Here is a 115,343-nt window from a genome sequence, read left to right as displayed (position 1 = left end):
ATCGTTCCTACCTAATTGATCATATATCCGACTTCGGGCAGCATTTTTATGTATGCGGACCAACTGAGTTCGTAAAAAGCATTACCAAAGACTTAATGGAGCTAGGTGCAAGTATTGATATTATTGTAATTGAAATGTAATGCACTCAAAGCACAGCAAGATATTCTCTACCAAGTAACACTAATTTTTTGTCCAAAAAAATATTTCGCGGAATTCCCATCTTAAAGTCAATTCAGAAAAAGTTGCATTGCCTTTTAAATTATAAGACTATCCACAACTAATTCCAAACAAAATTTTTGGCCACAGATTTAAAGGATTTCCACAGATTAGCGAAAAGTGAATTAGACTTATAAATCTGTGGCCTAAAGAAAAAAAAATCCGCAAAGCGGACAGTCCTATTAAATTATTATTTCTGATAAAAATAAAACCTCCAGAATCTGAATTTATTTTTTCATAAAATTCAAAAAAAATCGATGACTGAACCTAAAAATCCGACAACGGTCAAAAATTCCAATCAAATCATAATTGATTGTTTAACACATAGTTAATTTCAAAAAAACATCGTATTTTGTACCTGCAAAAACATTATTTGATTAAATTTACTAGAATAAGATACATCAAAAAGAGAAATCCTACTACTCTTTCATCTTAGCTCTAAAACCGGCTTTTAATACAAAAGTACGCTTGGACAACTTGTTTTTAATTTTTTAAAAACTAAAAAAAAGCCTGTCACAAAAATTTTTCTATTGTCTTATTTAGCCAAAATAATGGTTTACTATTATTTAATATCATCTGAATGGAAAAGTATAAATACATCTTGTTTTTCAACGAAATCAGCATTACCGCCATTGATAAAGTGGGCGGTAAAAATGCGTCTTTGGGTGAAATGTACAATCAACTCAATCCAAAAGGGATCAATATTCCTAACGGATTTGCTTTGACTGCTAAAGCCTATCGCCTATTTCGTAAACAAAATAAGTTAGAAAAACCGCTCAATGATTTACTATTTATATTAGATACAAAAGAATATTCAAATCTTTCGCCAATTGGTGAGAAAGCAAGAGCTCTTATTTTATCGGCACCCATTCCCAGCGAAATATACGATGAAATCCATAGGGCTTATCAATCACTAAGTAAACAATCCGGAATGAATAATCTTGGTGTTGCAGTGCGCAGTAGCGCTACTTCAGAAGATTTACCATCAGCGAGTTTCGCAGGACAAATGCAATCGTTCCTGAATATTAGCGGTGACAATCAAGTCATGGATGCGATACATCGTTGCTTTGCATCGCTGTTTACAGACCGGGCAATAAAATACCGCCATGATATGGGGTTTGCAAATTTGGATATTGCCATTTCTGTAGGAGTACAACAAATGGTGCGAAGTGACAAAGCGGCTTCTGGTGTGGCCTTTACCATCGATCCGGACACGGGATTTCAGAATGCAATTATAATAAACAGTATTTGGGGGCTTGGTGAAAATATTGTTCAGGGAACTGTTACTCCTGACGAATGGATGGTCTTTAAACCTATTTTAGAAAAGGCAAATTTGAATCCCATCATAAAAAGACACTGTGGAAGAAAAGAATTCACGATGATTTATGCCGAAAAATCAAATACTGAATCAGCAGAAAATACAATTATCAATACAGAAACCTCGTTGGAAAAGCAAAACCAATTTTCATTAACCGATAAAGAAGTAATTCAGCTAGGGCAATGGTGCTACCAAATAGAAAAACACTATGATAAAGCAATGGATATCGAATGGGCAAAAGACGCTTTGAATAACCAACTTTATATCGTTCAGGCACGTCCGGAAACTGTTCATGCTAAGGAGAATAAACAGGTAAGAGAAGTTTACCAACTCAAAGAAAAGGGTACGCTGTTGACCAAAGGAATTGCCCTTGGTGACAAAATTGCGACAGGCAAAGCCCGAATCCTGACTAATACCAACGAGGGGGATCAGTTACTTGATGGTGAAATTTTAGTGACTGACTTTACCAATCCGGATTGGGATCCAATAATGAAAAAAGCTTCGGCCATAATTACCAACAAAGGCGGACGTACCAGTCATGCGGCAATAGTAGCCCGCGAACTGGGAACTGTTGCTGTTTTGGGATCCGGAAATGCAACTTCAGTGATAAAAAATGGTCAGCAAATAACCGTGTCTTGTGCAGAAGGAAAGGAAGGAAACGTGTACGATGGCGAATTAAAATGGGAAATAAAAGAACATGATTTCAGCCTGTTAGCAGTACCTGTTACGAACCCAATGCTGATTCTTGCCGACCCCGAACGGGCTTTTGAATTAAGTTATTATCCCACTAACGGTATTGGATTAATGCGTGTCGAATTTGCTATTTCTAATACCATAAAAATTCATCCCTTGGCACTTTGTGAACCTGAAAAAATAAGTGACGCATCCGTTCAGTCAGAAATAGCAGCATTAACGAAAGACTATGACGATGGTAAAAATTATTTTGTTGATAAACTCGCCGAAGCCGTTTCTATTGTCGCAGCGGCTTTTTATCCTAAGGAGGTCATTGTGCGGATGAGCGATTTTAAAAGCAATGAATATGCGAATCTAATAGGCGGAAAATACTTTGAACCAGTTGAGGAAAACCCCATGATTGGCTTTCGGGGTGCATCCCGATATTACAGCGATTTTTATCGAAAAGGTTTTGCCCTAGAATGTGAAGCAATGAAAAAAGTGCGGAATGAAATGGGACTTGATAATGTGAAATTGATGATTCCTTTTTGCAGAACCATTGAAGAAGGCAAAAAAGTATTAGACGAAATGAAAGCAAATGGTTTAGTTCAAGGAGAAAACGGATTAGAAGTATATGTAATGATTGAAATTCCAAGTAATGTGATATTAGCAAATGAATTCGCAAAACTATTTGATGGATTTTCAATTGGTTCTAATGACCTGACTCAACTTACGCTGGGACTCGACCGTGATTCCTCGTTGGTAAGTTATTTATTTAGCGAACAAAACCCAGCGGTCAAACATTTGATCTCAGAAACGATCCGCGCTGCCAAGAGAAACAAAATTGAAGTGGGATTGTGCGGTCAAGCTCCAAGTGACATTCCTGAATTTGCTCAATTTTTAGTAGAAAAAGGCATCAATAGTATATCCTTCACTCCTGATGCTTTGATAAGTGGCATAGAAAATATTTTGAAAGCGGAATCCAAACACGAAGAAAAACGCAACGAAATGCTAAACACATTAAGTCATGGAAACAATTTTTAAAGATAAAGTGGCGCTGGTTACGGGAGGTGCATCCGGGATTGGGAGAGCCACTGCACTTGCTTTCGCAAAAAAAGGGGCCAAAGTAGCGGTTGTGGACTGGAAAGAAAACGATGAAATAGTAGACCTCATCAAAGAATTGGGAAGTGAGGCAATTTTTATCAAATGCGATGTTTCAAAAGCGGAGGAAGTAAAAGCAATGGTTGCCGAAGCTATTGCGGCTTTTGGTAGATTGGACTATGCTTTCAATAATGCAGGAATCGAAGGAACCCAAGCCAATACATTAGAGTGCACAGAACAAAACTGGGACAAAACCATAGGTGTCAATCTAAAAGGAATTTGGCTTTGCATGAAACATGAAATTCCAGAACTACTGAAACAAGGAAAAGGAGCAATAGTAAACTGTGCTTCTGTAGCCGGGCTAATTGGTTTTGCAGGTTTACCGGCTTATGTGGCATCAAAGCATGGGGTCGTTGGGTTAACAAAAACCACCGCTTTAGAATACGCCAAACTTGGAATCCGCGTTAATGCGGTTTGTCCCGGTGTTATACAAACCCCAATGATTGATCGACTTACCGGAAAAACAAAAGAAGCTATAGAGCAATTTACAGGTTTAGAACCCATGGGACGTTTTGGCCTTCCGGAAGAAATAGCCAATGCAGTGGTATGGATGTGCTCTGACGAAGCCTCTTTCGTGACCGGTCATGCCATGACGGTTGATGGCGGATTTGTAGCTCAATAATTTTTATCTGTTTGAATTTTCATTAAAACTATCGCATCATGCATACTTACGAAGTAAATCTAAAATGGACAGGCAAAACAAAAGGAATTTTAAGTTCCACTATTTTGCCAAAGGAAATTGAAATGGTGACACCTCCAGAATATTCGAATGGAACGGAAGGTATGTGGACACCTGAGCACTTATTAATTGCAAAAATAAATAGCTGTCTAATGAGTACTTTTTTGACCATTGCCGAAAATTCTAATCTTGAATTTATAAGTTATGAAAGCAAATCGATATGCACTGTTGAAATTATTAGAGGAAAATACTTTATAATTGAAATTGTATTAAAACCAAAAGTAGTCATCCCCTATTCTCAAAAACCGGAAAGAGTCAAACAGATTCTGGAAATGAGTAAAAATGTGTGTTTGATCTCGAATGCCATTAAAACTCCAATACGACTTGATCCTGAAATTATAGTCTCCGAAATTCAACTGAGTTTTTGAGTTAAATTTAGGAAGAGTCGATTTTGCTGAAGCAAGAATATTAAAACCTATGAAACTGTTGAAAGCCTCTGTTTATAGTGGGAAGAAGAGCTAACGCAAATGACAATAATAAAACACCTATTGGTTTAACCTTCAAAATAAAGAATTATGGAAAATATCGTATTATGTCAAAGTTGCGGATTGCCGCTTGCAAATGAAGAAGTAAAAGGAAAAGAGAAAAACGGCTTGAAGAATGATTTGTATTGTAAATATTGTTACGATGATGGTACGTTCACAAAACCAAACATGACTTTAGAAGACATGAAAGATATCGTATCTACACAAATGAAGAAATTAAAGCTTCCGATATATACTATTCAGAAAGCCATAACTATTTTACCATCATTAAGTCGCTGGAAAAACAAATAGAACTTTGACAATCCTGAAAAAGTTGTAGTGCAGTCAACTAAATTTTTGAACCCGAAAAACGATGCAATGAAAACATTAATTTACAGTATATCTGGTTTTGATAAGCCATTTATTGAAAAAGCGTTGCATGGTAAACTAGATTTGGCTTATACCGAACTAACGCTAAATGAAAGTACGGTAAAAATGGCAAAAGGATTTGATGCCATTTCAATTTTCACTTCAGATGATGCATCAGCATCAGTACTGGAAAAATTACATGCTTTAGACGTAAAATATATTGCTTTGCGCTCCAAAAGTTCTGATTATATTGACATGCACAAAGCGCATGCCTTGGGAATTAAGGTTGCCAATGTCCCATATATACCTTCTGCAATTGCTGTTGCCGAACATGCCACAGCCCTATTATTGGCTTTGAACAGAAAACTGATATTAGGTCAAAAAATGATGCAGCTGGGTGATTATAGACTGGATCATTTAGTCGGTTTTAATTTGCATGGAAAAACAATAGGCATAATTGGTACCGGAAAAACGGGAAGTGCATTCGCAAAAATTATGCATGGTTTTGGCTGTAAAATTTTAGCTTTTGATCCAATAAAAGATGAGGAATTGAAACTTGAAACTAATATTTTCTACACTACATTTAATGATTTGTGTGCAAATTCAGATGTCATATCCATACATTGTTCACTAAACAGTAAAACAAATAACCTCTTTAACAAAACTACTTTTGCAATGATGCGCAAAGAAGTTATTTTGATTAATACCGCTAATGGCAGTATCGTAAATACCGCTGATTTACTAAAAGCTTTAAATAACGGAATTATTGCTGCGGCCGGTTTAGATGTGTATGAGCATGAAAAAGAAATATTTTTCAAAGATCATACCGGCACTCCCATAAATGATGAGTTGTTCCTAAAGCTCAATTCAAATCCAAACGTTTTAATCACAGGACATCAATCCTACTTGACTGCGGAAGTACTGCATGGCATTGCAAGCACAACAATCGCAAACTTAAATGAATGGGCCTACAATAGCGTTTGCAAAAATGAAATCAGATAAAAAAAATCCTATATTTTTTCGCTTTTCTCTATTAAATCTATGAATAATATCCTGTTTAATTTATATTTAAAAGTTGTTTTTTTTTCGTAACTTAGTATGTTATTTACTGATAATCAACACTATAAACTAAAAAATTAACTGTTGAAAAATAATTATACTCTCCTTGTTCAAATGTATTACAGAACAATTTCATAAAAAAAAAAAAAAAATGAAAGGATCATTAAAACTCGGAAAAATAGCGGGCATAGGATTGTATCTTCACTGGACATTCTCTCTGCTTATTCTATTCATTGTTTTTGTAAACTATAAAAATGGTCAAAATCCAACACAAATTCTATGGTCCGTTCTTTTTATTTTAAGTGTATTTGTTACTGTTTTTTTGCACGAATTAGGACATGCTTTAGCCGCTAAAAAATATAATATAGTTACAAAAGACATCACACTGCTTCCTATTGGCGGGTTAGCCAGGCTCGATAGAATTCCTGAAAAACCAGTCGAAGAATTAGTGGTTGCATTTGCAGGTCCACTTGTAAATATAACTTTGGCGTTCATCACCGGATTTTTTATTACCATCCCAAATGATTCAAATCAATTAATGACAGAACTATCAAAAGGGGTAAATGCAGATAATTTTTTTCTCAATTTCTTTATCGTCAATTTTTGGTTGGCACTTTTTAATTTGATACCGGCTTTCCCTATGGATGGAGGAAGAGTTTTACGTGCATTGCTGTCCTTCAAACTACAAAGAAATGTTGCTACCAAAATCGCTGCTCGAATAGGCCAATTCATAGCGGTTGGTTTTATTCTTCTAGGTTTTTTATACAATCCCTTTTTAGTGTTCATTGGGATTTTTGTCGTTATAGGAGCCCAAGTCGAGTCTGATTCTATAGAGTCAAAACACGTATTGACAGGCTATAAAGTTAGAGATGTCTTGATGCGCCAATATCCTGAAATTGACGCTCATGAAAAACTAAAAACAGCTATTGATTTGTTACTTGACAGTCAAAACAAGAATTTTTTAGTAACCGATAATACAATTCCCGTAGGTACACTAAACCGGGATCAAATTATTATGGCATTAGCTAAAAAAGGAGAAAATGAAACAATCGCTAATATAATGGACCCGAATTTGATTTTTCTTGATGCTGATTCGGCATTAGAAAATGTCTTTGAAGACATGTACAAAAACAAAGAAACCCTAATGCTCATCATGGAAAACAACAAACTCATAGGGACGTTGGACACAGAGAATATTTTAGAATTTATTTTGATAAAAGAAGTACATTTGAAAAAAGACCATGCCGCATAATAAAAATTCCAATGTTGTATCTGAAAACATTGCTCTTGTACGCAGCGGTGAAGATTATTTTTCCCGTTTGGAAAGTATTATCTACAATTCAGAATATGAAATCCATATCCAAGTTTATCTTTTTGAAAATGATGCAACAGGAAACAGGATAATAAATGCACTAAAAGAAGCCGCTTCCCGTCAAGTTAAAATATATCTTATATTAGATGGATTGGGTTCCTTATCGTTTCCTTCAAAAATTAGAAATGATTTGGAACAAAGCGGCATTAACGTTCGTTTTTTTGCCCCATTATTTTCCGCTTATACCTTTTATCTGGGTCGTAGATTACATCAAAAAATAGTAGTTGCAGATTCTAAGGTCGCTCTGATAGGTGGAATTAATATTGCTGATAAATATCATGGAACCCCAACCGAAGCGCCTTGGCTAGATTATGCAGTTCAATTAAACGGAGAAATTGCAAAACCCATCCAGGAACTGTGTAAAGCAATTTTTCTCAAAAAGAGACGGCTGTACAGTCAAAAAATAAAATCTGTTTTTCATCTTCAGGAAGACATCTTAGTTCGTATTCTTCAAAATGACTGGTTAAAAAGAAAAAACGAAATCAGTAATGCTTACATAAAATCAATTGGCAATGCCAAAGAAGAAATAACAATAATGGGAAGTTATTTTCTTCCTGGTAGAAGAATAACTCAAGCCTTGAAAAAAGCAGCCAAGAACAAGGTTAGAATTAGATTAATTCTATCCGGAATATCAGATCTTCCCATGACAAGAAGAGCAACTTGCTATCTTTATTCCAAACTTCTTAGTTACGATATAGAATTGTACGAGTGGAATAGTTCAATATTGCACGGAAAAACGGCTGTCATAGATAGTTATTGGACAACAATTGGATCCTTTAACTTAAATAATCTAAGCTCCTATGGCAGCATCGAAACGAACGTCGAAATAAATTCGCCCATATTTGCTCAAATGTATCAGGAGGACCTCAACCAAATAATAGCTCAATGTCAAAAAATAACTCCTCAAACACTTTCAATCAAGAATACAACATTCGCAAAATTCACCAATTGGATTTCCTATTATAGTACCCGATTTATAGAAATAATTGTCACTTTTACTCCATACAGAAGATTCTATAATTGACGCCAGTAAACAATAGCATAAAAAATTCATTTTTTAATGCAAAAGTGAAAAATTACGTTAAAATTTATGATTATTAATACTGTTAATAAATTATTATTTTGTAACTTTAAGAGTACAATTAAAACCTGTAAAATATTAATAACAAGATAATTAAAAAATTTAAAAATCTAAATCAGACATTCAATAAATGGAGCCTCCTAAAATAAAAAACAAGAAAAAAGAGGAATGGATTCGAAAGGATTTCGAGCATAAAATCCCGAAAATGGACAAAAGAATATTATTTGTTCCGCTTCAAAAGGAGTTGTTCTTTTAATCGAATTCTCAAAGAACTCACATAGCCTTGGCTAGTGACGGAACCGTGAGTCACTGTTCTGTATTTGAACGCTTTTTCAAGCACTAGGTTTAAAAGATCCTCCGCAGAGCTCCGAACTTTTAAACCGGTATTCTTAATTGGGGTTAGGGACAAAATAGTCCCTACTCCATTAACGATTTGTAATTATGGATTTTACACATTACAAAGAAGCCTTTATCCAGGAAGCCTCTAAAAATAGCTTCTCAGAACATAATATTGAGAGATGTTTAGAATATGCCGCAGTATTGTTTTCAAATAATGTCCCTGTAATTTACAACACTTCCCATCTATCTGCACTTGTAGGCTACAAAAAAGAATATCTCAAAAAAGCATCCCTTTACCCCAAATATTTTTATCGCGATTTTGAAATCACAAAAAAGAACGGGTCAAAAAGAGCCATTTCCGAACCGCTTCCCAGCTTGAAAGAAATACAAATCTGGGTGCTAAAAAATATACTTTACAAAATACCCATAAGCCCTTTTGCTAAAGCGTATAAACCTAATTCAGGTCTTATCGAAAACTTAAAATTTCATAAAAAGCAACCCAAAGTATTTACTTTGGATTTGGAAAATTTTTTCCCCTCTATTTCGATTAAATCAATTGAAAAAGTGTTTCTTACCGCAGGCTATTCACGAATGGTATCAAAACTGCTTTCTAAATTATGTACGCGTGATGGAACCTTACCACAAGGAGCGCCAACCAGCCCGTATTTATCAAATCTTATTTTTAAAGATGCCGATGCTGTCATTTCCAGTTATTGCATAGAAAGAAAAATAAGATACACTCGCTATGCTGATGATTTGAGCTTCTCCGGTGATTTTGACGAAAAAGAACTGTTGTCAAAAATCACCTCAATAGTTGAAAACTTAAATCTTCATCTCAATACTGCTAAAACAAAACTCATGACGCCCAATATGAGACAAACCGTAACTGGCATTGTAGTAAATGACAAACCGCAGGTCGCATTTCATAAACGAAATGAATTGAGGCAAGACATGCATTATATCAAAAAATTTGGTATAGATGAACATCGTGAATACAAGGAGATTAACCATAGTAATTATCTCGAACATCTGTTAGGAAAAGTAAATTTTGTACTGCAAATAAACGCGAAAGATTTAGAATTTATAGGCTATAAAGCAGTATTGATTGCTCTAAAAAAGAAACAGCAGAAAACACAAATGATCCAACCACTGCTCATGTAACGAGAAGTACTGCCAGTGTGAAACATTGACATCATAAATAGCTCCGTTTTTGCTTCCGTCTGGACACAAGTTTAAAATAGGAAGCAGATAGCACTGATTAAGCAGATTTACAGTGATTTTTAAGTTGATATTAAAAAGTTAAACACAAATTTCACGAATTTACACGAATTAATTTTTGCAAATTCGTGAAATTCGTGTTTAAGATCCTACCCAATTTTTGTGCCCGAATGATAGCTTTTGGGTATTTTTCTAATTTATATAGACGGAATCTGTTTGACTAAAAACTGAAATTAATGAAAGATAAACTGATACTTATTAAAATCGTACACACTATGATTTGGCTATTTTTCAATTTAGTGATTTTCTATATGCTATATGCCGTAATAGCTGATAAACTCGATAAATGGCTTTGGATAGGATACGGATTAATAATTATGGAAGGGATTATCTTAGTAGCATTTAAATTCTTTTGCCCCCTGACTATTTTGGCTCGTAAATATTCCAATTCTACAAAAGACAATTTTGATATTTACCTTCCCAATTGGTTAGCTAAGTATACTAAATTAATCTATTCCGGAATTGTGGCTATTATCCTTTTGATAACAATTTATCGACTTCTGGACTAAGGAAAATTATTGAAATCTATAAGAAACCTAAGCTCCATTTTTTTATTACATAACTATCTGAAATAAAATACTTTAATTTAATTTAAGCATTAAATAATTGATTAAATTTGATAGACGAATATCTAAAAATTACAATCATTTACACCATTTATTTTGTTGAATACAAAATTTCTAAAACCTTTATCGAAAAATTAAAAAAAGCAGTCCATGAAAAAGATTACATTCATTATTGCAACATTATTTTCTGCTACTTTGCTACTGGCACAAACCACATGGAAATCAGACCCGATGCATTCAAAGCTACAATTTAGCACCGTGCATCATGGCATTTCTGATATTGCCGGATTATTCAAAATATTTGAAATAACTACTACAGCCAAAAAAGATGATTTCAGCGATGCGTCCTTTGAACTTTCAACAGAAGTGGCCTCCATCAATACCGAAGTGGAGATGCGGGATAATCATTTACAGAGTGCTGAATTCTTTGATGTGGAAAAATATCCTAAAATGACTTTTAAAAGTACATCTATAAAAAAAATCGGAAAAGAAAAAGGCAAATACAAACTAACGGGGAATCTCACGCTACACGGAATAACAAAACCTGCAACCATCAATATGTGGTATAGAGGAACTATAACAAATCCGCAATCTAAAGCAATTATCGCCGGATTTCAGTTTAGTGGAATTATAAAACGTTCCGATTTTAACATTGGTTCAAAATTTCCTCCCCCAATGATTAGTGATGAAGTAAAAATTAAGGCAGACAGTGAATTTATAAAACAATAAATTTCTTCTAAGGGGAATTTAAAAATCTTTTCATTATGGGTTAAAACAGAAGTAGAAAGAACAAATTTATTCTCTTAAATTGCCATAAAAAAGCTTTATAATTCACTAAAATTCAAAAAATTAATACCTACTTTAACTATAAAAAAAGTGTTCAAAATTGACAATTCAAATAGACTGATAGCAGGATATTATATTTTACTTCCGAGCGCCGAAAAGATTCATATAACAGCAATTATAAAAATCAAAGGACATGGACAACATGAAAAAAATACTAATAGCAGTTGACAATGACCCCACTTCAGAAAAAATTGCTTTAAATGGGTTTCAACTTGCTAGTCAACTAAATGCCGAGATTGCATTACTAAGCGTCGTTGACCTAACAATGCTCATAACAGAAGGTGCCGTCACTCCAAAGGAATTTGCCGATATCACCATAAACGACTATAAAAAAAATCAGCAAATGCTTATTGATACCGTATTTAAGGATTATAAAGTTTGCACTTTTGTAGAAGAAGGGATACCGCATGAAGTAATTTTGAAGGTAGCCCAAGAATGGGATGCAAACATTATTGTTTTGGGCACGCATGGCAGGACCGGAATTTCGCATTTGATTATGGGTAGTGTAGCTGAAAAAATTGTCCGACATTCGGAAATACCCGTATTCATAATTCCTAGTAAGTCATGATAGAAAAACTACTTCCTAATAGAAACTATGCGGAAGAAACAATCCGCAGATCAATAGTCAAAACGGTTAATTACATAGTGGTTATTTGATTTAGGACTTTATTTTTATTTAAGTATTCACCGGACAAATAAAGATTTCAGTTGGTTTTATGATTGTAAGCAATAGCTAAAAAACACTTGCTTATTTTTTTCACGACAAAATTTGGGACGAAATAAAATGGAAAAAAACAAACCTAAAAGATTCAGATCAATAAAATCTCATAATTGCAATAATGCTAATTATTAAACTAATCTACGATGGCATTTATAGACTATTACAAAATCCTTGAAGTGGATAAAAAAGCAACGGAAGCCGAAATAAAAAAGGCGTACCGTAAAATGGCCAGAAAATACCATCCCGACTTAAACCCAAATGACAAGGAAGCCGAAAGAAAATTCAAGGAAATCAATGAAGCCAATGAGGTACTGAGCCATGTTGAAAATCGCAAAAAGTATGATGAATACGGCGAAAACTGGCAACACGCTGAACAATATGATAAAGCAAAACAGCAAGGGCAGTATTCGCGAGGCGGACAACAAGCAGGTTATGAAGGTGGCGGATTTTCAGGATTTGGCGGGGGTGGCGATTATTCAGATTTTTTTGAATCAATGTTTGGTGGTCGTCAATCAGGGAGACAAGGAGGACGAAGTGCCCAGTTTAAAGGACAGGATTTTAATGCTGAATTGCACCTTGATTTAAAAGATGTGTATACAACCCATAAGCGAACGTTAACCATCAATGGCAAAAACATCCGAATAACTATTCCTGCCGGAGTAGAGAATGGTCAGCAGATAAAAATTAGTGGTATGGGCGGTGAAGGTGCTGGTGGCGGACCAAAAGGAGATTTATACATCACTTTCACCGTAGAGAACCACACCAATTTTAAGCTAGACAAACACAATTTATACTCCACAGTGCCTCTTGATTTATATACCGCTATATTAGGTGGTGATGTGACTGCAGACACTTTTGACGGAAAAGCAAAACTTACAGTAAAACCCGGAACTCAAAACGGTACAACAGTAAAACTAAAAGGAAAAGGATTTCCGGTATATAAAAAAGAAGGAGAATTTGGAGATTTATATATTACCTATCAAATTCAAATACCTATCAATCTTTCTGAAAAAGAAAAAGAATTATTTATGGAACTTGCTAAGTTAAGAACGTCATGAACATAGAAAAACTCATCCCCTTGTCCTCGTTATACAACCATTATAATGTAGAAATGTCATTCATTTTTAATTTAAATGAAATTGGATTAATCGAGATTCTTACGATCAATGAAACAAAATATATAAAACCTGACGCAATTTATGAAATCGAAAAAATGATCCGCATGCATCAGGATCTAGCTGTTAATATAGAAGGAATTGATGTGGTATTTAATCTATTGCAAAAAATAGATAACTTACAAAACGAGTTGATTTCTGTCAAAAACAGATTGCGGTTGTATGAAAGTTGAGATTGATATATTAAAAAAAAATTGATGGCCCGTAAAAAGTAAAAAACTAAGTTATGAACTGGCATTTACTCCCTCTTTCAGAAATAGCGAGCTTATTAAACACAACCCCATTAGGTCTTGATCAAACAACTGCTTCACATCTTTTGACCAAACATGGGAAAAATCAAATTGAAGACTCGAAAAAGAAAACTATTTTACAGATGATTCTTTCTCAATTGTCTGATTTTATGATTCTGATTCTGATCACGGCAGCAATCATTTCGGGAATAATAGGTGATATAACGGATACGGTTATTATTCTCGCTATCGTAGTAATCAACGCTTTTGTAGGATTAATTCAGGAATACCGTGCAGAAAAAGCAATGGAAGCCTTAAAAAATATGGCCGCTAACCATGCGCTGATTTTACGTGAAGGAAAGAAGTTTAATATTCCTGCTTCTGATCTAGTGACTGGAGATGTCGTTATTCTAGAAGCCGGAAATATCATTCCTGCTGATGTCCGTTTTTTTGAAACGCACCAAATAAAAGCGGATGAATCAGCACTTACAGGGGAATCTAATAACGTGGAAAAAATCTCAGAAGAACTTTCAAGAGGGGACTATCAACTTGGCGACCGCAGCAATATGGGCTATAAAGGTACGTCTATAACTAGCGGAAGAGGACTTGCTTATGTGGTTGCAACGGGAATGAAAACTGAACTGGGGAAAATTGCAAAAATGCTTCAAACGGATGAAATCACTACCCCCTTACAAAAAAGATTAGGTGCTTTTGGCAAACGATTATCATTAGGTATTCTGATAATTTGCACCATAATTTTCTTTATTGGATGGTTGCGGGGAGAATCTGTGATGACCATGTTGATTACTTCTATTTCGCTTGCTGTTGCAGCAATTCCAGAAGCTTTACCAGCATTAGTAACCATTGCATTGGCTTTCGGTGCCAAGAAATTAGCCAAAAATAATGCACTTATACGCAAATTGCCAGCTGTGGAAACACTGGGTTCCGTAACCTACATCTGTTCTGATAAAACAGGAACGCTTACGCTAAATAAGATGACCGTACAAGAAATTTTTGAAACAGTAGATACTGAAATCAATTCCCTTTTTTTGGAAAATAATCCGTTGCTGCATGCAATAGCCTTAAATAATGATGTTTCAGAGGGGCAAAATGGTAAATGGATTGGAGATTCAACTGAAGTAGCCTTAGTTCAATATGCTTTTGAAAAAAACTCAAATCGAGCCGATCTAGAATCAAAATTTCCCCGAATTGCAGAACTACCTTTTGACTCCAAAAGAAAATGTATGACCACAATACATCAAACCCAAAATAGTGATGCTGAAATCCTAGTGATTACAAAAGGAGCCGTTGATGTGTTGTTTGATAAACTGAGTGCCAATCAAAAATCACATATTGCCGAATTTGAGCACAAAGTCAACGAAATGGCAGAGAAAGGCTATCGAGTGTTGGGATATGCCATAAAAACGATTCCTTTTTTGCCTGAAAATTTAGATGCTGACGCAATTGAAATGGATCTTACCCTTATTGGTTTTGCCGGGATGATTGACCCTCCGCGTGAAGAAGCCAGGCAGGCTGTCACTGAATGCAAAGAAGCAGGTATTATTCCCGTGATGATTACAGGCGATCATAAGCTCACTGCCAAAGCCATTGCAGAAAAACTTGGGATTATTTCTACTGACGAAGATCTTGTAATGACAGGTTCAGAACTTTCCCGATTAACACAGATTGAGTTTATAAATACCGTCGAAAAAGTAAAAGTATATGCCCGAGTAAATCCGGAACAGAAATTAAGGATTATTAATGCCTTGCAATCCAAAAAACATTTTGTAGCCATGACAGGTGATGGTGTGAATGATGCGCCTGCACTTAAAAATGCCGATATAGGTATTGCGATGGGAATCAACGGCACAGAAGTTTCCAAAGAAGCCTCACACATGATTTTGCTTGACGATAATTTTGCCACCATAGTAGTTGCGGTCAAACACGGCAGAAAAATATTTGATAACATCCTAAAATTCATAAAGTATATTATGACTGGAAATTCTGGCGAAATATGGGCAATATTTTTAGCCCCATTTTTCGCATTGCCCATTCCGTTGTTAGCCATACATATTCTTTGGATTAATTTAGTTACCGATGGTTTACCCGGATTAGCACTAGCTTCAGAACCATCCGAATCAAACATTATGAAACGACCACCCAGAAATCCGCAAGAAAATATTTTTTCAAATGGTATGGCGGTACATATTTTGTGGGTGGGATTTTTAATGGGAGTTGTCACCATTGCTATGCAAGCCTATGCAATACACGTTGCGAACTCACACTGGCAAACGATGGCTTTTACGGTACTTTGTCTCAGTCAGCTGGGTCACGTAATGGTCATTCGTTCCCAGCAATCCATTTTTAAGATTGGATTATTCACTAATAAACCCATGCTCAGTTCTTTATTAATTACTGTTGCATTACAGTTTATGATTATTTATACCCCTTTCTTTAATAAAATTTTTAAAACACAACCGCTAACTATATATGAGTTGCTATTAACCTTAGCCGTTTCAAGTATTGTATTTTGGGCCTGTGAAATGGAGAAATGGATAAAAAACAGGAATAAACAAACAACAATCGTCATTTAATTATTTATTCCATTTCAGCAAAAAAAAGCTATTGATGGATAATGTTTGCCCAAAGAATATTTTCCCCTCACGACAATGAACCATTGAAGTGAAATTTCTCTTATTGAAAAATAAAAAGAACCGTTCTATAAGTATCTCTTTTTTTCTAAAAGGCTTTTTTTTTGACAAAACCATCAAAAAAACAGATTAACAACATTCAAAAGCTCTGATATTCAGACAAATAATCGTATATTTGAGTAGCCATTTTCTATTAAAAATTAATTCATAGAGTAATGAATAGTATTTTTAAAATAATAGAATTATTCAAAAATTTTCTACTTGAAATAGGTGAACTCTCCTATTTTGCCGGTCGTTTTTTCAAGGAAGCATTTAAGCCTCCTTCAGAATTCAAAGAATTTCTTCGTCAATGTTTTAATATGGGAAATCGTTCCTTACTTCTTGTAGCTGTAACTGGATTTATCATAGGTTTAGTTTTTACCTTACAATCGCGGCCTACGCTTCAAGAATTTGGTGCTGTTTCTTGGATGCCCTCTATGGTGAGTATTTCGATTATTAGAGAAATTGGACCAATCATAACTGCTTTGATTTGTGCTGGCAGAATTGGTTCAGGAATTGGTGCCGAATTAGGTTCCATGAGAGTAACAGAACAGATTGATGCGATGGAAGTTTCGGGAACAAATCCCTTTAAATATTTAGTGGTCACCCGTATTTTGGCTACTACTTTTATGCTTCCAGTATTAGTTTTTTTTGGAGATGCTATCGCGATTTTTGGCTCCTACTTAGTAGAGAACATAAAAGGAAATGTCTCTTTTTTATTATATTTCAATCAGGTATTTAATGCTCTGGAATTTGGTGATCTAATACCCTCAACAATTAAAACCTTCTTTTTTGGCTTTGCCATAGGGTTAGTCGGCTGTTTTAAAGGGTACTATTGCAAAAAAGGAACGGCAGGTGTAGGTTTAGCTGCAAATTCAGCGGTGGTGTTCACTTCAATGCTTCTCTTTATTATTGATTTTATCGCAGTTTTTGTTACTGATATTTTTTATGATTTATAGATTAATATGGATACAACAGTTCCAAATTTAAAACCTATTATAGAAATCAAAGATCTGATGAAGAGCTATGGTGAAAATCACGTATTAAATGGTTTCAACATGGTCTTGTATGAAGGTGAAAACTTGGTTATCATGGGGAAATCCGGCTCTGGAAAATCCGTAATGATAAAATGTCTCATCGGATTGGAAGAACATGACAGAGGTTCTATTCAAGTAATGGGAAAGGATATCAGTGAGCTCGACCGGGAAGAATTAGACGAACTTCGAACAGAAGTTGGATTTCTTTTTCAGGGAAGTGCGCTCTATGATTCTATGACGGTTAGAGAAAATCTAGAATTTCCGTTGCGGCGTCATACCAAAAAATTTGGAGTGATCAAAGACACGACACCATTGGTGATGGAAGCCCTAGAAAGTGTAGGTTTAGCAAATACAATAAATTTAATGCCGGAAGAACTTTCGGGAGGAATGAAACGCAGAATTGCTTTGGCAAGAACACTAATCCTTCGACCCAAAATAATTCTTTATGATGAACCTACGACTGGATTAGATCCTATTACCGCAAAAGAAATACTGATGCTAATGAAATCCATTCAGGAAAAATACAATACATCATCAATCATAATTACTCATGATGTTGACTGTGCGAGAGTAATTTCAAATAGAATGATATTATTGGTAGAAGGCAAGAATTATATCGAAGGAACTTTTGAAGAACTATCCATCTCAACTGATCCTAAAGTACAAGCATTTTTTAAATAAGTATAGAAATGAAACAAACAGCATCACAAAAAATACGTCTTGGAATCTTTGTAATTATTGGGTTACTAATTTTTATTGTAGCCGTCTATTTTATTGGTGACAAGCAAAAAATGTTTGGAAAAACAAACCATTTAAAAGCTGTCTTCAATAACGTAAATGGTTTACAAATAGGCAATAACGTGCGGTATTCAGGAGTGAATTCAGGAACGGTGCGAGGAATCAATATGATCAATGATTCTGTTATAGAAGTAGATATGATCATTGACAAAACCCTTTTTAGTCATATAAAAAAAGATGCAGTTGCCATCATAGGCTCTGATGGTTTGGTGGGAAGTATGATCATCAATATTATACCCGGCAAAGGAATATCGCTTCCGGTTGAGCCCGGAGACGAAATAAAATCCCTAAATCGCGTTCGTACAGATGAAATGCTAAATACTCTTGGAATAACGAATAAAAATGCCGCGCATCTTACGGCTGATTTACTAGAAATTACGTCACAAATAAACGAGGGAAAAGGAACAATTGGCCTATTGATTAGAGACTCTACTTTAGCAAAGGATTTAAAGGAAACCATGCACTATTTAAAAATAACAGGAAAATTAACTACCGAGTCTGTAAAAAAATTGAATAATCTTATTGGCTCATTAGATAATAAAAATAATGTGATTGGTGTAATGAAAGACACTGCTGTGGCCAATAATATCAAAACAATCGTGCGCAATTTGGATAAATCCAGTACTGAAATAAATAAAGTAGTAAGCAATCTCAACGCAACAGTCATAAATGTTAAAGAAGGAAAAGGTGCCCTAAATTACTTGTCAAACGATCCGAAATTAGTTTTGAAAATAGATTCCACCATGACAAATATTAAAGAAGCCAGCTTCCGTTTAAATGAAAATATGGAAGCATTGAAACATAATTTTTTATTCCGGAGTTATTTTAAAAAACAGGAAAAAGCAAAATTGAAAGAGCAAAAAAAGTAAATTAGTCAAAGAAAAAATCGCATTATAACCATAGATTTACAAAAAAATCAAGACTAGATTTGAAAAAAAAATGACTTTCAATACGTTTATTATATGCTTTTCAATGCCTCAATTAGCAAATCAATATCCTTTTTTGTATTGTAGTGACTAAATGAAATACGTAAACTAGGCTTTTTCAAATCTTCGTTTGAAAGCATTTCGGCTAATACATGAGATGGTTTTATAGTACCAGACTGGCAGGCACTTCCTCGAGAAACCGCAATCCCTTTCATATCCAAATGAAACAAAATCATAGCCGTTTTATCTTCTGAAAAAGGCAATAGAACGTTCAAAATATTGTAAAACCCATCGGCAGTTCCGTTTATCACAAATGCTGGAAATTCAATTTCAAGTTGACTAATCAAATAGCTTTTTAATTCGGAGATATAAGTTCTATCTGTTTTTAAATTGGTATAGGAAAGTTCCAACGCTTTTGCCATACCGGCAATTTGATGTAATGCTTCAGTCCCGGCCCTTAATCCTTTTTCTTGTTCACCTCCAAAAAACAAAGGTTGTAAACCGGAGTTCTTGCGAACAAAAGCAAATCCAACACCTTTAGGCCCGTGAAATTTATGCGCACTAGCGACGATGAAATCAACAGGAATAGCTTGTAAATCTATTTCTGTTTTTCCTATAGACTGTACTGTATCGGAATGGAATAATGCATTGTGCTGCTTGCAAATGCGTACTACTCTTTCTAAATCCAAGATGTTTCCCGTTTCGTTGTTGACATGCATCAAACTAACCAATGTTTTTGTTTCCTGAGAAAGCAGCTCCACTAGATCCGTAATATCAACTTCACCATTTGGCTTAACAGCAACATAATCGACTTGAATATCATATTCATTTTGTAAAGCCAACAGCGTATACAAAACGGCATGATGCTCTATCTTACTGGTTATGATACGCTTTACTTTTAAATCTTTGACAGCCGAACGAAGAATCCAATTATTGGCTTCAGTTCCGCAGGATGTGAAAATAATTTCCTGTGCTGTACTATTCAATTGCTTTGCGATTGATTTTCTGGAAAGTTCTAAAATGTTTTTGGCATTTCTGCCAAAACTATGCGTTGATGATGGATTTCCGAAATCTTCAGCCATTACTTTGGTCATTTCCTGAATAACTTCAGGACGAATGGCAGTAGTAGAGGCACTATCGAGATATACTTTTTTCATTATTTGAAAATTATAAAATTATTTTAAACTTTCCAGTTTGGTTGCAACTACTTTCAATTTCTTGGCAAATAGAAGCTTTTCATTAAACACCACGATAGAAACCAAAATTAGGAAATAAGAAAACAGTTGGAGGGTAGTCACTTGCTCCTTGTAATAAAAAATAGCGATTAAAAAGCCAATTATTGGATTTATATAAATCATTATACCCACCGCCGAAGAATTAATTCCCTTAAGTGCATACAAGTTTAAAAATAAAGGAATAATTGTAAAACAAACCACAATTACTGACAAACAACCGTAGAATAAAGTTTCTGTAGGCAACGTTCCGCTATAAGTTGGATAAAAAGGGATCAAAATCAGGGCTGTAAAGACCAACTGAATCGTTAATACCAGAAATTTATCCATTTCACTATTTTTTCGCTGACTAATAATATATAAAGCGTAAGTCGCTGCTGTGATAAGGCTATAAAAGATATCTTCAAAATGATTCAATGATAATAAAACACAACCAAAAATACTTAGCAGCACAGCAAACCATTGCCATTTACTCAATTTTTCTTTCAATATAAAAAAAGCCAATATCGTAGTTAAAATGGGACATATCAAATAAGCTAACGACGCTGCTTTTACACTTATATGATTCATTACATATATAAAAACAAACCAATTAGAAGACAAAAATACACCACCTCCAAGCGTCAATAGAACAACGCTTCGTTTTTGTTTCGGAGTCATGCTTTTGAACTGATTCCAATCTTTTTTCAGCACTTTCTTTCTAAAACAAAGATTAATCAAAAGCATCGTGGTTACACTAAAAAAAACGCGGTAAAATAATATGTCCAAAGATGGGTAATTATGCAACGGTTTTAAAGCTAAACTAAAAAATCCCCAGATAAAAAAGGCAGAAAAAGCAGCTAAATAGTATTTATTAAGTCTCATATAAGCTATAAATTGCGACAAAGATACTGATTTGTTTTCGCTTTAAATTAACGTAATCTATCCATTTCAACTAAGCTCAAAACTTCATTTCACTCTATTTAAAAGCCCAATATGTTGTTAAATTCCATGTTTTTGAATAGGAATGTAATTGGAACAAATTAAAAATTCTATTTTTGTTTCAAATATTATAAAAATGAAAAGAGTTGTAAGCCTGTTGTTTGTTGCCTTGTTCCTGAATAGCTGTGATGACGGTAATTTAGTACAAGAAGATATTAGTTTTGAAGCTGTTGCCACACAAAGTTGCACTACCAATAATATCATTTACAAACTGAAAGATAAAGAATCATTAATTCTCGAAATACCTAAAAGTTCTTTTACAAATGAACCAAGTTTGATTGGCGCACCAACAATCATTAATATAAACAGCGCTAACAGATTAGTTTACCGTTTTTATAACGGAACCATCTCTACGGCAAATATTTGTGAAACTATACCTCCGGTAACTCCCACTGTAACAGATCAATGGACTGCTACCGCCGGTAAAATACAAATATTCACCACTGCTGTAAAAACCACAAGCACTACTGATAACAGCACGAGAATTACCGGTTACAATCACAATATCGTTTTCAAGAATGTCACATTTGCTAAAAATAGCGGAACTCAGGTTTATGAAACATTCCCTTTTGGGGATTACGTCACCTCAGCAAACGCATTACCTTTTGGATTTGACCAAACAGTAGAAAAATGCAGTTCATCTAACCAGATTTACAATTATAATAGTAGTGAAGCCCTTACTTTGGACATAGATCCTACACTTATTGCAAGAGCAGCAACGCCATTAAATACGCCAAGAACCGGACTTATTGGTGATTCTAACAACAAGCTTACTTACCGATTATTCTCCGGCTTACTTACTGGAAGCTATTTTTGTAACACAACCGTTCCTTCTACTCCTGTCATAAGTGAAGAATGGATTGCTGCATCGGGAGTTTCGAATATAAGCGGAATTGTCGAAGTAACTACCACTGCATTTGGCACTGGATTTAAACATACCATAGTGCTTAAAAATGTTACCATGAAGAAAGGAAGCAATGATTTTAAACTGGGGGACAGTTACATTTATGGTGATCTTTATACCACTAATTAACCCCAAATATTAGGCAAAATAAAACGCTAGTAAAGCCTATTTTAAGCATAAAAAAACGTCAGTTAAAGAGTCCATTTTCATTCGAAAATTTCTCTGACTGACGTTTTTTTTATTGCCAAAAAGAATCTAAAACAATATTATTTGGTGCTTTGTTTGATAAAAACTTCTGTTGCACCTTGTCCGTATTTTTGATAATTCCCTTCCTGAAAAGCGATACTGTCATAACGGCCTAATAAGAAATCAAGCTCCGCTTTTAAGATTCCTTCGCCAACACCATGGATAAAAACAATCTTCGGAATGCGATTTCGAATAGCAAATTCTATGTGTCGTTTTGCTGTTTCAGTTTGCAAAGTAAGAATATCATAATTAGACATTCCGCGTTTATTAGGGACCAATTTTTCGATGTGCAAATCAAACTCAGGGGCTGAAATTTCGTGTTTGTCTTTGCGTTCTTTGACAAAACTGCGTGGTTTTGGTATCTCTTTTTCCTTTGCAATCTCATCTACATTGATTCTTCTAATAGAATCCATTAAGTTACTGGAAGAGTTTACCTTAATCAACTCGTTGACAAAAAATGTCATCACGAATCCATCCTCTGTTTCTATCGAAACTTCCTTTTCTTTGACTGAAAGCACCACTCCGTTTATAGCCTCGTCAAGCACTGAAACCTTATCGCCTTTGTTAAACATTTTCGTCTTCTTTATCTTGATTTTTACTAGGTATCTTGGCACTCAAATGCATCATTCCCATCATAAAAACTACGATTGCAACTACCATTACATACACATTTTTCTGGGCAGTCACCTGCTCGTACAAAGCAATAATTATGGCCACAACCATTATTGGAATTATAAATTTTTTCATCTCTTTATCTATCAGATTCCAAAAGTACTAAATTTAAAATTGCATCAATTTATTATCTCATTCGTTTCTTATTTTTTTGTAAAATTGCAAAAACAAAATAATTGGATTTAGAAAAATACATGATTCCTTGCTTCAGTAAAACACTCTTTGGTGTGGAGTGTTTGGGATGCGGATTTCAGAGAGGATTAGTGTTACTTTTGAGAGGCAATTTCGCAGCTGCTTTTCAAATGTATCCAGCTATTTATACTACCCTATTATTTTTAGGAATTGTAGGTTTGCACTTTGTAGACAAACAAAGAAACTACAAAAATTTAATCATTGGAATGGCGATTATTAATGGCCTTTTTATGATTGCTGGTTACCTTTATAAACACTATTGAGTGACAACTTTATTCTTGCTTTTTCAAAACTTTCCACAAGTAAATCAAAATAAATTTACTCGCATTTATTTCCCTAAAAACAATTTTTAAATTAAAATAATTTAAAAGCTTTGAAAGCCATAAAAAATCTTATTTTTGAAGAAAGGAACCCCTTAGATTAATTGTAATACATAATTATTTTTTTTCCTAAATTAAAAACACGATATATTTTAGCATCTATGAAGAAAAAGAATCTGAAAAAAATATCGATAGAAAAAATAGTGTTTTTTACCATTCTAGCTTTGGGAATATTTTATCTGTATTTTACCTATGTCAGATTTAGCGAGGATCGAACTAAAAGAGTATTACAAATTGCAAAATCTATTGAAGTAACACTGCCTAAAGAATATTTAAAAAAGCTGGAAATAAAACCCAACGACATTAGTAAACCGGAATATCAGATTTTAAAAAACAATTTAAAAGAAGTCATCCGAGTCAATCCAGAAGCCAGATTTGCTTATTTGTTAACTCAAAAAAACGAAAAAGTATACTTCATTGTTGATTCGGAACCAGAAAGCTCTAAAGATTACTCGCCACCCGGTCAAGAGTACACAGAAGCTGATATAACTACGCATCAATCTTTCAAGAACGAAAAAGAGATTATTACAGAACCTTCTACTGACAGATGGGGAACCTGGGTAAGCGCATATATCCCTATAAAAGACAACATTACAGGCAAAACTATTGCTGTTTACGGAATGGATTTTGACGCAAAGTCATGGAATCGTACTTTACTATTCAACCTGATTGAATCCATTGTATTAATTACATTGTTTCTATTAACTGCATTATTTCTTTTTAAAATAATAGAAAAGAATAAAATACTGAATTACGATATAATCAACCGACGAACAGAAGAAGAAAAATTACGCAATGCCCTACTCATTTTAAAGAAAAAAAATGAGGAATTAGATCAATTTGCTTATGTTATTTCACACGACCTAAAAGCTCCATTAAGGGCAATCTACAGCCTTTCAGAATGGATTCAGGAAGATTTAGTTGGTGCGACGGATGACGTTCACAAAAATTTTAAATTACTGCAAGGAAGAATCGTGCGGCTGGAGAATTTAATTAATGGTGTCCTGGAATATTCCCGCATTGAAAACTCAAAAAAAGCCAGCGAAGCTTTAGATTTGAAGAAAATGCTGATAAAAATTGTCGAAACTACCGTTCCTTCTGAAGGATTTGAAGTTTATATTGCCGATGATTTCCCTGTTATTATTGCCGAAAAAAAAATTAATATTCAAGATTTTCAGTAACCTCATTACAAATGCGGTAAATCACAACGACAAAGCTATAGGGAAAATTGAATGCACTTATGCATCTTTACCTGATTTCCATCAATTTACCATAAAAGACAATGGACCAGGAATTGCTGAAGGTTATCACACAAAAGTGTTTGGGATATTTCAAACGATTTTAGCTCGTGATGTGCAGGAAAACACTGGTATTGGTTTATCAATCGTTAAAAAAATAATCGAAGGAAAATCAGGTAAAATTCACATTGAATCTGAAGAAAACAATGGAGCAAGTTTTATTTTTACATTACCCAAAAACACATAAGTAACCGTATAAAAAAATCTTATTTACTTATTCGAGTCAAAATATCATTCATCATTTCGATTTGAACTTTTTGAATTTCTATTAACTCTTCCTGTTGGTGCATAATCAAATGATCCAACTTTTCATGAAGCATTCTGATTTCGAGTTCTGATTTCAGATTAATCATATAGTCTTTTTTCGCCCTTTCTCTGTCTTTCTCTTCCTGACGATTTTGACTCATCATAATCACCGGAGCCTGAAGAGCTGCTAGACAGGATAAAATCAAATTCAACAAAATAAACGGATAAGGATCGAATCCTTTATTCATTAGAATATAAATATTGGCCAAAATCCACAAAACAATAAATACTCCAAAAAGAATTATAAATTTCCAGCTTCCGCCAAAAGCCGCAACTTTATCTGCTATTACTTGACCAAAAGTACGAATACCAATCTCCTCTTCCACTGTACTTACCAGAGATTTATCTTCCTCTAAAGAACCAATAACCTTAGCTTCCAGATTAGAAAGCTCCCCTATTTCAACCAGTAAGTAATTTGAAATGTACTTTTCCCGATACAGGTTTAACTCACCTATAGAAAGAAATTCATCACTGCTAAAATCAGGATAATCTTTTTGGATTAAGGCTAATATGGGATTCCTGATTGTTTTTCCGGAAACTTTATCCGCGACAGGGAATTCCTTTTTTGAGATATCGCTTATGAAAGTAGTATTCGTATCCATGCAAATTATTTTTCTTGCTAATTTACATATTAAAACCTTTTATTTTTCATTAAACAAAAATTCAAATCAACTCTTAAATTTAAAAATCGGCTAGAATTTCATTTCCTTGTATTTATGCCATATCTTCAAAATTTCTTTATCCATTTTTTGCTTTTTTTTCTAAAAAACGACTTACTTTTACGGTTTTCATCTAACAATTCAATTCTATAATCATGACAAAAGATCTGATTATCAAAAATATTAGTGCTTTAAAAAATGGTTTTACCATTAATTATAGCATCAAAACAAAAACAGAGGCTTTTACTGAGCTTTTATTTTTCACTTTATTCGACACCAATGCCCCACTAAATAAAAGCATTGAGGAACTTGAAAAGCAATTTAAAGAAATATCAGCCATCGCTTGCAAAAAACCGGATGCCCAATGCGATTCTATGTGGGATAAATTTTTTGAATCCTTGCCTTTAGTTCTTGAAAAACTGAATCAAGATGCCAATTATTTTTTAGAAAATGACCCTGCTTCAAACAGTATTGAAGAAGTGTATCTGACCTACCCTGGCTTTTATGCCATTGCAATCTACAGACTGAGTCATGAATTGTATCTCTTAGATCTTTTATTATTTTCAAGACTGATGAGTGAATACGCCCATCGAATCACCGGAACCGATATTCATGCTGGTGCAACTATTGCGTCACCCATTTTTATTGATCATGCCACCGGAATAGTAATTGGAGAAACCACCGTCATCGAAAAAAACGTGAAAATTTATCAAGGTGTAACTTTGGGTGCCTTAAGTGTAAGCAAAGACATGAAAAACACTAAAAGACATCCTACCGTGGAAAAAAATGTTTGCATTTATGCCAATGCAACTATTTTGGGAGGAGAAACGGTGATTGGTAAAAACAGTATAATCGGTGGAAATGCATGGGTGACAAAATCAATTCCTGCAAAATCAATCGTTATGAACACGACCACCACTGAAGTAAAAATAAAAGAGATAAAATAATATGAAACCAAGAAAATTATTAGACCTCATTGGTAATACCCCTTTAGTGGAAACGGTCAATTTGGTACAAAATAAGAATGTAAAACTTTTATTGAAGCTAGAGGGAAATAATCCCGGTGGAAGCGTAAAGGATAGGGCTGCCTATAATATGATTAAATCCGCACTGGATAGAGGAGATATCAAAAAAGGAGACAAACTCATCGAAGCTACCAGCGGAAATACAGGAATTGCTTTGGCAATGATAGCGCAATTATTCAATATAGAAATCGAGTTAGTACTTCCCGATGACTCAACTAAGGAACGCACACAAACCATGCGCGCTTACGGCGCGACTGTGATACAAACTCCTGCAAGTACAGGAATCATAGGTTCTCGAGATTATGCAGACAAAAAAGTGGCTGAAGGTGGTTATATCATGCTCAATCAATTTGCAAATGACGACAACTGGAAAGCACATTATAAAACCACAGGGCCAGAAATATGGAATGATACCGAGGGAACGGTAACACATTTTGTTTCTGCAATGGGAACAACTGGAACTATAATTGGGACTTCTACCTATTTGAAAGAGAAGAACCCAGCTATCCAAATAATAGGTGCACAACCAAGTGACGGCTCCCAAATTCCTGGAATCAGGAAATGGCCTCAAGAATACTTGCCAAAAATTTTTGATGCTTCCAAAGTAGATTCTATTATTGAGGTTTCAGAACAAGAAGCTCGTGACATGACCAAACGTTTGGCGCTCGAAGAAGGCGTTTTTGCAGGAATGAGCAGCGGTGGATCTGTAGCTACGGCGGTAAAAATTGCCAATACGTTAGAATCGGGAGTGATTGTTGCCATTATCTGTGACCGTGGCGATCGTTACTTGTCTTCGGATTTATTTGACTAATCCAATCATTTATATAAAATAGAAAAGGCTCGGTTTGTGTAAAACCGAGCCTTTTTTATATCAATCTTTATTTTTATACTAGAGTCGCAGTACTAGAAATAGCAGCGTTCAATACTTTAGAAACGGGACAGTTTTTCTCTGCTTTTGAAACTTCTTGTTGAAAAGCATCGTCAGAAATCCCTTTTACCTTTGCATTAACTGTTAAATGAGAACTTACAATCGTACCATCTACTAAATCAATATCACATTTGGTTTCGATACTTTCAATTTCAAAACCGGCTTCAGTAATATAAGCCGAAAGCTGCATCGTAAAACAGCCTGAGTGCGCCGCTGCTATTAACTCTTCAGGATTTGTTCCTACTCCTTCTTCAAATCGGGATTTGAATGAATATTGGGTATTTTCTAAGGTTTTACTTTGTGTCGATAATTTCCCGGCTCCCTCTTTTAGTGAACCATTCCAAACTGCGGTTGCATTTCTTTTCATAATTCTATTTTTTAATTTACTCAAATTTAGTTCATTTGTCAAAAAACACTTTCAGAAACTGGTTTTTTTAACGAAATTTTAAAAAATGTTTAAAATCATTAGATCAAGAACAGCGACATGGAGTTATGCTTAGGTTTCCAAATGCGAATTTGTTACGTTTGTTAGACCTAACGCATATTAATTTATAACTATGAAAACTAGGTACAAATGAGAAAAACAAAATTAATTTACTGTTTACTAGTATTATCAATCTTTATGGGAGGAAATGTAAAGGCTCAAGACTGGCCCAATTTAAATCGTTACCAAAATGAAAACATTGTTTTAAAACCTGCAGAAGTGGGACAAAAAAGGATTGTTTTTATGGGGGATTCCATAACCGAATTTTGGAGTACCGTTGATCCGGAATATTTCTCCGGCAAACCTTATGTTAATCGGGGGATAAGCGGACAAACTACGCCACAAATGCTACTGCGCTTTAGAGCCGATGTCATCGCCTTAAAACCCACCGCTGTTGTAATTCTTGCAGGAATCAATGATATTGCAGGAAACACAGGTCCTACGACCATTGAAATGATTCGGGATAATATTTTCTCTATGATTGAATTGGCGAAAGCAAACCACATCAAAGTAATTCTGTGTTCCGTTTTGCCGGCTTACGACTTTCCTTGGAAACCCAACCAAGAACCGATTGCTAAAATCAAAACATTGAACGAAATCCTGAAGAATTACGCTCTTGCAAATGACATTGTGTATGTCGATTATTATTCTGAAATGGTTGATAAAAATCAGGGTTTAAAAACTGATTATTCGAATGATGGTGTGCATCCCAATAAAACAGGTTATCAAGTAATGGCTCCACTAGCCGATAAAGCAATTACTTTGGCTTTGCAGGTCAAATAATTCAAAAAAACAATACTCACTTTAATCCTACAAATAATTCAATATTTATTTTTAAAATTTATTTTATTTATTAAGAAATTTACTAAGTTTGCGCCACCAAAATTAACCTTACAAAATAAATTACTTATGCGAATTTTAAAAATTATCTTTTTATCATCTTGCGCCTTACTGCTAAACAGTTGTGCATCTGGTTACAAATCCATTGATCCAAAAAACATTAACTACGTTTCAAAAAATGCAACGAATGATGTTTCTTTAGAATATAAATATGATTTATTAGATAATAAATACGCCAAAAAAGAAAAGAGTAAAACGGTAAAACTGATTGCCATTAAAGTTACCAATAACAGCGACAGAGATCTGGTTTTTGGCACAGACATTTCGCTTAGTTATGAAAATGACGCCACTCTGTATTTAATGGAAAAAGAAACGATTTACAAAACTTTAAAACAGAGTCCTGCCTCTTATTTATGGTTTTTACTTTTATCACCTATACAGATTTATAAAACTGAGACTAATTCCTATAATAATCCTGGAACGACTAGTTCTTTTCCTGTAGGTTTAATTCTTGGACCTGGAATTGCAGGTGGGAATATGATTGTTGCTAGTTCCGCTAACAAAAAATTCAATGCTGATTTGAATGATTACAATATCAATGGAAAAACAATTAAAAAAGGAGAAACTGTTTATGGTTTAGTTGGAATAAACTCTAATAACTTTGATGCTATAAAAATTAAAGTACAAACACCTTTAGCATTTTTAAAATAATATTGTTATTTCCCAAAACTCATACAAAAGCCCAAATCAATAGATTTGGGCTTTTGTGCTTCTAGGTAATAGAAGCTCTACCAATCATGATTACTGCTAAAAAACCAGTCTTTCTTCTAATTTTGCGCATAATTGATTATGTTTGTTAAAATCATATCTTACAATTAAAAAACAATACAAACTACAAGAATCGCACTGATTTCAATCCATACTCACAAACAATAACAACTAAAAATATTCCTTTTTTGGACTATCTTTTTTAATACAAAATTAATTACCACCAATGTTTAATAAATCGAATTTTAAAGAATGGTTTGACCGATACAAATATGCCGAATTAGCAGCCACAAGTTCGGCTTTGTTAAGTTCCCAATTCAGCAGAATTCTTAGCGGTTTGACTACGGCTTATTTGATTACGTTTGCAGAATATTTGGCATTTTACGGAATCATAATTGCGAAGTCTTATAAAAAGATGGCCAAAAAGAATCAAGAGCTAGGGCAAAAAACCACTTTAAGGGAAACCCTTTTATTGGTAAAGAATTTGTTATTGGAATTTGGCTATCCTGCCATTTTGGATTTCTTTTTCATTCGCCCGTTTTGTATGTATTGGATGCCAATACTAACCGAAAATTATTTTCTTGGAATTATTCTTGGGAAAATCACTGCCGATATATGTTTCTATCTGCCTACGATAATTAACTATGAATTGATCAAAAAAAAAGACAATCCAGTTTGATAATTGTTACTCTGGCGAATCCAATATTTTTAATCATTTAAATGAAAAAAGAGTATAAATTGACTTTTATAAGATCAATTTACACTCTTTTTTATAGTTCGTTATTTATTAAACCGAATACCAGTTATAATTACTTTTTACCTCTTAAAAGAGCTACTATTATTATGATAAATACTGCACCACCTACTACTAAAATCCATGGTTGCGCATACCAGTCATTTTCTCCTTTATTCACATTCAAATTTACATCCACTGTTTTATCTTGTGCCCATATAATACTTTGAGAAAATAAAAGTGCGATTAATAATAAAGACTTTTTAAAAGTTACGCTGATGTTGGATAATTGTTTCATGTTGAATCGATTTTAGATTAATTATATTTTTTAGTTTTGATATTACAAATATATTGACACTAAGTTAATGAAATATTACTAAATTAAACAAAAACATTACATAATTCACATAATTCAACCTTTAAGCCTACGAATAACACTAAAGACAAAAATGATTATAGTTAAAATAATCAAATTCTCATCACCAATCCCGCCCCCGATTACTTCACTTAACTTTATTTTTCAGATGTGTTCAGTGAACTTCGTTTATAGCAAAAAAACCGCAGCACCGAAAGCTTTGGAACTCTCGCCGGTAAAGAGCGACTGAAGGAAGCTCCTTTACGGGCTTAGTGTTCCAGCTTACGGAATTGCGGGTTTGCAGCGGAAAGCGGGAATGGGCCCAAATAAAAAAATGGAAAATTTGAAAATATTTCACAATTTGAATTTATAAAACCATTCAAACGCTTATTTTTGCGCTATGGCTAAGAAAAATACAGACAAAGTTGTCTTTCATCAAATAAAAGTCCTTGATGCTGGTGCAAAAGGCGTTTCGGTAGCAAAGGCTCCGGATGGTAAAGTTGTTTTTATCCCGAATGTCGTTCCCGGTGATGTGGTTGATGTGCAGACTTTCAAGAAGCGCAAGGCGTATTACGAGGGGAAAGCAATTCATTTTCACGAATATTCTGAGCATCGTTTAGAACCTATTTGCGAGCATTTTGGTGTTTGTGGAGGTTGTAAATGGCAGAATATGAAATACAGCCAACAGTTGTATTATAAGCAAAATGAGGTGAAAAACCATTTGCAACGCATAGGAAAAATTGAGCTTCCTGAATTTGAACCGATTTTAGGTTCGGAAAAACAGTTTTTTTACAGAAACAAAATGGAATTTTCCTTTTCGAACAGCCGTTGGTTGACCGAAAAAGAAATTGACAGCACCGAAGATTTAGGAAACAGAAACGCACTTGGTTTTCACATTCCGAAAATGTGGGATAAAATTCTGGACATCAATAAATGTCATTTGCAGGAAGATCCCTCGAATGCGATTAGAAACGAAGTTCGCGCTTTTGCTAACGAGCACGGTTTGACTTTCTTTAATCCAAGAGCGCACGAAGGTTTGCTTAGAACTTTGATGTTGCGTACGGCTTCAACTGGTGAAATAATGGTTTTGATTCAGTTTTTTGAAAACGACAAAGCCAACAGAGAATTGCTTTTGGATCATATTTACGAAAAATTCCCTCAGATTACTTCGCTGCAATACGTTATCAATAATAAAGCGAACGATACTTTATACGATACCGATATTAAATTATACAAAGGAAGAGATTACATCCTGGAAGAAATGGAAGGCTTGAAATTCAGCATTAATGCGAAATCTTTTTACCAAACCAATTCTGATCAAGCGTACGAATTATATAAAATAACGAGAGATTTTGCTGGTCTTACCGGAAATGAAGTTGTTTATGATTTGTATACCGGAACAGGAACAATTGCTCAGTTTGTCTCTAAAAATGCCAAAAAAGTGATTGGTGTTGAAAGCGTTCCTGAAGCGATTAAAGATGCTAAATTGAATGCGGAACGCAATGAAATCACCAATTGTGAATTCTTTGTAGGAGATATGAAAGTCGTTTTTAACGATAGTTTCATCGCACAACACGGGCATCCAGATGTAATTATTACGGATCCACCAAGAGACGGAATGCATAAAGACGTAATTGAACAAATTATGAAAATCGCTCCTGAAAAAGTGGTGTATGTAAGTTGTAACTCGGCCACACAAGCTAGAGATTTAGCTTTAATGGATGAGAAATACAAAGTAACTCGCGTACGTCCTGTGGATATGTTCCCGCAAACGCATCACGTGGAAAATGTTGTACTTTTGGAAAGAAGATAATTGATTTGTGATTGATTAACGATTTATGATTGCAGATTTTAATAAAAATGCAATCATAAATCTTCATTAAAAAATATGAGAAAAATATATTTATTGGTATTGGCTCTAGCGTTATTTTTCTCCAGTTGTGAGAAAGATGATATTTGCGATGCAAATACGGCCACAACGCCAAGGCTGGTCATTCAGTTTTATGATTTTGCCAATCCTTCTGTTTTAAAAAATGTAACTAATCTTAAGGTCGTTGGCGCTGGAATGACAGATGGAATTATTTTTAATCCAACTGCAGCCGATGAATCAAAATACCTGGCCAATGGAAGTAAAATTTCGATTCCGTTAAAAACAAACGATGTTACCACGAGTTATACCTTTACCTTGAATTCGGGAAATTCGAATCCGGCATTAGTCAATGTCGACGACATAAAGTTTGATTACACCAAAAATGATATTTTTGTATCGAGAGCTTGCGGTTTTAAGACGATTTTCACCTTAAACCCAACAAATCCTTATACACATACAATTGCCGCCGATAAATGGATAAAATATATCTCGGTTGAAAAAAGTAATATAGAAAACGAAAATGAAACACACATTAAAATATTTTTTTAGTTTTTGCCTCGTTTTGTCCATTTCTTTGGCAAAAGCACAAGAAACGAGCCCAAAAGGCGAATTGACGAATCAACCAACACCAAAAACAGATGGTGTAATTCCTGAAAATACTGAACCTTTCAAGAAAGTTGATTTAATAGCAAAAAAGAAAGATTCTATTGCTCCTACTCCTGTCAAAACGGACCGTTATGGGGTGCGCGTGGGTGTTGATTTATATAAATTGACAAGGGCGTTATATGACAAGGATTATAAAGGAGTTGAATTTGTAGCGGATTATCGATTGACAAAAAAATACTTTTTGGCTGCCGAACTCGGAAATGAAAATAAAACTACCGATGATACCAGATTGAATTCAACTACAAAGGGGTCTTATCTAAAAGCGGGTTTTGATTACAATGCCTATCAAAACTGGCTGAATATGGAAAATATAATTTCCGTAGGTCTGCGCTATGGTTTTAGCACTTTTAGCCAACAATTGAATTCCTATAAAATTTACAATGCCAATCCTTATTTTGGAGAAGTGCCATCAATTCCTTCCGGACAAAAATTCAACGGATTAACAGCCAGTTGGATTGAAGTGGTAGCGGGAGTAAAAGCAAAGGTTTTTGACAATGTGTTTGTAGGCTTTAGTGTTCAATTGAAACGCTTGGTCAGTAATAAACAACCTGATAATTTCGAAAATTTATACATTCCCGGATTCAACAGAACCTACAATGGCGATTTTGGCGTTGGATTCAATTATACGGTTACGTATTTTGTTCCTATTTACAAGAAGAAGATTACTCCTAAAAAAGTAGAGAAAAAAAAGTAGAAAATGTGTCAATTAGAAAATGAGATAATTAAAATCATTTTCTAATTGACACATTTTTTAATTTTCTAATTAATCTCCTTAATTCCTTTTATAAAAATCCATTTCATAAATAATTTTTCTCCATCTTTGGTTTTTACGGCCTGGAATTTTGGAGCCAAAATTGTTCCAATTACAAAAGCGGTAAATGGAATCCAAAAACCGGTTAACATTGTATATCGATCCACTAAATATCTAAAGGATATAAAAAATATTGCAAAAGAACCCAATTGATATAAAAAGGCACGTACTTGTAATTTAGTCATTTTGATATTTTGATGTTTAAAGTTTAAAAAAGTTTAAAGTTGCAGCCATTTGATTACTACAAACTGCTATCTGAAATCTGATCACCACTTTCTGTATCTGTCACCTGAAATTTCGTTCTCTTACTTCCCTCGTACATCTCGTATTTCACTAATCTCGCTTCTAAACTCGCGTTAAAAAGTTTGATTTTTCTCGAAGGTTTTAATCCAACGTATTTCAGTGCTTCCAGATTTGCTGTGATAAACCAAGCAGTTGTACCAGGATAATTTTTCTTTAAAGTATCTCCAATGCTTTTATAGAATTCTTCCATATGGATATCCAAACGCTCATCATAAGGCGGATTGAAAACCATATGCAACTTGCCTTGCGATGTTTTTTCGGTATCAAAAAAGTTCTTTTCCTCGATAGTGATATACTCATCAAGATTAGCATTTTTGATATTGTCTTTGGCTTTTTGAACCGCACTTGGCGCTTTATCATAGCCTTTTATAGTGTAATGAAACTCTCTTACTCGTTTCAACAAACTATCCGAAATGCTATCAAATAAATCATTGTCCCAGTCGTTCCATTTTTCGAAAGCAAATTCTTTACGGTTAATGTTTGCTGGAATATTACACGCAATCATAGCTGCTTCAGCCAGAAAAGTTCCAGAACCACACATTGAATCCAAGAAATCGCCTTGACCATCCCAACCCGAAAGCAACAAGATTCCTGCCGCCAAAACTTCGTTTATAGGAGCAATATTCGTAGCCGTTCTATAACCACGTTGATGTAAAGAGTTTCCAGAAGTATCCAATGCAACTGAAACCTGGTCTTTGTCAATATGGATATTAATTCTCAAATCAGGAAAAACTTTATCAATACTGGGACGTTGCCCGGTTCTTTCTCTAAATTGATCAACAATCGCATCTTTACACTTTTGAGAAACAAATTCCGAGTGATTAAAATATTCCGAATGTACCGTAGCGTCAATCACAAAAGTCTGATTGGCATTAAGCAATTTAGACCAATTCACTCCCGAAATGCCTTTGTATAAAGCCTGTTCGTTATTAGCTTTGAAAAAATAAATAGGTTTTAAGATTTTCAAAGCCGTACGCAAAGATAAATTCGCTTTGTACATAAACCCCTTATCCCCTTTAAAACTTACCATTCTCACACCTTGTTCAACGTTTTGCGCGCCCAACATCTGCAATTCTTTCGCTAATATTTCTTCAAAACCAAAAAAGGTTTTGGCAACCATTTTAAAATTATTTTCCATTGTAAAATCAAGTATTCGTTGCAAAAATACACTAAATTTGCCTGAATCGAATTAATTGAAAAAGAATAAATGTCTGCAGCACAAAATCCACCAACTGAAAATCAATTGAAATCATCTGAAAACTGGTACACGTCTTGGTTTGACACTCCGTATTATCACATTCTTTATAAAGAAAGAAATTATAGAGAAGCGCAGGTTTTTATGGATAATATTACACATTACCTTAATCTTCCCGAAAACGCAAAAGTGCTGGATTTAGCTTGTGGCAAAGGACGCCATTCCATTTATTTAAACCAATTGGGATTTGACGTTCTGGGTGCTGATTTATCTGAAAACAGTATTGCTGAAGCTTCTAAAAATACCAATGAAACCTTACATTTCAAAGTTCACGATATGCGTGAACCATTTGAAGAAAAATACGATGCCATTTTCAATTTGTTTACCAGTTTCGGCTATTTCGAGAATGACGAAGACAATTTAACCACTTTAAAAGCCATCAAAGAAAGCCTTTCGGAATATGGATTTGCCGTGATTGACTTTATGAATGTCGCTCATGTGCTCGAAACCTTAGTTCCTGAAGAAACAAAAACAGTTGATGAAATTGAATTTCACATCAAGCGCTATCTAAAAGACGGCCATATTTATAAAGAAATTGACTTTGAAGACAAAGGACAAAAATTTCATTTTACTGAAAAAGTAAAAGCCTTGACACTTCAAGATTTTGAACAATTAATGGAAGAAGCCGGAATTTACCTGTTGGATATTTTTGGAGATTACAAATTAAAGAAATTCCACAAAACGGACAGTGAGCGATTAATCATGATTTTTAAATAATGAATTATCTTTTACCATTACTTTCAGTACTCATAGGGTACGGTATCGCTTTGGTTTTGAAACCGAACAACAAAACCAATCTGAAATTATTATTGGCATTTAGCGGTTCGTTTTTGCTTTCATTGACGGTGATGCACTTATTACCGGAAGTGTATGAAAGTAAAAATGGCAATATCGGGCTTTTTATTATGTTGGGAATTTTATTCCAAATCATATTAGAATTCTTTTCAAAAGGTGCAGAACATGGGCATGTTCACGGACATCCACACATGAACCACATTCCTTGGCTTTTGTTTATTAGCCTTTGCATTCATGCCTTTTTAGAAGGATTTCCTGTAAGCCGTCATAATGATTTAGCGTTAGGAATTGCCATTCATCATTTACCAATTGCTATTATTCTGACGACATTTTTCATTAATGCAAATCTGAACAATAAGGCAATTTTCATCTTCATGATCACCTTTGCAATTATGACACCGCTAGGAACCTTTTTATCGGGCTCTTTACCGGTTTTAAATGAATATTATGACGAAATAACGGCTGTCGTAATTGGAATATTATTCCATATTTCATCTACCATCATTTTCGAAAGCAGCGAAGGACATAAATTCAACATTGCCAAAGTTTCTATGATTGTGATAGGAATTGCGTTGGCATATTTTATATAATTAAATAATTTGGGCGTGACCGCAAGGGTCGGGCTATTCGCTGCAATCTTTTTTATTCCGCTGTCGCTGCATAAAAAAGGATTTCCACTTCTATCCCTCACGCAAAAAAAACAATAATATGGAATTCACAAGAACCACCGAACAATCCTCAAAATACGAACATTTAGAAAAAATGTCGGTTCAGGAATTACTTTCTAATATCAATCAGGAAGATAAAACCGTCCCACTTGCGGTAGAAAAAGCGTTACCACAAATAGAAAATTTAGTCACTGAAATAGTTTCGAAAATGAAATTAGGCGGCCGATTATTCTACATTGGCGCTGGAACTTCAGGACGTATTGGAATCCTTGATGCTTCGGAATGTCCGCCAACATTTGGCGTTCCATTCGATTTAGTAATCGGGATTATTGCCGGTGGCGACACCGCAATTCGCAAAGCCGTAGAAAATGCCGAAGATAACCCTACTCAAGCCTGGATTGATTTGAAAGCTTTTGATGTAAATGAAAATGATGTCGTGATAGGAATTGCTGCTTCGGGAACAACACCTTATGTTATTGGAGGATTGCAAGCTTGTAACGAAAATAATATTACCACAGGAAGTCTTTCTTGCAATGCAGGAAGTCCGCTTTCGCTAACCGCAAAATTTCCAATCGAAGTAATTGTAGGACCTGAATTTGTAACGGGAAGTTCACGAATGAAAGCCGGAACAGTACAAAAACTGGTACTAAATATGATTTCAACGGCGACTATGATTCAACTTGGGAAAGTGAAAGGAAATAAAATGGTAGATATGCAATTGAGTAATAGCAAACTGGTCGATCGCGGTGTGAAAATGATTATGGGAGAAATTCCTGTTTCCTACGAAAAAGCTTCCGAATTATTAAAAAAACACGGAAGCGTTAGAAAAGCAGTTGATAATTTCATTGGTCAGTAAACCACTTCTATTTAATTTTACAAAAAACCTTAACATTAAACAATTATATGAAATCAAAAATCCTGCTCCTTGCTTTTTTACTGTTCTCTGCAGTATCATTTTCTCAACAACTTACTTTGAAATCAGGAGGAAGAATATATGATTCCAACAACCAAAAACTTTCAAACACAGCTGTAAAAGAATTACTTGCTTCGCAACCCGAACTTCTTGAACAGTACAAACAAGGAAGAACAAAAGCATCTGTTGGAGGTTTTCTTTTGGGATTTGGAATAGGCATTATAGGATCTGATTTGGTAACAGGTTTAACACAGGATAAAGCCTATCCTACAACATTAACATACATTGGGTTGGCATCTACACTTATATCTATTCCAGTAATAATGGGCCATTCAAAAAAAATAAAGAAGGCAATTGATGGATACAATGAATCACTGTTAATCAATAAAACTAGTTTTAATTTCGAGAAAATTAATGTTATCACCAATCAAAACGGAATTGGTATGCGAATCTCTTTTTAAATCAATGGGAACTAACAAAGAACTATTATCCAAAGGAATCAAATATTTAGCGGGAGCTTTGCCTCTACTATTTATAGGTCCATCATTGATTTATAATGCGTTTATGAATCAACAAAATGCGTGGCATTATTTGGTTTTAGCAATCGGAATCATTGCTTGCCTTGCTGCTATGTTTCTGCTGTATTTGGGATTAAAAACAATTATGAAAAGCTTATTTAACGACTAATGGAAGATTTGATTCACATTCAAAAAACATTTGAAAAAATTGTTTATATCGGCAAAAAAATCAGCCATAGAGAATTTGAGGATTGTATTTTCAAGAATTGTGATTTCTCTAATAGTGATTTTTCAAATAACACTTTTATGGATTGTGAGTTCATCGATTGTAATTTGGCCATGACTAATTTAACCGGAACAAGTCTAAAAACGGTTAGTTTTAAAAATTGTAAATTACTTGGAATCCATTTTAACACTTGTACTGATTTCTTATTTAGCGTACATTTTCAAGATTGTGTTTTGGATTATTCTTCTTTTGCTAATAAAAAAATGCCAAAGACAAAATTCAATTCGTGTTCTATGAAAGAAGTCAATTTTGCGGGCGCTATTCTTTCGAATTCGGTATTTGAAAATTGTAATTTAGACAATGCTATTTTTAATGAAACCCAACTCAAGGAAGTCGATTTTACAACCGCATACAATTATAAAATTGATCCCGAATTCAATCCCATGAAGAAAGCCAAGTTTTCGACGCAGGGAATCATTGGACTGTTAGATAAATACGATATTAAAATCCTCTAATCATGGAAATCAATAATCAATATCTTCAAAGTGTAAATAAGCAATTTCTCTATTATAAAGCTGTAGGAGAAAAAGCTATGGAACAATTAGAACCGCCACAACTTTTTTTCACTGTAAATGAGGACACGAACAGCATTGCCACGATTGTGAAACATCTTTCAGGAAATATGCTTTCCAGATGGACAGATTTTTTGACTACAGATGGCGAAAAAGAATGGCGCAATCGAGATTCGGAATTCGAAAATGATTTGAAATCAAAAGAAGAAGTTTTAGCACTTTGGAATAAAGGCTGGAAATGTTTGTTTACTGCTTTAAATCAATTACGGCCCGAACAACTTTCGGAGATTATATATATTAGGAATGAAGGTCATTCTGTTATAGAAGCCATCAACAGACAATTGGCCCATTATCCGTACCATATTGGACAAATTGTTTTTTATGCCAAGCAATTAAAAAATAGCGATTGGGAAAGTTTATCGATTCCAAAAAACAAATCAAACAGTTATAATGCGGATAAATTTTCTCAAGAAAAAAGCATCAAAAATTTTACTGATGAAGAATTAAAACGATTGAAATAACTATTATAAACTAGCCCTGATAGCAGTGAAAATCCTTTTTTGAGGAACGAAAAAAAGATTGAAACGTATAGCAGGAAATAGCTCCAAAAAAAAAAATGAAAAAAATTATCCTTCTCCTCCCACTACTGCTACTAATGTCATGTTATAATGTGGAACGCAACTGCGCAGCATTTAAAACTGGGAAATTCAAATTTGAATATAACGTTAATGGTGTAAAAAAAACAACTTTTTTTGAACGCAATGACAGTATTGAAATCGAAACTTTTGACGGCAAAACAGATACTGCTTCGATACGATGGGTAAATGATTGCGAATATATTTTGCGTAAACTACATCCTAAAAATAAGGCAGAAGAAAAAGCAATCGACATGAAAATTTTGACAACATCAAAAAATTCCTATACCTTTGAATTTGGAATGGTCGGTTTAGACACAAAACAAAAAGGTACCGTTACCAAGATTTCAGATTAAACTTTTCAGATTCATAATTCATAACTAAATAAAATGGAAGTATTTTTAAATCCCGATGCGTGGGTCGCCTTGTTAACATTGACGTTTCTAGAGATCGTATTGGGAATCGACAACATTATTTTTATATCGATTGCCACCGGAAAATTACCAATTGAGCAACGGAAAAAAGCAACGAAAGTAGGTATGTTTCTTGCCATGTTTATGAGAATTGGACTTTTATTTGGTATTAATCTTTTAATTCAAATGAAAGAACCTTGGTTTCACATCGATTTCAGTTGGTTTTCGGCTGGGGTTACAGGTCAGAGTCTTATTTTACTTGGTGGAGGATTATTCTTAATTTACAAGAGTACTAATGAAATTCGGGAGAAAGTCGACGAAAAAGGACATGAAGAAAAAGAATTAGGTAAGGCAGCAACAAAATCATTTCAAAATGTATTACTACAAATTATTATGATTGATTTAGTTTTCTCTTTTGACAGTATTCTTACTGCGGTAGGGATGACAAACGGAGTTGAAGGTGCTATTTACATAATGATAACTGCAGTGGTTATTTCGGTGTTAATAATGATGCAATTTGCAGTACCTGTTGGGAATTTTGTAAATAAACATCCTTCTATTCAAATATTAGGTTTATCGTTTTTGATACTAATTGGTTTTATGTTGCTTACTGAAAGTGCTCATTTATCTGATGCCTTAATCTTTGGAAACCACGTTACACCGGTACCAAAAGGATATTTATATTTTGCCATTTCATTCTCTCTTTTAGTCGAAGTGCTGAATATGAAAATGACAAAAAAGAAAAAGTAAACAAAAAAAAACTTCCGCAATTGCGGAAGTTTTTTTTTATTCTAAAGTTAACGTTATCTGCCCATCATCTTCCAGTTGGATATCCAAATCATCACCGTCAGTTTCTCCTTTCACTTCCAATTCTTCAGCAATAATATCCTCTGGGATTTCGTAAGGCAAGGATTCCAAAAGATTTACTTGCTTCAATTTATCCGTTGTCAATTGATTCCCAAGCGCCTTAAATCCTTTTAAAGCGATAAAAGATTCGATATCTACAGTCATGTTTTCTTTTTGAACGCCTTTGACTTTTGCGAAGACCAATTCAGCCACAGGGCGATAATCTGTTGATACAATTTCCAGTCTTGAGTTTGAATGCTCTGTAATAAAACTTTCCTCTTTATTTTCAATTTCAACCAAGAAACGCTTTATATAATAGCGCTCTTTCTCACCGTCATAATAAATTGCCGAAATCGGTTTTTTAGGAACCCATTTCTCTAAAACTACCATATCTTCATCAAAATGGGTGGATAATTCGGGTGTAATCACTTTTATTTTTCCGGATTGCGACACGACCAGAATTTTATCGCTAGGTCTGAATTCACCTAACAAATCACCTCTTCCGTCTACGTTTAATCTTTGAACGGTATCATCAAACCATACTTTTCTCGGCAATAAAGTCGATATACCTTTTTCTTTTAACTCTATTTTTTTTATTGGATATTTAGTTACCAAATTTCCTTTGGAAGCTCTGCCTTTAATATTTAAACTGGCAAAATCAATATCGAATTTCAGTTTTTTGACACTTCCTACCTGACGCAACATAATCGTAATTACCTCTGCTTCTCCATTTGGATTACAAGAGAAATACAACACTTGTGAACCTGCAGTTTCATTGGTTAAATCATACGCTTTGTCACGCGTCACGCCCGAAACATTGAAACGTTTTATATACGATGGTCCAGATTTTCCATCACGGTAAATCATGTTATAAATCGTTCTTTTATCGCTTTTGTCAAAAATAGCAATATGAATAATGTCTTTACCCACGAAGGTTTTGGCATCTACTTTTGTAATCATCATTTTACCGTCACGAAGAAATACAATTACATCATCAATATCAGAACAATCCGTTACGTACTCGTCTTTTTTCAAACTTGTACCAACGAAACCTTCTTCCTTATTGACGTATAACTTGGTATTTCTTAACACTACTTTCGTGGCTTCAATATCGTCAAAAATACGGAGCTCAGTTTGACGTTCCCGACCTTTTCCGTACTTCTCTTTTAACTTGGCAAAGTAAGCAATTGCAAAATCTATAAGATGCTCTAAATTGTATTTTACCTGTTCGATATCGCCTTCTAGTGATTCTATTTTATCTTGCGCCTTGTTGCTGTCGAATTTAGAAATACGCATGATTCGAATATCCAATAAACGCAGAATATCCTCTTCAGTAACCGCTCGTTTCAAGTGTTTGATGTGTGGTTTCAAACCATCATCAACAGCCTTAATTACCGTTTCTCGAGTCGTCATTTCTTCAATATCACGATAGATTTTATTTTCAATAAAAATTCGTTCCAAAGAAAGAAAATGCCATTGTTCTTCTAATTCTGTCAACTGGATTTCCAGTTCGCTTTTTAAAAGTTGCACTGTTCTGTTTGTCGAAATCTTCAACATATCAGAAACTCCGATAAAGAGTGGTTTGTTATCTTCAATCACACAACCTAATGGCGCTACCGAAGTTTCGCAGGCTGTAAAAGCAAATAATGCATCAATGGTTTTATCAGGCGAAACACCTGGAAAAAGATGGATTAATATCTCGACATCGGCCGCGGTATTATCTTCTATTTTTTTGATTTTGATTTTCCCTTTTTCATTGGCTTTCAAAATACTGTCAATCAAAGTCGTAGTATTTGTAGAAAACGGAATTTGTGTAATCACCAAAGTATTTTTGTCTAATTGGGCAATTTTAGCACGAACTCTAACCCTACCGCCACGCAATCCATCATTATAATTGGACACGTCAGCAATACCTTGTGTCAAGAAATCAGGATATAAGGTAAATGGCTTACCCTTTAAAATTTTTATTGACGAATCAATTAACTCGTTGAAATTATGAGGTAACACTTTAGTCGAAAGACCAACCGCAATTCCTTCTGCACCAGAAGCTAACAATAATGGGAATTTTACTGGCAGGTTATTGGGTTCCGCACGGCGACCATCGTAAGAAACTCCCCAATCGGTAATCTTTGGAGAATATAAAACCTCCAAGGCAAATTTTGACAAACGCGCTTCAATGTAACGAGAAGCCGCGGCACCATCACCCGTGAGTATATTTCCCCAGTTCCCTTGACAATCAATCAGCAATTCTTTCTGGCCAATTTGCACCATCGCATCACCAATACTCTGATCTCCGTGAGGATGGTACTGCATGGTATGACCAACAACATTGGCTACTTTGTTATAACGACCGTCATCTAATTCCTTTAAAGAGTGCATAATTCTACGCTGAACGGGCTTGAAACCATCCTCAATCGCAGGAACTGCACGCTCCAGAATTACATAGGAAGCATAATCCAGAAACCAGTCTTTATACATTCCCGTAACTTTGGTAATGGTATCGTTTTCGTCTTCTTGATTATCGTAAAAATGCTGTCCTTCGGATTGTTTACTTCCCTCCTTCTCTTCTGGAATTATGTTTTCTTCTTCTTCGTCCATTTATTTTATATGAATTGTATATGGATTCCTCCTATCAACTTTAATCTTTTTTTAAACAGCCTCAATTACATCTAAATCTACCTTCAGATTTTTGATGATAAATTCTTGTCTGTCTGGCGTATTTTTACCCATATAGAAAGACAATAACTGCTCAATCGAGGTGTTTTTATCCATCATAATAGGATCTAAACGAATGGTTTCTCCAATAAAATTTTTGAACTCATCCGGTGAAATTTCTCCCAATCCCTTAAATCGGGTGATTTCCGGTTTTGGTTTTAATTTTTCAATAGCTGCTTTTCGTTCGTCGTCAGAATAGCAATAAATTGTTTCTTTCTTGTTTCGAACCCTGAAAAGTGGTGTTTGCAAAATGTACAAATGACCTTCTTTTATTAACTCTGGAAAAAACTGTAGGAAAAAAGTAATCAACAACAAGCGAATGTGCATTCCATCGACATCGGCATCAGTTGCAATTACGATATTGTTGTAACGCAATTTTTCTAATCCATCTTCAATGTCCAATGCCGCCTGCAATAAATTGAATTCTTCATTTTCATAAACAATTTTTTTACTCATTCCATACGAATTCAAAGGCTTTCCACGCAAACTAAAAACGGCTTGTGTATTTACGTCACGTGATTTGGTAATGGATCCAGAAGCCGAATCTCCCTCCGTAATAAAAAGGGTACTTTCAAGATTTTTAGGATTTTTAGTATCGGGCAGATGCGCACGACAATCCCTTAATTTCTTGTTGTGCAGATTTGCTTTTTTGGCACGATCTGTCGCTAATTTTCGAATACCCGATAATTCTTTTCGCTCTCTTTCGGCTTGAAGAATTTTGCGTAATAATGCATCTGCAGTTGGAGTATTTTTGTGTAAATAATTATCTAATTTCGTTTTCACAAAATCATTTACAAAAGTACGCACAGATGGCATTCCCAGATCAGAACCCATATCAGTCGAACCTAATTTGGTTTTGGTCTGGGACTCAAAAACCGGTTCCATTACTTTGATGCTAATCGCGGTAACAATCGATTTTCGAACATCTGAAGCTTCAAAACTTTTATTGTAAAACTCCCGAATAGTTTTCACAATCGCTTCCCGATAGGCCGCTAAATGCGTTCCTCCTTGCGTTGTATTTTGTCCGTTTACAAAGGAATGGTATTCTTCGCTGTATTGCGTTTTGCTGTGGGTTAAGGCAATTTCGATATCCTCACCTTTCAAGTGAATGATTGGATATTCCAAATCATCTGCGTGAATGGTTTCTTCCAATAAATCTTTTAGACCGTTTTCAGAAAAATATTTTTCACCATTAAATAAAATAGTCAAACCATTGTTTAAATAACAATAGTTTTTGAGCATTTTGATTACATACTCAAATCTGAATTTATAGTTTTTGAAAATCGCTTCGTCAGGAGTAAAAATTACTTTAGTTCCTTTGCGTTTCGTTGTGTCAATAATATCCTCTTCGAGAACTAAGTTTCCTGCCGAAAATTCAGCCGCTTTTTGTTTCTCATCGCGAACTGATTCCACACGGAAATAGTTCGACAAAGCATTTACCGCTTTTGTCCCTACTCCATTCAATCCGACGGATTTCTTGAATGCCAATGAATCGTATTTTCCACCCGTATTCATTTTAGAAACGACATCAATGACTTTTCCCAATGGGATTCCACGACCGTAATCTCTAACGGTGACCGTTTTATCCTTAATCGTTACCTCAATCGTTTTACCGGCACCCATGACAAATTCATCGATACAGTTGTCGAGGACTTCTTTCAGAAGAATATAAATACCATCATCTGGCGAAGAACCATCTCCCAATTTCCCGATGTACATTCCGGGACGCATGCGAATATGTTCTTTCCAGTCGAGTGACCGAATATTATCTTCGGTATATTGATTTTGATCGGACATTGTAAATTTTGTGGATTTGGTGCTAATGTAGTGTAATTCGATAAATTTTAAAACAGGAAGCCTTCAAAGTTATTAAGAATGATATTGACAATTCAAAAACCCTGGAGAATTATAAATTCATATTACTGGTTTAGGATTGAAACTGAATTCCTATATAATTTTATAAATCGCAATTATTTTCCCATTTACGAAAATAGAAACAAAAGAGTTTTTTTTATCCAATAAGGAGATAGTGAAGTCTGAATCATTTTTTTGATCAAAATAAATGATTTTATTATTAATGGAAGACGAATATTCAACAGTATCGTATTGCTCCAATCCTTGAATTGCAAAAATCAAATTTCCATTTTCCAAAGTTGAATAAATACCAGATTCAGACTTAATTAAATCGTAATTATTTTGAAAATAACTACCAAAAAACAAAGGTAATTGTGCGAAATCTTTTTTATTTTTTTTCGTCAAAAGCCAGTTTTCATCCAAAGGATAATGATTTAGAAAGAAACGCTCTGGGGTAGTAAAGAAATAGCTGTCATTAAAATAAAACTTAAACGAATTTGTTTTAAGAGAAATAAATCCAGCAGCTAATGTTGCGTCTACAAACCTCCAATGATTATCTATTTTGACTACATTCCAAGCATGATTTATTTTATTAGGCAGCGCTCCAATCTCCGACGCATCCGATTTGAGATTCCCTAATATAATCTTAGTTTCGATTCCTGATTTTTCACATAAATACTCAACCAAGGCAGCATAAGAATGACAAACGGCTTTTCGTGAAGCCATTGCATTCATTACCAAATCCAATTTAAACTTCTTTTCTTTAATCTCCTTTTCTTTTTCGGTTTTATAAGAAAATGCATTCATGGACTTTGAGTTCATTACTTTAGCTAAATCAACATCATAACTTATATTTGTCGTAACCCATTTAAAAACAGCCCTTGCTTTTTCCTCTTGTTTAGAAAAATCTTTATTAATTAATTCGACTAATTGATCTACATTACTTATTTCTTTTGAATAACTTTCGACTATAGAATCTACCAAAATATATTTTTGACAATAAGCTGCATTTACAAATGCGAAACTAAAAAAAATAAAAAATAAATATTTTAATTTCATTCTACGTATATATAAATTTAAAAATTCTTAATAAGGTCTTTCAACTGACTGTCCAATTCTGGATTTGAGATTTTCCCGTTTTCGACATCAAAATTAGCGTCAAAACTAGGCAGCGAGAAAGTAGCTTTTATATTTCCGCCGTAAAAAGGAAAAGCATTTTTAGCTATTCCCAAAACACTTGCTCCTCCTTTCGCTCCCGTAGATGTTGCCATAAGTAACATTGGTTTATCCTGAAAAACTTTGGAATTTATTCTGGTACACCAATCAAAAACATTCTTGAAAGCGGCAGAATAATTACCATTATTTTCCGCCATTGAAACTACTAATATATCTGCTGTAGCAATTTTTGACAGAAAAATTTTGGCTAATTCATGCTGACCAATTTCTTTTTCGATGTCAACTGTAAAAATCGGCATTTGGAAATTATTTAAATCCAAAACCTCCACTTCTCCATTTTCAAAAAGATTTGCAGCGTAAGTCGCTAATTTTTTATTGATGGAGTTTTTACTGGGGCTTGCGCCAAAAGCTATAATTTTCATGATGATTAGTTTTTCTTAAAAGTAGTAAAAATAAAATAGCTACAAAATAATTAGCCATTGATTCACAGATTACAAAAACAAATTAGAAAAAAGGAAATTTCATTTTTCCGAGATCGATTTTACCCCAGATTGAAACGAAAAGTATTTTTCAGGTCAATCTCATTTTTTCTTGACGGAAAAGAGTGACCGAAGGAAGCTCCTTTTTTGTCTTAGAAAAAAGAGATTGACCTGAAAAATATTACTTCACTAAACTTTTATTTTAAATGGAGTTCAGTGAACTTCGTTTGTAGTAGAAAGCTGGAAATAGGTACAAAAAAAGTCGAAAGTTATTACTAACTTTCGACTTTATGACTTTCGACTTTATGACTTTTTTTTTAGACGTTAAATCTAAAATGCATTACATCACCATCTTTTACAACGTATTCTTTTCCCTCTACCTTGAATTTTCCGGCTTCTTTACATTTTGCTTCTGAACCGTAATGAACGAAATCTTCGTAAGCGATAACTTCGGCGCGGATGAATCCTTTTTCGAAATCAGTATGAATCACTCCTGCCGCTTGTGGCGCAGTTGCTCCAATATTGATGGTCCAAGCACGAACTTCTTTAACTCCCGCAGTAAAATACGTTTGTTGTTTCAATAATTTGTATGCTGCACGAATCAAAACTGATGCACCTGGCTCGGTCAATCCCATATCTTCCAGAAAAACCTGACGTTCTTCATAGCTTTCTAATTCCGTAATATCAGCTTCAGCTCCAACCGAAAGAATAATTACTTCGGCATCTTCGTCTTTAACCAATTCGCGAACCTGATCAACATATTTGTTTCCGCTAACGGCTGAATTTTCATCAACATTACAAACATACAACACTGGTTTTGCCGTAATCAACTGGAAACCTTCCATCAAAACTTCTTCATCGTTGTTTTGAGGAACCACAATTCTAGCGGATTTTGCCTGAAGTAACGTTTCTCTGATTCGGTCTAAAAGTGCTTTCTCTGTTTGTGCTTCCTTATTTCCTGTTTTAGCGGCACGATTTACTTTTTCTAAACGTTTTTCTACATTTTCTAAATCTTTCAACTGCAACTCAATATCAATGGTTTCTTTGTCTCGAATTGGGTTTACATTTCCATCAACGTGAACAATGTTATCATTGTCAAAACAACGCAAAACATGAATGATTGCATTACATTCTCTAATATTTCCCAGAAACTGATTTCCTAATCCTTCTCCCTTACTTGCTCCTTTAACTAAACCTGCAATATCTACAATATCTACGGTTGCCATTTGCACACGTTCCGGTTTAACCAATTCCTCTAATTTTTCCATTCTGGAATCCGGCACATTTACTACACCTATATTAGGTTCGATGGTACAAAAAGGAAAGTTAGCACTTTGCGCCTTTGCATTTGATAAACAATTGAATAATGTTGATTTTCCAACATTAGGTAATCCTACAATTCCTGCTTTCATGTCTAGATAATATTTGTTTTTTTATGGAACATGGCATCTCCATTCTTCAAATATTTTGTTATTTGAATCTTGTCAGGTGCATGCTATTTTTGTTTCAGATAACAGTCGCCTGCTAAAAGTTTTAGTTTTTGCTTTAAAAGTTTGCAAATATAAGATTTAATATATGCCGCTTAACCAAAAAGCATGATTAATCCTTTTTTTAATAACTTTTTTATAAAAAAATAGCGCATTTGCTAAGGTTTTGTTAAAAAAAAATTATATTGCACCCGATTTCAAACCAAACAAAAACCAAAAAACAACTAATTATGAAAAAAATTGCATTATTATTATTTTTATTAAACGTCACGTTTCTTTTTGCACAAAAAGATATCTCTGGTGTTGTAAAGGATAATGCTGGCATGGCGCTGCCAGGCGTTAACATTATCGAAAAAGGAACAAACAACGGTGTCTCAACAGATATCGATGGAGCTTACAAAATTAAAGTTAAAGACGGAGCCACTTTGGTTTTCAGCTATGTTGGTTTTTCTAAATTGGAAAAAGCAGCAACAAGCTCAACAATTAATGTTGTTTTATCTGAAGAAGGTGGACAAGCTTTAGATGAAATTGTAGTTACAGGAACAAGAACTGCTCCTAGAAGTAACACTACAACGGCTCTTCCTATTGATGTAATATCCGCTAAGGATTTAGCTTCTACTGGACAAGCTTCATTTGACAAAGCATTACAGTACAAAATACCATCTTTTAATACGGTTCAAACACCTGTAAATGATGCGACTTCATTGCTTGATCCATATGAAATTAGAAATATGGGACCAAGTAGAACATTAATCCTTATCAACGGGAAACGTAAAAACTTAAGTTCTTTACTTTATGTACAAACTTCTCCGGGGCGTGGGGAAACTGGAGCAGATATATCTGCTATTCCTACTGACGCTATTGAAAGAGTAGAAATTCTTCGTGACGGTGCATCTGCACAATACGGGTCTGACGCGATCGCTGGGGTTATGAATATTATTTTGAAAAAGAGTTCAGCTAACGGTTCTGTTACTGTAAGAAGCGGAATTACATCTGAAGGTGATGGTGAAATGTTAGGAGTAAGTTTAAATAATGGTACTACTGTAGGTACTAAGGGTTTTTTAAATTATACTGTAGATTTCTCTAAAGTAAACTTGTCTAACAGACCAGGTAAAGTAGACGCTGCAGGAGATGCAGGAGATTTTGGTGCTTCACTATCTGATGTTCAAGCTTTCCTAGCTAAACATCCAGATGCTGGAAATATCAATGGTGCTCCTGAAACTACCGCTGCTAAATTCTTAATCAACGGTGGAACTGATTTATCAGAAAACACGCAATTATACTACAATGCAGCTTATGTTTACAAAAAAGTAAACTCATTTGCTAATTACAGAACTCCATATTGGAGAACATTATCTGACTATCCATTTTTAGCAGACTTCTTTGGCGACGGTACTCCTGCTTCATACCAAGGTTATGTTCCTACTTTTACAGGTGATTTGAATGACTACAATGCAACATTGGGTTACAAATCAAAAATAAATGGATGGAATACTGATGCTAGTATTACAACTGGTGGAAATAAACAAGACTACACAGTAGAAAATTCTTTTAACAGATCTAATATTAAAGATGCAAATGGACAAAATGTTTATTTGGAAAATAGTCCAATTGCATTCAAACCAGGAGGAACAGCTTTCAATCACATCGTTGGGAATTTAGATATTTCAAAAGTATTATCTGACAAAGTTAGTATCGGTTTTGGATCTGAGTTTAGAACTGAAAATTTCGAGGTAATCGAAGGAGACAAAGCTTCATGGGAAGGAATTGGTGCCGATTCATTTGCTGGAAACAGACCTGAAAATTCAGGAAAATGGAATCGTTATAACTTAGGAGCTTATTTTGATTTAGCTTATGATGTTACAGAAGACTTCTTAATAAATGGAACTGTTCGTCATGAAGAATACAGCGATTTTGGTGGAGCGACGGTATGGAAATTGAGTTCTAGATATAAATTTTTAGATGATAAAATTACCTTAAGAGGTTCTGTATCAACAGGATTTAGAGCACCAACTTTACACCAAATCTATACTCAAAAATCACAATATTCATTCGTTCCAGGTCAAGGTATTCAAGTGAGTGGTATTATTAATAATGTATCTCCTCAAGCACGTATCTTAGGAATTGACCCACTAGATGCTGAAAAATCAACTAATATAACGATTGGTCTTGGTGCAAAACCTTCTAAAAACTTTAATTTTACTCTTGACTACTACAACATCAAAGTAAAAGACAGAATTGTTTTAGGAGATAAAGTGAACACACAATTTGGATCAGTTGCTTGGTTTGAAAATTCATTCGATTCAAGAACTTCTGGTTTGGATGTTGTAGCGAATTACAACAACATCTTGTTAGGCGAAGGAAAATTAGGATTTAACTTATCTGGAAACGTAACTTTCCAAAACGAAAGAATATCTCCGGTAAAACGTAGCAATTTCAGTCAGACACTTGAATCTTTAATGTTTACTTCAAGACCAGAAACAAAATGGATTTTAGGTGCTAACTATGAAATTGGTAAGTTTGGATTTTCTTTTAACAACACCTATTTTGGCAAAACTACTTTTAACCAAGATGGTTTAGATGCAAATTTAAAAACAGAATTTATACCTAAAATTGTTACTGATTTAGGAGTTACTTTTTCTGCATCAGAAAAATTAACTTTATCTTTAAATGTAAACAATTTATTGAATGTATTACCTGAATGGAAATTTGTAGCTGAAAATGCTGCAGGAACTGCAATTTTAAATGACCCTGCGCAAGTTAAAAATCAATACAATTTGATTACTTTCAATGGTCGTTATGATAAAACGACTTATGATGGATCTCATTTTAGTCAATTAGGAACCATGTTCAATTTATCTTTGAACTATAAATTCTAATTCATTTACTGAATATTTTAAAAAAGGGCTGTCTTATGACAGCCCTTTTTTTGTATCCTATTTTTGCTTAATTTTATACTATATCTAAAGATCATGACAAATCTATATGACGGAAAAATGGCAGCAATTTTTGATGCAATGTATCAAACCTTCATCGATTATGATGAGGAATATAATTTCTATAATACTTTAATCCAAGAAAATAACGGAAAAACCATTCTGGAAATAGGTAGCGGAACAGGTAATCTGGCTAAAAGATTCCAAGAAAATAAGCAAGAATATATAGGGTTAGACTATAGTAAAAGTATGATTGCTATTGCCAAAGAAAGAAATGAAAACTGCCATTTTATTCATGGAGACATGCGAGATTTCCAACTTGAAACCTCTGTGGATTCCATACTAATTACAGGAAGGTCTACCAGCTATTTAATAAATAACGAAGATATCAACAATACTTTCGAATCAATTTATAAAAATTTGACCAGCAGCGGAATTGTTATTTTTGACTTTATAGATGCCAATCGATTTATCCCTTATACCAAAGAGAATCCTATTATTAAACATCAGGCAAAATATGAAGGAATAAATTACTATCGAAACAGCAACTGGAAAACAACTTCAGCAGAAAATTTCATGTTAGAGTGGACTGCCCAGTATTATACCGTTAAGGATGACGAACAAGAAATAATAGCAGATGACTTCTCTACTGTTCGTGTGTTTACTTTAAATGAAATGCAATTGTTTCTATATTTAAACGGTTTCGAAATAATTAAAACTATTGATCGAAAAACATATGCTTACGACACCTATGTTATTGTGGCCTGCAAAAAATAGTGAAGATCCTGAATTTCTACTCAGGATTCTTTGTGTGTGAATATTGTAAATTTTCATGTGAATTATACAACAAACTTAAAGTCAATACACTATATCTTTACAACTTATAAACTATTAAAATTAGATATTATGAAAACTATAATGTTAGGAGTTGCAGCTTTTTTATTTACCTTAAGTCTTCAAGCTCAAAATACAAATGTAAAATCAGAGGTAAAAACCAATATTACAACAACAAAAGATTCTCAAGGCGCTAAAAAAATAGTTCAAAGTCAGGAGATAAAAGAAATTCAAAATATTGAATTGAAAGACGCTGACTCTAATGTATTAAATAAAGATATAAAAGAAAGTCCTGTTCAGGTAACTGCTACGACGGCAGTCACTGCAAACGGTGTTACAAGAGTTATTGAAGTTGACAGATCAGCTTATTACAACTTAAACGGGAAAAAATATCAGGTAACAACTGACAAAAGTGGTTATACAATGTTTTTACCAGATGGTAAAAAAGCGGCAGTTTTAAGAAAAACATCAAATAACAATTACATTTACAGAACAAAAACTGCTACTTCATATGGTTATTTTGACGCCAACGGAAATCTAGTTTTAGAAACATACGATGATAAAACCGATAAAGTAACGGTAACTACTTATATTATTGTCAAATAATTAAAAAACAATATCCATCAATAAAAAAAATCCTGAGTGAATAACTCAGGATTTCCTTTTTTACAGATAATTCAAATTTATTCGTTGTGTAAAAATGCTTGTCTGTTAAGCAAAGTTTCTTCTGATTCCACATGATTATCATCTGGAATACAGCAGTCTACCGGACAAACAGCAGCGCATTGAGGTTCATCATGAAAACCTTTACACTCGGTACATTTTCCTGGAACGATGTAATAAACTTCATCTGAAATTGGCGTTTGAGCTTCGTCAGAATCAACTTCAGTACCATCAGGCAAAATTACTTTTCCCTTAAGCTTGGTCCCATCTTTATATCTCCAATCGTCCGCTCCTTCGTATATTGCTGTATTTGGGCACTCGGGTTCACAAGCACCACAATTTATACATTCATCAGTTATTATAATTGCCATCTTTTTATAGTTTTAAAGTCATAATGCCGAATGTCGAATGTCAAATATTCTTTTGACATTAGGACTTTTGACTTTCGACATAATTATGCTTATTTTTGTGCAAAATTACAATCAAAACTATTCATAAGCAAACATTATGACATTAGAAACAAAAAAAAGTGTTTTTGTTGAATTAGGAAAATTCTTAAGTCAATTTTCTGAAGATAATACCCTTAAAAAAAATAACGTTTTATTCAACGATTTATTCTTTGATAATTTTATTGATTTAATAAAACTATCGCAATCTCATAATGGCTGGTACACACCGGAACAAGTTTATTTTTCTATTCAATCGTGGTCAGAAGCGCTTACTGAAGAAAATTTGAACCAATGGCTATCTGACTATGATTTTAAAATCGAGAAATCTAAAAACATTGCTTTAATCCTTGCCGGAAATATTCCATTGGTTGGTTTTCATGATTTTTTGTCGGTATTAATTACCGGTCATAAAGTGTTGGTTAAAACTTCGTCAAATGACCAGCATTTATTGCCTTTTTTGGCTAAATATATTATTGCTATTGAACCTGAATTTGCTGACAGCATCCATTTTGTAGATGGAAAACTGGAAAATTTTGATGCCGTTATAGCAACCGGAAGTAATAATACAGCGCGTTATTTTGAATATTATTTTAAAGATAAACCATCTATAATCCGAAAAAGCAGAAACTCAGTTGCTGTCTTAACTGGTAACGAAACCAAAGAACAACTTACATCACTTGGTGAAGATATTTTTAGATATTTTGGTTTAGGATGTCGTAATGTGTCTAAACTTTTTGTTCCAAAAGACTATTCTTTCGTTGCTTTTTTTGAAGCTATTTTCGAATATCAAGATGTCATTCATTATGAAAAATATGCTAATAATTACGATTATAACAAAGCGGTCTTCCTGATGAGTAATTTTAAATTATTGGACAATGGTTTTTTGACTTTAAAAGAAGATAAAAGTCACGCCTCCCCTATTTCTAGTGTTTTCTATGAATACTATGAAAATATCAATGATTTACAAATACGATTACAATCAGAAAGTGAGCAAATTCAATGCATTGTAAGTGATTCTGTTATAGAAAACAGCATTGATTTTGGACAAACACAAAAACCTGCATTATGGGATTATGCAGATAACGTGGACACTATATCGTTTTTGTTAACAACATAGTCAAAAATTGTTTAATTATTGCGAATTATTTAACGATTTTTAAACTCCTATTGCCGAAATTTGCATCTTAATTTTTTGGACTTAAACTACACCATGAAAAAACACAACTACAGCGCAGGACCTTGTATTTTACCACAAGAAGTTTTTGAAAAATCAGCACAAGCGATTTTAAATTTTAATAACTCCGGTTTATCCATTTTAGAAATTTCGCATAGAAGTAAAGACTTCGTTGCCGTTATGGAAGAAGCCAGAGCACTTGCTATTGAACTTTTAGGCCTTGAAGGCAAAGGATACCAAGCATTATTTCTTGCTGGCGGCGCTAGTTTAGAATTTATTATGGCGCCTTATAACTTGATGAAAGAAGGTGGAAAAGCCGCTTATCTTGATTCAGGAACTTGGGCATCAGCAGCTATAAAAGAAGCAAAACTTTTTGGAGATACTGTTGTTGTCGCTTCATCAAAAGAAGAAAATTACAATCACATTCCAAAAGGATATGAAATTCCTAGTGATGCAGATTATTTTCATTGCACTAGTAACAACACTATTTTTGGTACACAAATGAAGGAATTTCCAACTACAGATATTCCTGTTGTTTGTGATATGAGTTCTGATATATTTTCCAGAGTATTAGACTTTTCAAAATTTGATATTATCTATGCTGGAGCTCAAAAAAATATGGGCCCTGCGGGAACCACATTGGTTGTTATAAAAGAAGAAATTTTAGGTAAAAACGGTAGAATAATCCCAAGCATGCTGGATTACACTAAACATATCAAAGCAGAAAGCATGTACAATACGCCACCCGTTTTTCCTGTTTATGCGTCTTTATTGACGTTGCAATGGTTGAAAAACCTTGGCGGTGTTGCTGCAATCGAAAAAATAAATAATGCTAAAGCAGCATTACTTTATGGAGAAATTGACAGAAACCCATTATTCAAAGGAGCCGCAGCTGTTGAAGATCGTTCTAACATGAATGCTACTTTCTTATTGAATGATTCTGCTCATGCAGAAACTTTTGATGCGATGTGGAAAGCAGCGGGAATTTCCGGATTACCTGGACACCGTTCAGTAGGTGGTTACAGAGCTTCTATGTACAATGCGCTTCCATTAGAAAGTGTTCAAGTATTGGTTGATGTAATGAAAGAATTAGAAGCTAAAGTTTAGTTTTCAGTTTCACAAAAAATACGAATTGAATTCTGGATACCTAGCCCCGATTGAAATGGAAATCCTTTTATGTTTTTTCTTTAAAAACATAAAAGATTGCAATGGAAAGCGGGAAATAGCTCCAGAAAAATAAAATAATAAATTAAATATGAGGATGGGATTGCTTCATTCCTCGCAATGACATAAAAAATGAAAGTATTAGCCAATGACGGAATTTCTAAAAGTGGAATTCTAGCTTTAGAAAAAGGTGGATTTGAAGTTATAACTACAAAAGTGGCACAAGAACAAGTAGCTAATTTTGTAAATGAGAACAACGTAAGCGTAGTTTTGGTGCGTAGTGCAACTAAAGTACGTAAAGATATTATTGACGCTTGCCCAGGATTGAAAATTATTGGTCGTGGTGGCGTAGGAATGGATAACATTGATGTGGATTATGCTAAAAGCAAAGGAATTCATGTAATCAATACTCCTGCATCTTCATCAGAATCAGTTGCAGAATTAGTGTTTGCACATTTATTTTCTGGTGTTCGTTTCTTGCATGATTCTAACAGAAATATGCCTCTTGAAGGAGATACAAACTTTGAAGGTTTGAAAAAAGCATATGCTAACGGAGTTGAATTAAGAGGAAAAACTCTTGGTGTTGTAGGAATTGGACGTATTGGTCAAGCTACTGCTAAAATGGCATTAGGACTAGGTATGAAAGTGATTGCTGCTGATATGTTTATCCCACAAGTTGAAGTTAAAGTTGAATTCTTTGACGGTCAATCTATCACAACAACTATCGTTTCTCAATCACTAGAATCTTTATTCAAAGAAGCTGACTTCATAACATTACACGTTCCTGCTCAAGATGGTTACATCATTGGAGAGAAAGAATTGGCTACTATGAAAGATGGCGTAGGTATTGTAAACTGTGCTCGTGGTGGTGTTATTGATGAAGTTGCATTAGTAAAAGCATTAGACAGCGGAAAAGTATTGTTCGCTGGATTAGATGTTTTTGAGAACGAACCAACTCCTGAAATGGCTATCTTGATGAATCACAAAATTTCTATGACTCCACATATTGGGGCTGCAACAGGAGAAGCACAAGATAGAATTGGTACTGAATTAGCTTCACAAATCATTAGTATATTAGGCTAATATTTTTGAATTAAAATACTAAAAAAGGGTTTTATTAACGTTGTTAATGAATCCCTTTTTTTATTATATTTGGAGGTAAATATAAATTTATCATTATGTTCGAGCAATTAACACAATTAGCACAGCAATATAGAAATGAAGCAGTTGTAAAAAACAATGCTATTCCTAATGAACAAAACGACGCTGTAATCAGTGAAGCAAGTAGTTCTATATTTGTGGGATTAAAAGAAATAGTTTCACAAGGCGGAGTTGATCAACTTGCCGGATTATTTCAGGGGAACAACGCGCAGAACAGTTCGAATCCGGTAGTCCAAAAACTAACTGAACAGTTAACTGGAAGTCTGGGAGAAAAATTTGGTCTCAATAATGAAATTGCCTCAGGTGTAGCTTCAAGTTTAATCCCTCAAATATTGGGTTCGTTAGTCAATAAGGCTAAAGATCCTAATGAATCCAGTTTTCAAATTACGGATATTATAGCTGCAGTTTCCGGTAATAGTGGACAAAATTCAGGAATTATGGATACCATATCTAAGTATGGAGGCCAATTTGGCTTAGACCAAAATACCGATGGCAAAGTAGATATTAATGACGCAATGGATGCAGTTAAAAAAAACAGCGATGGAATAGGCGGCTTGTTGGGTAAACTTTTTGGAAAGTAAACAAAACTTAGATAAAAAATAAAAGTCATTTATTGCTGGTAAATGACTTTTTTTTGTTAAAACACTCAAAAACAATCATTTAATTTTGTAATTTTAATACACAATCTTTTTATGATGAAAAGTAGCGTTTACATAGTATTAGTATTGATTGTTTTAGCTTCCTTATTTAGTTGCAAAACTTCAAAAACAACTTTACCTAACACCGCTAAAACAGTTGCTCAAGGTGATCCTGTCAGAATTGCCAATGACAAACTGGAATACGAGGTTATTATTATCGACCCAGGTTTTAGCACTTGGCTTGTTTCTACTGCTCTTCCTCGGAATTACTATTCGCAGAACTACTTAGAAAATAAAAATCGAATATGGGTTAGTGAATGGAACAGTCGCGTCCTTCAACCCATGCGCTATAATCCAAATTTATATGAAATGACCATAAATTATGATCCAAACGTTGATTATGGATATGAGGTGAATTACTTAATCTACAACTACATGGTTTATTTTCAAAACAGATATAAACAAAAACTTTTTGGTCATGTGCCCTTAAGATAATCTTCTTATATTTGTAATCATTATAAATAAAAATGGATAATTTAAAAAAAAGATGGGGAATTGAGACTAACTTTCAACTCGCCATTGTATTTATTGTTTTTGCTATCACAGGTTCTGCATCAGCATGGTTGTCAAAACCATTTTGTTTTTGGTTGGGAATAACTAAATCTGATTTAGGTTTTTGGTTTACTCCGGTTCGACTGCTTCTAATTTTTCCTTTATATCAAGTACTTTTAGTCTTAATAGGATTTGTTTTTGGACAATTTAAATTCTTTTGGGCATTTGAGAAAAAAATGCTAAAAAGAATGGGGTTTGGATTTCTATTTAAAGAATAAAAAAACGCCTCAATTACTGGGCGTTTTTGCTTTTTATTAAATAATTGTAAATCCAAGTCAATGTAAATGACGGAATAAAATCAGAAAATGGTAATATCTCTTCCAGAAAAGTAAATACTCCTCCCACCTTCCCTACGGTTCCTTTGTACATCATTGTCATCAGATAACCTGCGATAGGAGCCCAAACAACATCAGAGAATTCTCCGATGAAAGGAACAGTAAACGACAACATTCCTATTGCATCGAATAGTATTCCCAGAATAAGATTTCTTTTTTTATTATCCGTTCTATCTATTGGTATTGCTTCCATATTTTATTAAATTTCTTTTGATTAAAATACACAAATCTAATGCCAATTATTTTTTGAGTTTATCTTTATACACTTTTTGCAATTTTTCAATTTTTGGTGTAATAATATAACTGCAATACCCTTGCACTTTATTTTGGTTGTAATAATTTTGATGATAGTCTTCTGCTTCGTAGAATTTTGACGCCGCTGAAATCTTTGTTACTATTGGTTTCCCAAAAGTATTTTCTTTAATCATCAAAGCGATGTATTCTTCTGCTAATTGGTTCTGAGCTTCGTTATTATAAAAAATTTCACTTCTGTATTGTGTACCAATGTCATTTCCTTGACGATTTAATGTCGTTGGGTCATGTGTTGCAAAAAATATTTCCAGTAATTCTCCAAAGCTTATGATATTTGGATCAAAAGTGATTTGAATTGCTTCCGCATGACCAGTATCACCATTGCAAATGTCCTTATATGTTGGATTAATTGTTTTCCCTCCTATATATCCGGAAACTACTTTATTTACTCCATTTAATTCTAAAAAAACGGCTTCGGTACACCAAAAACAACCTCCGGCAAACGTAGCAACTTCTAATTCGTTTTGTAATTCCATATTTATAGTTTTTCCAATTTTTCACAAAAAGACTCTGTTGTCTCCCTTTGGATAAAAAAAAGTTTAAAAATCAAATTTAACCTAATAATTGAAACTGATTATTCCATATTAACTAAAGTTTATAATTTGTCGAAAGGAAATATCTATTGCATCCATTTAATAATCACTAAAATCTTTGTTTCTTTGTGAAAATAGTTTCAAAATGATACATGCCAAAAATTTGCATAAATATTACGATCAACTTCATGTCTTGAAAGGGGTTGACTTACACATAAAAAAAGGAGAAATTGTTTCTATCGTTGGTGCTTCGGGAGCCGGAAAAACGACGCTATTGCAAATTCTTGGAACGCTTGACAAACCTTCAGTTGAAAATGAAATAGAATTACGAATCAATGATGAAGATATTCTGACGATGAATGATAAAACTTTGTCCAAATTCAGAAACTTAAATTTAGGTTTCATCTTCCAATTTCATCAATTACTTCCTGAATTTACGGCACTGGAAAACGTTTGTATTCCTGCATTCATTGCCAATAAATCCAAACAAGAAACGGAGATTGAAGCTGAAAAGCTGTTAACCTATCTTGGTCTTTCTCATCGAATGAATCACAAACCTAACGAGCTTTCAGGAGGAGAACAACAACGCGTTGCTGTTGCAAGAGCACTGATTAACAAACCAGCAATCATTTTTGCCGATGAGCCTTCGGGAAATTTAGATACTGCATCTGCGGAGAATCTACATCAGCTATTTTTTAAATTAAGAGATGAATTAGGGCAAACTTTTGTGATCGTGACTCATAACGAGGAATTAGCAAATATGGCCGACCGGAAACTAATAATGGTAGACGGATTGATTAGTAATTAGAAAGTTTAAAATTTCAGGTTTAAAGTTTATTTGAAACAAGAACCGTTTTAAGCCTTATACTTGACACAAAAAAAATGAATCCTTCTGAACTAAAAGATTTTCTGGACGAAAAAGTCATTCAATACAATAATTTTGATTTCATAGAGAGTGATCCAGTACAAATTCCGCATTTGTTTTCTATAAAGGAAGACATTGAGATTGCCGGTTTTCTTAGCGCAACAATAGCTTGGGGAAATCGCAAAATGATTATCAAAAATTCACATCGGATGATGGATTTGATGGGAAATGCACCTTATGATTTTGTTATGTCACATACCGAAAATGATTTACAACGACTAGAAACTTTCGTTCATAGAACTTTTAACGGACAGGATTTTGCCAGTTTTATTAGAAGTTTACAACATATTTATAAAAATCATGGTGGTTTAGAAACTGTTTTCACCCAAGATCAATCTCAAGGAATTGAGACAACATCAACCCAAAGAAGTATTCATGAATTCAAAAAGATATTTTTTGAAATCCCACATCAGTACAGAACGCAAAAACATATTTCAGACCCTTTGAATAATTCGGCCGCTAAACGAATTAACATGTACTTAAGGTGGATGATTCGGCAAGACAATAAGGGCGTTGATTTAGGAATTTGGAAAAGCATCTCTCCTGCTGCTTTATCCTGTCCTTTGGATGTTCATTCCGGAAATGTTGCTCGAAAATTAGGCCTGCTGATCAGAAAACAAAATGATGGTAAAGCCCTAGCAGAATTGGACTTACAACTAAGAATATTAGATTCCGCTGACCCTGTTAAATACGATTTTGCTTTATTTGGATTAGGCGTATTTGAAGGGTTTTAACACATAATAATAGTTATTGTCTGTAATTATGTATACATTTGCCCCCCTACTAGTTGAGTGAAAATTTGTTGATTTTAAAGATCTTTAAGTTACTATTTGACTATCTAAATAAATGCCCCTAAAGAATGAGAACCTACTTAAGTATTTCTAATAGAAACAGTAATTGTTTTACAAATGAAATAACGTCTAAAATAAATAGTAATAATCGTTGGATTATTTTATTTAACAAGGCTCTTCGTGCCACAAATACAAGAACACTATTTTTTTATTTCACAGCACCCTTTCTTTTTATCTTAATTCTAAGTAGTCAGCTTCAATTGCTAATCCACAGCTACAAAACTGGAAAAGAAATTATCGCAGTCCCTACTAACACTGCAGAAAAAAAAACCAACCAATACATTCAAAATATTATTATACAAATTAGATCTTTAAAAAAAAGCATCTGTCAAGAAAATAATTTAAACAGCTATAATTTCATAAAAGGAATCTATTTTTCCGGATCAATAGCTCTCGAAAGTTTTGCACATCATACTTATTTAAAAAAAACATTTTTTGTAAAACCAATATAGATGCTATTACGTAGATAATCTGGATGGAGGAATTTAAAAAATTTAAAATCAAAATTTAGCCATGAGGCGAAACTAAAAAGTGCTCTTTTTTAAATTTTAATAATTAAAAAATATACATTCAATCAATGTCCTAAGCATTACAATTGGAAAAATTACGAAAAAAAAAGGTGTACAGTTTGCACCGTCTGACTCAATAATTACAATTTTTATGTTAGCAGCTATAGAAAGAATATCATCACACAATAAGTAAATATGAAAAAAATTGTACTCGCAGAAGATAATTCAATGCTTTCGATGTTACTTAAATTTAGATTAGAAAAAGAGGGATATACACTTCTAATAGCAGAAAATGGAAAAGAAACAATTGAATTAATTGAAGAACATAATCCAGAATTAATATTAACTGACATTATGATGCCTTATATAAGCGGACTAGAAGTCATAAGTCATGTTAGAAACAAATTAAACAATCAAACGCCTATCATTGTATTTTCAGCGTCTGGACAGGAAGAAATAGTACTTAAAGCGTTCAAATTAGGAGCCACAGATTTCATGAGCAAACCTTTTAGTCCCAATGAATTAGTCAATAGGGTAAAAAAGATTTTACGCTAATATTTAAAATATAAAAGTCCCCTTAAATAATATGTTAGACTATAACTATTTTATTGAAAATTTTGAAAAATCTCCTTTAATAATCCAAGTGGTTTGGGCCTTTATTATGACAATAATTTTTTTTATTATTATAATAACTATATACCTGAAATACCTAAGGAGCTTTTTAAGAGCAAATGAAAAGTTAAAAAATAAAATAGAAAAAGAATATGAAACTTTGGTAATAAATTATTTGTATGCTGGAGATGAAACAGATAAAATCAGTTCTGAGCAACAATCAATTATTGAACAATTAAAATCAAATATCTTTGAAACTTTCAGAAGAAATATTTTAATCTCAACATTATTAAAATTAAGCTATGAAATCTCTGGAGAAATGGCCGAATCTCTTCATAGATTATACATTCAAACCGGACTTTTAGATTATTCTCTATCTAAATTAAAAAGTAGAAAATGGAATATTATAGCAGACGGAATTAGAGAACTTACACTTTTTCATGTAAAAGAAGTTCAGGAGCAAGTAAAAATCCATATAAACCATCCCAAAACAGAAGTACGTAGTGCTATGCAATTGTACTTAGTCAATCTATTTCATTTTGAAGGCCTTGATTTTTTAAATAATATTACAACCCCAATATCTGAATGGGATCAGATTCAATTATTAGAAGTACTACAATTACACACTAATCAACGGGTTACAAGCATCAATTTATGGTTAAAATCATCTAATGAATCAGTTGTTTTTTTCGCATTAAAACTTGCAAAAATCTACAATCAATATGGCGTCAAAGATGAATTAATAGCACTTTTGGACCATAAAAATATAAAAATAAGAATTGAGGTCATTCATCTTTTAAGCTATTTAAATATTATAGATGTAAAAACAATTTTAAAAAATAAATTTAAAGAACTTACTTTAGAAGAACAAATTGCTTTTTTTGAGATGATGGAAAATCTATATGAAATGACAGATAAACCCTTTGTAATGGAACATATTCTCAATACAAATTTTGAAATCAAATTCTCAGCGCTAAAAATTTTAAGAAACTTAAATATTGAAGAGTTTAATCGCTTTAAGAATTTGACAGTAGAGCCTGAATTTGTTAGAATTGTAAAATATATAGAATCAAATTAACTCCTTTTTAAATACCGAACATGACGTTTATTATTCATTTTTTATTTTTTCTGTACAGTTTTATGATTATAAGTTCCTATATTATATTAGGTATTATATCTGTATTTGAAACTGTTGAGTATATGAAAAAAAATAAATTCGTTAACTACAATAAGATACTATCCTCTAATATATCTCCATCCATTTCAATTATTGCTCCTGCCTACAATGAAAGTTTAAATATTATTGAAAATGTAAGATCATTGCTTTCTTCACATTACGCAAATTATGATGTAATTATTGTAAATGACGGAAGTAAAGATGACAGTCTGGAAAAACTGATTTTAGCATATAGTTTAATTCCCGTAGATTTTCTTATTAATGAACAAATTCCAACACAGCCATTAAGAAATGGGATTTACAAGTCAACAAACCCTGCCTTCGAAAAATTAATTGTTGTTGATAAAGAAAACGGAGGAAAAGCAGATGCCTTGAATATGGGTCTTAATATAAGCACTAATAAATATGTTGCTTGTATTGATGTAGATTGTTTATTAATAGAAGATGCGCTGCTAAAATTAGTTAAACCATTTTTAGAGACAACTGACAGAGATGTTATTGCCGCAGGCGGTGTGATTCGAATTGCGAATTCCTGTGTCATTAAACAAGGTAAATTACTTGATGTTAACCTTCCCGAAAAAATGCTGGAAAAAGGGCAAATTCTAGAATACTTAAGGGCTTTTTTACTTGGTAGAATGGCATGGAGCAGGTTAAATGGATTACTAGTTATATCCGGTGCCTTTGGCTTATTTGATAAAAAAATAGCCATTGAAGTGGGAGGATATGACACAAATACCGTTGGAGAAGACATGGAAATCATTGTTCGCATGAGACGGTATATGGAGGAAAAGAAACTCAAATATAAAGTCGCTTATATTCCAGATCCACTTTGCTGGACAGAAGCTCCTGACAATTACAAAATATTTATTTCTCAAAGAAATCGATGGACACGAGGAACTATTGAAACACTCCGCAAACATAGAAAAATTGGATTCAATCGAAAATACAGTTCTATGGGGACACTGAGTTATCCTTATTGGTTTTTGTTTGAAAGAATGGCACCTATTGTAGAAGTTTTAGGTGTAATATATTTCTCCTATCTTATTTTTCACAATCAAGTAAGATGGGATTATACCATTGCGTTTATTCTTTTAGCCTATTTATTTACGGTATTATTTTCTATTGCAGCTATCATTTCGGAAGAGCTTACGTATCATCAATATAAGAAAAAAGGTACCGGTTTCAAAATGATAATGATTGCTTTCCTTGAACCTTTTGTAATCCATCCTTTTATATTGTATGCAGCTATAGTTGGAAATAAAGATTACTATTTCAACAAAAAAAAGAAATGGGGAGCTATGACTAGAAAAGGAATGGCTAAAGCTTAAAACCATATTATAAAACACATTTAAATGAAGAATAAATTTACTTACCAAAACAGTTTAGAATACATTTACGCGACTGTTTCCTTAATAATTATTTTTTGCTTATTAAGTTTAATTGAAGTATTCAAAAATTTCGACATACAATTATTTGCCTATAAAATCGTAAACGACGTCTTTACAGGAACATTAATTGGATTATTATTTTTCCCATTGTATTTACTATTAAAATACCTCAAAGATTCCTTAGGAATAATTGTTATTAAGGTGCTGTTCTCCATTATTGCAATCATTCAACTTGCTTTAATTGGATATAGCCTAACCACCCATATTAATCTTGGTGCGGATCTTTTAGGTTATTCGTTGAGCGATATGTACACAACTGTCACAGCCTCTTTATCACTATCATTTTTATTGTTTTTACCTTTCATAATCTTACCTATTGCTTATCTTGGATTGATTTGGTTGTTCCAATCCTTTGGACATAAAATCAACACTAAAATCTTACTTACTTTCATTTTAATTTTTGGTGGTGCTGATTTAATACTTGCTAGCAGTATTAAACCTGTTTCTCAAAATAAAATAAATTTCTTGTTGAGTGACATTATGAGGACTCAAAATGACAAAGCTTCCGCTTCTGAAGGTAATCTTAGTTTTAAGAAAGAATTTCCGTTAGAAAAATCAGCTGACGATACTAAAGATGTTTTAGGTCCTTTTTTCAATATTGAAAAAGAAAAACCAAATGTAGTTTTTATTATCATGGAAGGTCTGGGAAGCGATTTTACAGACGATGGGGAATATAAAGGATTTACTCCATACCTTGATTCATTAACATCAAAATCACTATATTGGGAAAACTTCGTCAGTAATGCCGGAAGAACATTTGGTGCTCTGCCTTCTTTGATGGGTTCATTACCGTTTGGAGAAAATGGATTTATGGAATTGAATCCTTTACCCAAACACAATTCACTAATTAGCATTCTAAAATCAAACGGATATACAACCACTTACTATTCCGGCGATGAATCTACATTTGATAGAAAAAGTAATTTTCTGGAATATAACGGTATCGACAAAATCATTGATATCAATAAATTTGGGCCTGGATACGTAAAAACAAAGGAGAATTCCGGAGGTTTCTCATGGGGTTTTCCAGATGCTGAGATATACCGTAAAACATTAGCCGAGCTAAAAGCAAAAAAAGAACCGCGATTGGATATCATAATGACTCTTACCAACCACGAACCTTTTGATTTCCCTTCTAAAAAGTCGTACTTAGAAAAAGTGGATCGTATTTTGAAAACAAAATCAGATTCGGACCAAAATAGAATGAGCGAATACAAAGACATTTTTTCCTGCTTACTGTACACTGATAACTCTCTTCAAAGTTTTATGGAAGCGTATTCTAAAAGACCGGATTATTCCAATACCATTTTTGTAATTACGGGAGATCACCGTTTAATCCCTATTCCGCAAAAAGATAATTTATCTCGTTTTCATGTGCCCTTATACATTTTTAGTCCAATGTTGAAGAAAACGGCCAAATTCAAATCTATTTCTTCGCATACTGATGTTACGCCCAGTTTAGTTTCTTTTTTAACGAATAATTATAAATTCAATAAAATAGAAAAAACCACCTGGTTAGGTCAAGGTCTGGACACAGTTAGACAATTTAGAAATATTCATACGATTCCATTAATGCGATACAAAGGCAGTATTAATGATTACATCTATAAGGACTTTTATTATTCCGATGGAAATCTATTCAAAATCGATGATGAGTTTAACATTACGGAGACAAATGACGACATGAGGGATGCGATAACCGGTTCTTTTAATGATTTCAAAAAATTAAATTCGTATTTAACCACAAAGAATAAAATCACTAAAGTCGCTTCCAGCTTTATTAAACCAGTTTATGAATTTACAGCTGAGCAACGTTCAACAATTAAAAAATTGACAAAAGGATTGGATCGTGATCAGATTTTCTTTTTGGCCAGAGATTTAGCATTCAAAAAAGAGCGCGAAAAAGCACGATTACTATGTAATTACGTTTTGAATGACCTACCTAATTATGGCGACGTTAGAACTCTGAAAGCACGAACATTAGCGTGGGATGGAGATTACAAAAATGCCGAAAAAGAATTGCTCGAGGTTATTAATAGAACACCGTTTTATGGCGACTCTTATTTAGCTATAATGGATGTGTATTGGTGGTCAGGTCAAAATAAAAAAGCAGTAGAAATTGGCAAAAAAGCGTTAAGCAATCAAGTAAACGATCCTGAATTAGCTTATAAATTAGCTCAGGCTTACAAAAGAATGAATAATTATAAGGATACAAATAAGACAATTGACAGTCTCTTAAAAATATACCCTGACAACAATATTTACGTAACATTTAAAAAATCCTTGAAAAAATGATTTCAAAAATAGTGATAAAACTTATTTGTATTTTGACATTTGCAGGAGCTATTCAAATCTCAGCGCAGGAAAAAAAATACAATGGTGACCCTGACGCCTCTTTTGAAACCGCTCGAAATTTAGCTTTTAATAAACAGCGCAAACAAGCGCAGGATACCTTGCTCTCTATTCTAACTAAATATCCGGATTATAGTGAAATTCGTTCTTTTCTGGCGACGACTTATTCTTGGGATTCTGAGTATAAAAAAGCTAGAAAAGAGTTTGCTTATATTTTAGAGAAAGATTCAAAAAGCAAAAGTACCTGGATAGCTGCAATAAAAAACGAATTATGGGCAGATATGCCTTATGCAGCTTTAGAAATGAGTGCAGAAGCATTGAAAATTTTTCCGGATGATTTTGAAATTTTGTATTTAAAAGCCAGTGCTCAAGAAAGCACAAATAATCCAATTGAAGCTTTAAATACTCTCGACTATATATTGGATAAAAACCCAGAAGATCAACAAGCTAAAGACTATAAGATTAGTTTAAATATAAAAGCACGTCATAATGCGATTGGTATTAATTCAACTGTTGATCTATATTCCTCAGTATTTGATCCCATGCAGTATCATACATTCAAATATGGCCGCCAAACAAAATACGGGAGTATCATAGGTAAAGTAAATTTCAATAGAAGATTCCAGGAAAATGGTTTACAATACGAAGTAGATGTATATCCAAAAATTTCAAAAGGATTCTATGCTTATCTTAATATTGGATTGTCAAATTCATTTCTTTTTCCAGATGCCAGATATGGTGCTGAATTGTACAAATCCTTACCTAAAAGTTTTGAAGTTTCATTAGGATTCCGAACTTTGAAGTACAGCACAACAACTAACATATACACAGGTTCCGTTGGATGGTACACTGGTAATAGTTATTGGTCATTTCGTCCTTATGTAACACCTGGTGGAGCCGGAACCAGTACTTCTGGAACCTTATCGTACCGTAAATACCGCAGTGATGCTGATAATTATTTAGGTCTAGCGTTAGGAATTGGATTTTCACCAGAAATAAATCAGTTTAATTTCAGTGGTAACGAAGCTTCAATCCTAAATTTAAAGTCGCAAAAATTTAATGTTGGATATTATTTCACTACTTCAAATAAGCAAAATGCTTGGGGAACACAATTTGCGGTTACCCATCAAGAAATAATATTTGACCCAGGGAATTACTTTTGGATTTATTCGCTTAATTTATCTTGGGAATTAAAGTTCAAGTAAAAAATACGGTACAATGTGAATCAAGGGTTGAGCGTCTTTTTTTGTGCCGTTAGGCACTAAATATAGGTAGTAATTAGGTTTAAAATCCGTTAGCGTGCCGCAGGTACGCGACAAAACGATAAATGTTCCGTACCTACGGCACACTAAATTCGTCCCAATTCATGTTTTCTACCAAGATTTAGTACCTAAAGGCACATTTCAACCCTTGATTCGTATGAGCAATTAAATCATCAACTTAAATACAAAACATACATCGTAAATTACTATAAATCATTAGTTTAAAATCTTATTCTGTCATTACATTCAAAAAGACTACCTTTGCACAAAATTTACGTTTTATGACCACTTTCGAACAATTCAATCTTCCTAAATCCGTACAAAAAGCAATAGACGATTTAGGATTTACAACACCTACTCCTATTCAGGAAAAAACTTTTTCTGTGATAATGTCAGGAAGAGATATGATGGGTATTGCTCAGACGGGTACAGGTAAAACGTTTGCATATCTATTGCCTTTATTGAAATTATATAAATTTACTCCGGGTCATACTCCTAAAATTGTAATTCTGGTTCCAACGCGTGAACTTGTAGTACAGGTAGTGGAAGAGGTAGAAAAACTGACAAAATATATGTCGGTTCGTACCGTTGGTATTTTTGGAGGTGTCAATATTAACACCCAAAAAACAACCGTTTATCAAGGTTGCGACATACTAGTGGGAACTCCAGGGAGAATTATGGATTTAACGCTGGATAATGTGATTCGTTTTGAAGAAATGCAAAAATTGGTAATCGATGAGTTTGATGAGATGCTTAATTTAGGTTTCCGTACCCAACTAACATCTATTTTAGCTATGATGCCTAAAAAACGTCAAAACATCTTATTTTCGGCAACGATGACAGATGAAGTAGATGCTATTTTGAATGACTATTTCGATTATCCGGAAGAAGTTACCTTGTCAGCATCGGGAACTCCATTGGAAAACATTAAGCAAATCAGTTATCAAGTTCCTAACTTTAATACTAAAATAAACCTTCTAAAACATTTATTGCAAAACAATGAAGACATGAGTCGTGTTTTGGTATTTGTGAATAACAAGAAGATTTCAGATATGGTTCACGAAAGAATCGAGGAAGATTTTGAAGGAGAATTTGGAGTAATTCACTCAAATAAATCTCAAAATTATCGTTTGAGTACGATGGCTTCATTCCAAGAAGGAAATTTACGTGGTTTGATCACTACTGATATTATGGCGAGAGGTTTGGATATTTCCAATATCACCCATGTTGTCAATTTTGAAATGCCTGAAATGCCTGAATTGTATATGCACCGAATTGGTAGAACCGGTCGTGCCGATGCAAAAGGAACTGCAATCAGTCTTATCGCACCTCGCGAAGAAGAATCTAAAGTGGAGATTGAAGTGTTAATGAACATGGAGTTAGCAATCGAAACTTTCCCTGAAACCGTTGAAGTTTCCTCTAAATTAATCGAACCTGAAAAAGACAGACAACCGATTAAGTTCATGATGAAAAAACAAAAACTTGACGGAGACGGTGCTTTTCAAGAGAAAAGTAAAAAGAACAAGAAAGTCAATTTGGGTGGACCAGGTGTAACCAAGAAGAAAACACACGGCTCAGTTAATAGAAATATGCTAAAAACCAGAGACAAAAAGAGAAAAGACAAGAATAAATAATAAAAGAAAAAGGCTAAAAATGACAACCATTTTTAGCCTTTTTTATTGAGTTGTAAAGCTTTAATTTTTTGTAAAAACCAAACAAACCGGTGAACATAGATTAATTCTTTTTCCAGTATCTGCAAGTGCTCCAGTAGTTTTATTTCTTTTAAAAATAACCACATCATTCGTGTATTGATGCGCTACTAAAAGAAATTTTCCAGAAGGATCAATCGTGAAATTTCTAGGTCCTTTTCCTAAAGTACTTGTTTGTCCTTTCGACAGTAATTTTCCGTTTTTTAGAATTTTAAAAATTGAAATGTTATTTGCTTCCCCTCTATTTGTTGCGTATAAAAATTTTCCGTCAGGTGAAATATGAATATCTGCTGAGCTGAAAGTTCCTTTGAAATCTTTTGCTAAAATTGTCGTTTCATCAATTTTTTTCAGCACACCATTAGAGTAGCTAAAAACTGTTAACGCGCCGTCTAATTCCTGCAATAAGTAAACAAATCTTCCGTCTTTGCTAAAAGTCAAATGTCTTGGACCGCTACCCGAATTAACTGAAATACTATCTTTAATTTTCAATATCTCATCTGCAGAATTCGGATTGTATTCATACAAATACACTTTGTCATTCCCTAAATCATTGGATAAAATAAACTTTTTATCTGGAGAGAAATGAACCATGTGTACATGAGGTCCTTCTTGCCTTTTGGCGTTTGTTCCTTTTCCATAATGTTGTATTACCTGTTTCGCTTCTGTAATACTTCCGTTAGGATTTTTTTCGAAAACAGCAATATTCCCACCCGAATAATTAGCGACAATTACATTTTTTTCGTCATTGATAATATAACAAGGATCAGCTCCTTTTGAACTTTGCTTATTGATCAAGTTCAATTTTCCGCTGGACGGATTATAACCAAAAGAGCTCACTGTACTTTCGGCGCCGTTTTCATTTACGGAATAAACATAGTTATTATCCTTCGAAACGGTTAAATAACTTGGATTTACAACATTTGCAGTAGCATTCTTGAAATTTAAATTTCCTGTATTTGAATCAAAATCATAAACATATATTCCTTTACTTTCGCAACTTTTTGTGTAGGTTCCAATAAGTAAATTGTGTTTATTTTTTTGGGCTTGTATTGTTACTAAAGTGAAAATAGAAAGAAGAATCGTATATATTTTTTTCATAATTTAATTGTTTGTAGAGTTAATTTCGGTAAAAGTAATTATTCTTCCTTTTTATTATTTTCTAAAAGTGCTTTTGCAGAAATGCTAGTAACCACTTTCCTACCTGTTTTAGCTTCTAATTCTTTCAAGGCAACTTTGGCAACATTTCCGCCTTGTTGCGCTACTTTTTGGCTTTCCTTAAAATTCTTTGGATTTACGGCCTGCGAAATATCTTTGGTGGAAGCTTCGGCTAACATATTCAAGATTAATTCCGTATTGGTCATATTATCCCGAAGATTTTCTTTTTTCAACCCTTTCAAAACCTTATATTCCTTCGTTGTTTTTTCAGACCAAGCCTTGGTAATAATATCAGTTAATATGGCAAATTGAGCTCCTTCCTTTAATCCTTTGCTTTTCCATTCATCGGTAAGTTCTTTGCGAATTTCAATACTTTTTAAACGCTGATTAATCCAATTTTCAGAATAACCTAATTGTAAATAATGTTGCAAAGCCCTGTCAATTCCTATTTCTGGATCCTGTATTTCGTCTAATCGTTCGCTTCCTACTTGAGCTAACCAAAGTTTGAAAGGTTCTGCTTTTGGCGAAGGTATAGATTGGATGATTCTAAAAATATCTTTAGTGCTTCCAGCTAATGTTTTCCGTTTTTTGCCATTGGTTAACATAGTTATCTGGGGACAATTTGTCCCTATGTAGCTTCCTAACTCGACGTCCCTTTTTCTGATTTTCTTTAAATAATCAGTAGGATTTATAGAATCTGTCAATGCTGCCACAACATCAACAATTGAAAAATACCATTTTTCATCATCGTCATTCCACAAAGAACGAACTTGCTTTTGTTCAAATAGTTGTAATGCAGTTTCTTTAGTCATAATTTTTCAATATTCATTTTATTTCTGCTCCTCCGCTGGTCCTAGATCCTCAAAATTATCCTTATTGACTCAAATTAGAATAACCTGTTTAATAATTGTCAAATCTATTATGCTAATATAATCTAAATTCCATCAAAATCTGAAATCCAAAATCCGAAAATTGAATACAAAATACTATCTTTGATAAACTCAACATCAGAATGTATTTTAAAAATCCTGAAATTTTATACTTTCTATTGCTATTGATTGTACCAATTTTGGTTCATTTATTTCAATTACGTCGTTTCAAAAAAGAATATTTCACCAATGTTCGTTTCTTAAAAGAACTCTCCATACAAACCCGAAAAAGCTCCAAAATAAAAAAATGGTTGCTTCTAGCTACTCGTTTATTATTGATGACTTGTATTATAATTGCTTTTGCACAACCAACATTCAAAGCGATAGAAAAAGAAAATTCTACCAATGAAATGTATATTATTCTGGACAATTCCTTTAGCATGCAAGCCAAAGGAAAAAAAGGAGAATTGCTAAAACGGGCCGTTCAGGAACTACTGGAAGAAACACCTGAGAACTTACATTTTTCTTTACTTACCAATTCCGAAAATTACTGGAACAGTGATATAAAATCGATTCGAAATAGCTTACAGAATCTTAAATACAGTGCCATACCGTTCCAATTAGATAATATAATGGCACAGTTAAAAGCGCGTAAATCAGCTTTCAAAAAAGATGTTGTGATAATTACGGATGCTATTGGTTTAAATCAAAAACAACTTAAAAGTAGTGATGCAATAAACTCTCTGAAATTTATAATTCCGAAAGCGGAGCAAAAAAATAATGTTTCCATCGATAGTGTTTTCATCAAGGGAGCATCGGATGATTTTTATGAAATCAGCATTGAATTAAAGGCTTATGGCGAAAATATTAATGCTATTCCAATTGCATTATACAATCAAAATAAACTCGTTGCAAAAACCACAGTAAACTTTGAAACGAAGAAAAAAACTATCCTTTTCACAATACCCAAACAAATTTTTCATGGTTATGTTTCCATAGTTGACAACGGTTTAGCGTATGACAACACCTATTATTTTAGCATTTCTAAAACAGAAAAAATTAACGTGATAAGTATTGGCGAAGCCGAAAAAAGTAATTTTTTATCCAGAATATATACCAATAATGAATTCGTTTATAACAATTTTACTATTGGCTCATTGGATTACAATAAACTGCAAGATCAAGATGCCATTGTTTTAAATGAACTCGATGAAATTCCTCAAGCATTGCAAACAACATTAAAATCATTTGTAGAAAAAGGAGGCAGTCTAATTGTAATTCCTTCGGCTGTATCTACAAGTGCAAATATGAATGCATTTTTGATGAATTTTGGTAACGTAAAATTCAATTCATTAGAAAACAAAGAAAAATTGATTACTAAAATTAATTTCAGCCATCCATTATTCAACTCCGTTTTTGAGAATAAGATAAACAATTTTCAATATCCAAAAACAAAAAATTCGTTTGTACTATCCACTTCGAGTCCTGCCGCATTATCTTATGAAGACCAAAGTATTTTCTTGACAGCAATACAGAATCCTGTTTCATCCGTTTATGTGTTTTCGGCACCAATTAATACTACAAATTCAAATTTCCAGCAATCGCCACTAATTGTGCCTACTTTTTACAAAATGGCAGTAAACAATCAAAACAACAGCATAAATGCTTTAACTATAGGAAATAACAATCCTCATTTAACAGCCGCTTCATTAAACAAAGACGATATTTTAACCGTAAAAGGTGCCGAAGAACAATTTATTCCTGTTCAACAAATTCTCAATAATAAGATCAAAATGAATTTCAATGATTATCCAGAACAAGCTGGAAACTTTGAAATATATAACAAAAAAGAGTGGGTGGAAAACATCAGTTTCAACTACAATAGAACCGAAAGCAATTTGGCTGCGGCCAATGAAAACCTACTTTCTAACTATAAAATAATAGATTCGACTTCAACATTTTTTGACACTTTACAAACTAACAAAACCGATAATCAAATTTGGAAATGGTTTGTTATCTTTGCGCTGTTATTTCTACTGACTGAAATGGCAATTATAAGATTCGTGAAATAAAAACGAAGTTCAAATAATTAAAAAATACCTATGAAAATAATCATCAGAGGCGCCAAAATTATTGATTCAAAAAGTCCTTTTCATAACCAGACTTTAGATATTTTAATTGTTGATGGTTTTATAAAAAAAATTGGAAAATCTCTTCCAAATTCAGAAAATGCCGACGAGATAAAACTCGATAATTTGCATGTTTCACAAGGTTGGTTTGACAGCAGCGTTTCATTTGGGGAACCAGGTTACGAAGACCGAGAAACAATTGAAAACGGACTTAACACCGCTTCAAAAAGTGGTTTTACCGCAATTGCATTACAACCGAACTCCTTCCCTATTATTGACAATCAATCGCAAGTCAATTTTGTATTGAACAAAGCGCATGGATTTGCTACACAACTTTTCCCTATTGGCGCTTTGACAAAAGAAAGTGAAGGAAAAGATATGGCGGAATTGTATGATATGAAGAAAGCGGGCGCTATAGCTTTTGGAGATTACAACAGAAGCCTGGATAATGCAAACTTGCTTAAAATAGCGTTGCAATATGTGCAGGATTTTGATGGACTGGTGATTGCATTTGCTCAGGATGAAAAAATAAAAGGAAATGGTGTCGCTAACGAAGGTATTGTTTCTACCCAATTAGGGCTAAAAGGAATTCCGAATCTTGCCGAAGAATTACAAATCGCAAGAAATCTGTTTCTACTGGAATATACCGGAGGAAAATTACATATCCCAACCATTTCAACTGCAAAATCAATGCAATTAATCAAAGAAGCTAAAGCCAAAGGATTGAATGTAACCTGTAGTGTTGCTGTGCATCATTTGGTTTTAACCGATTCAACATTAGAAGGATTCGATACCAGATACAAGGTTTCGCCACCTTTACGAACAGAAACGGATAGAAAGGCATTACTAAAAGGAATAAAAGACGGAACGATTGACATGATCACTTCAGACCATAATCCGATAGATATTGAGCATAAAAAAATGGAATTTGACACCGCCAAAAATGGAACAATTGGTTTAGAAAGCGCATTTGGTGCTTTGATGACGGTTATTCCATTAGAAACTATAATCGAAAAATTGACTGCAGGAAAAGCTGTTTTCAGTATAGATAGTAACTCCATCGACGAAGGGTTAAAAGCGAATCTAACTTTATTCAATCCGGAAACGAAAAGTATTTTTACCAAATCAAACATCTTATCAAAATCTAAAAATTCTGCTTTTCTTGGAATGGAAATCAAAGGAAAAGTCTACGGAATTGTGAATCAAAGAAAAATAATTTTAGCATAAAAAAATGAACAACACTATCGAGGCAGGAAAAACCGCAGCCATAACAAGTTATATTTTAGGCATTGGTGTTTTCATAGCAATGTCAATGAACTCAGACGATAAAAACACTTTTGCTTCTTTTCATATTCGTCAAGGATTAGGAATTACACTAACATTTATCTCATTAGGATTGATTATCAGCAATTTTGACAGTTTACTGATTTCTGCTCCTATGTGGATTTTCGTTTCTGTTTTATGGTCATATGGAATTTTTAGTGCTATAAAAGGAGAAACAAAACCTATGCCATTATTAGGCACTTATTTTCAAAAATGGTTTTCAAACATATCATAATCTAATGAAGTTATCACTTGAATATTTGGTTAGGGAACCAAAAATAAAATTAGACAAAAACCCTCTTTTGCTTTTACTTCACGGTTACGGCAGCAATGAAGAAGATTTATTTTCATTTGTAACTGAACTTCCAGATGAATATTATATCGTTTCAGCGAGAGCTCCGTATAACATGCAATATGGCGCTTATGCTTGGTACGCCATCAATTTTGATGCTGATGAAAATAAATTTTCAGATCATGAACAGGCAAAAATTTCAAGAGATTTAATCGCTCAATTTATTGATGAATTAATTCAAACCTATCCAATAGATTCTAAAAACGTTACTTTGGTTGGCTTCAGCCAAGGTTCGATTTTAAGTTATGCAATAGCTTTATCACATCCTGATAAAGTACAAAGAGTAGTTGCTTTAAGCGGTTATGTAAGTGAACCTATCTTAGAAGAAAATTACTTGCGAAATGATCTTTCAAAACTAAAAATATTTCATTCACATGGAACGGCTGATCAGGTTATTCCAGTAGAATGGGCTCGAAAAACAAAACCCTTTTTGGAAAAACTAGGTATAAATTCTACCTATAAGGAATATCCTGTAGGTCATGGCGTAGCACCACAAAATTTTTATGACTTTAAAAATTGGTTGCTCGAAAATTAGCATTCAGTATTGAATTGCAGTTTTCGGAATTTTTGAATACTGAAAACTGCAACGGAATACTAGATTTACTTTTGATACAACAACGACTGGTTTACTTCAAAAGCAATACTTTCATCATCATTGACAAAGTATTTCAATAAAACTTCTCCCCAGATGTCTCCATCACTAAAATCAGCAATAATCCATCGGTGATTTAGAATTCTAACTTTATTGATAATAAATTTATTAGCCCCAATTTGATCTTGACCGGTATAAGGATTCCCTTTTGGATTTGAATTATAGTCCAGTAATTTCTCCGTTACAACTGGAATTAATTTTTCATATTGAATCGTTTTTTCACCGCTTCCCGAATCAAAATAATTTTGAGCATTTTCATTTTTTGCCAAAGAGAAATAGTTCGCATCAACCAATTTATTGGTAACTGATTTCAAACTGTCTTTTAACTTTGTAGTGACTTTTGTAAATCTATCCTGTTCGAAAGCTACTTCCTTACTGAGAAACATATACGTATAGATATTCATGAGGATAATAAGAATTATAAGATAGAGCATTAATGATCTTTTCATTTTGATTGGTATTAAATTGTAATTTGTAAATTATCGTACGCCAAAAAAACGTTTTCAGGCAGTTTTTTTTGCACATCTTCATGAAACCCAAGAATATGGCTAATATGAGTGATATACGTTTTTTGTGGTTGAACCAAAGCAATAAAATCTAAGGCTTCCTGCAAATTGAAATGTGTATTATGTGGTTCTTCCCGTAAAGCATTTACAACCAAAACTTTTAAACCTTTTAGTTTTTGGATTTCACTTTCTTCAACTGTTTTCACATCTGTCAAATAAGCAAAATCATCAATTCGATATCCAAAAACCTGAAGATCTCCATGCATCACATTGACAGGAATTGCTTTTTTATCGCCAATAGAAAATGGATGGTTGTTGACTACTTCAATCGTTTTCACGGAAGGTGCACCGGGATATCTATTTTTGGTTTCAAAAATATAATCAAACCTTTTTTTTAGGTTTTCAATTACTCTCTGATGTGCATAAATAGGTATCTCGCCTTGCTTAAAATTAAATGGGCGAATATCATCTAAACCTGCAGTATGGTCTGCATGTTCATGAGTAAATAGGATTCCGTCTACTTTCTGGCAGTTTGACGAAAGCATTTGTTGTCTGAAATCAGGTCCGCAATCGATTACGAAAGAATGATCGCCCCAAGAGATCCAAACGGAAACCCTTAACCTTTTATCCTTAATATCAGTACTTTTACATACCGAATGATTGCTCCCAATAACAGGTATTCCTTGTGATGTTCCTGTGCCTAAAAAATATATCTTCAACGGTATCATAATTTTTTACAAAAATAGGTTTATTTCTCCTTCATTAGAAACCATTTTAACTAACTTTGTAACATATTAGCCATATTTAAAACAAAATGGGTACTGAAATAAAACTAAAAGGTGACAAAGTCATCGAGCAAATTCCTTCTACAAAAGACAAGGCACTTCGTATTAACCTGAATGAAAACATCTACGGAACTTTTGCCGAAATTGGTGCCGGACAAGAAACTGTCAGACATTTTTTTAGAGCTGGAGGTTCATCAGGTACAATCGCAAAAGCAATGTCAGCGTATGACAAGGATTTTAGTGATGCCGTTTACGGAATAGAGAAAGATGGCCGTTATGTTACGGAAAGCCGACTAAAAAAAATGCTAACCTTCGAAGGTCAATTAATTGAAGAACGATTAAGTAGAGAGAAACATCCCAATAAAATGTTTTTCAGCTATGCTAACACTGTAGCAACTATCGATTTTGCAAAACAATTTAAAGGACATGGATGGGTTGGTATTAGATATCAAATTGAACCGGATGAAGATTATAATGAAATTATAATTCATATCCGTTTTAAGGAGACTGATGTGCGATTACAACAGGAAACCCTTGGTATTCTTGGTGTAAATCTTATTTACGGCGCCTACTACAAATACAATGACCCAAAACGATTGTTGCGTTATTTATACGACCATCTAGATAAGGATCAGTTAGAAATAGATACCATCAATTTCTCGGGGCCACGCTTTGCAGATGTTGATAATCGTTTGATGAGTTTACAACTAGTCAAAAATGGAATGACTGACGCGGTGATGTTTAATCCAGATGGGAAAAATATCCTTCCTGCTGCCATTTTATACAAAAAAAATATTCTTGCCTTTAGAGGTAGCTTTCGTCCTGTTACGAAAGTGAACATGGACATGTATGAGAAATCATTAAAAATGTTTCTAAACGAGAATAAAGTAGATGAAGAAAATACACTTGTAATTTTCGAAATCACCTTATCAAACTTACGTTCCGATGGTGAAATCGATGAGAGAGATTTTATGGATAGAGCTGAATTACTCTGTTCGTTAGGACAAACAGTAATGATTTCTAATTTCCAGGAATATTATAAAGTAGTCGAATACTTTGCCAATTATACCAAAGCACGAATGGGATTAGCGATGGGTGTAAATAACTTGGTTGATATTTTTGACGAAAAATACTATCGTCATTTAAGCGGTGGAATTCTGGAAGCTTTTGGGAAATTATTTTACCGTGATATGAAAGTTTTCTTATATCCTATGATTGGTGAAAACGGCGAAATTATTACCTCAGACAATTTGAAAGTGCATCCTAGAATGAAAGAACTATACAAATTCTTCAAGTTCAATGGAAAAGTTGTTGATATTGTTGATTATGATCCAGACATTCTGGAAGTATTCTCTCGAGAAGTGCTAAACATGATTAACCATGGAAAACCAGGTTGGGAAACTATGCTTCCTTCAGGAATTGCAGAAATCATTAAGGAACATCAACTTTTTGGGTATGACCCAAATAAACTCTTAAAAATCAGCAATTAATGTATAGCATTCAGTGTTCAGTCGCAGTGATCAGATAGACTAAAGAGACAAAGAAGAAAATTAAATTCATGTAATAGAAAGCCAAGAAAGATAAAATATATCGTTCTAGGCTTTTTTTCTGAAACATGAAAACTTACTTGAGTATTTGAGCAGCATGTGCTTTAGTTTTTACATCAGAAATTACCTCATCAATAATTCCGTTTTCATCTATTACAAAAGTAGTTCTATGAATTCCGTCATATTCTTTTCCCATGAATTTTTTGGGACCCCAGACGCCAAAAGCCTCAATAACAGATTTATCCTCGTCAGCTAATAATGGAAACGGAAAGTCATATTTTTCTTTGAACTTAGCCTGAGCCTTTTGTGCATCAGCACTTACACCCAGAAGTTCATAATTATTGGCTTTAAAACGTTCAAAATTATCTCTAAGATCACAAGCCTCGGCGGTACAACCTGGTGTATTTGCCTTTGGATAAAAGAAAACCACTAATTTTTTTCCTTTATAATCTGTTAATTGATGTGATTTTCCGTCTTGGTCCAGACCAGAAAAGTCGGGTGCTTTATCTCCTTTTTTTAATGTTGTCATTTTTTTTTGATTTATTTGAATTGAACAATTTCGAATTTTGCAAATGAGACTGAAATTGATTTTCTTTACAGCTCAAATTTAATGAATAATGAATAAACAAGAGCGCGTAACGTTTGTTATAAATACGTTAAATGAATTATACCCAACGATTCCTATTCCGCTGAATCATAAAGACCCTTATACTTTACTGATTGCGGTTTTACTTTCGGCACAATGCACGGATGTTCGCGTGAATCAAATTACGCCTTTGCTTTTTGCTAAAGCGGATAATCCCTATGATATGGTTAAACTTTCCGTGGAACAGATTAAGGAAATCATACGTCCTTGTGGCTTATCGCCAATGAAATCAAAAGGAATTCACGGTTTGTCTCATATTTTAATTGATAAACACTGCGGAAAAGTACCTCAGAGTTTTGAATTTTTAGAAGAATTACCGGCTGTGGGTCATAAAACCGCAAGTGTGGTGATGTCTCAGGCTTTTGGAGTTCCTGCTTTTCCAGTTGATACGCACATCCATCGCTTGATGTATCGATGGAATTTGACGAATGGAAAAAATGTGGTTCAAACAGAAAAAGATGCAAAACGTATTTTTCCGGAGGAAATATGGAATGATTTACACTTACAAATTATTTGGTACGGACGGCAATATTCACCAGCGCGTGGTTGGGATTTAGAAAAGGACATTATTACCAAAACAATTGGGAGGAAGACCGTTTTAGATGAATATTCCAAAAAATACAGCTTATTAAAATAGGAGATTCCACTAATTTTAAAAATAAAAGTAGTGGAATCTGGTTATTCAAGTCCTAAAAAATAGAACCTTGAATTTTTCTGATAAATAACATCCGACAGCATTTGTGGGATGTTTTAGTTAGCTATAATTTCGAAACTTTTATCATCGATTTTTATAATACTTAACGCTTTTGAATAACTCAATAAAAAAGAAACGATTTCTTTGCTAGGTTTCATTGTCTTAGCAACTAATGATTTTTTAGAGTAAATTTTTGCCATATTGTAATAAATTTGTTTTTATATTACAACGGAGCAAGTTTCGATTTATTGTTAATTCGTCAAAACAATTTGATGTTTATCGATAACTTTTCTCATATTCATTAATGCATAACGCATTCTTCCTAAAGCAGTATTTATGCTTACACCAGTTACCTCGGAAATTTCTTTAAAACTCATATCCTGGTACATCCTCATCACTAAAACTTCTTTTTGATCTACAGGCAATTCTTCAATCAATCGCTTTATATCCATCTCGACTTGTTCTGAAATTATTTTATTTTCTATCGAAAGTGAATCATCAGACATTATTGAAAAAATAGAAAATTCCTCTGTTTCTCTAAACATTGGCATTTTTTTAGTTTTTCTATAATGATCAACTATCAGATTATGTGAAATACGCATTACCCAAGGTAGAAATTTCCCTTCTTCATTATAAGAATTTGATTTTAAAGTTCTAATTACTTTAATAAAAGTATCTTGAAAAATATCATTCGAAATATCTCTATCAGAGATTTTAGAATATATAAAACCATAAATTTTTGATTCGTGTCTTTTGATTAATGCAGCCAAGGCATTTTCATTACCGGAAACATAATCCTGAACCAACGAAGCGTCGGGAAGTTGTGTATTAGCCATAGTTATACCTTTTAGTTGTTAATTAAAATTGGAGAAATTTTCTCTAAAAAGTAATGTTATAGTATAGGCTAATAATGTTAGTGTTATTTAATGCTCAAATTTAGCAAATATTTTTTTTAGGAAGCAAATAAAATTAAGAAAAATTAACATTTAAAGGTAAAATTTGTTAAAATTTAAAGTATTACTTTAAGTTAAATGACTGTCTTAAGAGCAATTACAAATTGAAATGTATTTATTTTTTAAATCCTTATTTCAAAGTTGTAAAAAAATACAACCTAAAATTCTATTTAACAAGAAATATAGTGACAATATAAATAATGCTCGATTATTAAAAAATCAGGCATTATAATATCAAATATCTTATTGATAAACTCTTACATAATCCACAATAAAATCTTGCGGAAAAATGCCATCATCGACTTTAGGGCCTCCAAAATTTCCTCCAATAGCCATATTAATAATAAAATAGAATGGTTGATTGAAAGGCCAGGTATTTTCGTTTTTATCCATTGGATTAAAAGTATAAACTAATACATCATCTACAAAAAAATCCATTTTGTCTTTTGACCAATCCAAAGCGTAGATATGAAACCCTTTTTCAATATCTGGAAAGTTTGTTTTCTTGGTATTAACGCTATTACCATGACTGTCTTGCGTATGCAAGGTTGTAAATACCATATGAGGCTCTCTGCCAATATATTCCAGAATATCAATTTCGCCAGATTTAGGCCAACCAACTTCACTAATATTTGACCCTAACATCCAGAAAGCTGGCCAAATACCATGACCAACAGGTAATTTAGCTCGTGCTTCAAAACGACCGTACTGAAACTCTTTTTTACTTTTTGTCGTTATTCTTGTCGAAGTGTATTTCGCTCCTTCTTTCTTAGCTGTGATAACAAGCTTTCCTTTCGATAATTTATGGTTTTCATCCGTATATAGTTGCCTTTCATTATTTCCCCAACCACAATTAGGGCAACCATCACCAATCTCAATATTCCAGTTTTCTTTGTTTAAAGTCTTTCCGTTGAAATTCTCCTCCCAAACTAATTTTCTTTTTGTTTGTTGTGCCAAACAAAAATGTCCAATAAACAATAGTATTAAAATTTTCTTCATTTAGTTTTAGTTAGAATATTGAAAATTACCCTGAATAGTCTTTGCAGAGCTTCCGCCTATAAAAACTTTAAAATCTCCTGGTTCCGCTTCCCACTTTAATTTAGCTGTAAAGAACTCAATTGTTTTTTCATCAATTGTAAAAGTAACTGTTTTGGTTTCATTAGGTTGCAATTCGATCATTTCAAAACCTTTAAGTTCCTGAACGGGTCTGGTTATACTTCCTATTAAATCTCTAATGTACAGTTGAACCACTTCTTTTCCGGCAACTTTTCCAGAGTTTTTTACTTTAATTGAAACTTCAATTTTTCCGTTTTTAGAAAAAGAACTGTTGCTTAATTGCAAATCAGAATATTCAAATTTTGAGTAACTCAATCCATAACCAAAAGGATATAGAGGCGTATTTTTTTCGTCTATATAGTGTGACCAAAAAACACTTTCTGGCTCATTCATAACCGGTCTTCCGGTATTTTTATAATTATAATAAATAGGCACTTGTCCCACATTTCTCGGAAAAGTCATTGGTAGTTTTCCACTTGGGTTGTAATCTCCATATAAAACTTGCGCAATGGCATTACCGCTTTGCGTTCCCAATTGCCAAGCTTCTACAATAGACGGAATATGCTCCTCCGCCCACGGAATTGCTAATGGACGGCCATTATTTAAAACCAAAACAATATTAGGATTGACTTTAAAAATAGCTTCTAATAATTCTTGTTGCACACCTGGCAAACCTAAATCAGCTCTGCTTCTTCCTTCTCCGGATTGCAATCCGTGTTCTCCAAGTACCATCACAACTACATCAGCTTGTTTTGCAACTGCAATTGCTTCTGCAAACCCGCTCTTATCCTTCATGTTGATTTTAGTCTCCCAAATAAACTGTGTTCTACCTGCAGCTACATCTGCCCCCTTTGCATAAGTGAGTTGGTTTCCTTTATAATTTTGCAGTCCTTCAAGTACTGAAACGGCAGAATTATCATCAGCAGCGATTCTCCAACTCCCTAAAGGACTCGTTTTATCGTTAGCCAATGCACCAATCAAAGCGATCTTTTGTCCTGATTTTTTCAAGGGAAGCAACTCTTTTTCGTTTTTTAGCAAGACAATCGATTTTTTTGCCATATCTAAAACACCTTGTTGGAATTCAGCTTTTCCAACTGTTTCTTTTTCGCGGGTTTCATCACAGTATTTATAAGGATCATCAAATAAACCCAACTCGAATTTCACTTTCAGAATTCTTTTTGCGGCATCATCAATTAGACTTTCTTTTACTTTGCCTTCTTTAACCAATGTTACCAAGTGCTCCACATAAGCACTGGATTCCATATCCATATCAGAACCAGCGTTGATTGCTATTTCAGCTGCTTGTTTACTGTCTTTAGCGTAACCGTGTGAAATCATTTCGTTTATAGAACCCCAATCCGAAACAACAAAACCGTCAAATTTCCAGTCGCCTTTTAATATTTGTCTTTGCAAATAAGGGTTTCCAGTTGCAGGAATTCCGTTCAATTCATTAAAGGAATTCATAAATGTTCTTACACCTGCATCAACTGCTGCCTTAAAAGGAGGAAAAATAGTATTCTGCAACGTAGTTTCACTCACATCAACTGTGTTATAATCTCTTCCCGCTTCCGCAAAAGCATAACCTGCGAAATGTTTGGCGCAAGCCAAAATAGTATTTGTAGCGGCTAAATCATCCCCTTGAAAACCTTTGACACGGGCTACTGCAATCTTGCTTCCTAAATAAGGATCTTCACCTGCACCCTCCATAACTCTCCCCCAACGGGCATCACGTGCAATATCAACCATAGGTGCGAAAGTCCAATTTAGCCCCACTGCGGCGGCTTCCTCGGCTGCAATTGCCGCTGATTTTCTAATCGCTTCCATATCCCAACTGGCAGATTCTGCTAATGGAATTGGACTAATCGTTTTATATCCATGAATGACATCAAACCCAAAAATTAGAGGAATGCCCAAGCGCGTTTCTTCAATAGCAATTTTTTGCAAGGCCTTCACGTCCTTGACTCCTTTTACGTTAAGCATAGAACCCACCAATCCCTTTTTGAGGTCATCGTATTTTTTTGCTGCTTGACCTTCTTTGGGAGTCGGACCTGTTATATCCCAGAATCCATTGTATTGGTTAAGCTGTCCCACTCTTTCGGCTAATGTCATCAGTTTAAGAACAGAGTCCACTTTTCGTTCTAGTATATTTTCTTTTGAAAAAGCAGTAGAAGATTGTGTGATTTTTTTACTGCAACCAGATAATATTAAAGTTGCAATAGCGAATGATGTTAACAGCGAATTATTTCTCATTTGTCTCCTTTTTGAATAAATTATAAAGGCCGGCTAAAGAACCGGCCTCCTTAGATTTAAAACATTATGTATTCTTTCTATTGATACACTCTCACATAATCAATCTCCATAGAAGATTGCGTAAAGGCGGCGTCAATGGCTCCTCCAAAAGTTCCTCCCATTGCAACATTTAAAATTAAGAAGAAATCTTTATTAAAAGGCAAAGAACTACTGTTTACTACAGTATGGAACAGTTTGTCATCGACAAATAGTTGAACCGCTGCTGGACTCCAAATGGCTTTGTACACATGAAACTCAGTAGAAGCGTTCGTAATTGTTGTTGTCTTTCCATCACCACTTCCTCCAGAATGTCCGGGATAATGAAGCGTTCCATAAATAACATTAGGCTGATTTCCTTTATGTTCCATAATATCTATTTCCCCACATCCTGGCCATGTATTTGTTGCATAATCCTGACCCAACATCCATATAGCTGGCCATGTACCTCCTCCAGTAGGTAATTTAGCACGAACCTCAATTTTACCATAGGTGAATTCAAATTTATTTTCCGATTTCAATCTCGTAGAAGTATAACCTGAACCCGCTTTTTTAGCAGTTATTTTCAAATTTCCACCTTGGACAATTACATTTTCTGCTGCACTAGTATAGGTTTGTGCTTCTTCATTACCCCAGCCACCAGCACCTAGGTCATATGCCCACTTTGTAGGATCGGGAGCGCCAGCTGTATCAAAATTATCTTCAAAAACTAGTTTTGTATAATTTGTTGCAGGTACTTGATTTGGAGGAGTAGTTGTAAATATATGGTACCACGCTAAGAACGTATTTCCAGGCATAACTGCTCTTACGACCATTCGATTCTCCGTAATCGATAATATTTCATACGAACTTGCTCCTATAAAATAGCCCATAAAACCACCATCAGTAATATTGATCATTGTACCTCTTGTTTGGGTCAGATGATCTGGATTCATAGTTACAAAAGACTCAGAAGGACTTAATGTAACAATTTTATCTCCTGCAGTATTTAAGGCATAACAAGCGTCATCGCCACCTTTAATAGAGCCATTATAAAATGTAGAGCCTTGATTGTCTAAATTAAATTTAATTTGGTCACCTGCCAAAGAAAAAGTCATTACGCTGTTATATAAACAAGTAGCCGATTTTTCGTTAGCGGCAGCTCCATAAAAATCTGGGTAATAATTTTTTGTTCCAAAAACAGGATCAGACCAAGGTACATTTGGACCAACTCCTAAATGTCCTTTTTCCGTTTGTGCCCAATACCATTTTTTAGAAGTTCCTCCAGTTAAAAATTTCACCGCTTCTTCATCTTTGAAACTACTAAAAACTGTAACTTCAAGAGTCGTATTAGAAGTCACACCCCCTTTACCAGAGGCCAAAACAGTAACGGTATAGGTGTTTACGCCAGGTTTAGTAAATGTTTTCAAAAAAATTCCGCTTGGAGCACTTGCAGAAGTTCCATCACTAAAAACATATTTATACGAAATAGCATTATCCGCAACCGTAGTGAATTTTATTTTTCCAGATCCATCTCCGTTTGGAGCAAGGGCTGTTTTTCCTAAAATTTCAGCCGTCACTTTAAGATTTGACGGTGTATCTATTGCACCGAAGGAAAAATCATCTTCCTGACAATTTACCATCAAAAGAAGGGCAAAAATGGATACTATATTTATTATTATTTTTTTCATTTTCAGTTTTTTTAATTGAATTGTTTAATGTCATCAAAGTAATAGGTATCACCAGTTCCGTTAACTCCAAAATCAGGAAAAAGGATTACTCTGTCGTAAGGAATACTTGTTCTGAATGCACCATATGTGGTTAGGTCGAATGTCAAGGTTTGCCAAGCATTAGAAACCGTTGTAAGAGCCTGAACTTCGACAAAAACAGTTGGATTTCCGTTACCGTCTTTTGGTGATTTAGAATTTTCGATTTTCAATAATATTTTTGAACCCACTTTAGGTGACCAGACATTTATAGACACTTTTGTACCCTTTGAAAAGTCAATCGCGCTATCTAAATTTAAACTGGCACCTGCCCAAACCTGAGCACCTGCTGTTTTTGTAATTTCAACTACTTTATTAGATAAATTTATTCCCGTTTTTTTAGGATTATTAACCACAGCTGCTGGAATTCCTGAATAATTTGCATCGCCAAAACCAATCCAAGGATAGGTCAATAAAGTAGATTCAAAATCAAGTGGCAATACAGTTGACTGCGTTGGATCTTTATAAAAATAAATATTATCAATAAATACGGTACCTGCCGCCCAAGGAGTACCTACAAATTTTAATTGGATGATATCAGCTACTGTTAATCCTTGACTTGTATATGCCGAAATTGGGATATCGATACTAGTCCACTGGTTAGCAGTAAGGTCTTTAGTAACTGGTTTTTCACCATTTAATTTACTGATTAAAGAAGTTTCAATTTTTGTTACATCTGCAGTCCAAACATCCATATGAAGATATTTCATACCAGAAACATTTATAGTAACGCCATCTGCCAACTGAATTCCTTGGTAGCTCAATTTAATGTATTGCAGCATTTTATCTCCATTTACATCAGCTTCAGCCCAGCTACTGCCTTGACCTCCTTGACCCCAATCAGGGAAATAATTTGTTCCGGCAACACTGGTGTACTTGGCACCATATATCGAAATCACATCTGATGCAATTCTATTTGCTGGTTCTGGTGCAGATGTAGTGGGTTTATTAATAGCAGTAACTTTAAAATCAACTGTATATTGAGTCGCTTTGATTGCAGCACTTTTCGATACAATTCGTATAGTGTAAGTCCCTGCCTCTTTATAAACATAAGATATCGATTCCCCATTATTTACGGAGATTGGGTCTGTTTTACCAGGTTCTCCAAAATACACATCATAAAACAATGCAAAATCAGCGGTAGCTTTAACATTTACTTTTTTTGATGTTATTAAGTCGTTTTCAATTAGAACAACTAAATTCTCCGGCGCTCTGAAGGAAACTACAACCTCTTGGACAACTTCAGTTCTCTTGCCATTGATTGTGGTTCCCACTATTTTTGCCTGATACACTCCTTCTGCATATTTATGCGTGGTTGTTTCCCCCGGATTTACGTATGACGGGGTAGCAGTAGCGTCTCCAAAATAAATTTCGTAACGAGTAACGCCTTCTCCACGTGGTACAAAAGTTACTTTACCTGAATTATCTTGTGTTACGGTTGTCAGAGCAGAAATATTTGTGGGAGCATTTACGGCATCTACATTAGTATCACCACTATCGTTAGAGCATCCTAAAAGGAATGTTAAAACAAAAAGACTAATTATTAATTTTAATTTTTTCATAATACTGTTTTTTTAATATCCAGGGTTTTGTTGCCAATTTCCGTTTGCAAATTGAATTTCTTCGATTGGAATAGGGAATAATTCATTTTTCCCAGCTTTAAATCCTTCAATTTCTTGAGCCGCTTTTCCTGTTCTTACTAAATCGAAAAAACGATGACCTTCACCAACTAATTCTATTCTTCTTTCTGCCAAAATAAAATCAGTTAAAGCAGGACCAGAAGCCGTAATATCATGGTTTAAATCTCCAAAAGCACGTCGGCGTACTTGATTCAGATAGTTTTTTGCTTTGCTATCGTCAATTCCTCCTCTACTGTAGGCTTCTGCGGCCATCAATAAAACATCGGCATAACGTATTGCTCTGTAATTATTAGGATTTGTCAGGTTTAAATCTCCTTGTGCATTGGCGCTTCTTTTTCTTGGAATGTATTTTCTATTAAAAAACCCGGTATGTTCATTGCCTTTGCTAAATGTTGCTCCAGTGCTTGCTGCCCAAGCTTCGATATCTAAAATTGCTACTGCTTTTCTTCTATCACCTGCTTCAAAAGCATTCACGATTTTTTGCGTTGGAACATTAAAACTAAAACCAGATGTAAATAAAGACCCTGTATAATCTCTTGGTCCATTAAATCCTACTGCAATATTACCTTCGCTGCATTGGAAACATCCAAAACCGGCTCCTTCAACATCCGTGTATTGTACTTCAAAAACAGATTCAGCTCCATTTTCTCCTGCATCTTCAAATATTGAATTATAATCTGTTACTAAGGAATAAGAAGAAGTTGAAATCAAACTTTCGAGAGTAGTCGCTGCCTGTGAAAATTTATTTTGGTATAAATATGCTTTCCCTAGTAATGCCAAAGCTGCCCCTTTAGTCGCTCTTCCTTTTTGCGATGCTGTAGGCGATAAATTATCTTTAGCAAAAATTAAATCTGCTTCGATTGAGGCATAGACATCACTAACGGAAGAACGTGGAATTGATTTTTCGTCTCCAACAGCGAATCTCTTATCACCATTCATAGGAATACCTCCAAACCATTTTACCAATTCAAAATGGTAGTAGGCTCTTAGAAAACGAGCTTCGGCAATCACTTGATTTTTACCTACAAAATCCGTTTTGTCTTTAAATTCAAGGATGTAATTGCATCGTTGAACTCCTGCAAACATATAATCCCACAAACTTTTAAGTTGCGCGTTTACCGGTGTATGAATCATATCGTCAATTTGCTGATAACCTGGAACATCAGTGGCGTTACCTCCCCCAGCAAGGGTATTATCGGATGCAATTTCTCCCATCAAAACATTTACAAAAGTCGATTGCAGCAAATCATAGGCTCCAATTAATGCATTATCATAATCCGTTTTTGAATTAAAATAATTTTCAGAACCCACAGAATAAACGGGGTCACGATTCACAAATTCATCAGAACAAGAAATAATCGTTGTCGAGAAAATGGCTATCGTTGCTATAGTTATAAGTATATACTTTTTCATTGTAATATAAATTAAAAATTAATATTTAAACCCACCATGTAGGTTCTCGGAATAGGATAGAAACCATAATCGATTCCGCCACCGATAGGGGCTCCGTTTGATGCTCCCGGATCATATCCTTTATATTTTGTGAAGGTGTATAGGTTGTTTACTCCAGCATATAATCTCAGTTTAGTTAATCCTGCTTTTTCAGCATATTTTGGATTCAATGAATATCCTAATTGTATATTTTGGATTCTTAAATAAGATGCATCTTCCACAAAGTAATCAGAAAAAACAGTGTTAGCAGTTGAGCTTGTTGTTACTCTAGGAACTGAATTACTTGTCCCCTCACCTGTCCATCTGTCCAAAACATATCTAAAATGGTTAGCATCTGTAACATCTCGTTCATAATTTCGTACCATGTCATTTCCAACAGATGCAAAAGTATAAGCAGAGAAATCAAGGTTTTTATAATTCAATTGCAAGTTGAAACCCATCGTTGCATTTGGAATTGGATCACCAATATTTGTTCTGTCCTTAACATCAATTACATTATCTCCATTTACATCTACATAACGAATATCACCAGGAGCGGCATTAGCTCCTAATGCAAGTTGTGAAGGATGTGCATCGATCTCTGCTTGATTTTGAAAAATTCCATCTGTTTTATAGCCGTAGAAATAACCTATTGGTTGCCCTACTTCCATTCTTGAGGGAGCTGGTTGGCCCACGCCAAAAGAACCTCCTTCAATAAATCCTGTTCCATTGTTAACTTCTAAAACTTTATTTTCAAGGAAAGTCACATTATAAGCCGCACTCATTGAAAAATTATCAGAGAATTTATTTTTGTAATCTATAGAAAATTCAAATCCTGAATTTCTAACCGTTCCTGCATTAACCGTAGGTGCACTTGCACCAGGAGCACTAATTCCAATGATTCCAGAAACCGGAATATTTGGAATTAACAGGTCAGCTCTGGTATCAATAAAATAATCCGATACAATTGATACCTTATCGTTAAATAATTTCAAATCTAAACCTACATCAAACTTTCTCGCCTCTTCCCATTTTAAATCTGGATTAGGAATTTGCCCTGACGCTGAGCCATTAACTAAAGCGCCATCAAAAACATAAGTTGCTTCTCCTGTAAGTTGAGAAATGTAACCATTATTAGGGATTTGGTCATTTCCTAAAGTCCCGTAACTTCCTCTCAATTTCATGAAATTAATAAACTTAGATTCTCCATAAAATCCTTCATCAGAAATCACCCAACCTGCAGTAAATGAGGGGAAATAACCTATTTTATTTCCTGGTCCAAATTTTGTAGATGCATCACGTCTAATCATCGCAGACAAAAGATATTTTCCTTTATAGTCGTATTGTGCTCTTCCAAAATAAGAAAGTCTTCTTTCGTCATAACTATAAGAACCATTGGTTTTAGCATTCAAAATTCCGGTTGTTAAAGAAATATCAGCAAAATCCCATGAGTTATTAGGAACATCGTAGCCTGTTGCAAACAAACCATTTCCCCATTGTTTATATATGGTATTTCCAATTGTTGCAGCAAAATTATGCCCTTCGCCTAATTTTTTGGTATATGTACCATAGATATCAAAAGAATAATCATTATCGTTTATTGCGCTTTGAGAAACAGAGCTTCTTGCGACATCAAATACTTTTCCTCCATAATTAACTTGCTTTGCAAAACTTCTAGATTTGCTATTAGAGGTGTTAAAACCCATAGAACTGGATAAAACAAAATCTTTGAAAAGCTTATAATCTAAACCAAAATTTCCGTTTAGTTTTTTGAAATTATAATCATTATAAGTATTAGCAATCTGAGCTAACGGATTTATAATTTCGATACCTAAACCAGTCGTGGGCGCCAATGTAAAATCGCCATTACTGTTATAAGGAGTTAAAGTTGAAGGGATATTAAGCGCATTAAAAAGCACGGAAGCTAATCCATTCTCATTTAATGACTTTCTATTAAAATAAGTATAAATAACATTGGTTTTTAATTTCAACTTTTCTGATAAATCAGCTCCTAAAGATACTCTTGCTGTATTTCTTAAAAAACCAGATTTACCTCCGCCAATAATTCCTTCCTGATCCAAGTGAGAACCACTTACCGCATAAGTAACTTTATCCGATCCACCTGAAATGGACAAATCATGACTTATTATTGGAACACCAGTTTTAAAAACTTCGTTTTGCCAATTTGTTCCTTTCCCTAAACCACTAACATTTGGATAAGGAAGTGCTTTTCCGCCATTAGCATAGCTTTCATTTAATAACAACGCGTATTCTGTTGCATTTAATGTTGGCAGCGTTCTCGAAGTTTCTTGAAATCCCGTATATGTGTTTAAAGAAATTTTTGTTTTAGCATTCTTTTTACCGCTTTTAGTTGTCACCAAAATAATTCCGTTTGCACCTATAGTTCCATATATAGCAGCCTGGGCATCTTTCAAAACAGTAATAGATTCTACATCATTTGGGTTTAACAGCCCTAATTCACCAACATATCCATCTATAATTGTTGTAGGTCCATTTTGACCATTGGTAGCAATTCCGCGAATACGTATATCCAAAGCTGCACCAGGAGCACCTGATGTTGTTGTAACATTGACACCAGAAACAGTTCCTTGTAAGGCTTGTTCAATTTTCACCGGTTTTAGAATTTCTAATGTTTTGCTATCCACAACCGAAACCGCACCGGTAACTTGTCTTTTTTTCTGACTACCGTAACCAATTACAACAACTTCATCTAAAGTTTTAGAATCCTGTTGTAATGAAATACTAAGATTCATAGTAGTAGAAGTAACTTTATATTCAAAATTTTTAAATCCTAAATAAGAGAAAACAAGTGTTGATCCTGATGAAACTCCTTTTATGGTGAACCTACCATCAAAGTCAGATGTTGTTCCTTTATTTGTGTTTTTGATTTGTATGTTTACGCTAGGTATTGGTAAACCAGAACCCGTCTCTTTTACAACTCCTCCAATATCATACCCTTGGGCATACCCAAAAGCAGAGAGAAATAGAAAAATAATTAATAGATAGTTTGACTTCATAATTTATGTTTTTTGTGAATTATAAATTTAGAAGTAAGTCCTAATAATAAATGAAAAAGAACCACAACAAAAAACATACAATTCAAAAAAAACTACAATTAATTCAGGATACTTTAAAAAAATGAAGAAATTAAGAAGAAATTAAGATTGACAAAATTTTGCAGAACAAAAAAAAACCACAACATTAACGTTAATGTTGTGGTGATGTATAGTTTTTATAGCAGAATAAATCGAAAACTATACAGCCAAAATGTACTCAACAAGGCCTTGTTCGTGTGATAAATCCATTTTTTTGCGTAAACGGTATCTTTTTATTTCTACGCTACGTACTGAAATATTTAATAAAGGAGCAACTTCTTTAGAAGAAAGATTCAATCTAAGGTACGCGCATAATCTCAAGTCATTTGGTGTTAACAACGGATGTGCTAATTTAATTTTTTTCAAAAAGTCTTTATCCGCATTGTCAAAAGCTTCTTTAAAAACGCTCCAAGTATCGTCCTCAGTGATGTTTTTATTGATAGTAGATATTACAGATTTTATACTTCTGTTTCCATCATCAGTAGTTTTTTTCAAATCCTCTTTTATAAAAGCCAACAATTCATTTTTACTATTCAGACTCATCGTAGAAACAGCCAATTCTCTGCTTTTAGCGTCAACATCCTGCGAGAGCTGTTCGTTCCTCACTCTCATTATCTCCTGTTCATTTTCAAGCTCCTTAATTTCCAATAAAAGATTATTTTCTTCTATCAGTTTTTCTTTTTGCTTCTGGTAATAACTTTTATATGTTTTATGAATGAATCGTATTACAATGAGACTCAAAATCAGATAAATAAAAATAGCCAAAGTAGTCGCGTACCACGGTTTACGTATGCTAAACGAATATATTGCCGTATTATCCAGACTTGAATTGGCAAATTTTGCCCTTACTTTAAACGCATAGTCGCCAGAAGGCAAATTTTTGAAATTCACTGTGGGTTTTGCACTCCATTCACTCCATTCGTCTTGAAATCCTTCTAAAAGAAACTGATATTCAGCATTGATATACTTATTATATTCAGGCACTGTATAACTGAATGTGATATTATTATCATCGTATTTAAAACTTCCATTCTCTTGAATAGATCTATTTTCTAAGGCTTCATTCAACTTATTAGTGGCAATATTAGATATTGAAACATTGTAATTTTTAAAACTCAAGTCATTAATATTCATTGTATAATACCCATCTGTTGTACCAATCAGGTAATCAGAATTTGAAATTTGAGAAATATTTTCAAATCCCAACATAGAATTCGTTAGTGACGCAGGAATTGGAATCACATTTTGCTTAAGCTGATTACTCAATTTACTCAAGGAGAAATAATGAATATAATTTTTTGAGAATAACCAGATTTTATTGGAATTATCAACTATTAATTTCCCTGATGTATATTCATCTTTTTCAAAAACGGAACTCAACAATTTATCTTTTTCAAATTGTTTCGTTTTTGCATTCAATTTAAAAATACCTTCTTTATAAGCATAATAAATTGCATTATTAAACTTTGTTAAGCTCGCATTTTTCCCTTTTTGTGGGGTTACATAAGTTGTAAAACCACCCGTCTTTAGCAACTTATTATCTAGTTGCAATCTAAAAACTCCTTTGTATTCATGGCTTACATATACTTCAAGCGAATTCGTAATTTCCAGATATCTGGCGGAATAATCAAATCCTTTTATTTTATTTCTAAAACGCCACTGGTTATCCACTTTTTCCAATACTGAAATTCCGTAGTAATTTCCTTGAAGCAACAAGCCTTTTTGATTAGGGACAGTTTCAAATTTCCAGGTCCCTGATTTCGGAAATATATTTCTTGCAGCCCCATCATCAACAATAAATGTTCCAGAGTCATGGCCACAAAACAAAGTTCCGTCATATTCAAATAAAGACCAAACTTGGCCCTTTGTGCCATTGACAAATTTAAATTCATTATCCGTCTGATACTCTTTACAAAACAATCCTTGATTGGTTCCTATATATAATTTCCCATTGTACAACTTTGAGGTGTATATAGTACCTAAATTTCCTGTGTTATCTACAAAATTTTGAATAGGAGACTGAAGATTAAGGCAGTTAATACCGTTGTCCAAACCAACCCACAGATTTTTATCAACATCCTCAAACAAGGACAATGCGGTATTGTTGCTCAATCCTTTACTCTGGTAAATATGATATTTAATTTTTCCTTCCTTCGTCAAAATAAAAATTCCGTTAGAAATTGTACCCAGCGCGTAACTCCCATCAGACAGCAACTGACTACTATAAACACTGCTGTCATTTAATTGAGAATCCGCCTCCGTTGAAAATTTAGACAAATCATTTCCTACCAATTTGTAGAAACCGTTTAACTGAGTTTGAATCAGCAGCCCTTCATCAATAGAAAAAACATTGACTATCCTGTTGTTTTTTAACACAGGATTATTCGAAACTAATCTTCCTTTTCCGCTTTCAATTTCAAAAAGGCCTTCATTAATCGTTTGAAAATAAATGGAGTTCTTAGTCCTAAACGACTTGGTAATACTATTGCTAGCTGCAATTATTTTGAAATTTCCTGTTTTTGAATCATAAATGTAAATTCTGTTTAATGATTGAAAAATAACCCATTGATCGTAATTTAATATGTTCCAGAACTGCTCATCATCAAGAATTTTACTTTTTATGGTATTACTCAAGGAAGTATATTTCAATTTCCCATTGGCTTGTCTTTTCCAAAAACCAAATTCCATGTAACTTCCAGTATAAACGTTGTTACCTATGACTTTCACAGAACGAACAATAGTTTCGTTTGGCGAAGCATACAATTCCCAAGTAGAACCATTGAATTCTAAAAGACCATCATTATTAGCAAAATAAACATAGTGCTGCTGATCTTGTGAAATCATCCAGTTTTGATTACCTGCACCGTAATTGGTTGGAGAATATTTTACAATGGGTGGTAACTCCTGAGAAAAAAGAGAAGTAGTCAGTAAAATGAATAAAATATATAATTTCGTTTTCAATTGAATAGAGATATTAATTTATTTCAAAAATAATCTTAAAAATACTGTTTTTATGTTTAAAGCGAATATTTAAACCATACAATTTAAAAAATCATCATTTTGATGCTATTTATATTCATAAAAATGCTTTTATTAGATAAAATTTGTGATTCGTTCAATCCCTTTTCTCAGTTGAAAATTGATTACTTTTGTGAAAATTATTGATTTTATGCAAGTTGACCTTTCTACCTTAGATCCAAAGAAAAATATCATCATAAAAGGCGCACAAGTACATAACTTAAAGAATGTAGATGTTGCGATTCCCAGAAATAAATTAGTGGTTATAACTGGGCTTTCGGGTTCTGGAAAATCAAGTTTAGCTTTTGATACTTTGTATGCAGAAGGGCAACGCCGTTATGTAGAAAGTTTATCATCCTATGCACGACAATTCCTTGGAAGATTAGACAAACCAAAAGTTGAATATATCAAAGGAATTGCTCCAGCAATTGCAATCGAACAAAAAGTAAACACCACTAATGCCCGCTCTACAGTAGGAACTTCGACTGAAATTTACGATTATATAAAACTGTTGTTTGCCAGAATTGGTAGAACGTATTCACCTGTTTCTGGGAGGGAAGTCAAAAAAAACACAGTTACTGATGTTGTCACTGAAGTACAAAGCTTCGAAATAGACAGCAAATGGCTACTCCTCGCTCCTATTCACCTGGAAGAAGGAAGAAAAGTGGAAGACAAACTAAAAGTACTTTTGCAGCAGGGGTTTGCCCGAATCTTAGTTAATAATGAAATGGTTCGTCTAGACGATTTACCGGACTCATTAGGCAAAAAAGAAATCTTTTTAATTATTGACCGAATTGTAGTCAATCATGAAACTTCGGGAGAAGAAGAGTTCTACAATCGTCTTGCCGATGCGGTACAGACTGCCTTTTTTGAAGGAAAGGGAATTTGTCATTTGCAGGAATTAAATTCGGATAAAAGATATTCTTATTCCAATAATTTTGAACTAGATGGCATTACCTTCTTGGAACCAAATGTTCATCTATTTAGTTTCAATAATCCTTATGGTGCCTGCCCAGTTTGTGAAGGTTACGGAAATATAATAGGAATTGACGCTGAATTAGTTGTCCCAAACACGACTTTATCAGTATTCGAAAACGCTATTTTTCCTTGGCGTGGCGAGAGTATGAGTTGGTTTCGAGATGAATTAGTTAACAACGCTTACAAGTTTGATTTCCCTATTCACAAGCCATTCTACCAATTATCAGAAGATCAAAAAGAATTGATTTGGAATGGAAATGAATATTTCCAAGGCCTAAATGGTTTCTTTAAAGAACTGGAAGAAAAAAATTATAAAATCCAAAACCGAGTGATGCTTTCTCGCTATAGAGGGAAGACAAAATGCTACTCCTGCAAGGGAAAACGCCTTCGAATTGAGGCTTCCTACGTGAAAATTAATTCTAAAACGGTTTCTGATTTAGTTGATTTACCTATTAAACACCTAGTTCGTTTCTTTGACAGCATTGATTTAGATGTTTACGAAAAGCAAATTGCTAAGCGTTTATTGGTGGAAATTAATAATCGCTTATCCTTTTTAACAGAAGTAGGATTGGATTATCTTACTTTAAATAGAAATTCAGCTACACTTTCCGGAGGAGAATCACAACGCATCAATTTAGCCACTTCACTGGGAAGCAGTTTAGTGGGATCCATGTATATCCTGGACGAACCAAGTATTGGTTTACACCCAAAAGACACGGAACGTTTGATAAAAGTATTGTTATCACTTCGTGATTTAGGCAATACTGTTATTGTGGTAGAACACGATGAAGATATCATGACAGCAGCAGATATGATTATCGATATTGGCCCGGAAGCGGGAACTTTAGGCGGTCATTTAGTTGCTCAGGGAACCTATGAGGAAATCCTAAAATCGACTTCACTTACAGCAAAATATTTAAATGGTGATCTAGAAATTACCGTTCCAAAAAAACGAAGACCTTTCAAGAATTTTATCGAGATAAAAGGTGCCAGAGAGAACAATCTTCAAAATATAGATGTTACTTTTCCGCTGGATGTATTAACGGTAATCACAGGAGTTTCAGGAAGCGGAAAAAGTACGCTTGTCAAGAAAATTTTGTTTCCTGCGATGCAAAAAAAGCTAGAGAATGTGGGTGAAAAAGCAGGTCAATTTACTGAAATGACAGGTTCATTTTCGCAAATTAAGCATATTGAATATGTAGATCAAAATCCTATAGGGAGAAGTTCTCGTTCAAATCCAGTTACTTATATCAAGGCCTATGATGACATCAGGGAATTATATGCCAAAGAAAAATTGTCTAAAGTAAGAGGTTATCAGGCTAAACATTTTTCTTTTAATGTTGATGGTGGAAGATGTGAAACCTGTAAAGGAGAAGGTTCTATAAATGTAGAAATGGTTTTTATGGCTGATGTACAATTGCCTTGTGAAACTTGCAATGGAAAACGATTTAAGAAAGAAGTTTTAGAAGTTGCTTTTGAAGGCAAGAACATTCACGATATTCTAACCATGACTGTTGATGATTCTATTGCGTTTTTTACAGCTCATAAACAAAATAAAATCATTCAAAAATTGCAACCGCTTCAGGATGTTGGCTTGGGATATGTGCAACTAGGACAATCCTCTTCTACTCTTTCCGGTGGAGAAGCACAGCGTATAAAACTAGCTTCTTTCTTGGTGAAAGGAGCGACAAAGGATAAAGCACTTTTTGTTTTTGACGAACCTACAACTGGATTGCATTTTCACGATATCAAGAAACTATTAGCTTCATTTGACGCTTTGATAGAAAAAGGTCATTCAATAATTGTAATTGAACACAACCTTGATCTGATAAAATGTGCAGATTGGATTATCGATTTAGGCCCAGAAGGTGGGGAAAATGGAGGGAAATTATTGGCAGTAGGAACTCCTGAACAAATTGTAAAAATAAAGGAATCAGTAACCGCAAAATATCTTAAAGAAAAAATATAAAAACCTTATCCAAAATAACAATTTTCTTCAAAGGTATTTCCATCCTCATCGATCGCAACTAAAATCTTTTGTTCTCTGGAAGAAACATAAGTCTGATATATCCACGGTATAGTCCACAATCCTAAGGTAACGCAGCATATTAGAAAATTGAAACTATGATCTACTGCTTTAGCATCTTTTGATAAAACGGCAAATGGTAATTTATCATTCCTTTCTTCAATTACAAACCCATTGTTAATTTTATTAGCAATAATATTTGAATATTTTTTTAGATTATCTTCGTTCGAAATTTGTGAAATGACCATAATTATTATTTTTATTGTGGCTAATTAATTTTACTTTTTAACTAGTTTAGACAAATAATTAATTACAAAATTAAGGGTTACATATAATTTATACAATACCCACTTTTAGTGATTTTTCAATTATGTCTAAATAATCTAATATCCTGATATTAAATTAGGTTACAAATATATTTTTAAAATCATTCTTAAATATTACATAATAGTTTTAGAGATTTATATAATTCACACTTTTTGAAATAAAAAAGATGAAAAATGGGTGTCTATTTTTCGCTTTTAAGAAAAACAAACACCCATTTTTATGCTGCCAGTAATTTTATTTTAATTATTTTATTTTTAATCTCTTCAAAATAGAATCTAAGACTTGGTTTATTTCTATAGAGATAGCAAATCTATAATTGATGTACACATATAAAACGGTCACTAATATAGATTTCATTCCAATCGCAATAATAGGATGAAACGGGAACTCCCAGAAATAAAACAGTAGAAATAATATAAAAGTAATCACAATGGAATATAAAGTTTGATTTGTAAAAGGATACAAATGCAACCGCTTAACAACGAAAAGTAATTTAGCAAGACTATATAATGTAATCGATAATAAAGTTGCAAAAGCAGAGCCCATAATACCATATATTGGGATAAAGATCATGTTCAATCCGACGGTTAACACTACTAAGCCCACTCCCAAAAACAAAACCGTTCGATAATACTTTGTATTGAAAATGATTGCATTATTATTACCTAAAATTAAATCAAAATACTTAGAGATTCCAATCATAAAAACCACCATAATACCACCACTATATTCTTTGGGCACCATTTCATACAATTGATTGATATTAACAAAAATACCCAACATTACTAAACCGCCTACCACTTGCAAATTGATAGAGGTTTTTTTGTACAGATCATTTAGCTCTTCCTGCTTATTTTCGTGCATTAATCGTGCAGTTATAGGATAAACTATTTGATGCATAGCGCGGCTGGGAACCGATATTACTAATGCAATGTAAGTCGCAACAGAATAAAAGGCAATATTTTCGATATGCATGTACTGATTAAGAATCATTTTATCTCCATCCAAAAGTAAATTAGCAACACTTCCTGATAAAATAATATAAAAAGTATAGGTCAATATTTCTTTCGTATTTGCAGGTATCGTGAACTGAAAACTCGGTTTCTGGATACTAAATGCATAGAACATAGTGACCAAAAATGCTAAAAAATACAATCCTGCTGTTGCATATACAAATCCTTCCACAGAAAGCCAATTGTAATAAACTCCGATTAATAAAAACAAAGAAAACAACCGCAAACCTACTTCCTTAATAAAATTACCAAAAACGGAATGCATGTGTACTCGCAACCAAGCATAAAAAATTTCAAAATACGCCATACATAGTCCTATAAATGGTATCAGCCAAATATAACTTTTGACAATGGCATTCTTTTTTGATAAAAAGAATAAAATTTCATCATAAAAGAAAAGTCCAATGAACAACATTGGAATTATTAATAATAGAGGGAATAAAACCGTAAAGGATAAAAAACGAGATTTTTCGTCTTCAGTTTGATATTGAGAATAAAACTTTACCAACGTGTTTTGCATTCCAATAGCAAATAATGGCATAATCACATTCGCGCAAGAAGTTACGTAATTAGTTAAACCATAAAAAGTTGCCCCAAGAAAAACAGGATACAAATAAATAGTGTTTATCCCGCCAATTCCAAATCCAATATAGGTTATTACGGTATTCTTTAAGGACTGATTTAATACTATTCCCATTATTTTATCATTGCGAGATACTAAGTAATCTCACTTTTAATTTACATTTTGTTAAGCAATCCAACCAATTCTCCTGTTAAGCTTTTTCTGGAATATTTCTGTAAGCCAACTCCGTATGATTGAAGTTTGCCCTGCAAAAACTGATTGTAAAAATCCAAAATTACACTTTTTAATCTCATTTTTTCAGAATAATCTAGGAACACGCCAGTATTGGTCGTCGTTATGATTTCGGCAAAATCAGAATCTTTTGGACCAATAGCAATAATGGGTCTGTTAGAAACCATATATTCGAATAGTTTTCCTGGAATTATGCTTTTGGTGTCTTCAGAATCGATTTCAATAAGCAACAAAACTTGCGATTTTCTTTGATGCGCAATCGCTTCCGAATGTGAAACGTAGCCCAGATTATTCAAAAAGGAATTTAGTTTAAATTGCGAAATGGTTTCTAAAACTTCCTGGCTTACAGCTCCAATCAATTTGATTTCCAAATGCGATTTAAATTCAGGAATTTCATTAAGTAATTCGACTAAACTTTCCCATAATATACTAGGATTTCTTTCAGAAAGAAAAGATCCAATGTGCGCCAAACTAAATTTCGTATCCAAAATTTGTTTTTCGACTTTCTCATCATCGTAACCATTGGTGATTACCGTAATGGGCTTGCGTGTAATCGCTTCAAACTCTGTTTTAGTAGTTTTACTCGTCACGATAATTGTGTCAGCAGTATTTAAAACTTGATGCTCTAACGTTTTGTGTTTTTTGGCCGCATAATTAGACAATCGCAATGATTTATGATAACCAATCGTTGTCCAAGGATCACGGAAATCAGCAAACCATTTTACATTTAATTTTTGTTTTAATACTAATCCAATGAGATGCAAACTGTGTGGCGGCCCCGAAGTGATAATAGTATCAATATTGTTTTCAACTACGTATTTTTCTAAATAAGAAACCGATGGTTTCACCCAGAAAACACGCGCATCTGGAATAAACAAATTTCCTCTTATCCAAAGGAATGTTTTATCCAGCAAAGATTGCTTTTTTTGATTTGGAATAATCCCAGAACTAATTTTCTTGGTTTTATTCTTCGAAAAAAAAGAAGCCAGTTGATAGGGTTCAAAAATCTTCTGTTTCAAAATAATTGCCTTATCCGAAACTTCTTTAACCAAATTTTCATCAACAATGGGATATGTAGGATTCTCCGGAATGTACACAACAGGCTGAATTCCAAAATCAGGCAAATATTTCACAAATTTGAGCCAACGCTGTACACCGGGACCTCCTGCCGGTGGCCAATAATAGGTAATTATGAGGATTTTCTTTGGTTCCAAGTTTAAGGTTTAAGGTTTAAGGTTTAAGGTTTCGAAACCTCAGAATTCAACATTAATTATTCAACATTCAAAAAACTTTAAACTTTAAGCTTTAAACCTTTTTTCCTTTCAAAATAAATTCCTCCAACTAAAAGCAATAACATTCCAACCACACTAATTAAAGTAATCGTACTTCCTGTTTTGATAACTAGCGGCTCGAACTTGAATTCTATAGCATGTTTTCCTGCTGGAATTTGCAACCCTCTTAAAACATAATCCACACGAATGTGATCTACCTTTTTTCCATCGATAAAAGCATTCCATCCTTTTCCATAATACATTTCAGAGAAAACAGCAAAGCCTTCATTAGCATTATTTGAAGTGTACTTTAAATGATTGGGTTTGTATGAATCCAAAGTTATTGTAGCCGAACTGTCTTTGGCGAAAGCCTTATTTTTAATTTCAAAGTCTTTGCTATTTACGATCGCCAAATTTTTAGAATCTAAACTATCCAAAGCTTTCATTTCTTCATCAGCAGAATTCACTAATTTTACTTGGCTCACAAACCATGCGTTACCATTGGCATTAGGATTCGACGTTGGAAATTCTTTTCCTTCTTTATCTGTTTGAATTACATACTTCACATCCAACATATTTAGGATTTCCATATTGTTTTTGGCAATTTGGTAATCGAATAATTGCTGCATTCTTCGAGGTCGCACCGCGCTATATCCTCCGATAGATTTATGAAAATACGAAGATCTGGCGTTTAATAAACCGTTTACTTCAAAAACGCGATAATTTGTAGTGTCTTTTAGAATTTGAGTATCCGAAGGGCTTTCCTGAAAAGGTACTTCAACTTGTTGTTTAGACACAAAATCCTTCCCCGAAACATATTTTTTATCGACAAAAAACAAGTCGAAAATCATTAAAATACCCACCAGAATAACAGCGGTATTTTTAGCTAATTTATTTTTTATATACATCCATAAAATACCCGCAGAAAGCAGAATAAAGAAACAAGAGCGAAGCAAATCTGCTGTATATAAACTTTTTCTATCTTCTTTTAATGCATCAATAAATCCAATCCCAAAAGCTTTATCTTGACCTTGACTGAACATTTGTAATAATTGTGCATCCATTTGTCCAACAAAATCAAACATATTTCTAAATAGAAACAAACCTATAAACAATCCAAAGACCGTTGCTGAAGCTTTCCATAAACTTGGCCATTGTTGTTCTTTATCTTGAGTAAAAAACGATTGCAATCCCATTACCGCCAAAACTGGAAAACATAATTCTAAAATTACCTGAATAGAAGAAACTGCCCTAAACTTATCATACATTGGAACAAAATCAATAAAAAAATCGGTTACAATAGAAAAGTTTTTACCCCAAGATAATATCAATGAAAACAATGCTCCTGTAAGAAAAACATATTTAATTTTTCTTTTATCATGATATAATCCAAGAATACTTAAAAAGAAAACGACAACTCCAATATAAGCTGGTGCTGCAACTATAGGCTGTTGCCCCCAATAAGTAGATCCGTAATTTTCTGTAAATTGTAACGCTTCTGCAGGCGATGTAATGTATTGTGATATATATTTGTAAACACTTGAATCTTCATTAAGTTTTTCACTATTCCCACCTCCAAAAAGTCTTGGAGCAATAAGGTTAAAACTTTCGGCAATTCCGTAACTGTATTCCGTGATGTACTCTTTGCTCATGGCACTGTTACCGATGATTTTTGATCCGTCAGGATTGAAGGTCAATTCGCTTTTTCCACGTATGCTAAAATTGGCATATTCAGTTGTTGCCAATAAATTCGTAGCATTGGCTCCAATAGCAAAAATTCCTGCAACTGCTAAAACTCCAAAAGAGTAAAGCATCGATTTATACTGCTTTTCTTTGACATCCTGATAAATAAAATAACCAGAAAGTATCAATAAGAAAATCAACAGGTAATAAGTCATTTGGAAATGATTGGCATTAACTTCTAATGCCACAGCAAACATGGTGATTAAACCACCTAAAACATATTTTTTTCGAAAAACCAATATAAAACCAGCAATAACGAGCGGCATGTAAGCAATCGCATGGGCTTTAGCATTATGACCAACACCCAGAATTACAATTAAATAAGTAGAAAAACCAAAAGCCAAAGCACCAAAAAAGGCTTTCAGAGGATCAATCTTCAAGACCAATAACAGTCCGTAAAAGCCTAAGAAGTATAAAAATAAATAATCGGCAGGACGCGGTAAAAAGCGCAATGCGTCATCAATCATTCCAATATAATCGTGCGGGTATTTGGCCCCTAATTGATACGTAGGCATTCCACCAAAAGCAGCGTTTGTCCAATAGGGTTCTATGTGATCTGAGGCTCTAAAATCGTTTTGCTCTTTGGCCATTCCGGTATATTGAACAATATCCGATTGGAAAATTTGTTTTCCTTGTAAAACAGGATAAAAATAAATAAGAGAAATGAGTACAAAACCAAGGATGGCTGCGGCGTGCGGATAGAACTTATTAAGAATTTTCATTAAAAAAGTTTAGAGTTTAAAGTTTACGATTGATTTCCAAAAACCCGCATAAAATTCAGATTTCTATCAACCAAGCAAACTATATGGTGCAAACTTAATCAATTTCTTCATAATCCACATAATCTCCTACTTTTTTGGTTTCGCGAGGATTTTTAGAATTAGCAGTATCATATATGACTTCATTCTTGCTTTGCGTTTTGTTCCAAGAATTATCTTGTGAGTATTGTTGCTGTTTCTGAAAATTCTCTCCTGCTTTCTGCACCACTTTTTTCACCAATAGAGGCAAAAATAATTTTGCCAAAAATTTAAAAATATAATAGAAAGCTATCATGTAGAAGATGGTTTCTATAAAACCTGTAAAAGAGGCTGTTTGCATAATCAAAATATTTTTTGCCAAAATTAAGAAATCAAACGTTCAAAATTAAAATATCATTCTTAAATAAATAATAAAATATAGTACATTTGAAATGCGTTATTACTTTTAATCTCAAAAAAATAATATGTTCAAAATCAAAATCATACTTGCTGCTGCTATTTTTATGATTCCATTTGTTCAATATGGCCAACACACTGATCAAATCAACTCCAACAGACCCGGTGAGACCATGTCTGCTTTTGCTGTTGGAAAAAAAGTAATTCAAGTTGAAACAGGGATCTATGGAATAAAAGAAAATCATCGTTTACTGAATTATGATGCGAATGGTTTTGGACTGGATCTAACGTTACGATATGGCTTCTTTCTTGAAAAATTAGAATTAGTAGCCGATTTACAATATCAAAACGAGACATTCACAACTCCTTTAAGCAGTGTCAAAAAATCAGCGCTAAAGCAAACCGTTTTGGGAGCAAAATATTTGATTTATGATCCATTCAAAAATTATGAAAAAAAAGTAAATGTATACAGCTGGAAAGCAAATCAGGCTTTCAACTGGCACCAATTAATTCCTGCTGTTTCTGTATTTGCTGGTGCCAATTTTACCATGGCGGATAATCCTTACTATTTTTCTCCAGATGCTAATATTTCTCCAAAAATCATGTTGATTACCCAAAATCATTTGGGTGACGGAACATGGGTTTTTGTAACCAATATCATTGCTGATTACGTAACAACTGACTATCCAAGTTACGGTTACGTACTAACTTTAACAAAAGGATTTAACGATAAATGGTCTGGATTTATAGAAAATCAAGGCTTCAAGAGTGATTTTTACAGCGATGCTATTGTTAGAGGTGGAGCCGCTTATTTATTGAATAAAGACATGCAAATCGATGCGTCCATAAGTACCAATTTTAAGGATACCCCAACAGTACTTTATGGAGGCGTTGGCTTTTCGTGGCGCTACGATACCAATTATGAAGAAGTAAGAATGGACCTTGACAAAGGCGGAAACAAAAAATCTAAGTCTGTAAAAAAAGCAGAAAAGAAAAATAAAAAACGCAAAGACGAAATAGAAAATACACTATAAAATTCTACAATGATTACAATAAAAGAAGCTAAAACAAAAACTGAATTAACGAATTTCATCAAATTCCCTTTTTCTTTATATAAAAACAATAAAAACTGGGTTCCTCCATTAATCGCAGATGAACTCGAAAGTTTTGACAAAACAAAAAACCCTGCTTTCGAAAATGCCGAAGCCTACTTTTATATTGCTTACAAAGACAATAAAATTGTTGGACGGATTGCTGCTATCATTAATTGGAAGGAAGTAAATGACCAACAAAAAAAGAAAGTCCGTTTCGGTTGGTTTGATGTTATCGATGATATTGAAGTGACAAAAGCATTGCTTGACAAAGTCTATGAATTAGGTCGAAAAAATAATTTAGAACACGTTGAAGGGCCAATGGGATTTTCTAACTTGGATAAAGTTGGTATCTTAACCGAAGGTTTTGACGAAATAGGCACCATGATTACGTGGTACAATCATCCCTATTATGCTAATCATTTTGAACAGTTGGGTTTTGTTAAAGAGAAAGAATACATTGAAAGTAAATTCCCTTTTTCAAATGTAAAACCGGAATTTTTTGAAAAAGCGAATGAATTGGTAAAAAGAAGATACCAATTATCTCCATTAAATTTCAAAACAACCAAAGAAGTAATGCCTCATGTGGATAAAATGTTTGATTTATTCAATGAATCTTATGCATCTCTTTCTTCTTTTGTAGCCATCTCCGATACAGAAAAAGAATATTTCAAGAAAAAATATATTAGTTTTATCAATCCTGAATTCATCAAATTTGTCGAAGATAAAGACCATAATATTGTTGCTTTCAGTATTGTGATGCCCTCTTTTTCTGAGGCGATACAAAAGGCAAAAGGTAAATTATTCCCTTTTGGATTTCTTCATTTGCTAAAAGCAAAAAAACAAAGTAAGGATGTGCTTTTCTACCTTATTGGCGTTCTTCCAGAATATCAAAACAAAGCTGTAACGGCAATCATTTTTAAAGAATATTACGAAACTTTCAAAGAAAAAGGAATTATCAATTGCTTCAGAACACCCGAATTAGCAGATAATGCCGCCAGTATTAACTTGTGGAAACATTTTAATACGGTTGTACATAAAAGAAGGTGTACGTTTCGTAAAGAATTATAGTTTTAAAGTTGTCTTTACAAAAATTGATATTTAATATAATAACTAAAAAAATCCATCAGACGCAGCGAGGCCAATGAAAAAGTCTTTTTTACGAATAAATTACAAATACAAAAGGAGCAGAAATAAATTTTTCTGCTCCTTTTTTTTCCTTTTGAGTGTAATCATAAGCCCTTTTTATTGTTGAAAATCGACCCCAAACCTTGTAATTCAAAATTTTTATTTATTTGGAATTATTTACTTTCTAAAATTATTCGCTCTTCGGAAAGACAATTCTTTATTGTATGAATCCGAATTAATTATCGCAGAAAGTAAAACCGTATAAAAAACCCGATAAGAGTCGAAACCTATCGGGTGTAAAATTTAAGAGATTTAAATATTATTTTGTAAACAACAATTCTCTGTATTTCGTTAATGTCCAAAGCTCATTATCAACTAATAACTCAAGTTTATCGCAGTGCTCGCGAATTACTTCAAAATAAGGTTTCACAGCATTACAGTAAGCTTCAGCCATTTCTTGAGCATCAGTAAGAATGTTTGCTTTCTTTCTTTCATTGGTCATCTCTTCCACTTTAGAATTGATTCCTTCAATATGTCCGGAAATTTCTTTGATTAAAACAATTTGCTCTTTTGCAATTGATTCAAATTCAGCTCCAAAAATATCTTTCAATCCTTTAACGTTTTCAATTAAAGTATTTTGGTAACGAATTGCCGTAGGAATTACGTGATTTTTAGAAATATCACCTAAAACTCTACCTTCAATTTGGATTTTCTTTGTGTACTCTTCCAATTCAATTTCGTAACGTGCTTCAACTTCAATGTGGTTCATGATACCCATTTCAGAAAACAAATCTAATGCCTGTTTAGAAGCTCTGGCTTTTAATGCTTCAGGAGTTGTTTTGAAGTTACTTAAACCTCTTTTACCCGCTTCAATCTCCCAAGCGTCGCTGTAACCGTCTCCTTCGAAAAGGATATTTTTAGAAACTTTGATATATTCTCTCAATACATTGAAGATCGCGTCATCTTTCTTCATGTCTTTAGATTCAATTAATGCATCTACTTCAATTTTGAAATCTTTCAATTGTTTCGCAACAATCGTATTCAAAGTGGTCATTGAATTGGAACAGTTAGCCGAAGAACCCACCGCTCTGAATTCAAATTTATTTCCTGTAAAAGCAAATGGCGAAGTTCTGTTTCTGTCTGTATTATCTAAAAGAACATCTGGAATTTTTCCGACTACGTTCAATTTTAAATCGGTTTTTTCCTCAGGTGATAATTTTCCGGCAGTTACACCTTCTAATTCAGCCAATACTTTAGTCAATTGCTCTCCAATAAATACAGATATAATTGCCGGTGGTGCTTCATTAGCCCCTAATCTGTGGTCATTACTTGCCGTTGCAATTGCACCTCTAAGTAAAGCTTCGTAATCGTTAACCGCTTTAATAGTGTTAATAAAGAATGTTAAAAATTGTAAGTTGCTCATTGGCGTTTTACTTGGACTCAACAAGTTAACTCCAGTATCAGTTGCTAATGACCAGTTGTTGTGTTTTCCTGAACCGTTTACTCCTTTGAAAGGTTTTTCATGAAATAATACTTTCAAATCATGACGTTCCGCCACTTTTTGCATTACATCCATCAACAAACAGTTATGATCCACCGCTAAATTTGTTTCTTCAAAAATAGGTGCCAACTCAAATTGATTTGGAGCTACTTCATTGTGACGCGTTTTTACTGGTATTCCAAGCAACATACATTCTTGCTCTAAATCTCTCATGTACGTTAAAGCACGAGTTGGAATAGAACCAAAATAATGGTCATCTAATTGTTGCCCTTTTGCAGAGGTGTGTCCCAGTAAAGTTCTTCCAGTCATGATAAGATCCGGACGAGAGTCAGCTAATGATTTATCGATTAAGAAATATTCTTGCTCCCACCCTAAAGTTGCTGTTACTTTCTTAACATTTTTGTCAAAATATTTACAGACTTCAGTTGCAGCAGTATCCATTGCAGATAATGCTCTCAATAATGGAATTTTATTATCTAATGCTTCTCCTGTGTAAGAAATAAAAACGGTTGGAATACATAATGTAGTTCCATATATGAATGCTGGAGATGTTGGATCCCAAGCGGTATACCCTCTTGCTTCAAATGTGTTTCTGATTCCACCATTTGGAAAACTGGAAGCATCTGGTTCTTGCTGTACTAATTGCGCACCTCCAAATTTTTCTACCGGATCACTACCGTCATACGATGTTTCAAAGAACGCATCATGTTTTTCAGCTGTTGTTCCTGTAAGCGGCTGAAACCAGTGCGTATAATGAGTAACTCCTTTAGACAAGGCCCACTCCTTCATACCCATTGCAATATAATCAGCTAATTTTCTGTCTATTTTAGTTCCATATTGAACAGCTCCTTGCACTCCTTTGAAAGCGTCAGAAGTTAGAAATTGCTTCATTGCTTTATCATTAAAAACATTTGAACCAAAAAGAGTTGATTTTCTATCAGTTTCTTCAAAATGAACAGGTTTTCTGTTCGATGCTTCTCTCAAAGCTTGAAAACGTAATGTTGACATGTTTACAATTTTTAAGTTATTATAATAGATTTAATAAAACAGACAAATATAATCAATATTAAACAAAAATCCTGCTTATTGCAATTGTGAAATTAGTTTTTATTCCTATTTAAAATTATCATTTTGAATTTTTACCCCCCGCTAAAATACACTTATGTGAAAAATAACATATACCATAACGAAAAACACCCCCTAATTTTCCCTCCTAAATAATTTATTTTATATTTGCCAACAAATAAGAAAAACGAAATAATTTATACTATTATGGCTAAGATAAAATTAGAGTACATTTGGTTAGACGGATATGAACCAACTCAAAACTTAAGAAGTAAAACCAAAGTTGAAGAACACGAAAATTTTAAAGGTACTATAGAAGAAATAGGAAAGTGGTCTTTTGACGGTTCATCTACAAAACAAGCAGAAGGTGGTTCATCTGATTGCCTATTAGTTCCTGTTGCTATATATCCTGATCCAACGCGTATCAATGGATATTTAGTTATGACTGAAGTTATGAATGCTGATGGTACTGCTCACCCTTCTAATGGTAGAGCTACTATTGATGATGATGGTGATTTCTGGTTTGGTTTCGAACAAGAATATTTTATTATGGATACTAAAACTTTATTGCCTTTAGGATTTCCAATAGGTGGCTACCCTGCCCCACAAGGTATGTACTACTGTTCAGTAGGTGGTAAAAACACACACGGAAGAAGTTTAGTAGAAGAACATGCTGATTTATGTATCGCTGCAGGAATTAACTTTGAAGGAATTAACCAAGAAGTAGCTTGTGGACAATGGGAATTTCAATTATTCGCACAAGGAGCTAAAAAAGCAGGTGACGAAATATGGATTGCCAGATATTTATTAGATCGTTTGACTGAAAAATACGGTTACTATATTGATTACCACCCAAAACCATTAGGCGATACCGATTGGAACGGATCAGGAATGCATGCTAACTTCTCTAATGAAGTATTAAGAACATGTGGTTCTCAAGAAATTTACGAAAAAATATGTGAGGCATTTAGACCAGTAACTGCAGAACACATTGCGGTATACGGAGCATATAATGACCAACGTTTAACAGGTAAGCACGAAACTGCTTCTATCCATGATTTCTCTTATGGAATTTCTGATAGAGGAGCTTCAATCAGAATCCCGTTAATTACCGTTCAAAAAGGATGGAAAGGATGGTTAGAAGACAGAAGACCTGCATCTAACGGCGATCCATACAAAATTGCTGCAAGAATTGTAAAAACTGTAAAATCTGTTTTAATTGAAGATTCTGTTTTAGCATAAGTTTTCTTTTTCAAAACTTAATTTGTTTATATTTTAAAAGTGTCTTCGCAAATGAAGGCACTTTTTTTTTAGAAATAGTCAATAACGAATTTCCAACTCCAACTTTGTTTAAAATAAAGTTCGAACTTAAAAATCAAAAAGTATCTTTGTTCAACCATTAATAAATAACTTAATTTATGATTGTCTGGATATTATTCTTAATTGCTATTCTGTTATTTCTTGCGCTCGACTTAGGCGTTTTCAATAAAACGCCACATATTATTAGTTCTAAAGAAGCAGGAAAATGGACTGCTGTTTGGGTAGCTTTATCTTTTATGTTTTCTGGAGTTATTTACTGGCTTTACGGTACAAATTATATTGCAAATCCAGATCATTTGAAACCGGCAACGGCAGCTATAAAATTCATCACTGGCTATCTTATTGAATTATCGCTGAGTGTAGATAATATATTTGTTATCGCTGTTATATTCTCCGCTTTTAAAATACCAAAAAAATACCAACACCGGGTTTTGTTTTGGGGAATATTGGGAGCAATCATTTTTAGAGGAGCCATGATTTATTTTGGCGTTTTGTTGATCAATAAATTTGCATGGACAACTTACCTTTTTGGTGCATTTTTAATTTATACGGCAATGAGAATGCTGTTTGACAATGAAGATGAAAAATTTGAACCTAAAAAATCATTCGTTTATAAAAGTTTAAAGAAAATTGTTCCAGTTTCCAATCATATAGACAAAGAACATTTTTTTGTAAAAAGACGACATATTACTGCTGCGACCCCACTTTTTGTAGCATTGGTGGTTATCGAAGTAATGGATGTGGTATTTGCACTCGATAGTGTTCCAGCAATTTTAGCAATAACCAGTGATCCTTTTTTAGTTTTTAGTTCTAATATTTTTGCGATATTAGGTTTGCGCTCCATGTATTTCTTTTTAGCTAATATGTTGGAAAGATTCAGCTATTTAGAATATAGCCTTATTGCTATTTTAAGTTTTGTAGGTCTAAAAATGTTACTACATGATTTTATCGAATTGCCGGAATGGGTATCACTTGCTTTTATTGCGGTTTCGCTAGTAGCAGGAATCATAGTATCCTTGAAAATCAACAAAGAGGAAATTAATGAGGAAGATAATGAGTTCTAAACTTTTTTAATTTCACTAACTAAGAAGCATAAAAAAAGGGAATCTTTCGATTCCCTTTTTTTATTAAAAATGTAAACTACAAATCTATTTTTTTAATTTGGCTTTTATCAACATTCAAAGCCGACATTACTGCGTTTATGTTATTTTTATCTATCGCTGTAGAAAAACCAGCTGGAGTAATTACTATCCTTAAAACCTGATTCAATCTATAATCCGTAGAAACCGTTTGCAAATTATTACCTATCATAAAAATACTTACATCAGTAGTGGTATAATCATAGTCAAAACCAAAGTCTAATGTTCCATCAGCAAAATAATGAGTTTCCGGTAACAATTTCCAAATGTCACTTCCTTGTGGTGTTATACCTGTCAAGCGGTACACTAAAACCACATCCGAAGAATATATGCGCGGATTTAAAGTTACCAATCGACTATAATTATTAGTTGAATTAAATGAAGCGTTTACTTCAAATACTTCGCTTGTCGCAACTGGAAGAGGATCAATTTCAAAACTGCCAGAAGTAGTACAAGATTGCAAGGTGAATAATCCTGCAATGGCCAAAAAGGTAATTATCTTTTTCATGATTTAAATATTTTAATGGTTTATTTTTTTTATACATTCATGAACTGTGCCAAAGTTTATTTTCAAAAAAAATGTAGCTTTGAAAGATGCAAGAAAAACTAAAATTATACATGGTAATGCTAGGCTGCACGCCGAAAGGCCGACTTACAGAACAGCACGATATTTTTTTTGGAATTGGAACTTCCTTGAAAAATTTGATCCCGCAGATGAAAGCTTTTTGGCCTGAAGCCAAAGGAAAAATTCATATTGATGCCTGGCGAGAAGTTTGCGCAGTAGAAAATTTTTCAATTGAAATTATTGCAAAAGATGAGATTGAAAATACTTCATCAGAAAAATTGTTTTTCATCAATTTGGGCGGGTATAAAGAAAATGAATTTGAAGAATACCATTATAAAATCCTGACTGTTGCCGAAAGTATGGCTTTGGCTTCCAAAAAAGCTAGAAGATCCACTTTTTACAAACATTGCGGTTTCAAGGGAGCCCCTTCCCACATCGACGACAAATACGGGATTGATGTGGATGATATTTATAAGGTATCTGATATATTGCCTGCGCTAATTAAAGAACAGTATTCCTTAAAAATCACCAAATCTGAAATTGATTTAAAAGAAGATGAATTGCATATTGGGTATTTGAAACTAAATAAAATAACCGATTGATGATAATACATCAAATTGGCAACAACTTCCTTCACTTCGCGTGATTTCACTTTATTAAAACGCTAGCTTTAATAATGTGAAATTGTATCGAGAAGCATCAGGCACAAAACCGTTCTCGATACTTCACAATGATTTTCTATCGCAAATCATTGCTTAACTCGAACTGACGACTTTGAAACATAACAACAGCCGCCGTCACTTCGAGTGATTATGTGTTATTCAAACGATAGTTTTAATAACGCATAATTGTATCGAGAAGCATTTAACTGCACGACCGTTCTCGATACTTCGCAAAGACTTTCTATCGCAAGCCTTTGCTTAACTCGAACTGACGGGAGGAACTGACGAAACGAACTGGCGAAAAATTATTATATTCGTTACATGAAACAATCTTACGTCTATATAATCAAATGCTCCGATAAAACCTATTATACCGGTGTAACTAGTAATCTGGAACAAAGGGTATTTCAACATCAAATAGGATTTTATCCCGATTGTTATACTTTTAAAAGAAGACCTATTGAATTGGTCTTTTATTGTGAGTTTACCGACATAACTTTAGCAATAGAAAAAGAAAAACAAATTAAAAAATGGTCTCAAGCTAAAAAAGAAGCGTTAATAAATGATGAATATGATGCAATACCAAATTTAGCAAAGAAAAAGTTTAAATGATAATCACCACCGTCGTCACTTCGAGTGATTTTACAAAATTCAAACGCTAGTTTTAAAATTGTAAAATTGTATCGAGAAGCATCAGGCACACTACCCTTCTCGATACTTCGCAA

Annotated in this window: 107 protein-coding genes (1 of these 107 running past the window's edge); 69 read left to right on the top strand and 38 right to left on the bottom strand. The window is 33.7% G+C overall.

The window, feature by feature from the left end:
• The 18 genes from BUC23_RS07790 to BUC23_RS07705 all read left to right on the top strand — a co-directional run.
• On the top strand, positions 1–140 hold the 3' end of the coding sequence (locus BUC23_RS07790; RefSeq protein WP_073208035.1) for an FAD-binding oxidoreductase. It extends 529 nt beyond the left edge of the window; only the last 140 of its 669 coding nucleotides appear in the window; its start codon lies off the left edge, out of view; its stop codon occupies positions 138–140.
• A gap of 656 nt (positions 141–796) precedes the next feature.
• Entirely contained in the window at positions 797–3,250 is a 2,454-nt protein-coding gene (gene ppsA, locus BUC23_RS07785) for a phosphoenolpyruvate synthase (protein WP_073208032.1), read from the top strand.
• Positions 3,234–3,989 carry an SDR family oxidoreductase gene (locus BUC23_RS07780; RefSeq protein ID WP_073208029.1) on the top strand — a complete coding sequence of 252 codons (756 nt, stop codon included), beginning with the start codon at positions 3,234–3,236 and terminating at the stop codon, positions 3,987–3,989. The genes ppsA and BUC23_RS07780 overlap by 17 nt, the downstream gene beginning before the upstream one ends.
• Positions 3,990–4,027: 38 nt before the next feature.
• Positions 4,028–4,474, top strand: a complete 447-nt coding sequence (locus BUC23_RS07775) for an OsmC family protein (RefSeq protein ID WP_073208026.1) — start codon at positions 4,028–4,030, stop codon at positions 4,472–4,474.
• A 147-nt stretch (positions 4,475–4,621) separates the two neighbouring features.
• Positions 4,622–4,882, top strand: coding sequence for a zinc ribbon domain-containing protein (locus BUC23_RS07770; protein ID WP_073208023.1), 261 nt, complete (start codon positions 4,622–4,624; stop codon positions 4,880–4,882).
• Between the two features lie 66 nt (positions 4,883–4,948).
• A complete protein-coding gene (locus BUC23_RS07765; RefSeq protein ID WP_073208021.1) occupies positions 4,949–5,941 on the top strand; it encodes an NAD(P)-dependent oxidoreductase in 993 nt (330 codons plus the stop codon).
• A 208-nt stretch (positions 5,942–6,149) separates the two neighbouring features.
• The gene (locus tag BUC23_RS07760; protein ID WP_073208440.1) at positions 6,150–7,250 is read left to right on the top strand and encodes a site-2 protease family protein; all 1,101 of its coding nucleotides are present in this window, start codon (positions 6,150–6,152) and stop codon (positions 7,248–7,250) included.
• Positions 7,240–8,394 (top strand): phospholipase D-like domain-containing protein, encoded by a 1,155-nt coding sequence (locus BUC23_RS07755; RefSeq protein WP_073208018.1) that lies wholly within the window; start codon positions 7,240–7,242, stop codon positions 8,392–8,394. Before BUC23_RS07760 ends, BUC23_RS07755 begins: the two co-directional genes overlap by 11 nt.
• A gap of 498 nt (positions 8,395–8,892) precedes the next feature.
• Positions 8,893–9,951, top strand: coding sequence for a reverse transcriptase family protein (locus BUC23_RS07750; RefSeq protein ID WP_084538316.1), 1,059 nt, complete (start codon positions 8,893–8,895; stop codon positions 9,949–9,951).
• A gap of 293 nt (positions 9,952–10,244) precedes the next feature.
• Positions 10,245–10,577, top strand: coding sequence for a hypothetical protein (locus BUC23_RS07745; RefSeq protein WP_073208015.1), 333 nt, complete (start codon positions 10,245–10,247; stop codon positions 10,575–10,577).
• A 207-nt stretch (positions 10,578–10,784) separates the two neighbouring features.
• Positions 10,785–11,363, top strand: coding sequence for a YceI family protein (locus BUC23_RS07740; RefSeq protein ID WP_073208012.1), 579 nt, complete (start codon positions 10,785–10,787; stop codon positions 11,361–11,363).
• Between the two features lie 250 nt (positions 11,364–11,613).
• Positions 11,614–12,048, top strand: a complete 435-nt coding sequence (locus tag BUC23_RS07735; RefSeq protein ID WP_073208009.1) for a universal stress protein — start codon at positions 11,614–11,616, stop codon at positions 12,046–12,048.
• 296 nt (positions 12,049–12,344) lie between these two features.
• Positions 12,345–13,259 (top strand): DnaJ C-terminal domain-containing protein, encoded by a 915-nt coding sequence (locus tag BUC23_RS07730; protein ID WP_073208006.1) that lies wholly within the window; start codon positions 12,345–12,347, stop codon positions 13,257–13,259.
• A complete protein-coding gene (locus BUC23_RS07725; RefSeq protein ID WP_073208003.1) occupies positions 13,256–13,549 on the top strand; it encodes a chaperone modulator CbpM in 294 nt (97 codons plus the stop codon). Before BUC23_RS07730 ends, BUC23_RS07725 begins: the two co-directional genes overlap by 4 nt.
• Positions 13,550–13,602: 53 nt before the next feature.
• On the top strand, positions 13,603–16,200 hold the full coding sequence (locus BUC23_RS07720; protein WP_073208000.1) for a cation-translocating P-type ATPase: 2,598 nt from the start codon (positions 13,603–13,605) through the stop codon (positions 16,198–16,200).
• 272 nt (positions 16,201–16,472) lie between these two features.
• A complete protein-coding gene (locus tag BUC23_RS07715) occupies positions 16,473–17,255 on the top strand; it encodes an MlaE family ABC transporter permease (protein WP_073207996.1) in 783 nt (260 codons plus the stop codon).
• A 6-nt stretch (positions 17,256–17,261) separates the two neighbouring features.
• Positions 17,262–18,014, top strand: a complete 753-nt coding sequence (locus tag BUC23_RS07710; protein ID WP_073207993.1) for an ABC transporter ATP-binding protein — start codon at positions 17,262–17,264, stop codon at positions 18,012–18,014.
• A gap of 8 nt (positions 18,015–18,022) precedes the next feature.
• The gene (locus BUC23_RS07705; protein WP_073207990.1) at positions 18,023–19,000 is read left to right on the top strand and encodes an MlaD family protein; all 978 of its coding nucleotides are present in this window, start codon (positions 18,023–18,025) and stop codon (positions 18,998–19,000) included.
• Between the two features lie 89 nt (positions 19,001–19,089).
• Here BUC23_RS07705 and BUC23_RS07700 read toward each other — a convergent pair whose 3' ends face one another.
• A complete protein-coding gene (locus BUC23_RS07700; protein WP_073207987.1) occupies positions 19,090–20,214 on the bottom strand; it encodes a cysteine desulfurase family protein in 1,125 nt (374 codons plus the stop codon).
• An 18-nt stretch (positions 20,215–20,232) separates the two neighbouring features.
• A complete protein-coding gene (locus BUC23_RS07695; RefSeq protein WP_073207984.1) occupies positions 20,233–21,153 on the bottom strand; it encodes an EamA family transporter in 921 nt (306 codons plus the stop codon).
• Positions 21,154–21,346: 193 nt separating this feature from the next.
• Between BUC23_RS07695 and BUC23_RS07690 the strand changes: the two genes are divergently transcribed.
• Complete coding sequence (locus BUC23_RS07690; RefSeq protein WP_073208434.1) at positions 21,347–22,303, top strand: hypothetical protein; 957 nt, start codon at positions 21,347–21,349, stop codon at positions 22,301–22,303.
• A gap of 137 nt (positions 22,304–22,440) precedes the next feature.
• Here BUC23_RS07690 and BUC23_RS07685 read toward each other — a convergent pair whose 3' ends face one another.
• Together BUC23_RS07685 and BUC23_RS07680 are read right to left on the bottom strand one after the other, a co-directional pair.
• Positions 22,441–22,992, bottom strand: a complete 552-nt coding sequence (locus tag BUC23_RS07685) for a Smr/MutS family protein (RefSeq protein WP_073207981.1) — start codon at positions 22,990–22,992, stop codon at positions 22,441–22,443.
• Positions 22,985–23,167 (bottom strand): hypothetical protein, encoded by a 183-nt coding sequence (locus BUC23_RS07680; RefSeq protein WP_073207977.1) that lies wholly within the window; start codon positions 23,165–23,167, stop codon positions 22,985–22,987. Before BUC23_RS07680 ends, BUC23_RS07685 begins: the two co-directional genes overlap by 8 nt.
• Positions 23,168–23,268: 101 nt before the next feature.
• Here BUC23_RS07680 and BUC23_RS07675 point away from each other — a divergent pair, with 101 nt between their 5' ends.
• The 3 genes from BUC23_RS07675 (at position 23,269) to BUC23_RS17690 (ending at position 25,149) form a co-directional block, all read left to right on the top strand.
• A complete protein-coding gene (locus tag BUC23_RS07675) occupies positions 23,269–23,547 on the top strand; it encodes a DUF2752 domain-containing protein (RefSeq protein WP_073207974.1) in 279 nt (92 codons plus the stop codon).
• Positions 23,548–23,765: 218 nt separating this feature from the next.
• Positions 23,766–24,845, top strand: coding sequence for a histidine kinase dimerization/phospho-acceptor domain-containing protein (locus tag BUC23_RS07670; protein WP_073207971.1), 1,080 nt, complete (start codon positions 23,766–23,768; stop codon positions 24,843–24,845).
• Positions 24,808–25,149 carry a sensor histidine kinase gene (locus BUC23_RS17690; protein WP_244153785.1) on the top strand — a complete coding sequence of 114 codons (342 nt, stop codon included), beginning with the start codon at positions 24,808–24,810 and terminating at the stop codon, positions 25,147–25,149. Before BUC23_RS07670 ends, BUC23_RS17690 begins: the two co-directional genes overlap by 38 nt.
• A gap of 19 nt (positions 25,150–25,168) precedes the next feature.
• Here BUC23_RS17690 and BUC23_RS07660 read toward each other — a convergent pair whose 3' ends face one another.
• Positions 25,169–25,870, bottom strand: coding sequence for a DUF1003 domain-containing protein (locus BUC23_RS07660; RefSeq protein ID WP_073207966.1), 702 nt, complete (start codon positions 25,868–25,870; stop codon positions 25,169–25,171).
• 212 nt (positions 25,871–26,082) lie between these two features.
• On the opposite strand from BUC23_RS07660, the gene epsC reads away from it, so the two are divergent.
• Together epsC and cysM are read left to right on the top strand one after the other, a co-directional pair.
• A complete protein-coding gene (gene epsC, locus BUC23_RS07655; RefSeq protein ID WP_073207963.1) occupies positions 26,083–26,874 on the top strand; it encodes a serine O-acetyltransferase EpsC in 792 nt (263 codons plus the stop codon).
• A gap of 1 nt (position 26,875) precedes the next feature.
• Positions 26,876–27,763, top strand: coding sequence for a cysteine synthase CysM (gene cysM, locus BUC23_RS07650; protein ID WP_073207960.1), 888 nt, complete (start codon positions 26,876–26,878; stop codon positions 27,761–27,763).
• A 73-nt stretch (positions 27,764–27,836) separates the two neighbouring features.
• On the opposite strand, the gene BUC23_RS07645 is transcribed toward cysM, so the two are convergent.
• The gene (locus BUC23_RS07645) at positions 27,837–28,247 is read right to left on the bottom strand and encodes an OsmC family protein (RefSeq protein ID WP_073207957.1); all 411 of its coding nucleotides are present in this window, start codon (positions 28,245–28,247) and stop codon (positions 27,837–27,839) included.
• Between the two features lie 207 nt (positions 28,248–28,454).
• On the opposite strand from BUC23_RS07645, the gene BUC23_RS07640 reads away from it, so the two are divergent.
• The 3 genes from BUC23_RS07640 to BUC23_RS07630 all read left to right on the top strand — a co-directional run bounded on the left by BUC23_RS07640 (position 28,455) and on the right by BUC23_RS07630 (position 30,651).
• A complete protein-coding gene (locus tag BUC23_RS07640) occupies positions 28,455–29,147 on the top strand; it encodes an SGNH/GDSL hydrolase family protein (protein WP_073207954.1) in 693 nt (230 codons plus the stop codon).
• A 126-nt stretch (positions 29,148–29,273) separates the two neighbouring features.
• Positions 29,274–29,915 carry a hypothetical protein gene (locus BUC23_RS07635; protein WP_073207951.1) on the top strand — a complete coding sequence of 214 codons (642 nt, stop codon included), beginning with the start codon at positions 29,274–29,276 and terminating at the stop codon, positions 29,913–29,915.
• A gap of 283 nt (positions 29,916–30,198) precedes the next feature.
• On the top strand, positions 30,199–30,651 hold the full coding sequence (locus BUC23_RS07630; protein ID WP_073207948.1) for a hypothetical protein: 453 nt from the start codon (positions 30,199–30,201) through the stop codon (positions 30,649–30,651).
• 130 nt (positions 30,652–30,781) lie between these two features.
• On the opposite strand, the gene BUC23_RS07625 is transcribed toward BUC23_RS07630, so the two are convergent.
• A complete protein-coding gene (locus tag BUC23_RS07625) occupies positions 30,782–31,003 on the bottom strand; it encodes a hypothetical protein (protein WP_073207945.1) in 222 nt (73 codons plus the stop codon).
• Between the two features lie 457 nt (positions 31,004–31,460).
• Here BUC23_RS07625 and rlmD point away from each other — a divergent pair, with 457 nt between their 5' ends.
• From rlmD to BUC23_RS07610, 3 genes are all read left to right on the top strand, one after another.
• Entirely contained in the window at positions 31,461–32,873 is a 1,413-nt protein-coding gene (rlmD, locus tag BUC23_RS07620; RefSeq protein ID WP_073207941.1) for a 23S rRNA (uracil(1939)-C(5))-methyltransferase RlmD, read from the top strand.
• Between the two features lie 75 nt (positions 32,874–32,948).
• Complete coding sequence (locus BUC23_RS07615; RefSeq protein WP_073207939.1) at positions 32,949–33,479, top strand: DUF6452 family protein; 531 nt, start codon at positions 32,949–32,951, stop codon at positions 33,477–33,479.
• The gene (locus BUC23_RS07610) at positions 33,451–34,290 is read left to right on the top strand and encodes a DUF6048 family protein (RefSeq protein WP_073207937.1); all 840 of its coding nucleotides are present in this window, start codon (positions 33,451–33,453) and stop codon (positions 34,288–34,290) included. Before BUC23_RS07615 ends, BUC23_RS07610 begins: the two co-directional genes overlap by 29 nt.
• A 65-nt stretch (positions 34,291–34,355) precedes the next feature.
• On the opposite strand, the gene BUC23_RS07605 is transcribed toward BUC23_RS07610, so the two are convergent.
• Together BUC23_RS07605 and BUC23_RS07600 are read right to left on the bottom strand one after the other, a co-directional pair.
• Positions 34,356–34,592, bottom strand: coding sequence for a hypothetical protein (locus BUC23_RS07605; protein ID WP_073207935.1), 237 nt, complete (start codon positions 34,590–34,592; stop codon positions 34,356–34,358).
• 56 nt (positions 34,593–34,648) lie between these two features.
• The gene (locus BUC23_RS07600) at positions 34,649–35,848 is read right to left on the bottom strand and encodes a THUMP domain-containing class I SAM-dependent RNA methyltransferase (protein ID WP_073207933.1); all 1,200 of its coding nucleotides are present in this window, start codon (positions 35,846–35,848) and stop codon (positions 34,649–34,651) included.
• A gap of 69 nt (positions 35,849–35,917) precedes the next feature.
• On the opposite strand from BUC23_RS07600, the gene BUC23_RS07595 reads away from it, so the two are divergent.
• From BUC23_RS07595 to BUC23_RS07555, 9 genes are all read left to right on the top strand, one after another.
• Positions 35,918–36,682 (top strand): class I SAM-dependent methyltransferase, encoded by a 765-nt coding sequence (locus BUC23_RS07595; protein ID WP_073207932.1) that lies wholly within the window; start codon positions 35,918–35,920, stop codon positions 36,680–36,682.
• Positions 36,682–37,350 carry a ZIP family metal transporter gene (locus tag BUC23_RS07590; protein ID WP_073207930.1) on the top strand — a complete coding sequence of 223 codons (669 nt, stop codon included), beginning with the start codon at positions 36,682–36,684 and terminating at the stop codon, positions 37,348–37,350. Before BUC23_RS07595 ends, BUC23_RS07590 begins: the two co-directional genes overlap by 1 nt.
• 118 nt (positions 37,351–37,468) lie before the next feature.
• Positions 37,469–38,284 (top strand): N-acetylmuramic acid 6-phosphate etherase, encoded by an 816-nt coding sequence (gene murQ / locus BUC23_RS07585; protein ID WP_073207928.1) that lies wholly within the window; start codon positions 37,469–37,471, stop codon positions 38,282–38,284.
• A gap of 47 nt (positions 38,285–38,331) precedes the next feature.
• Positions 38,332–38,802 (top strand): hypothetical protein, encoded by a 471-nt coding sequence (locus BUC23_RS07580; RefSeq protein WP_073207926.1) that lies wholly within the window; start codon positions 38,332–38,334, stop codon positions 38,800–38,802.
• Positions 38,803–38,806: 4 nt separating this feature from the next.
• A complete protein-coding gene (locus tag BUC23_RS07575; RefSeq protein WP_073207924.1) occupies positions 38,807–39,028 on the top strand; it encodes a DUF6095 family protein in 222 nt (73 codons plus the stop codon).
• Complete coding sequence (locus BUC23_RS07570) at positions 39,028–39,600, top strand: pentapeptide repeat-containing protein (protein ID WP_073207922.1); 573 nt, start codon at positions 39,028–39,030, stop codon at positions 39,598–39,600. Before BUC23_RS07575 ends, BUC23_RS07570 begins: the two co-directional genes overlap by 1 nt.
• Before the next feature lie 2 nt (positions 39,601–39,602).
• A complete protein-coding gene (locus BUC23_RS07565; RefSeq protein ID WP_073207919.1) occupies positions 39,603–40,178 on the top strand; it encodes a DUF1572 family protein in 576 nt (191 codons plus the stop codon).
• A gap of 95 nt (positions 40,179–40,273) precedes the next feature.
• Positions 40,274–40,648 (top strand): DNA topoisomerase IV, encoded by a 375-nt coding sequence (locus BUC23_RS07560; RefSeq protein WP_073207916.1) that lies wholly within the window; start codon positions 40,274–40,276, stop codon positions 40,646–40,648.
• Between the two features lie 33 nt (positions 40,649–40,681).
• Positions 40,682–41,455, top strand: coding sequence for a TerC family protein (locus tag BUC23_RS07555; protein ID WP_073207913.1), 774 nt, complete (start codon positions 40,682–40,684; stop codon positions 41,453–41,455).
• A 36-nt stretch (positions 41,456–41,491) separates the two neighbouring features.
• Here the strand turns inward: BUC23_RS07555 and BUC23_RS07550 are convergent, their stop codons facing one another.
• The 5 genes from BUC23_RS07550 to ychF form a co-directional block, all read right to left on the bottom strand.
• Positions 41,492–44,149 carry a DNA gyrase/topoisomerase IV subunit A gene (locus tag BUC23_RS07550; protein ID WP_084538314.1) on the bottom strand — a complete coding sequence of 886 codons (2,658 nt, stop codon included), beginning with the start codon at positions 44,147–44,149 and terminating at the stop codon, positions 41,492–41,494.
• 51 nt (positions 44,150–44,200) lie between these two features.
• Positions 44,201–46,063, bottom strand: a complete 1,863-nt coding sequence (locus BUC23_RS07545) for a DNA topoisomerase IV subunit B (protein WP_073207910.1) — start codon at positions 46,061–46,063, stop codon at positions 44,201–44,203.
• A 150-nt stretch (positions 46,064–46,213) separates the two neighbouring features.
• A complete protein-coding gene (locus BUC23_RS07540) occupies positions 46,214–47,179 on the bottom strand; it encodes a transglutaminase domain-containing protein (protein WP_073207908.1) in 966 nt (321 codons plus the stop codon).
• A 17-nt stretch (positions 47,180–47,196) separates the two neighbouring features.
• Positions 47,197–47,718, bottom strand: coding sequence for an NADPH-dependent FMN reductase (locus tag BUC23_RS07535; RefSeq protein ID WP_073207905.1), 522 nt, complete (start codon positions 47,716–47,718; stop codon positions 47,197–47,199).
• A 374-nt stretch (positions 47,719–48,092) separates the two neighbouring features.
• Positions 48,093–49,187: a redox-regulated ATPase YchF gene (gene ychF, locus BUC23_RS07530; RefSeq protein ID WP_073207902.1), complete on the bottom strand. Its 1,095-nt coding sequence runs from the start codon at positions 49,185–49,187 to the stop codon at positions 48,093–48,095.
• 305 nt (positions 49,188–49,492) lie between these two features.
• Between ychF and BUC23_RS07525 the strand changes: the two genes are divergently transcribed.
• The 3 genes from BUC23_RS07525 to BUC23_RS07515 all read left to right on the top strand — a co-directional run bounded on the left by BUC23_RS07525 (position 49,493) and on the right by BUC23_RS07515 (position 53,638).
• Positions 49,493–52,141, top strand: a complete 2,649-nt coding sequence (locus BUC23_RS07525; protein WP_073208430.1) for a TonB-dependent receptor — start codon at positions 49,493–49,495, stop codon at positions 52,139–52,141.
• Between the two features lie 93 nt (positions 52,142–52,234).
• Positions 52,235–52,975, top strand: a complete 741-nt coding sequence (locus BUC23_RS07520) for a class I SAM-dependent DNA methyltransferase (RefSeq protein WP_073207899.1) — start codon at positions 52,235–52,237, stop codon at positions 52,973–52,975.
• 129 nt (positions 52,976–53,104) lie between these two features.
• On the top strand, positions 53,105–53,638 hold the full coding sequence (locus tag BUC23_RS07515; RefSeq protein ID WP_073207896.1) for a hypothetical protein: 534 nt from the start codon (positions 53,105–53,107) through the stop codon (positions 53,636–53,638).
• 77 nt (positions 53,639–53,715) lie between these two features.
• Here BUC23_RS07515 and BUC23_RS07510 read toward each other — a convergent pair whose 3' ends face one another.
• Complete coding sequence (locus BUC23_RS07510; RefSeq protein ID WP_073207893.1) at positions 53,716–54,066, bottom strand: 4Fe-4S dicluster domain-containing protein; 351 nt, start codon at positions 54,064–54,066, stop codon at positions 53,716–53,718.
• Positions 54,067–54,202: 136 nt separating this feature from the next.
• Here BUC23_RS07510 and BUC23_RS07505 point away from each other — a divergent pair, with 136 nt between their 5' ends.
• The 6 genes from BUC23_RS07505 to BUC23_RS07480 all read left to right on the top strand — a co-directional run bounded on the left by BUC23_RS07505 (position 54,203) and on the right by BUC23_RS07480 (position 59,111).
• Positions 54,203–55,261 (top strand): acyl-CoA reductase, encoded by a 1,059-nt coding sequence (locus BUC23_RS07505; RefSeq protein ID WP_073207890.1) that lies wholly within the window; start codon positions 54,203–54,205, stop codon positions 55,259–55,261.
• Between the two features lie 93 nt (positions 55,262–55,354).
• Positions 55,355–56,425 (top strand): 3-phosphoserine/phosphohydroxythreonine transaminase, encoded by a 1,071-nt coding sequence (serC, locus tag BUC23_RS07500; RefSeq protein WP_073207887.1) that lies wholly within the window; start codon positions 55,355–55,357, stop codon positions 56,423–56,425.
• Positions 56,426–56,614: 189 nt separating this feature from the next.
• Positions 56,615–57,565: a D-2-hydroxyacid dehydrogenase gene (locus BUC23_RS07495; RefSeq protein WP_073207884.1), complete on the top strand. Its 951-nt coding sequence runs from the start codon at positions 56,615–56,617 to the stop codon at positions 57,563–57,565.
• Positions 57,566–57,660: 95 nt separating this feature from the next.
• Complete coding sequence (locus BUC23_RS07490) at positions 57,661–58,224, top strand: hypothetical protein (RefSeq protein WP_073207881.1); 564 nt, start codon at positions 57,661–57,663, stop codon at positions 58,222–58,224.
• A gap of 114 nt (positions 58,225–58,338) precedes the next feature.
• Positions 58,339–58,776 carry a DUF6146 family protein gene (locus tag BUC23_RS07485; RefSeq protein ID WP_073208427.1) on the top strand — a complete coding sequence of 146 codons (438 nt, stop codon included), beginning with the start codon at positions 58,339–58,341 and terminating at the stop codon, positions 58,774–58,776.
• A 32-nt stretch (positions 58,777–58,808) separates the two neighbouring features.
• Positions 58,809–59,111, top strand: coding sequence for a DUF6787 family protein (locus BUC23_RS07480; protein ID WP_073207878.1), 303 nt, complete (start codon positions 58,809–58,811; stop codon positions 59,109–59,111).
• A 13-nt stretch (positions 59,112–59,124) separates the two neighbouring features.
• Here the strand turns inward: BUC23_RS07480 and BUC23_RS07475 are convergent, their stop codons facing one another.
• Positions 59,125–59,421, bottom strand: coding sequence for a hypothetical protein (locus BUC23_RS07475; protein ID WP_073207875.1), 297 nt, complete (start codon positions 59,419–59,421; stop codon positions 59,125–59,127).
• A 46-nt stretch (positions 59,422–59,467) separates the two neighbouring features.
• On the bottom strand, positions 59,468–60,016 hold the full coding sequence (msrA, locus tag BUC23_RS07470) for a peptide-methionine (S)-S-oxide reductase MsrA (RefSeq protein WP_073207872.1): 549 nt from the start codon (positions 60,014–60,016) through the stop codon (positions 59,468–59,470).
• Between the two features lie 202 nt (positions 60,017–60,218).
• Between msrA and BUC23_RS07465 the strand changes: the two genes are divergently transcribed.
• The 8 genes from BUC23_RS07465 to BUC23_RS07425 all read left to right on the top strand — a co-directional run bounded on the left by BUC23_RS07465 (position 60,219) and on the right by BUC23_RS07425 (position 70,843).
• Positions 60,219–60,881 carry an ABC transporter ATP-binding protein gene (locus BUC23_RS07465; RefSeq protein ID WP_073207869.1) on the top strand — a complete coding sequence of 221 codons (663 nt, stop codon included), beginning with the start codon at positions 60,219–60,221 and terminating at the stop codon, positions 60,879–60,881.
• 74 nt (positions 60,882–60,955) lie between these two features.
• The gene (locus BUC23_RS07460) at positions 60,956–61,732 is read left to right on the top strand and encodes a TIGR02757 family protein (RefSeq protein WP_073207867.1); all 777 of its coding nucleotides are present in this window, start codon (positions 60,956–60,958) and stop codon (positions 61,730–61,732) included.
• A gap of 821 nt (positions 61,733–62,553) precedes the next feature.
• On the top strand, positions 62,554–62,913 hold the full coding sequence (locus BUC23_RS07450; protein ID WP_073207859.1) for a response regulator transcription factor: 360 nt from the start codon (positions 62,554–62,556) through the stop codon (positions 62,911–62,913).
• Positions 62,914–62,944: 31 nt separating this feature from the next.
• The gene (locus tag BUC23_RS07445) at positions 62,945–64,048 is read left to right on the top strand and encodes a hypothetical protein (RefSeq protein ID WP_073207856.1); all 1,104 of its coding nucleotides are present in this window, start codon (positions 62,945–62,947) and stop codon (positions 64,046–64,048) included.
• Positions 64,049–64,170: 122 nt separating this feature from the next.
• Entirely contained in the window at positions 64,171–65,475 is a 1,305-nt protein-coding gene (locus BUC23_RS07440) for a glycosyltransferase family 2 protein (protein WP_244153784.1), read from the top strand.
• A 24-nt stretch (positions 65,476–65,499) separates the two neighbouring features.
• Complete coding sequence (locus tag BUC23_RS07435) at positions 65,500–67,890, top strand: LTA synthase family protein (RefSeq protein ID WP_073207850.1); 2,391 nt, start codon at positions 65,500–65,502, stop codon at positions 67,888–67,890.
• A complete protein-coding gene (locus BUC23_RS07430) occupies positions 67,887–69,152 on the top strand; it encodes a YaiO family outer membrane beta-barrel protein (RefSeq protein ID WP_073207847.1) in 1,266 nt (421 codons plus the stop codon). Before BUC23_RS07435 ends, BUC23_RS07430 begins: the two co-directional genes overlap by 4 nt.
• Positions 69,153–69,490: 338 nt before the next feature.
• Positions 69,491–70,843, top strand: a complete 1,353-nt coding sequence (locus BUC23_RS07425) for a DEAD/DEAH box helicase (RefSeq protein ID WP_073207845.1) — start codon at positions 69,491–69,493, stop codon at positions 70,841–70,843.
• A gap of 60 nt (positions 70,844–70,903) precedes the next feature.
• Here the strand turns inward: BUC23_RS07425 and BUC23_RS07420 are convergent, their stop codons facing one another.
• Both BUC23_RS07420 and BUC23_RS07415 read right to left on the bottom strand, forming a co-directional pair.
• Positions 70,904–72,016, bottom strand: coding sequence for a lactonase family protein (locus BUC23_RS07420; RefSeq protein ID WP_073207841.1), 1,113 nt, complete (start codon positions 72,014–72,016; stop codon positions 70,904–70,906).
• Positions 72,017–72,054: 38 nt separating this feature from the next.
• Positions 72,055–72,885 (bottom strand): BRO-N domain-containing protein, encoded by an 831-nt coding sequence (locus BUC23_RS07415; RefSeq protein WP_073207837.1) that lies wholly within the window; start codon positions 72,883–72,885, stop codon positions 72,055–72,057.
• A gap of 200 nt (positions 72,886–73,085) precedes the next feature.
• Here BUC23_RS07415 and BUC23_RS07410 point away from each other — a divergent pair, with 200 nt between their 5' ends.
• From BUC23_RS07410 to BUC23_RS07395, 4 genes are read left to right on the top strand one after another with little or no spacing between them, the layout of a single operon-like run.
• Complete coding sequence (locus BUC23_RS07410) at positions 73,086–75,014, top strand: vWA domain-containing protein (RefSeq protein WP_073207834.1); 1,929 nt, start codon at positions 73,086–73,088, stop codon at positions 75,012–75,014.
• 30 nt (positions 75,015–75,044) lie between these two features.
• Complete coding sequence (locus BUC23_RS07405; protein ID WP_073207831.1) at positions 75,045–76,298, top strand: dihydroorotase; 1,254 nt, start codon at positions 75,045–75,047, stop codon at positions 76,296–76,298.
• Between the two features lie 4 nt (positions 76,299–76,302).
• Positions 76,303–76,629 carry a hypothetical protein gene (locus tag BUC23_RS07400; protein WP_073207827.1) on the top strand — a complete coding sequence of 109 codons (327 nt, stop codon included), beginning with the start codon at positions 76,303–76,305 and terminating at the stop codon, positions 76,627–76,629.
• Positions 76,630–76,633: 4 nt separating this feature from the next.
• Positions 76,634–77,281: an alpha/beta hydrolase gene (locus BUC23_RS07395; protein WP_073207823.1), complete on the top strand. Its 648-nt coding sequence runs from the start codon at positions 76,634–76,636 to the stop codon at positions 77,279–77,281.
• Positions 77,282–77,346: 65 nt separating this feature from the next.
• Here the strand turns inward: BUC23_RS07395 and BUC23_RS07390 are convergent, their stop codons facing one another.
• Together BUC23_RS07390 and BUC23_RS07385 are read right to left on the bottom strand one after the other, a co-directional pair.
• Positions 77,347–77,847 (bottom strand): hypothetical protein, encoded by a 501-nt coding sequence (locus BUC23_RS07390; RefSeq protein ID WP_073207820.1) that lies wholly within the window; start codon positions 77,845–77,847, stop codon positions 77,347–77,349.
• An 11-nt stretch (positions 77,848–77,858) separates the two neighbouring features.
• Positions 77,859–78,623, bottom strand: a complete 765-nt coding sequence (locus BUC23_RS07385) for an MBL fold metallo-hydrolase (RefSeq protein ID WP_073208425.1) — start codon at positions 78,621–78,623, stop codon at positions 77,859–77,861.
• Between the two features lie 95 nt (positions 78,624–78,718).
• Here BUC23_RS07385 and BUC23_RS07380 point away from each other — a divergent pair, with 95 nt between their 5' ends.
• Positions 78,719–80,179, top strand: coding sequence for a TonB-dependent receptor (locus tag BUC23_RS07380; protein ID WP_073207817.1), 1,461 nt, complete (start codon positions 78,719–78,721; stop codon positions 80,177–80,179).
• A 133-nt stretch (positions 80,180–80,312) separates the two neighbouring features.
• On the opposite strand, the gene bcp is transcribed toward BUC23_RS07380, so the two are convergent.
• Positions 80,313–80,765: a thioredoxin-dependent thiol peroxidase gene (gene bcp / locus BUC23_RS07375; RefSeq protein ID WP_073207814.1), complete on the bottom strand. Its 453-nt coding sequence runs from the start codon at positions 80,763–80,765 to the stop codon at positions 80,313–80,315.
• Between the two features lie 88 nt (positions 80,766–80,853).
• Between bcp and BUC23_RS07370 the strand changes: the two genes are divergently transcribed.
• Positions 80,854–81,519, top strand: coding sequence for an endonuclease III domain-containing protein (locus BUC23_RS07370; RefSeq protein ID WP_073207811.1), 666 nt, complete (start codon positions 80,854–80,856; stop codon positions 81,517–81,519).
• A 113-nt stretch (positions 81,520–81,632) separates the two neighbouring features.
• On the opposite strand, the gene BUC23_RS17475 is transcribed toward BUC23_RS07370, so the two are convergent.
• From BUC23_RS17475 to BUC23_RS07330, 9 genes are all read right to left on the bottom strand, one after another.
• Positions 81,633–81,776: a hypothetical protein gene (locus BUC23_RS17475; RefSeq protein WP_167365565.1), complete on the bottom strand. Its 144-nt coding sequence runs from the start codon at positions 81,774–81,776 to the stop codon at positions 81,633–81,635.
• 51 nt (positions 81,777–81,827) lie between these two features.
• A complete protein-coding gene (locus tag BUC23_RS07365; RefSeq protein WP_073207808.1) occupies positions 81,828–82,412 on the bottom strand; it encodes an RNA polymerase sigma factor in 585 nt (194 codons plus the stop codon).
• 360 nt (positions 82,413–82,772) lie between these two features.
• The gene (locus tag BUC23_RS07360) at positions 82,773–83,528 is read right to left on the bottom strand and encodes a glycoside hydrolase family 16 protein (RefSeq protein ID WP_073207805.1); all 756 of its coding nucleotides are present in this window, start codon (positions 83,526–83,528) and stop codon (positions 82,773–82,775) included.
• Positions 83,529–83,534: 6 nt separating this feature from the next.
• Complete coding sequence (gene bglX, locus BUC23_RS07355; protein WP_073207803.1) at positions 83,535–85,835, bottom strand: beta-glucosidase BglX; 2,301 nt, start codon at positions 85,833–85,835, stop codon at positions 83,535–83,537.
• 77 nt (positions 85,836–85,912) lie between these two features.
• Complete coding sequence (locus BUC23_RS07350) at positions 85,913–87,541, bottom strand: family 16 glycosylhydrolase (RefSeq protein ID WP_073207800.1); 1,629 nt, start codon at positions 87,539–87,541, stop codon at positions 85,913–85,915.
• An 11-nt stretch (positions 87,542–87,552) separates the two neighbouring features.
• Positions 87,553–89,178: a hypothetical protein gene (locus tag BUC23_RS07345; RefSeq protein ID WP_073207797.1), complete on the bottom strand. Its 1,626-nt coding sequence runs from the start codon at positions 89,176–89,178 to the stop codon at positions 87,553–87,555.
• A 12-nt stretch (positions 89,179–89,190) separates the two neighbouring features.
• Positions 89,191–90,669: a RagB/SusD family nutrient uptake outer membrane protein gene (locus BUC23_RS07340; protein ID WP_073207794.1), complete on the bottom strand. Its 1,479-nt coding sequence runs from the start codon at positions 90,667–90,669 to the stop codon at positions 89,191–89,193.
• An 11-nt stretch (positions 90,670–90,680) separates the two neighbouring features.
• A complete protein-coding gene (locus tag BUC23_RS07335; protein WP_073207792.1) occupies positions 90,681–93,725 on the bottom strand; it encodes a SusC/RagA family TonB-linked outer membrane protein in 3,045 nt (1,014 codons plus the stop codon).
• Positions 93,726–93,962: 237 nt separating this feature from the next.
• Complete coding sequence (locus BUC23_RS07330; protein WP_456236308.1) at positions 93,963–96,647, bottom strand: helix-turn-helix and ligand-binding sensor domain-containing protein; 2,685 nt, start codon at positions 96,645–96,647, stop codon at positions 93,963–93,965.
• Between the two features lie 325 nt (positions 96,648–96,972).
• Between BUC23_RS07330 and uvrA the strand changes: the two genes are divergently transcribed.
• Positions 96,973–99,768, top strand: a complete 2,796-nt coding sequence (gene uvrA / locus BUC23_RS07325) for an excinuclease ABC subunit UvrA (protein WP_073208420.1) — start codon at positions 96,973–96,975, stop codon at positions 99,766–99,768.
• Between the two features lie 5 nt (positions 99,769–99,773).
• On the opposite strand, the gene BUC23_RS07320 is transcribed toward uvrA, so the two are convergent.
• The 5 genes from BUC23_RS07320 to BUC23_RS07300 all read right to left on the bottom strand — a co-directional run bounded on the left by BUC23_RS07320 (position 99,774) and on the right by BUC23_RS07300 (position 106,091).
• On the bottom strand, positions 99,774–100,073 hold the full coding sequence (locus BUC23_RS07320) for a hypothetical protein (protein WP_073207785.1): 300 nt from the start codon (positions 100,071–100,073) through the stop codon (positions 99,774–99,776).
• A gap of 322 nt (positions 100,074–100,395) precedes the next feature.
• Entirely contained in the window at positions 100,396–101,862 is a 1,467-nt protein-coding gene (locus tag BUC23_RS07315) for an oligosaccharide flippase family protein (protein ID WP_073207782.1), read from the bottom strand.
• 41 nt (positions 101,863–101,903) lie between these two features.
• On the bottom strand, positions 101,904–103,193 hold the full coding sequence (locus BUC23_RS07310; protein ID WP_073207779.1) for a glycosyltransferase family 4 protein: 1,290 nt from the start codon (positions 103,191–103,193) through the stop codon (positions 101,904–101,906).
• 77 nt (positions 103,194–103,270) lie between these two features.
• Positions 103,271–105,715 carry a YfhO family protein gene (locus BUC23_RS07305; protein WP_073207775.1) on the bottom strand — a complete coding sequence of 815 codons (2,445 nt, stop codon included), beginning with the start codon at positions 105,713–105,715 and terminating at the stop codon, positions 103,271–103,273.
• A gap of 94 nt (positions 105,716–105,809) precedes the next feature.
• The gene (locus BUC23_RS07300; protein ID WP_073208417.1) at positions 105,810–106,091 is read right to left on the bottom strand and encodes a DUF4834 family protein; all 282 of its coding nucleotides are present in this window, start codon (positions 106,089–106,091) and stop codon (positions 105,810–105,812) included.
• A 124-nt stretch (positions 106,092–106,215) separates the two neighbouring features.
• Here BUC23_RS07300 and BUC23_RS07295 point away from each other — a divergent pair, with 124 nt between their 5' ends.
• Together BUC23_RS07295 and BUC23_RS07290 are read left to right on the top strand one after the other, a co-directional pair.
• A complete protein-coding gene (locus tag BUC23_RS07295) occupies positions 106,216–107,181 on the top strand; it encodes a transporter (RefSeq protein WP_073207772.1) in 966 nt (321 codons plus the stop codon).
• Positions 107,182–107,190: 9 nt separating this feature from the next.
• Positions 107,191–108,309: a GTP cyclohydrolase gene (locus BUC23_RS07290; RefSeq protein WP_073207769.1), complete on the top strand. Its 1,119-nt coding sequence runs from the start codon at positions 107,191–107,193 to the stop codon at positions 108,307–108,309.
• Between the two features lie 376 nt (positions 108,310–108,685).
• Here BUC23_RS07290 and BUC23_RS07285 read toward each other — a convergent pair whose 3' ends face one another.
• Positions 108,686–110,875, bottom strand: coding sequence for a glutamine synthetase III family protein (locus BUC23_RS07285; protein WP_073207765.1), 2,190 nt, complete (start codon positions 110,873–110,875; stop codon positions 108,686–108,688).
• A gap of 264 nt (positions 110,876–111,139) precedes the next feature.
• Here BUC23_RS07285 and BUC23_RS07280 point away from each other — a divergent pair, with 264 nt between their 5' ends.
• Both BUC23_RS07280 and BUC23_RS07275 read left to right on the top strand, forming a co-directional pair.
• Positions 111,140–112,174, top strand: coding sequence for a glutamine synthetase beta-grasp domain-containing protein (locus tag BUC23_RS07280; RefSeq protein WP_073207762.1), 1,035 nt, complete (start codon positions 111,140–111,142; stop codon positions 112,172–112,174).
• Between the two features lie 176 nt (positions 112,175–112,350).
• Entirely contained in the window at positions 112,351–113,316 is a 966-nt protein-coding gene (locus BUC23_RS07275) for a TerC family protein (protein WP_073207759.1), read from the top strand.
• Positions 113,317–113,392: 76 nt separating this feature from the next.
• Here the strand turns inward: BUC23_RS07275 and BUC23_RS07270 are convergent, their stop codons facing one another.
• Positions 113,393–113,899: a hypothetical protein gene (locus BUC23_RS07270; RefSeq protein ID WP_073207757.1), complete on the bottom strand. Its 507-nt coding sequence runs from the start codon at positions 113,897–113,899 to the stop codon at positions 113,393–113,395.
• 86 nt (positions 113,900–113,985) lie between these two features.
• Between BUC23_RS07270 and BUC23_RS07265 the strand changes: the two genes are divergently transcribed.
• Both BUC23_RS07265 and BUC23_RS07260 read left to right on the top strand, forming a co-directional pair.
• Positions 113,986–114,558 (top strand): DUF1543 domain-containing protein, encoded by a 573-nt coding sequence (locus BUC23_RS07265; protein WP_073207752.1) that lies wholly within the window; start codon positions 113,986–113,988, stop codon positions 114,556–114,558.
• A 381-nt stretch (positions 114,559–114,939) separates the two neighbouring features.
• A complete protein-coding gene (locus tag BUC23_RS07260; RefSeq protein WP_073207749.1) occupies positions 114,940–115,230 on the top strand; it encodes a GIY-YIG nuclease family protein in 291 nt (96 codons plus the stop codon).
• Positions 115,231–115,343: the final 113 nt, after the last annotated feature.

This window comes from Flavobacterium xinjiangense, assembly GCF_900142885.1.
GTDB lineage: Bacteria > Bacteroidota > Bacteroidia > Flavobacteriales > Flavobacteriaceae > Flavobacterium > Flavobacterium xinjiangense.
The sequence above is the reverse complement of the archived record's forward strand: the minus strand, read 5'-3'. Positions and strand labels throughout refer to the sequence as shown.

Coding starts and splice junctions, on each gene's coding strand:
- ppsA (WP_073208032.1), top strand. CDS start 797: ATGGAAAAGTATAAATACATCTTGTTTTTCAACGAAATCAGCATTACC.
- BUC23_RS07780 (WP_073208029.1), top strand. CDS start 3,234: ATGGAAACAATTTTTAAAGATAAAGTGGCGCTGGTTACGGGAGGTGCA.
- BUC23_RS07775 (WP_073208026.1), top strand. CDS start 4,028: ATGCATACTTACGAAGTAAATCTAAAATGGACAGGCAAAACAAAAGGA.
- BUC23_RS07770 (WP_073208023.1), top strand. CDS start 4,622: ATGGAAAATATCGTATTATGTCAAAGTTGCGGATTGCCGCTTGCAAAT.
- BUC23_RS07765 (WP_073208021.1), top strand. CDS start 4,949: ATGAAAACATTAATTTACAGTATATCTGGTTTTGATAAGCCATTTATT.
- BUC23_RS07760 (WP_073208440.1), top strand. CDS start 6,150: ATGAAAGGATCATTAAAACTCGGAAAAATAGCGGGCATAGGATTGTAT.
- BUC23_RS07755 (WP_073208018.1), top strand. CDS start 7,240: ATGCCGCATAATAAAAATTCCAATGTTGTATCTGAAAACATTGCTCTT.
- BUC23_RS07750 (WP_084538316.1), top strand. CDS start 8,893: ATGGATTTTACACATTACAAAGAAGCCTTTATCCAGGAAGCCTCTAAA.
- BUC23_RS07745 (WP_073208015.1), top strand. CDS start 10,245: ATGAAAGATAAACTGATACTTATTAAAATCGTACACACTATGATTTGG.
- BUC23_RS07740 (WP_073208012.1), top strand. CDS start 10,785: ATGAAAAAGATTACATTCATTATTGCAACATTATTTTCTGCTACTTTG.
- BUC23_RS07735 (WP_073208009.1), top strand. CDS start 11,614: ATGGACAACATGAAAAAAATACTAATAGCAGTTGACAATGACCCCACT.
- BUC23_RS07730 (WP_073208006.1), top strand. CDS start 12,345: ATGGCATTTATAGACTATTACAAAATCCTTGAAGTGGATAAAAAAGCA.
- BUC23_RS07725 (WP_073208003.1), top strand. CDS start 13,256: ATGAACATAGAAAAACTCATCCCCTTGTCCTCGTTATACAACCATTAT.
- BUC23_RS07720 (WP_073208000.1), top strand. CDS start 13,603: ATGAACTGGCATTTACTCCCTCTTTCAGAAATAGCGAGCTTATTAAAC.
- BUC23_RS07715 (WP_073207996.1), top strand. CDS start 16,473: ATGAATAGTATTTTTAAAATAATAGAATTATTCAAAAATTTTCTACTT.
- BUC23_RS07710 (WP_073207993.1), top strand. CDS start 17,262: ATGGATACAACAGTTCCAAATTTAAAACCTATTATAGAAATCAAAGAT.
- BUC23_RS07705 (WP_073207990.1), top strand. CDS start 18,023: ATGAAACAAACAGCATCACAAAAAATACGTCTTGGAATCTTTGTAATT.
- BUC23_RS07700 (WP_073207987.1), bottom strand. CDS start 20,214: ATGAAAAAAGTATATCTCGATAGTGCCTCTACTACTGCCATTCGTCCT.
- BUC23_RS07695 (WP_073207984.1), bottom strand. CDS start 21,153: ATGAGACTTAATAAATACTATTTAGCTGCTTTTTCTGCCTTTTTTATC.
- BUC23_RS07690 (WP_073208434.1), top strand. CDS start 21,347: ATGAAAAGAGTTGTAAGCCTGTTGTTTGTTGCCTTGTTCCTGAATAGC.
- BUC23_RS07685 (WP_073207981.1), bottom strand. CDS start 22,992: ATGTTTAACAAAGGCGATAAGGTTTCAGTGCTTGACGAGGCTATAAAC.
- BUC23_RS07680 (WP_073207977.1), bottom strand. CDS start 23,167: ATGAAAAAATTTATAATTCCAATAATGGTTGTGGCCATAATTATTGCT.
- BUC23_RS07670 (WP_073207971.1), top strand. CDS start 23,766: ATGAAGAAAAAGAATCTGAAAAAAATATCGATAGAAAAAATAGTGTTT.
- BUC23_RS07660 (WP_073207966.1), bottom strand. CDS start 25,870: ATGGATACGAATACTACTTTCATAAGCGATATCTCAAAAAAGGAATTC.
- epsC (WP_073207963.1), top strand. CDS start 26,083: ATGACAAAAGATCTGATTATCAAAAATATTAGTGCTTTAAAAAATGGT.
- cysM (WP_073207960.1), top strand. CDS start 26,876: ATGAAACCAAGAAAATTATTAGACCTCATTGGTAATACCCCTTTAGTG.
- BUC23_RS07645 (WP_073207957.1), bottom strand. CDS start 28,247: ATGAAAAGAAATGCAACCGCAGTTTGGAATGGTTCACTAAAAGAGGGA.
- BUC23_RS07640 (WP_073207954.1), top strand. CDS start 28,455: ATGAGAAAAACAAAATTAATTTACTGTTTACTAGTATTATCAATCTTT.
- BUC23_RS07635 (WP_073207951.1), top strand. CDS start 29,274: ATGCGAATTTTAAAAATTATCTTTTTATCATCTTGCGCCTTACTGCTA.
- BUC23_RS07630 (WP_073207948.1), top strand. CDS start 30,199: ATGTTTAATAAATCGAATTTTAAAGAATGGTTTGACCGATACAAATAT.
- BUC23_RS07625 (WP_073207945.1), bottom strand. CDS start 31,003: ATGAAACAATTATCCAACATCAGCGTAACTTTTAAAAAGTCTTTATTA.
- rlmD (WP_073207941.1), top strand. CDS start 31,461: ATGGCTAAGAAAAATACAGACAAAGTTGTCTTTCATCAAATAAAAGTC.
- BUC23_RS07615 (WP_073207939.1), top strand. CDS start 32,949: ATGAGAAAAATATATTTATTGGTATTGGCTCTAGCGTTATTTTTCTCC.
- BUC23_RS07610 (WP_073207937.1), top strand. CDS start 33,451: ATGAAACACACATTAAAATATTTTTTTAGTTTTTGCCTCGTTTTGTCC.
- BUC23_RS07605 (WP_073207935.1), bottom strand. CDS start 34,592: ATGACTAAATTACAAGTACGTGCCTTTTTATATCAATTGGGTTCTTTT.
- BUC23_RS07600 (WP_073207933.1), bottom strand. CDS start 35,848: ATGGAAAATAATTTTAAAATGGTTGCCAAAACCTTTTTTGGTTTTGAA.
- BUC23_RS07595 (WP_073207932.1), top strand. CDS start 35,918: ATGTCTGCAGCACAAAATCCACCAACTGAAAATCAATTGAAATCATCT.
- BUC23_RS07590 (WP_073207930.1), top strand. CDS start 36,682: ATGAATTATCTTTTACCATTACTTTCAGTACTCATAGGGTACGGTATC.
- murQ (WP_073207928.1), top strand. CDS start 37,469: ATGGAATTCACAAGAACCACCGAACAATCCTCAAAATACGAACATTTA.
- BUC23_RS07580 (WP_073207926.1), top strand. CDS start 38,332: ATGAAATCAAAAATCCTGCTCCTTGCTTTTTTACTGTTCTCTGCAGTA.
- BUC23_RS07575 (WP_073207924.1), top strand. CDS start 38,807: ATGGGAACTAACAAAGAACTATTATCCAAAGGAATCAAATATTTAGCG.
- BUC23_RS07570 (WP_073207922.1), top strand. CDS start 39,028: ATGGAAGATTTGATTCACATTCAAAAAACATTTGAAAAAATTGTTTAT.
- BUC23_RS07565 (WP_073207919.1), top strand. CDS start 39,603: ATGGAAATCAATAATCAATATCTTCAAAGTGTAAATAAGCAATTTCTC.
- BUC23_RS07560 (WP_073207916.1), top strand. CDS start 40,274: ATGAAAAAAATTATCCTTCTCCTCCCACTACTGCTACTAATGTCATGT.
- BUC23_RS07555 (WP_073207913.1), top strand. CDS start 40,682: ATGGAAGTATTTTTAAATCCCGATGCGTGGGTCGCCTTGTTAACATTG.
- BUC23_RS07550 (WP_084538314.1), bottom strand. CDS start 44,149: ATGGACGAAGAAGAAGAAAACATAATTCCAGAAGAGAAGGAGGGAAGT.
- BUC23_RS07545 (WP_073207910.1), bottom strand. CDS start 46,063: ATGTCCGATCAAAATCAATATACCGAAGATAATATTCGGTCACTCGAC.
- BUC23_RS07540 (WP_073207908.1), bottom strand. CDS start 47,179: ATGAAATTAAAATATTTATTTTTTATTTTTTTTAGTTTCGCATTTGTA.
- BUC23_RS07535 (WP_073207905.1), bottom strand. CDS start 47,718: ATGAAAATTATAGCTTTTGGCGCAAGCCCCAGTAAAAACTCCATCAAT.
- ychF (WP_073207902.1), bottom strand. CDS start 49,187: ATGAAAGCAGGAATTGTAGGATTACCTAATGTTGGAAAATCAACATTA.
- BUC23_RS07525 (WP_073208430.1), top strand. CDS start 49,493: ATGAAAAAAATTGCATTATTATTATTTTTATTAAACGTCACGTTTCTT.
- BUC23_RS07520 (WP_073207899.1), top strand. CDS start 52,235: ATGACAAATCTATATGACGGAAAAATGGCAGCAATTTTTGATGCAATG.
- BUC23_RS07515 (WP_073207896.1), top strand. CDS start 53,105: ATGAAAACTATAATGTTAGGAGTTGCAGCTTTTTTATTTACCTTAAGT.
- BUC23_RS07510 (WP_073207893.1), bottom strand. CDS start 54,066: ATGGCAATTATAATAACTGATGAATGTATAAATTGTGGTGCTTGTGAA.
- BUC23_RS07505 (WP_073207890.1), top strand. CDS start 54,203: ATGACATTAGAAACAAAAAAAAGTGTTTTTGTTGAATTAGGAAAATTC.
- serC (WP_073207887.1), top strand. CDS start 55,355: ATGAAAAAACACAACTACAGCGCAGGACCTTGTATTTTACCACAAGAA.
- BUC23_RS07495 (WP_073207884.1), top strand. CDS start 56,615: ATGAAAGTATTAGCCAATGACGGAATTTCTAAAAGTGGAATTCTAGCT.
- BUC23_RS07490 (WP_073207881.1), top strand. CDS start 57,661: ATGTTCGAGCAATTAACACAATTAGCACAGCAATATAGAAATGAAGCA.
- BUC23_RS07485 (WP_073208427.1), top strand. CDS start 58,339: ATGAAAAGTAGCGTTTACATAGTATTAGTATTGATTGTTTTAGCTTCC.
- BUC23_RS07480 (WP_073207878.1), top strand. CDS start 58,809: ATGGATAATTTAAAAAAAAGATGGGGAATTGAGACTAACTTTCAACTC.
- BUC23_RS07475 (WP_073207875.1), bottom strand. CDS start 59,421: ATGGAAGCAATACCAATAGATAGAACGGATAATAAAAAAAGAAATCTT.
- msrA (WP_073207872.1), bottom strand. CDS start 60,016: ATGGAATTACAAAACGAATTAGAAGTTGCTACGTTTGCCGGAGGTTGT.
- BUC23_RS07465 (WP_073207869.1), top strand. CDS start 60,219: ATGATACATGCCAAAAATTTGCATAAATATTACGATCAACTTCATGTC.
- BUC23_RS07460 (WP_073207867.1), top strand. CDS start 60,956: ATGAATCCTTCTGAACTAAAAGATTTTCTGGACGAAAAAGTCATTCAA.
- BUC23_RS07450 (WP_073207859.1), top strand. CDS start 62,554: ATGAAAAAAATTGTACTCGCAGAAGATAATTCAATGCTTTCGATGTTA.
- BUC23_RS07445 (WP_073207856.1), top strand. CDS start 62,945: ATGTTAGACTATAACTATTTTATTGAAAATTTTGAAAAATCTCCTTTA.
- BUC23_RS07440 (WP_244153784.1), top strand. CDS start 64,171: ATGAAAAAAAATAAATTCGTTAACTACAATAAGATACTATCCTCTAAT.
- BUC23_RS07435 (WP_073207850.1), top strand. CDS start 65,500: ATGAAGAATAAATTTACTTACCAAAACAGTTTAGAATACATTTACGCG.
- BUC23_RS07430 (WP_073207847.1), top strand. CDS start 67,887: ATGATTTCAAAAATAGTGATAAAACTTATTTGTATTTTGACATTTGCA.
- BUC23_RS07425 (WP_073207845.1), top strand. CDS start 69,491: ATGACCACTTTCGAACAATTCAATCTTCCTAAATCCGTACAAAAAGCA.
- BUC23_RS07420 (WP_073207841.1), bottom strand. CDS start 72,016: ATGAAAAAAATATATACGATTCTTCTTTCTATTTTCACTTTAGTAACA.
- BUC23_RS07415 (WP_073207837.1), bottom strand. CDS start 72,885: ATGACTAAAGAAACTGCATTACAACTATTTGAACAAAAGCAAGTTCGT.
- BUC23_RS07410 (WP_073207834.1), top strand. CDS start 73,086: ATGTATTTTAAAAATCCTGAAATTTTATACTTTCTATTGCTATTGATT.
- BUC23_RS07405 (WP_073207831.1), top strand. CDS start 75,045: ATGAAAATAATCATCAGAGGCGCCAAAATTATTGATTCAAAAAGTCCT.
- BUC23_RS07400 (WP_073207827.1), top strand. CDS start 76,303: ATGAACAACACTATCGAGGCAGGAAAAACCGCAGCCATAACAAGTTAT.
- BUC23_RS07395 (WP_073207823.1), top strand. CDS start 76,634: ATGAAGTTATCACTTGAATATTTGGTTAGGGAACCAAAAATAAAATTA.
- BUC23_RS07390 (WP_073207820.1), bottom strand. CDS start 77,847: ATGAAAAGATCATTAATGCTCTATCTTATAATTCTTATTATCCTCATG.
- BUC23_RS07380 (WP_073207817.1), top strand. CDS start 78,719: ATGGGTACTGAAATAAAACTAAAAGGTGACAAAGTCATCGAGCAAATT.
- bcp (WP_073207814.1), bottom strand. CDS start 80,765: ATGACAACATTAAAAAAAGGAGATAAAGCACCCGACTTTTCTGGTCTG.
- BUC23_RS07370 (WP_073207811.1), top strand. CDS start 80,854: ATGAATAAACAAGAGCGCGTAACGTTTGTTATAAATACGTTAAATGAA.
- BUC23_RS17475 (WP_167365565.1), bottom strand. CDS start 81,776: ATGGCAAAAATTTACTCTAAAAAATCATTAGTTGCTAAGACAATGAAA.
- BUC23_RS07365 (WP_073207808.1), bottom strand. CDS start 82,412: ATGGCTAATACACAACTTCCCGACGCTTCGTTGGTTCAGGATTATGTT.
- BUC23_RS07360 (WP_073207805.1), bottom strand. CDS start 83,528: ATGAAGAAAATTTTAATACTATTGTTTATTGGACATTTTTGTTTGGCA.
- bglX (WP_073207803.1), bottom strand. CDS start 85,835: ATGAGAAATAATTCGCTGTTAACATCATTCGCTATTGCAACTTTAATA.
- BUC23_RS07350 (WP_073207800.1), bottom strand. CDS start 87,541: ATGAAAAAAATAATAATAAATATAGTATCCATTTTTGCCCTTCTTTTG.
- BUC23_RS07345 (WP_073207797.1), bottom strand. CDS start 89,178: ATGAAAAAATTAAAATTAATAATTAGTCTTTTTGTTTTAACATTCCTT.
- BUC23_RS07340 (WP_073207794.1), bottom strand. CDS start 90,669: ATGAAAAAGTATATACTTATAACTATAGCAACGATAGCCATTTTCTCG.
- BUC23_RS07335 (WP_073207792.1), bottom strand. CDS start 93,725: ATGAAGTCAAACTATCTATTAATTATTTTTCTATTTCTCTCTGCTTTT.
- BUC23_RS07330 (WP_456236308.1), bottom strand. CDS start 96,647: ATGATTTCACAAGATCAGCAGCACTATGTTTATTTTGCTAATAATGAT.
- uvrA (WP_073208420.1), top strand. CDS start 96,973: ATGCAAGTTGACCTTTCTACCTTAGATCCAAAGAAAAATATCATCATA.
- BUC23_RS07320 (WP_073207785.1), bottom strand. CDS start 100,073: ATGGTCATTTCACAAATTTCGAACGAAGATAATCTAAAAAAATATTCA.
- BUC23_RS07315 (WP_073207782.1), bottom strand. CDS start 101,862: ATGGGAATAGTATTAAATCAGTCCTTAAAGAATACCGTAATAACCTAT.
- BUC23_RS07305 (WP_073207775.1), bottom strand. CDS start 105,715: ATGAAAATTCTTAATAAGTTCTATCCGCACGCCGCAGCCATCCTTGGT.
- BUC23_RS07300 (WP_073208417.1), bottom strand. CDS start 106,091: ATGCAAACAGCCTCTTTTACAGGTTTTATAGAAACCATCTTCTACATG.
- BUC23_RS07295 (WP_073207772.1), top strand. CDS start 106,216: ATGTTCAAAATCAAAATCATACTTGCTGCTGCTATTTTTATGATTCCA.
- BUC23_RS07290 (WP_073207769.1), top strand. CDS start 107,191: ATGATTACAATAAAAGAAGCTAAAACAAAAACTGAATTAACGAATTTC.
- BUC23_RS07285 (WP_073207765.1), bottom strand. CDS start 110,875: ATGTCAACATTACGTTTTCAAGCTTTGAGAGAAGCATCGAACAGAAAA.
- BUC23_RS07280 (WP_073207762.1), top strand. CDS start 111,140: ATGGCTAAGATAAAATTAGAGTACATTTGGTTAGACGGATATGAACCA.
- BUC23_RS07275 (WP_073207759.1), top strand. CDS start 112,351: ATGATTGTCTGGATATTATTCTTAATTGCTATTCTGTTATTTCTTGCG.
- BUC23_RS07270 (WP_073207757.1), bottom strand. CDS start 113,899: ATGAAAAAGATAATTACCTTTTTGGCCATTGCAGGATTATTCACCTTG.
- BUC23_RS07265 (WP_073207752.1), top strand. CDS start 113,986: ATGCAAGAAAAACTAAAATTATACATGGTAATGCTAGGCTGCACGCCG.
- BUC23_RS07260 (WP_073207749.1), top strand. CDS start 114,940: ATGAAACAATCTTACGTCTATATAATCAAATGCTCCGATAAAACCTAT.